Genomic DNA, 115,343 nt, shown 5'->3' on the forward strand with positions numbered 1-115,343 from the left:
GTCATTAGCTCAGTTGGTAGAGCAGTTGACTTTTAATCAATTGGTCGATGGTTCGAATCCATCATGACCCACCATTTGTTATATTCCTTTTTAAAATTCCACTCTCTTTTTTATAAACAGCTTAACCAGTTTGCTGTTATTTATGCTTTTATTCTCGTATAATTCGCCGTAATTTATACACTGTACATAAGTGGTCGAGAACATGAGTTTAGCGCAAACTATTATGCCTGAAGGCTATATTTTCCCTCCAAAGCCAGCACCGTTAACGAAAGACGAGCAGAGCGAATATAAAGCACGTATTAAGCAATTACTTAAAGATAAAAACGCGGTACTCGTAGCGCATTATTATACAGATCCTGAAATTCAAGCACTGGCTGAAGAAACAGGTGGCTGTGTTGCCGATTCTTTAGAAATGGCGCGTTTTGGTGCGCGACATGACGCTGACATGATCATTGTTGCAGGCGTACGTTTTATGGGTGAAACAGCAAAAATATTAACCCCCAATAAAACAGTTGTTATGCCAACACTTGAAGCAACCTGCTCGTTAGACATTGGTTGTCCAATTGATGAGTTCTCAGCATTTTGTGATCAGCATCCAGACAGAAAAGTTGTAGTTTATGCAAACACATCAACGGCGGTTAAAGCACGTGCTGATTGGATTGTTACGTCGTCTTGTGCCCTTGAGATTGTTGAGCACTTAGACGAGCAAGGTGAAAAGATTATTTGGGGCCCAGATAAGCACCTAGGCAGCTATATTCAAAAAAATACTGGCGCAGACATGATCATGTGGAATGGCGCATGTATTGTTCACGATGAGTTTAAAACTAAAGCACTTAAAGACATGAAAACGCTGCACCCTGATGCTGGCGTGTTAGTTCACCCCGAATCACCTGCTGAAATTGTTGCACTTGCCGATGCGGTTGGCTCTACAAGCCAGCTTATAAAAGCGGCGCAAACAATGCCTAATAAAAAGTTTATTGTAGCGACTGACCGAGGTATTTTTTATAAAATGCAGCAACTCTGCCCAGAGAAAGAGTTTTTTGCAGCTCCTACGGCTGGTGAAGGCGCTTCATGTAAAAGTTGTGCACATTGCCCGTGGATGGCAATGAATGGCTTAAAAGCGATTGAGGAGGCTTTAATAGACCCTCAAGGTAAAGAAGTATTTGTAGATATGGATTTGCGTGAAGGGGCACTTAAGTCACTTAATCGCATGCTAGATTTTACAGCTAACATGGCAAAATAATAAAACGCACTATTAATAAAAAGGTTACTGAAGTTCAGTCCCTTTTTTTGTGCCTAAAAGAGTTATAGTCATTGAAACTCAACGTGTTGATGTAATTGGTATGATTAGTGAGCAGTTAAAAGCCAGATACTAAAAATGCCTTGCACCTGAGTAACCTATTTCATACTATAACGCGCTGTTGCAATGCAACACTGTGGAGGAATGGCTGAGTGGCTGAAGGCGCACGCCTGGAAAGTGTGTTTAGGTTAACCCCTAACGAGGGTTCGAATCCCTCTTCCTCCACCATCATTCTATATTAGGACGCCTTATGGCGTCCTTTTTTGTGCACTAAGTTTGCTGTGTGGCTTGTTGGCTATTCGATGTGCTATTTTTTCGGGCATATTTTACTGCATACATTCGTTCATCAGCTAAGGTAAAGCACGCTTTGTAATCAGTGCATTCATTACTGCTGGCAATACCAAAACTTAATCCTGATTCTGGCCACTTTTGCTGTAGCTGAATATGTACTTTATTGAGTGCCTTAGCCGTGTTGCTTTCGATTACAGCAAGGTTTTCTAAAGAGTCGGCATTACATAAACAGATAAATTCATCCCCACCGGTTCTATAAACATCCCCTAAGTTAGCCAATCCTTTTTTAATTAACTTAGTAACGTTAATAAGTAACTCATCGCCACTGGCATGACCTAATTGGTCATTTATTGATTTCATACCATCACAATCAATAAATACAATTAAATAAAACGTGCCAATAGTATTTAGCTTTTCTTGTAGTAATAATCGGTTACCTACTTTTGTGAGCGGGTCAATGCGGGATTGTTCGAGGGCATCAATATAATCGTTTTGCTTTATTTTTAACCATTCAGAAAGTGAAAGTAATATACAAATACAATCTATCGCGAGTGCAATTAAAACCCATAACTCAGCCGAGGCGGTTACGATTAAGTTAAGGTGAGCTAAAATAAACACGACAAGAGAAAGGCTATAAATAATATTACCGGTTAAAAAATACTTTGCTCTAAAATCGTTTAGGCTCAACATTTTAAAGCCAAGTACTAGCGTTAGCACCACCCATATTGCTGCTAAGGTGTGTGCTAAATAAAATACCCAATGAAAAGGTAACACAAGGTTTATAAAGCCACTAACAAACGCGGCATACGAAAAATACTTTAAAAATTGGCTTATTCGTGTTTTTTCAACCGAGTGAAAATTAAATAAGTAATAAGCAAATGCGCTGGCTGAAGATATTGCAAACGAAAAAATATACATACCAAGATAGTGCGAGTTTATGCTTTTAAAGCTATAAAACACGCCAAAAACGCCGGCGGCAAACGCCCAACCAATACCGTGCAAGCCAATATAACCTGCGCAATATAACGCAACATTTTGACCTGTTTTTAAATAAAGAATGAGTGCCATGCAGGCGAGGGTAAGCATAATGGTGATGGACATTATGCTCAGTGAATTTACAAAGAATTGTTGATAAATAAAGGTTGGCTCATCAATAATTGCTACGCTTACTGGTTTAGCATAATGGTTGGCATTTAAATAAAGCCATAGTACGCCTTGGGAGTTTGCTTTTAGGTTTAGTTGAAACGCTTGGCCATGCATTATGATTGCTGACTGAGATAAATTACCTTGTGAAAAGTCTGAAATTAAACGAATTCCCTCTGAATCCTGCCAATAAGCATATCCTTCATCGAGGTAATTTGCGTTGGGCAAAATAAACCAACGAGTAGACGTATTCGTTGAAAGTGGTATTTTTGCAATTGCGGGCCCTCGCTTTTCCGATAAAGAAACAAGCGAATTTTGGGTGCCAAGATAAGCATTAATTACTTGCTCACCGGTTTTAGGCGTATTTAAGTTAACCTGTCGCCATATAGGCGAGTTCACTTCAGTGCTTTGTTGTAAATTAAGCATTTGTGCATTAGCGTGAAAAGGTAAGTATGCTAACAAGCACAAATAAACATATAAAAACCGTAGCATGTTACCCCTCATAAAGCTTACTGTTTATAACTGTCGTTTATATATTGCCAATATAACAGTGTTTCATCGGCTATTTTTAATATGCAATGCGTTTATTAATTTTTGTTTTTCAATAGGCTTAGATACATATCCGTCAAAAAGCGCTTCGTATAAGCGTTTTTGTTCAGAAAGCACATTAGCAGTCAGTGCAATTATAATTTGTGATTCATCTATTTTTTTAATAATTTTACATGCTTCAAAGCCATCCATTTTAGGCATCTGAATATCCATTAAAATTATACTAGGCAATCGTTCTTTATAAAGCTCTACGGCTTCTTGGCCATTATTAGCAATGACAATGTGCGCGCCGGCAGGCTCAAGCATGGCGCTTACAACTAATTGATTAATTTTATTGTCTTCAGCAACTAAAATAACTTTATTGGTTAGATCGGGAAGCGCTAAATCATTTAGGGTTTCATTTTCCAACGCTTTTTGCGCTTTCTCTAATGGTAAATAAACATAAAACTGGCTACCAATCCCTTCTTTGCTGGTTACTTTAATGTCGCCGCCCATAAGGTTAATGAGTGACTTAGTGATTGGCAACCCAAGCCCGGTTCCACCATATTCACGCGTTGTTGAAGACTCGGCTTGTTCAAAGCGCTCAAATAACCTGTTCACTACATTTTGCGGTATGCCAATACCTGTGTCTGAAACAATAACGCAAACTTGCTCATTCTCAGTAAGTTTAAACTCAACGGTGACGCCTCCTTTATGCGTAAACTTAATTGCGTTATATATTAAATTTAAAAAAACCTGCCTTATTCTAACAGCATCACCACACCAGTACTTATGTTCTATTGTTGATTTAAATTGCAAATAAATATTTTTTTCTTGAGCGGGTACTAACAAATCAGATTCTAAATGATGTATTAATTCATCTAATTCAAAGCTTTTGTTCTCAAGAGTGAGTTTACCAGCTTCGATTTTTGAAAAATCCAATATATCGTTAATAATGGTGGTTAGTGAGCGGGTAGAGTAGAGTGCTTTTTTTAAAAACTCTGTTGATTTTTCATTCATTGATTGCTCTTGCAGCAGCTGCAGAGTGCCTAAAATACCGTTCATGGGAGTTCGTATTTCATGGCTCATATTCGCCAAAAACTCCGATTTAGTTTTAGCGCTTTGCTCTGCGAGTTCTTTTGCGCGGGCAAGTGCTTGTTCGTGTTTTATTTGCTGCGTTAAATCAAACGCTATACCTAAAAAACCAACAACTTGAGCCCTGTTATTAAGCAGTGATGTAACACTTAAGCTGACTTGAATATGCCTACCTTTAGAGTCTACAAAGGTCCATTGGTTAACATCGGGTTCTGCGGGGGTTGCCTTTACAATCAATGTTTCAAACCCTGGGCTAACTATTTTATTTAGCTCATAACTAAGTTGTTTTGCTTTGCTTATCAGCTCTGTTTCTAAATGAAATATGCTACAGGTTTTTTTGCCTACGACATCATTTGCTTTGTAGCCCAGCAATTTCTCTGCAGCGGGGTTAAACTCGGTAATTAAACCGTTTATGTCGGTAGCTATAATGGTGTAGCTAGCGCTGTCTAAAATGCTGCGCTGCAACATACTAATATCGGCTATTTGCTGGGTTCGTAGCTTTACATCAGTCTCTAGTTTCAAATTGGCTTGTTCAAGAATATTTTTATGTGCCTGCTCGGCTTCACGTCTTAAATTTTCTTTTTGGGCTTTTCTAAAAAATTGTAACTGGATTGCAAGCACAATTAACATAGCAATTAGCGTCAAAAAAATACCATTTACGAGTGCTTGATATTGATAAGGCAAATGCAGGTTTTCTATAAACGCATGAGAGCCATGTAAAGTTATTTGCCACTGACGGCCGATCACATTAGTAACAGTGGATACTTTAAACTCAGTGTTACTTGTTTTATCGCCGTATGTAAAAAAGGCCACATTAGTTGCATCGTTTAGATCGCTAATGGCTAAGTAGTTTTCATTAATATCAAATAATGAGTTTAAAATATTATCTATGAGCAAAGGGGAATATGCCCAGCCATGGAGCGCTTCTAGCCGTTCATCTTTAGATGCAGACGTGATCTTACTATTATAAATAGGTAATAGAATCAAAAAACCATGATGAGCTTTTTTATCTGCTTGTACTAACGTAATAGGTGCAGATAATTGAGCAGCATTTGCAAAAACTGCGTTTAATGCTGCACGTTTACGAATAGTTTCTGAGCCAATATCTAATCCTATTGCTTGTTTATTGTTACTTTCAGGAAAAATATATTGGATTACAAAATGATCACTTTTGTTTTCAGACAATGTTTTAAAGTTAAATAGGGTATCGGGGCGTTCGTTTTTTGCTTTAGTTATAAAAGCGGGTAGTTCGCTCTGGGTTACTTTTTTTATGTACCCAACGCCGTTAGCTCCCGGAAATTCTTGTGCGTAATCTCTTGCGTTTGAGTAACGTTTGATTGTGTTGTAGTTTAAGTTTTCAATACCAATACCTTGTATAAAACCCTTCAGGCTAAATAGCCCGTACTGATATAGCTCCATTCTGTTGTTTATGCCCACAGATAAGTTTGTTAGCTCGTTGTTTAAAGCCGCTAGTACTTTTGTGTCTAATGTTTGTTGATGTTGTATTTGTTGGAAGTAGGTGAAAACAACACCTATAATGAGGATTAAAACCTGAAGCGAAGTACCCAGTATCACTCCTTTATTAGCTCTACTTTGCAAAGCCATTTATTAATCCTTTTGCATGATATTAGTTGAAGTTATGCTACCTCGTTATACATTTCAATATAGCATTTAATAGTTAAGTTACAAGTTAAAAACAAACTAAACGCCTTGTTAAATAGTAAGTTGTTCAGCAGTGTAATTGAGTTTTTTAGTGGCAGTAAATATAAGTAAGCTGACGTTTTTTAATGATAAAGCATTAAATTTATAGGTTGTATTGTTTTTAGACTACTTTTCGGACTTTATCTGTAATTGTGTTAAAACATTTAAAACCACCTATTAGGGCTAACAACATGTATACACTCACACAATGGCAATCAAGCGGTCAGTTTTTAAATATCAACGGCCAGCAAATTTTTACTAAAATAGCAGGGATTGCAAATAAACCCGTGCTGCTTTTAATTCATGGGTTTCCAAGTGCTAGCTGGGACTGGGAAGGTATGTGGGATGAACTTACTAAACACTACTTTTTAGTAACACTTGATATGCTGGGTTTTGGGCTTTCGGATAAACCAATAAACGCGACTTATAAAATTACGGAGCAGGCTGATTTATACACGCAATTTTTAAAGTGTTTAAATATTACCGATGTACACATACTCGCCCACGATTATGGTGATACCGTAGCGCAAGAGCTATTAGCAAGGCAAGTTGCTACTAAAAGTGAAATACGTATACACAGTGTGTGCTTTTTAAATGGTGGGCTATTTCCACACGTACATAAACCGTTATTTATTCAAAAGCTACTTCTTTCAAAACTTGGTTGGATAGTCCCTAAGCTAATGAGCAAACAAAAATTTGCTAAAAACTTAACGACTATATTTGGAAAAAACACGCCACCAGCTCCTTTGGTAATTGATACGTTTTGGGCGCTATTAAATCATAATAATGGTTTGCGTGTTATGCCCAAACTTATTAATTACATTACACAGCGAAAACAAAACGAGCAGCGCTGGGTTGGGGCCATTATTAATAGCGATATACCGGTTACATTTATTGCAGGTGAGCAAGACCCAATTTCAGGTAAACACATGCTTGAGCACTATAAAAAGAGAGTACCTAATGCGCGGGTACAAGGGTTTGCTGATCTGGGGCATTACCCTCAAGTTGAAGATGCTAAGGCAATCACTCAGGCTTATTTAAATTTTAGAAAGCAGATATAAAAAACGCGGCTATTTTAACACCGCGTTTATACACCTAACAAGGATGTTATTTAGTATTTTTTCTTTGGTGCTTTTAGCTGTTTTTCAAATTCATCAGGAAATAAAATGGTGCCGTCGTCTTCCTCGGTTGGGAATACTGCAATAAGTAGGTCGTCTTCTTCAAGGCCCGGTGTCCAGCGGCTAAACCAATCAGCGGTCGGAATTGCTTTAGGTGTACAGCCTTCCCACTCACCGGTTGCCCATGCTTGGGCAAATTCCCGCGTTGGCCACACAGGTACACAGTCGTCATCTTCATTGGTAAGCATTACACAGCCGTCGTCGTCATTTAAAATCCATACTTGCTTGTATTGCTGAACGATTTCAAACATAAACGCGAGACGCTTTTTGGCGCCTAGGCCTAAAATTACGTCGTGTTTGTCGGTTGCATTTTCGCTTGTCATGATGGGCTCACTTTGTTGCTGTCAATTTATATTTATAGGCTACAAGTATATCGAGTTATGTGACACAGTGTTGAAAACTTCACAATTATTTTTGTTATGTAGATCCGTTTTAGAGGTAAGTCAGTATATTTTGAGCAAACATTCAAAATTGATCTTGAATGTTGTCAAAAAGGCCACACTTAGTATGCATACACTTAATCAAGGATTTATAAAATGAACACAGATTTACTTACACCATATCGATTAAACGACACGATTGAACTTAAAAATCGTGTTTTAATGGCACCGCTTACACGTTGTATGGCTGACGAAAATTTAGTGCCAACGCAAGATATGATTGAGTATTATGCACGCCGCGCAGACACAGGATTAATTATTAGCGAAGCGACAATTATTCGCCCAGACGGGCAAGGCTACCCAACAACGCCAGGCTTGTTTACACGCGAGCAAATTCAAGGTTGGAAAAAAGTGACTGACGCTGTTCATGCAAATGGCGGTAAAATGTTTGCTCAACTGTGGCATGTTGGCCGTGTTGCACATCCACACTTTTTTGATGGTGAAGTACTTGCCCCTTCAGCAATAGGTGTAGAGGGTTCGGTACCCCGTATGCGTGAGCTTACTTACATCACGCCAAAAGCCGCGACAACTGACGATATTAAATCGTTGATAGCAGATTTTGCGAAAGCCGCCGAAAATGCAATAGAAGCTGGGTTCGATGGTGTAGAAATTCATGGGGCAAACGGCTATCTGATTGATCAATTTTTACATTACGAAGCCAATGTACGTGAAGATGAGTATGGCCAAACACCGCAAAACATGGCTAGGTTTGCCCTTGAAGTCACCGATGCAGTTATTGCCGCAGTAGGTAACGAGCGTACAGCATTGCGTGTAACACCTGGCGCTTACTTTAATATGAGCGAAGATAACCGTGACAAAGCGGTTTTTGATTACCTATTACCTGAACTCGAAAAAAGAGATCTTGCTTATTTGCACGGTGGTATTTTTGATGACAGCACAACATTCGAATCGCTTGAAGGCAAAACAACTTCAGCGTTTTTACGTGCGGGATACAAAGGAACACTGGTAGGCGTAGGTAGCTACAGCTTTGAGTCAGCAAAAGACGCAATTAATGAAGGTAAGTTTGATTTAATTGCGATTGGCCGCCCACTAATTGCAAACCCAGATTATATTAGCAAAGTAACTAACGGCGAAGAGTTAGTGCCTTACAGCGACGAGATGCTGGCTGAGCTTAAGTAATTTGTAGTAATTAAATGAAAAAGACACTTAATAGGTTATTAAGTGTCTTTTTTTTTACATATTTTCGCCATCGTTCTCTCATATTTGTTTAATCTTTATGTCAATAAAACAAAGCGTTATTGTCATATTTTAAAATCATACTGTGCCCGTTTTCATAATAAACCATTAATAAAATCAAACGGGACAACAATGTACGCTTTAAAGAGTAAATCGATTTTGAGCATGGCCATTGCCATGGCGGTATCAACATCTGCTTATGCTAACGACGACACCACTATTGAAGAAGTTACTGTTGTGGCAAAGCCAACCAGTTACGCTAATAATGTGATTGAACCTGCTATGTTAGAGCAGCAAAGCACGGTTTCAAGTGTTTTGTCGGTTATTGATAATTTGCCAGGCATTAGCATAAACGAAGGTGATGCATTTGGCGGTGACGATTGGTCTACCACCATTACCATGCGTGGTTTTAGTATTGACTCAAACCAGCAACAGTTAGGTATGACAGTCGATGGTATTCCAAATGGCGGCTCTAATTATGGCGGCGGGGCAAAAGCAAATCGCTACCTAGACTCTGAAAACCTTGCAACCGTTGAGGTTGGCCAAGGCACCTCTGATATTAAATCGGCATCACTTGAAGCGCTAGGCGGTACATTTAACTTTGTAAGTAAAGCACCAAGCCTTGAAAAAAGCACTACTTTTGCGTACACATCAGGTAGTCACGATGCAACACGATACTATTTAAAACACGAAACGGGTACGCTGTTTAATAACACCCAAGCTTACGTTAGTTACTCACAAACCGATACCAGCCGTTGGATTGGCTCGGGTAGTAATGGTGGCAAAGACAACCAACACGCCGAAGCTAAATTTGTTACCACATTAAGTGATTTAACCATCACTGGGCGCATATCATACGATGACGTTAGCGAAACAAATTATAACAGTGTAAGTCTGGCCCAATTTGAGCAAACGCCTGACTGGGATCAACTGACGTGGAATTGGACGGGCGTTCCGCATTTTGACCAAATGTTTGCAGAAGGTTGGGGCACACTTCGCGAAAATACGCTAGCGTATTTAAAGTTTGAATACGCTATTTCGCCAACATCTTTACTTACTGTTAGCCCTTATTATCATAAAAACTCAGGGCGTGGTGATTGGATCCCACCTTATTTAACAACCCCAGTAGATGAAAACGGTGATCCAACAACTGAGGGCGGTACTAACGCGGGCTCGTATGGTTTTGTAGATAGCGATGGCAATCCGCTTGCGCCTAACGACGGCTGTACCGCTAGTTTAAGTTGGCCGTGGGAGTCGGGCCCTGGTCTAAACCCTGCGTGTTACGATGCCGGTGCAACACCGGTTATGTCGTATCGTCACACCCATTACAAAAAAGACCGCCTAGGTGTAACAGCCAACTACCAAGCTACCTTTGGTATGCACGACATAGAAGCCGGTTTTTGGTATGAGCAAAGTGACCGCGACGAGTCGCGTGATTGGCATAAAGTGATTAATGCCAGCATTTACCACCATTTTGATAGCACGCCATACTGGACTCAATACAAAAATACGTTTGAGGCAGATACGCTAAAATGGTACGCACAAGACTCAATGATATTTGACGATTTAACACTCAACGTGGGTGTAAAAAAATACCTTGTTGATATTGAAAAGTTTGACCATTACCAAAATGCCACAACCGCTAAAGTTAATAGCGACTCTGACGTGCTATTTAGTGGCGGTGTTGTGTATCAATTAAATAACTCAACCGAGTTATTTGCCAGTTACAGCGAAAATTTTGCAGCCATAAAAGATGGTGTACTTGAGCGCGACAGCTCCGATTTATCAGCGATTGAACCCGAAACGGCTGAAAATATTGACCTAGGCGTTCGTTACCAAAACGACGCACTTAAACTGACCGCTACAGCCTATTCAATAGAGTTTGATAACCGTATTACCTTTATAGCACCGGGCAGTGACACAGGCGGTATTGACTACACCATTGGTACAAATGGCTCTTACTTAAATGTAGGCGGTATTGAATCACAAGGGTTAGAGCTTTCAGCAAGTTACATGTTAAGCCCTGATTGGAGTTTTTATAGCTCGTATACAAATAATAATTCTGAATACAAAGGGGATGCACCTGGTTTTGAAGCCGGTGAAAAGGTTATTGACTCTGTAGATGACTTATTTGTGCTTTCAACCGATTACTACAGTGGCGATTTCCGCTTTGGTTTGTCGGCTAAGTACACAGGTGAGCGTGGCGACGTAGATAGCTACACCGTGCTTGATTTAAATGCAGGTTACGCAGCCGATGTTAATGCGGGTCCATTTAAAGCCATTGATATTGCTTTTGTTGTTTATAACGTGACCGACGAAAGCTATTTAGCTGGCGGTACAGGCAACGGCACTACTTACTTTATTGGTGCGCCACGCACGGCGGCGGTTACCTTTACCGCAACTTTTTAAATAATCAATAACGTTAATATTAGCCCATCACATTGATGGGCTTTTTATTAAACGCAAGGTGAGAAAACCATGCAAACAATATTGAAAGTAATTGCAGCGAGCTTTATTTTACTTGCCAACGCTGTGTGCGCGAGTGACACAAACGTTGTTCTTGTGACCCTTGATGGCGTGCGCTGGCAAGAGGTATTTAGTGGTGCTGATAAAAACCTCATTAGCAATAAAGACTTTGTTAAGCAGCCGACCCAACTACACGATGAATTTTGGGATGAAAACCCTCAAAAACGTCAGCAATTATTAATGCCTTTTTTAACGCAAACGATTGCAAAAGAGGGCGTTATTATTGGCGATAGAAAAAAGGGTTCTACAATGTCGGTAAGTAATCCGTGGTACTTTTCGTACCCCGGTTATAACGAAATTTTAAGCGGCGAAGTAGATGTAAACATAAACAGCAACGATAAAGTTTATAACCCTAATAAAACCATTTTAGAGCGTTTAAACACACACCCTGAATTTAAAAACAGCACCGCATTGTTTGGTAGCTGGGATGTGTTTCCATACATTGTAAATACCCAGCGCAGTAACGTTTATGTAAACGCAGGCTTTATGCCGATTGAAAACAATTTATTTGATAACGCCCCACTTTTAAATGCACTGCAAAAAGAGATCCCCAGCCCGTGGGTCAATGTACGATTAGACAGTTTTACCTACCGCTTTGCTAAAGCCTACATGTTGTCCAAACAACCCAAGTTGCTGGTAATAAGCTTAGGTGAAACAGATGATTTTGCCCACGATGGTCACTACGACGCCTACTTAAAATCAGCCAAACAAAGCGATGCATTTTTAAAAGACTTATGGCAAACCATTCAAAGTACCCCGGGTTATAAAAATAAAACTACGCTTATTATCACAACCGATCACGGCCGTGGTAGTAATGCAAACGATTGGCAACATCATAGTTCTAAACAGGCATTAGCTAAATCAGCGCAGGGTAAAAAAGCATTTCCAGAAGGGATTATTGGTTCAGAGCATATTTGGCTTGGCGCAATTGGCCCTGCAATTAAAGGAAATGGCTTAATAAAAATTAACAATGTTAAACAAGTGCAAATAGCGGCTACGGTGCTTGAGGCGCTTGGGCTACACCCCCACAAAATAAACCCGAATATGGCACCCGCTATTAAAGAGATCTTAAAATGAAAATGCGATTAAAACCTGTTTTATATTCAACACTTGCGTTAGTTATAAGCTCAAGTGCGATGGCTGCGCCATCAAAAATATTGTTTGGCTCGTGCGGGCATCAAGACAAAGACATTCCATTATTCGACACTATAAACAAAGAGCAGGGCGATTTATTTATATTTTTAGGCGACAATATCTACGGGGACACCAACGATATGTCAGTACTTGCCAATAAATATCAAAAATTAGGCGCAAAATCCGGCTTTAAAACCCTAAAAGAAAATACACCCATCATTGCAATGTGGGACGACCACGACTTTGGTCAAAACGATGCCGGAAAAGAATACCCGCATAAAGAGCAATCGCGCCAAATTATGCTCGACTTTTGGGAAGAGCCCGCAAACTCTGAGCGCAGAACACGTTCAGACGGTATTTACACCTCGTATACGTATGGGAAAGGCGAGCAAACTGTACAGGTGATCATGCCTGATTTACGCTGGAACCGTGACACACTTAATCACGTAAGCGAGCTTGAGTATTACACCAAGCGTAAGTTAAATAACCAAGGCCCTTATAGCCCAACAGAGGTTAAAGGAGCGTCTATGCTAGGTGAGGCGCAGTGGCAATGGCTCGAGACTGAGCTTAAAAAGCCAGCCGCAATTAAGCTTATTGCATCAAGCCTTCAATTATTGCCTGACTTTACTGGCTGGGAATCATGGGCTAATTTTCCAGAGGATCGCAATAGGTTATTTGCGCTTATAAAAAAACATAAGGTCAATGGGGTGGTGATCATTAGTGGCGACACGCATTGGGGCGAAATATCTAAATACGATCAAAACCTAGATTACCCGCTTATTGAAATGACCAGCTCAGGCTTAACTGAAAAGTGGAAAGACGTTAGCCCAAATAAACACCGTGTAGGCGACTTCACTCATAACGTAAATTATGGCGATTTAAGCATAGACTGGGAGCAAGCCGACCCGGCTATTTCACTAAAACTTAAAGGCATAGACGGCAAAGTCATTATGCAAAGTAACTTTGGCCTCTCAAGTATTAGCCCTTATAAATAACAGCGCTATAAAACAACAAACGCACAGTGATTAAAAAGTGATTAAAGTAAGTTCTGTGCGTTTACTTTTTGTTTAACTACACGCTAACTTGCTGTTTTATTAACGCCATTTCTCCCTTATTGCTACCCCTATAATTGAAAATATCTTACACTGGTTTTACTTCAAGTAAGGACCGTGTCGTATGCTCAATATTATTCAATCAAACCGTATGGAAGCCCTGCAAGCACAGTTTCATCAACTGTTAAAAGTAAGCCCATTGCAAAGCCCGTTCGACAAAGAAGTGGTGCTGGTGCAATCGCCGGGTATGTCGCAGTGGTTAAAAATTGGCTTGAGCGAACATTTAGGGGTAGCAGCGCAGGTTGATTTTCCATTGCCATCGAGTTTTATTTGGCAACTTTACCAGCAACTACTGCCTAATGTGCCTAAAGAGTCGGCTTTTAATAAGCCAAACCTTGCTTGGAAATTGTTTTCAATTTTGCCTACTTGTATTGACGAGCCGTTGTATTTACCTCTAAAAACCTATTTAGAGGGCGATATTGATGGCCAAAAAACCTTTGCTCTATGCGAAAAAATAGCCGATGTGTACGACCAATACTTAATGTACCGCCCACACTGGATAGCCACGTGGGATAGTGGCCGTGATGAACTTGATGATGTAGACGTAACCATTGCCCCATGGCAACCAGATTTATGGCGCCGAATTGTAAAATTAAGCAAAGAGCTAGGCCAAAGCCAATTTCATCGCGCAAACATGCAAGGGCAGCTACTCGGTGCACTTGACGATATGGACAACAGCTTATTGCCTAAGCGCATTAGTTTATTTGGTATATCGGCCATTGCTAATTCTCAGCTTGATGTGTTTGAAGCATTGAGCAAAAAAACAGAGGTGTTTTTATTCTTTTTTAACCCGAGTGAACATTACTGGGGCGACATAATTGACGAAAAAACAGCGGCAAAAATAAATGCTAAATATGCCAAAATGCCGCTTATAGAAGCTCAGCAAAAAAAGCAAACTAACCCCGATGAAGACTATTACTTTATAGGTAACCCACTTTTATCGTCGTGGGGGAAATTAGGTCGCGATTACTTTGAGCAATTAGTACAACTAGATGCCCGCTGGATTGATGGTTTTATCGATGCGTTTGATAATACATTGCTTGGGCAAGTGCAAAGCGAAATTTATCAACTTGCGTTTAAAGGGGAATCGCTTACCGATAACAAAGAGTGGTTTATAAACGATGAAGGTAAATTACCAGTAAGTGCGAACGATACCAGTATTACCCTTAGCGATTGCCATACCCCGCTTAGAGAAGTTGAGCGATTACACGACTACCTACTTAATTTATTTAACCAAGACCCGGCGCTTACTCCCAAAGACATTATTGTAATGATGCCTGATGTAGGCACATACAGTCCTTATATCGAGGCGGTATTTGGTGGCGCACAGGGCAGCCGATACATTCCCTTCGCATTAGCGGATTTAGCAATAGAACAAGAAAAACCCGTGCTAAGCTCATTTGCAAGCTTAGCTAACTTACCGTTCTCGCGCTTTGGCGTATCAGATATTTTAGATTTACTGCAGGTCACCCAAATAGCCGAAAAGTTTGGTTTAGAAGCCCATGAGTACGAGCAAATACAATATTGGCTTGAGCGCGTAGGTGTTAAATGGGGCATAAACGGCGAACATAAACACAGTTTTGATTTACCTTCCATTGAGCTAAATACGTGGCAGCATGGTTTAAACCGTTTATTACTGGGTATTGCCATGCGAGACGAACAGTGCCCATTTAATGGTATTTACAGCGCAGATGAAGTAGAAGGAATGGCACTTGATACGCTTAATAAACTGGTCGATTTTATTGATGTACTACAAAACTTCAAAGCCAAGCTTACCCCTGACGATACCCTTACTAATAAAGCGCACATTTTAAGCGAGCTGCTAGGTGCTGTATATGAAAGTGAAAGCGACGATAGTTGGGATTTACTCGTACTGCAAAAAGTGCTTGAAGATATTCAAAAGCATCACGATAACGGCGACTACAATCAAGCGGTGTCGCAGCGTATAGTTAGCTATTTAATAAAACAAGGTATACAAGAAAAAGGCGTAGGCCAGCGATTTTTGGTCGGGCAAGTCAACTTTTGTACCCTAATGCCTATGCGCGCTGTGCCGTTTAAAGTGGTGTGTATGCTAGGTTTAAACGACGCTGATTACCCACGTAACGTGCAACCTATTGGTTTTGATCTAGTGCCGCATTCTAAAAAGCAAAAAGGTGACCGATCACGAAAATTAGATGACCGCTACCTGTTTTTAGAAGCGCTACTCAGTGCCCGCGATAATCTTTATATAAGCTATATTGGTCGCTCGTGCTTTGATAACCAACCCCGAATGCCATCAACCTTGGTGAGCGAATTATTAGAATACATAGGGCGTAGCTTTACGCTAAATGACGATTCAACTAAAACCTTGCCTGCATGTTTAATTAGCCAGCAACACTTGCAGCCGTTTAACAGCCACTACTACCAAGCTGACGATAGTAAAAATAACGTGCTCAGCAATCATAGTTATAACCCAATTTGGCTGCCAAATGAGCCTGTTTTACCAGAGCCCGTTACCGCACTTGATGTAAACGCCCCTGAGCAGCTAGAGCTTGATGTGTTTATACGCAGTATTTGCAACGCGCAAGAGAGCTTTTACAGTCAAACCTTGGGTTTACGCTTGCCGCAATTTAACGAAGTGGCAAAAGATGAAGAACCATTTAGCCTAGATGCATTAAGCCGATACTTTTACTTAGATGAAATTTTAGAAGCCAACATAAGTAATACCCCAATTAGTACTGAACAAATTTTACAGCGTGGGGCTTTACCGCAAGCAAATGTGGGCAGCTTAATTTTACAAAGTATGGAACATCGTATTGACGCACTTGCAGGGCAAGTAAAAGAGCAAATAAAAGCGGGTAAAAGTGAACCTTTTGAGGTGTCGTTTAATATTGAGGGTACACAAATTCAAGGCTGGCTTAACCATATTTTTATGCACAAGCAGGTGTTTTATCGTAGCGCGAGTATTAAAGCCAAAGACATGATTAAAGGCTTTATCTATCACCTTGTAGCACAAAGTTTGGGGTATGAGCTGGAAACGTTATTACTGGGGCTTGATAAACAAATTAGTTTTGCGCCAATGAGCAAAGCCGATGCTGATTTAATTTTGGCTGATTGGTTTGAATTATACAAAGCTTTGCGAAAAGAGCCCGTGGCATTTTATCCAGTAAGTGGTTACGAATACATAAAAAGTGGCGGCGACATGGCAAAAGCCATGAACAAATTTAGCCCGCAATACATAGGCCGAGGTGAAGGTGAAAACCCCTATATTCGCTTAACGGTGCAATCGCTTAACGACTGCCAGGACGAATTTATTAGCTGGAGCGAAAAACTACTCGCGCCGTTATTTGAGCATGCTAAGGAGAGCGACCATGCAAGCGCTTAATCCACTCACTATGCCACTTAAAGGGCAAAGTTTAATAGAAGCCAGTGCCGGCACGGGTAAAACGTATACCATTACCGGGTTATATTTACGCTATTTACTTGGTATGCAAATACCGGGTGAGCTCAATCTTCCTCTGAGCGTGGAACAAATTTTGGTGGTGACATTTACCGACGCCGCCACTCAAGAAATTAAAGATCGCGTGCGTAGCCGAATTATTACTGCGCGCGATGCATTACTTGGCCAAGACCCAAACGATGAGTTAATAGAAGGCGTAATAGCCGCAGTAGATGACAAACACCGTGCGTTTGACTTACTCGATGCCGCTGCAAAATCGATGGACGAAGCGGCCATATTTACCATTCATGGCTTTTGCCAGCGAATGTTAAAACAACATGCTTTTGAGTCAGGTGTTGCATTTAATTTAGAATTTATTTTAGATGAGCGCGACATACTGCTCGAAACGATTAAAGATTTTTGGCGCGCATTTGTATACCCACTTAGTAAAGATAAGACTAACGTCATATTAGAGGTGTTTGCAGCACCAGAGTCTTTATTTTCGCAGGTGGCAAGTATTTTAAATAAAGCCAATGCGACCGTTACACCGCAAATTAAGCTAGACGATGTATGGCAAGCTCGTGATGAATACCTCGACCTTGTTCCACAGTTTAAAAAAGATTGCCAAGAATGTGCATTTACCGATGCCATTAAAAGCTCTGGCTTAAGTGGCGCTAAAACGCCAGCTCGCAAAGCAAGCCTTGCAGCGCTTGATGCATTTTGTGCAAACGATGAGGTGTTTTTTGAATTTGGCACCAATAAGTATTCGTTTGAAATTTGGAGTAATGAAAACTTAAGTGATGCGGGTAATTACAAAAAAAATCAGCCCTTGTTCACGCATCCTCTATTGAGTCAGTTTGATAAATTATCAGCGCTTAACAACACGATGAACCAAGGTTTAAAAATAGCTTTAGTACAAGAAGCCGCACGCTGGGTAAAAGCTGCCATTGTTAAGCGCAAGCAAGAGCAAAGTGTAATCACGCCTGACGACTTGCTCACTAATTTATACACTGCACTTAATAATGAACAAGGTGATGTACTTGCGCAAAAAATTGCGCAGTTGTTTCCGGTTGCAATGATAGATGAGTTTCAAGATACCGATCCGATTCAGTATGGTATTTTTAGTAAAATTTATGGCCAAGCCAATACCACACTCGCCATGATAGGCGACCCTAAACAAGCTATTTATGGTTTTAGGGGCGCAGATATATTCACCTATATAGGTGCAAAAGAGGCGGTAGACGAGCCGCAACAATTTACATTGGGCACTAACTTTCGCTCAAGCAGCGATATAGTAAACAGCGTTAATAGCCTTTTTAGTAAACACGACAACAGCTTTATTTATAACGACGCCATACCGTTTAATAAAGTAAACGCTAAAGGTAAAAAAGCGGAAGACTCTTTTTTAATTGATGGTAAACCAGCCACTGCCTTTGAATTTAACGTGTTTGTAGATGAAGCCGCAGATGAAAAAAATAAGCCCACCAGCAAAGGGGTCGGCCAAGCACACTTAGCCACCTATTTTGCCAATAAAATAGTGACCTTACTTGAACACGCTAAGCAAGGCAAAGCGTCCATTGGCAACACACCAATCAGTGCGGCAGACATCTGTATTTTGGTACGAGATCGCGTTGAAGCGCAAATAATGAAAAAGGCACTGAGCGAGGCTAAAATTGCTAGTGTTTACTTATCGCGAGACAGCGTATTTAGCCAAGAGTTAAGTCATCATTTACTTAATTTTTTAACAGCATTACATGGTCAATATGACGAGTCATTGCTTCGTGGTGTGCTTGCAGGACCGTTATTTTGTTTAAGCTATAACGATATATATTTGCTTGCCGATAACGAGAACGCTTGGCAAGAACACCTAAACTTTTTTGCCCAACTTAGCCATATTTGGCATAAACAAGGGGCAATGGCCATGCTTGAGCGATTGCTAAGCCATAATCAGCTTAGTGCTAAATGGCAAGGCTTAGGCTATAACGTGGAGCGATGGCTTACCGACTTTAGGCACCTTGGTGAAATATTGCAGCAAAAACAAATTGAGCTTGAAGGTACATTGCGTTTACTGCGCTGGTTTGCGCAAAAGGTAAGCCAACAAGATGGCGAAACCGTGCAAGTACGTTTAGAAAGTGATGCCAACTTAGTCAAAATTGTGACAATGCACGCCTCAAAAGGGCTCGAATATCCATTGGTATTTATGCCCTTTGCCAGTGGCTATCGAGAAACTAAAGAAGCGCTGTATCATAAAAATGGCAAACTCATTTATGATTTGAGCAAGGATGAAGACGCACTCCAACAGGCTGAAAAAGAGCGCCTTGCAGAAGACTTACGTTTATTGTATGTGGCGCTTACCAGGGCTGTGCACTTTTGTGCTTTGGGTGTTTATAACATAGGGCAGGGGCAGAGTAGCCGGTTAGCGATTCAAAGTAGTGCATTAGGGCACGTATTATTTTCGGGGATAGAGGTGACGAGTAGTCAGATATGGCGCACCCATTTAATTGATTTTTGTAAAGCGCATTCAGCCATGGCTTACCATCAATTTACCTCTGAAGATTTACAATCTCAGGGGGCTTTACAATTTATTAATACCGAGGCAGCCCAACAAACATTGAGTGTAAATAACAGTACGGCTCATATTGAACGCGATTGGCGTGCAACCAGTTTCAGTGCTTTGAGTTTTAAAAAGCACAGCGACCAATTAGCGCCAGGGCGAAGCGATGAAGATCACGAAAAAGACGAATTTGCCGTGCAACAAGACGAACTCCCATCACCTTTCAGTTTTCCAAAAGGGGCAAAGCCAGGCAGTTGTTTGCACGAGATTTTAGAACAAATAGATTTCACAAGTCCCGTTGTGCACCCAACTAACAGCGAACAAAATTTAGCCCAGGTGATAAAACATGCCTTTGAAAAATACCATATTAGCGACACATGGCAGCCGATTGCCCAGCAGTGGATATTAGATGTACTCAATTGCCCATTAAATGCTCAAAGTAACTTGAGTTTAGGTACACTAGCGCCGAGTGATTGCTTGGTCGAAATGGAGTTTAATTTACCGCTGACGAGTTTAAGTGCCCCCAAACTTAACGAAGTGCTCATTAAGCACTTTGGTTTTGTGCAAAGTAAGCTGGATTTTTCTCATGTTAAAGGGCTTTTAAAAGGCTTTGTGGATTTAATATTTTGCTACCAGGGTAAATATTACATTTTAGATTATAAATCTAATTACTTAGGTAACACGCCTAAGGATTATGAACCCGAACAGCTAGAGCAAGCCATGAGCAGCCATCAATACCATTTACAGTATTTAATATATACCGTAGCGCTGCATAGACTATTAAAACAACGCATTAGTGACTACTCAATTGAACGCCACTTAGGAGGCGTGTACTACACTTTTTTGCGAGGCATGCCAGCTGGGCAAGGTGTCTTCTTTAATAAATTGACGTTAGAGCAAGTAACTATTTTAGATGGCTTATTTAGCCAAGGAGCTATGCTATGAGCGAGTTAAATCAGCAGCCGGGTTTATTTGACGCGCTAGATGATGAAGTTGAACAAACGTCTTCATCTTATGAGCAAAAGACAGTATCTAACAGCGTGGTAACTGAACTGCCATTGCTGGATTTTTTACTGGCTGAAAATCGAATACGAGTCGTTGACGTAAAACTTGCGCAATTACTCTCAAATACTCATGAAACAACCCATAATGAGCTGTTTTATATTGTTTTATTGTTATGTATAGCCCAGCAAAGCCAACATAGTTGCTTAACATTAAACACCATAGATTGGGCTAATCCGTTTAATTTGCGCCAAAGCGACTTTAATAAAATTGAAGGGAATATTCCCGATACATTTAGCCCATTTGCACAAGGGTTTGACCAACAAGCTGTCTTTACCTACTTGCAAAACCATCAAAGCGTCGGAGATGCCAAGCCACTACAATTATTTGACCAACGCCTTTATTTTTCGCGTCTTGCTGCCTATGAGCAAATACTTGCAGAGCGTTTGTTAGCAATGAGTGAGCGACCGCTTAATGTTGATAACCAAACTCTTGCAACCCTATTGCAGCATTATTTTGAAGCGCAATCAGAGGCAGGCATTGACTGGCAAAAAGTGGCGTGCGCCATTGCAGCAACTAAAGGGTTTAGTGTAATAACTGGTGGGCCAGGCACAGGAAAAACAACCACGGTAACTAAGTTGCTGGCTATATTGCAATCGCTTTATAAGTCGGCGCCATTAAGCATAAAGCTGGTGGCACCAACAGGTAAAGCCGTGGCAAGGCTAAGTGAGTCCATTTTAGGGGCTAAAAACCAGTTAACGAGTATACCTGATGATATTAAAGCGCTAATTCCTGATACCGCGCAAACTATTCATCGTTTATTGGGGGTAAAACCGTTTACTAATAAATTTAGACACAGCCAAGACAACCCGCTGCATTTAGATGTGTTGATTATTGATGAAGCAAGCATGGTGGATTTATCACTAATGGCGAAATTAATAGAGGCCTTGCCTGCGCATGCTCGATTAATATTGTTGGGTGACAAAGACCAACTTGCTTCAGTTGATACTGGCAGCGTAATGAGTGATATATGCCAAGGGCTGACCCTTGGGAGCACACCAAGCTATTCAAACCAACGATGTAATGAATTAAATGCGCTTTGTTTTAATAACCAGCCCACATTAACACCGCAGGGAAATAGCCCATTTAAACTAGCCGATTGCATTGCATTTTTACAACGCAGTTACCGCTTTGACGCTAAAAGTGGCATAGGCCAATTGGCATTAGCGGTAAACACGAACAATAGTGGTTTATTAAATTATGTAGAGCAAGAGAGTGTTGAAGGGCGCTTTAATGATGTTATTTTGGATTACGACTTTATAGGTAAACCAATAGAGAACCTAGTAAACCGAGCGGCCAAACATTATGCACACTATTTAAATTTAATTGCTCAAGGTGAGAGTGTAGCTAAAGTGCATGCTGCATTTGCAGGGTATCAATTACTGGCCGCAGTAAAAGAGGGCGACTACGGCGTTAATAGTTTGAATCAACGCATTGAACGTACCCTGCAGCAACAAGGGTTGATAAACGTTAACCCAAATCAGCGCCATTATAATGGTATGCCCATAATGGTGAGCCAAAACGATTATCAATTAAAGCTTTTTAATGGCGACATTGGTATTTTAATGAATGATGAAGCTGGGCAGCTTAAGGCTATATTTATTGACGAGCAGGGCAGCACACGTGCATTTTCACCGGCGCGTTTACCCGCCCACGATAAAGTATTTGCAATGACCATACATAAATCACAAGGGTCAGAATTTAGCTATACCGCGATGGTTTTACCACCACTACAGCAAGCAAGTGTAGGGGTTAATCGCCAGCTTGTTTATACCGGTATTACCCGTGCTAAGCACACGTTTGAGCTAGTTGCCGACAAAAAAGTACTGCAATTGGCAATGAACAAAACCGTATCGCGTTCATCCGGTTTATATGAGCGATTACAAGTGAAATAACATTATGAAAACCCCTTTTACAATAAACCGTATAACCACTAATTTTGGTATATTTAAAGTCAAAGGGGTGTGGTGTTCTAAATACAAAACCATAGTTAGCGAAGATATAAGTTCACTGCAAGTAATGGGAACAGACGGTTGGGTGTGCTTAAATCATAAATCTAAAGACTGCGCCCAGTGCATTGATAAATTATTGCCGGAGTTATTGCTGCAATTAAAAATATGAAAAATAAGAGTAAACAACCATTTTTATTAAAATAGTCGAGTTCAAAGTTTGACTTATAAGTAGGCTATATTAAAGTAATATATATTCAAAAATTTATGTTTAACATGTATTTTTGCCATTCTAAAGTGTTGGTTTTGATGACATTCAAAACATACTCTTAAGCTTTAAAGTGACAGTTAACTGTTATTTTGTACTAAATTGGCTCCTAAATTTATAAATTTTATATCACGCATATTGGTAAGGATATTAATGTTTTTTTCTAATAGTAAACAAAACGAAATAGCATCATTAAAAGCGGAGCTTTATCCCCTGCAACAAGTATGGGAAGGCCTTAATCGTGAAATGCTGGTGATTAATATCCTTTATGATGGGCGAATTTCCCACGCTAATGAACAGCTATTAAAAATGTTGGGTTATCGAGAAAATCATATTATTAATACACCAATTGTAGATATTATTTCTGAGCACTCCCAACACTCTGAAGAATATAAAAGCCTACAAAAAGCAATTAAAAAAGAGGGCCATTGGGGCGGTGCATTACAATTTATTCGCCAAGATGGCCAAGTTGAATGGTTGCGCTTAATTGTTCATCCTGTAAAAGGTGAGCAAGATCAGCTTTTGTATTTTTCTATTTTTTGTACCGTATTAACCAAAACAATTACTGCATCTCGTGAGCAAAGTGACACAATTAAAGCAATTTATCGTTCTATGGCGGTTATTGAATTTGATTTAGAGGGGCATGCTTTAAAAGCTAATCAGCAATTTTTAGACGCTATGAGCTATAAAGAAAAAGAAATTTTGGGTCAGCATCACCGAATTTTTTGTGAGCGCGAAGAGGCTGAATCTCCAGAGTACCAAACGTTTTGGCAAAAACTTAGGCAGGGTCAGTTTATTGCGTCTCGATTTAAGCGAGTAGATAAGCACGGCAATGTTGTATGGTTAGAGGCATCTTACAATCCTATTTTTAACGATGCTGGAAAACTGTATAAAGTAATGAAATTTGCCACGGTAATTACAGAGCAAGTAAATCGAGAAATTGCAATTTCGAAAGCAGCAGAAATTGCCTACAGCACGTCAACCCAAACAGATAAAAAAGCAGAGCAAGGCGCTGAAGTAGTTAAAGACACTGTGGCAGTAATGACAGAGCTTGCAATTAATATGGAACAAGCGGCAAGTGAAATTTCGGCATTAGATCAACAATCTCAGCAAATAGCGAGCATAGTTCAAAGCATTAGCAGCATTGCAGAGCAAACTAATTTGCTCGCATTAAATGCAGCCATTGAAGCGGCTCGTGCTGGTGAGCAAGGTCGGGGGTTTGCCGTTGTAGCAGACGAAGTTCGTTTACTCGCATCACGCACGTCTAAAGCAACAGAAGAAATTGTAGAAGTTGTACAGCGTAACCAATCTCAAACTCAAAACACAGTAGATGTGATTGAAAAAGGTAAAGAAAAAGCAGAGCAAGGCTTAGCTTTATCTAAAGAGTCTGGACATGTAATGACTGAAATTCAAAATGGTGCTCAAGAAGTTGTAAATGCTATAGGGCAATTTACAAGCGAGCTTAAAGGTCAATAATTGTTATAACATCAATCAATGTGTACCAAACTTAAAATCTTTTAGGTTTGGTACCGTATATTTTTAGCGCCTCATCAATATTTAATATTACAAGCCTCCCATAATAATCCTAAATATAACAACTTTTACTATATTGATTTAATTGGATTAAATTTATATTTATTACAAATGATAATAAATTGTTGCATTTTTGTACTTTGTTCCTAATACTGGTTATTGTCTGGACTGATGAGTTACACACATTGCTTAACTAAGTACTTTATTCCAATTAGCTTATTTAAGTGATCTAGTTTGAGGGCGAATAAACGTGTTGATAGCCAGCAAAAAATTCGCTATTTGGTTGCTCTAAATAAGAATTTTTTAACGTCGTTAACGTGAGATATAAGCCTCACATATGCGTAATTATTTCTGTTCAGCACAAAAAATAATGACGATGAATACCTTAACTAAAAATATTAAACACACACATTAAGGAATTTTATGAACAACACACACAAATGGCTAAAGCCACAACATATATTAGGCGCATGCCTTGCTATGCTAATGAGCTTTTCAGCTGCGAGTAAAGATCACAAAATAATATTAATCCATGGCTTGCAGGTTTCTCAAATAACCAATAAATCAGGTAGCGACGTTGTAAACGATGGCGAAACATATTGGCAGTCCTATTGGAATAACCGAGCAGATGAGCGAATTGATTGGCCTGCCTACGAGCGTGTTGAAGGTAAAATAGCAACAGATTGGGTTTGGCCTAAATTAAAGCAATTATCACGCTCAAATTTATGCGCAGAGGGGTGTGTATTAGTGACACACTCAACGGGGGATTTAATTGCACGCCATATTATTGATAACCAAGCAAACTGGTTAGAAAACGCAGGGCTTACTCCACTTAATATTGTTGCTACATTTGATTTAGCCGGTGCTGGTGGCGGTAGTGAACTTGCTGATGTTGCTGTAAGCGCACTAACTGGTGCCTCATGGAATTTTGCTATAGATGCAGCACTTAGATGGTGGCTAGGAAGCGATGTTACTGAAGCGGTTGGCGTGTTACATGATTTAAAAGTAAATAATGCGCGTAAAATTTCTCCATTTCCAGATGCGCGTACACCTCGTTTACGTTTTGTTGCTGACGGTAATGAATACTTAGGGATCACAGGCGCATTTTTAAAAGGTAATGATGATTCGGTTGTTGCGTCGCACTCATCATGCGGTGCAAGCTCAGCGCGTTCATTTGGTAGCTGTAGTAGCAGTATTGATACTGATGGTCGATTAAAATCACAAAGCGATGCTGTAAATAGTTTTATGCCTAATCATTATCCTATGATGATGAGCGACAGTTACAGCCATAATGAAATTCATAATGCTCAGCGTAAAGGTAATGTAACCATTGCTATGAATAATATAAATGTTGATGGGAAAAATGTTGGTTTTAATACATTTGATCAGACAACGGGTACGTGGTTTTGGAAAAAGAACTATCGCTATATTAAAAACTCAAATACAACGAGTGCTTCTGCATTAATTTATAATGTGATCCCATAAACGTTGAATGTGCAGCTTTTTTAAGCTGCACTTTTTATAAGGATTGAAGTATAAATGATAAAAAAAATCTTCGTTGTCATTTCAATAATGGCTGTATTTGCTTTACTAGTATGGCCCTCTCAAGAAGAGATAGAGACTGAGGTTTCTGTTGTTGAGGTAAAGCAGCCTGACCTCGCTGAGCATAAATCGAACTTACAAAAAAGCACTGCAAATTTGCCCGATAAATTACCACAAAAGCATAAAGTAACAACAGATTATAATAGCAACTTAGCAAAAGCCGCTGAGCAGGTTGCAACTCAATATGAAAGTGCACTTAAATATCCGCCGTATTCACAACCCTTGTCTGAATTTGATGAAGACCGTTTAGAACCTAATCAATTTTATCCTGTTGAAAGCCCAATAGATGACAAAGGAAATGCGGTTACAGTCAGCCTGAGTAAATATAGGTTTGTTTACCCAGAAGAAATTACATTAAAAGTCAGCGCAGGTGGCCTTAAAAATGTGATTGTAGAGCTTGCCAATACAGATACAAAAGAGATAGTAACAACTTATAAAAGTAACGCGCGGGAGGGCGAAGCCAATGTTATTTTTAAAGCAGAGGAAGACTACCCGCGAAATTTACAAATATTTGTTGAAGCTAATGTTGATGGGAGACAAATCCCCGTGGTGGCGCAAATCCAATATATGCCTCCAAGTGCTACACTTCTTGGTTTTGAATCGGCATATCCACAAAATGAAAACATGCTTATACCCGCCAATTTAAAAGTAGCTAAAAAAGGCTTGTATCGTCTTCGGGCAAATCTGTTTAGTGGCGACACACCACTTGCGCATTTGGTGAGTAAACAACGTTTAAGTAAAGGAAGCCAAACTATTGATTTAAAAGCGCACTGGTCAATTTTGCCACAAGGTATGGCTGATATGCGATTGAGTGGATTTGTAATTGAAAGAATGTCCCCCAGTCCTGGTGAGCGAAACAGTTTTGGTAACAGTGAAGTTAGTCATTTTGATATAAATGACTTTCCTTATGACAGTTTACAACAGCTGCCGTACCAACCTAATGAACAAGAAAAATTAAGCTTGGAGTTTTTACAAGGATTAGCCGAGGGTTAAACTGGTTTTGGGTTTGCTATTAAGCAAACCCAAAAATACAACGTAGTTAACTTAAGTTGATTGTAACAACACCCGAATTTTCGTCGTCTGCATCGCTGTTGATAGGTACTTTAGGAATATCTGGCTTGTCGAGTGCAATATCACCGCCGTCAATAACTTCACCCGTTTTTAGGTTTTCAAAGTCAAATAATTGAGCATCGGCTAAGTGAGAAGGCACTACATTTTGCATTGCTGTAAAAATACTTTCTATGCGACCCGGATGATCTTTATTCCATTGCGCCAACATATTTTTTGTATGTTTACGTTGCAGATTCTCCTGAGAACCACACAAGTTACACGGAATAATTGGGTAGCCTTGAGTAAATGCATATTTACTAATATCAGCTTCTTTACAGTATGCAAGCGGGCGAATAACCATATGCTCGCCGTTGTCGCTCATTAATTTAGCTGGCATACTTTTTAGTTTTCCACCATAAAACATGTTTAAAAACAGTGTTTCAATCATATCGTCTCGGTGATGGCCAAGGGCTATTTTAGTTGCGCCAAGTTCTTTAGCTGTGCGGTATAAAATACCACGGCGTAAGCGAGAACACAGCGAACAGGTGGTTTTACCTTCAGGAATTATATCGGTGACAATGCTGTAGGTATCTTCTTCTACAATTTTGTACTCTACATCGAGTTTATCTAGGTACTCGGGCAAAACATGTTCAGGGAAACCGGGCTGTTTTTGGTCGAGGTTAACAACCACAAGATCAAATTTAATCGGTGCAACACGTTTAAGGTGCTGCAGCATTTCAAGCATTGTATAGCTATCTTTACCACCCGAGAGGCAAACCATAATGCGGTCACCTTCTTCAATCATGTTAAAGTCCATAACGGCTTGACCAGTTAAACGGCGTAAACGCTTTTGTAACTTATTAAAGTTATATTGAGCTTTGGCTTGAGCTGAGTTAGACACTACGCCCCCTTAGTAAACAATGCGGCAAAATACTTGCTAGAAATAAAGGGGCGTATTATATGTTATTAGCATATCGGGAGCTACAGCAAAATTTATTAATCTTTTGCTAGTGGGCTTACATAGCCATCTGGTTTTAGTGCTAATACATCGCAGTCTAGGCTATCTATTACATGCTCTGCAGTATTGCCTACCAATGCGGCGCTTAATCCTGTACGGCCTACGGTTCCAATAACAACCAGCTCGCTGTTAAGGCGTTTAGCAATGTCGGGGATCACGTCTTCTGGTAAACCTTCTTCGATAAAGCAGTGTTCACTAGTTAAAGCAAACTCAGTAGCCAGTGCATTGGTTGATTCTATATGGTGTTTTTTTACTGACTCGTTGTAAAGACTAGGATTAAACTCTGGTATTTCAATCGCTATATTAATAGGGGTTGCGGGGAATGCATTGACTAAATTCAGCTTTGCGTTTGCAAGTTCACATAAAAATTGCGCGTCTTTAATTATACGTTTGTTTAACGCAATATGCTGATCATTCTCACTCACTGCGTTAACTGCAGCTAAAATATTGCCATTTTCAGGCCATGCCATTTCTTTTACAAATAACACCGGAGTAGGGCATTTACGCACTAAATGCCAGTCTGTTGGGGTAAATATTACCGATTTTAGTGCACCATGTTGATGGGTACTTTTAATAACTAAATCGTAGTTTTGATCAATAACTGTTTCAATAATGGCTTCGTAAGGGCGGTTATGCCAAACAACTAATGTTTCAATATTTAGCGTGTTATAAGGTGAAACTAAATCGTTTAGCCAAAGTTCGCGGTCTTTTAAAACGGCTTCTCGCATGGCTTCGCGCTCATCGCCTGAGAGCATGGTTGTCATTTCATACGAAAAATCATATACCGTCATAAAGGCAGTAATGGTTGCGCCAGATTTTTTTGCCAGCTCGACTGAGCGCGCTAAACCGTGTTGGTCGTCTTTGGTAGGGTCAATAACCGCAAGAATGCGTTTAATTGTGTTCATGTGCTACTCCATTTACCTAACTGGTGTACTTTTAGTGTAACTCAAATACAAAACAGTTAAAGGCCTAGCACATAAATTGTTGTTCTATATCAATGTATATCTATCTAACAATGGCTGCCGTTTTAGCCAGTGCGTTATTATCTAAAATAGTAATAAACTTGCCTTCTACTTTAATCAAATCAGCCTTTTGAAAGCGGCTTAATAAACGGCTAATAGTTTCTACTGTTAGGCCTAAGTAATTACCTATTTCACCACGGGTCATGGTAAACCTAAATTCTTTACGCGAAAAACCACGTTCACCAAATCGTTCCGATAAGTTATAAACAAAACTAGCTAAACGCTCTTCTGCCGATTTTTTGTTAAGTAGTAACAACATTTCTTGATCGTAGGTAATTTCACTGCTCATTAAACGCATTATTTGCTGGCGTAGTTTAGGTAATTTACCTGCAAGTTCATCAAGGGTGTCAAAGGGAATTTCGCAAATCATTGAGGTTTCAAGAGCCTGAGAAAAGCTCTGATGTGTCATTTTACTAATTGCATCAAAGCCTACTAAATCGCCTGCTAAATGAAAGCCAGTAATTTGCTCATCGCCTTGCTCAGACAAGGTATATGATTTAAATGAGCCAGATCGTACTGCATAAATTGCTTTTAATGAAGCACCCGATTCAAACAAGTAATCTCCCTTGTGTAATGGCTTTTTTCGCTCAATAATCTCGTCAAGTTTATCCATTTCTTGGCCATTTAACGAAAATGGCAAACACAATTGGCTTATGCTGCAGTTATTACAGCTAATAGCACAATTACCTTTAGCGCGACTTTGAGTGAAATCCATAATTTTATCCGTTTTAGTTTTTATATACTGGGGCAAATAAACCTCGAAAGGTTAATACACCTTAAACATTAATGTACTAACTTATCGGTTGCAATAATCAATAAGTAGATACCATACCAAATTATAACACTACCTAATACAATGCGGGTCCAGGGATGATTTATTATGCTATTAAGTTTTTGCGCCGCAATGCCTACGGTGATCATGGCTGGAAATGTACCTAGTGCAAAACATAACATCACTATTGCGCCATCAAATGCTGTTGGGCTTGTCATTGCCCATGTTAGCGCAGAGTAAACCAAACCGCATGGCAACCACCCCCATAATGCGCCATAACCCAATGCTTTAACCGTTGAGTCAACGGGCATTAAATATTTATTAAGCTTCACTATATGCTGCCAAATAAGCGTTTTGCCTATTTTTTCGAGCCATTGCAATGTTGGACCTAAACGCATTATGTAAACGCCAACCAAAAGCATAAAAATGGCAGCAATAAATGAAAGCGTTATAGAGAATGATGTGTTTTGTTTAGCAAATTGGCTGCTTATACCCGCAACGAGTGAGCCTGCAACCATGTAACTTAATGCTCGGCCAATGTTATAAGCAAATGAGTAGGAGAGTGTTTTTCGCTTTTCGCTGGCTAATTGTAAAGAGCTTGCAATCCCTCCACACATTGCTATGCAGTGGCCACTACCAATTAAGCCCATTAAAAATGCGCTTATGTATAAAGGGTCAATCATTGCTTTTATTATGCTGCTCTTTGTCATCTTCAAACAAAATACTGTGGCCTTGTTTGTTTAAATCAGAAAACTGCTCGCTTCTTACTGCCCAAAAAAATACGCCAATAGCAATAAGTACAAACAAAATGGCAATGGGGATCAAAATGTAAATTATGCTCATAACTTTAATAGCCTCAGTGAATTACATATCACAATAATCGAACTGGCAGACATGCCAATGACCGCCATCCAGGGAGCAACTAATCCAAGCGCTGCAAGCGGTAAGATTGAGCCATTATACAACAATGACAATGTTAGGTTTTGTTTAATAATACGCCGAGTTTGTTTAGCTATATTCAGTAAGTGATCAATAGACGCTAAATCGCTATTTAGCAGTACAACATCGGCGCTGTTTTTTGATATATCAGCGCCGGTTTCCATTGCAATAGATAAATGGGCACTTGCAAATACAGGGCTATCGTTTATACCATCACCCACCATAGCGACTACTTCATTTTGAGATGAAAATGCCTCTACGGCGGTTTGTTTATCTTTTGGTGAGCAACCAGATTGCACGCTGTCTAATTTTAATTGCTTAGCTACTTTGTTGCCCGCATCTGACGCATCACCAGTTAACATGTGGCAAGTTAATTGCTGTGCGTGTAACGATTTAATTAAACTTTCGGCATCGTGCTTTACTTTATCCACAAAATAAAAGCGTGCCACAACACGTTTGTTTATGTACAAACTGGCCTGTGCGTTTGTTTTTTTACTATCAAACCAACCACTTTTACCTATAGCATAATGAAAGGTTTCATCTTTTGCACTGATCCCTAAACCTGCGTGCACTTCAATGTTATGCAGCGTATGCTTTGCTGGAGTGAAACCATCAAAAGCAGTTGCAATCGGGTGCTCAGAAAAACGCTCCAACATTGCTGCAATGGCCATTACATCATCTTTTGAATAGTGGCTGTCGATAATATCGACCTCATCAAGGCTAAATTTACCTTGGGTGAGTGTGCCTGTTTTATCGAACGCAAATAACGTTAATTTGGAGAGTGTTTCAAGTACATGAGCTTGCTTAATTAAAATTCCCTTTTTGGTTAGGCTGGCAATTGCACACGTTAAAGCAGTCGGTATTGCTAAACTTAAGGCACAAGGGCAGGTTGCAACTAACACTGAAATAGTGATCCAAAAAGCGTGCTCGGGATCAATTTGATACCACCCAATAGCGGTTAATGAGGCAAATACTAACAAGCAAGCTACAAACCCTTGAGCGACTTTATCAGTTATTTCGACCAGTTTGGGGCGTTTTGTGAGTGCATTGTGCTGCAGGCGAATAATTTGATTTAAAAGTGTATTTTGACCTATTTTGTTTATTTTAATTTCAATAACACCATCGTGGTTTACACAGCCGGCATACACATTATGGCCTATAAACTTGTTAACGGGTTGGTGCTCGCCGGTCATCATTGATTCATCAACCGTCGTTTTACCTTTAATGAGTTCGCCGTCGGCGGGAATGGTTTCACCTGCTTTAATAAGCACAACATCATTAAGTTTAAGCTTTTTAGCCGCAATAATGAGTTCTTCACCACTATCTGTAAGCGTGCGAGCCGTTAATGGTAGTAACTTTTGAAGGTTTGCTGTGTATTCACTTGCTTTTAAGCGTGCTCTAAATTCTAAATATTTACCCAGTAATAATAAAAAGGTAAACATGCAAATAGATTCAAAATATACCTCACCAACTTGCATAACAGTGGCATAACAACTGGCTCCGTAGGCGCCAAAAATGGCTAAGGATACAGGTAAATCCATATTAAGCTGCTTAGCTTTTAAGCCGTTAATTGCATTGGTTAAAAAGGGCAGGGCACTATACAAAATAACGGGAGAAGCAAGTACTAAGCTTATCCATCTAAAGTACTGTTCAAAATTACTATCCATGCCTGAAAACATGCCAAAATACATGGCAAATGCAAACATCATTACTTGCATTGTCATTAAGCCTGCCACGCCTAAGCGGCGAATATATGCTTTGGCAGTTTGTTGCTTTTGTTGTGCTTCGGTATCGGCCTGAAATGGGTACGCCTTGTAACCAATTTTGGCCAAGGCAGTAATCACTTCGCTTAGTGGTGTCGCTGTTTTGTCCCACTGGATCATTGCACGGTTAGTTGAGGTATTTACATCCACTCGCTTTACGGTGTTTAAACTCAATAATTGCTTTTCTATAAGCCACGCACATGCAGCACACGTAATGCCTTCAACACTCAATAATACTTCTGAAATATTGTTACTCGTGGCTATAAATTCATCTTGAATATCTTCGTTGTCATAACTTTTAATAAATGCCAATTGCTCAGGAACAAGTTGCTCCACTTTACCCGCACTGACTGTGCGGTACTTGTAGTAATCAGTCATTCCTTGCTCAACAATATTTTGCGCTACGGCCTGGCAACCAATGCAACACATTGGCTGGGGGGTATCGTCTATTGTAACTGTGGCGCTAAATCCTTTTGGCACACTCTCAAGGCAATGAAAGCAAGAGTTAGACATAGTAATAACTACTTATAGTTTGGCGTAACTAAAACGGTTTCAACCGTGGGTAGGGTAATGTTTTCTTTTAATTTCCATGTTTTATCGATAGGTTCAATAAAAATGGAGTAAGCACCCTCAGTGTAATTTTCAAGTAGTGCGGTGAATTCTTTGTTTGCATTAGCTGTAAGTGTCGCTTCAAAGTCGTGAGCTTTAATTGTACGGTGATAAAACGATACTTTTAAAGCCGGTACATTACTGCTATCGCCTTTGGTAAATTTAAAACTCACTCGGTCATTAGTTACTGCTAATTCACCATGTAAATAGAGCGCTTTAGCTTTCTCGAATTTACTGAGCTCTAAATTAATTGCTTTACCTTTTTTATAGTAATCATCAACAACCATATCTGGGCCGTTGCCAATTGCCGTTATCAGTAAAGTAATACAGCCAACAATGGCTGCTAGCGGGAAAAAAATTAAAAACCAAGGCCAAAAGTTTTTATACCACGGAGTAGGTTGCATAGTGACTCTAATGTTAGTTTCGAAGACGTTATTTTATAGTAATTGTACGTAAAAGACTAAAAAAAAGCCTCCTAGTGGAGGCTTTTTTGATCTGGATTAATCTATTGAATTTAATAAATTAATTTATAAACATTCTATTAACAGCGTGCTTATTTATCTTGCGATAAATTGTAAACGTACGCTGTTAAAAGGTGGATTTTATCTTCACCTAAAATGTCTTTCCATGCAGGCATTACACCAGCACGACCGTTAAGCAGAGTTTCTTCAACGGCACGTTGAGAACCGCCGTATAACCAAATGTTATCTGTTAGGTTAGGCGCGCCAAACGGTAGGTTGTGAGCAACCGACCCTTTACCGTCTGCACCGTGACATGCTGCACACATTGCAAACTTAGCTGCACCAGCGGCTGCATCTTTTTGGTTAACTGTACGACCAGAAAGGCTTAGCACGTGTGCTGTCATTTCTTTTATACCTTGTTCACCTAATGCTGCACCCCAAGGAGGCATAGCTGCAACACGACCAATTAGAAGAGTTTCTCTAATTTTGTCTGGTGTGCCACCGTATAACCAATCTTTATCAGTTAGATTAGGGAAGCCAATGCCGCCACGTGCATCAGAGCCATGACACTGCGCACAGTTTTGTGAGAACAAACGTTGACCAATTTCTAACGCTAATTGACCATCTGTTTGTTCATGCTCAGTACCATTTTCAAGGGCTAGCTGCTGTGCTGCATCACCATCGATTTTAGATTGAACCAAATCTAAAACAGGTACTTTTGCAAGTCGATTAAAAATAGGACCAAAACGCTCTTCTGCTGCTTCGTACTCTTTATCAAGCTTTACAAAACGGCCTTCTTCAGCTGCTAATTTAACAGCTTCTTTCGATTCCGCTAAAGATGTAATACCCTGATTAGAGCTTGTCCATTTACCTAACCCTTCCCAGTTACCTAAACCTGGATAAGCCGCTAAATAGTAAACCGCCCATATAAATGTTGCGAAGAACATGTAAGTCCACCACTTAGGTAGCGGATTGTTCAGTTCGGTAATACCGTCATACTCATGCCCACAATCTTCACCTTCTTCAACACCAGCGTAGTTTTTTAAGTTCCACACTAATAGGCCAAAGATAATAAGTAAGCATGCTAGGGTTAAAACAATAACCCAAATACTCCAAAAGCTAGTCATTTTTCAGACTCCTTTTCCTCGTTAGAGAGTGTGTTGTTATGTTTTTTTTCATCTTCAAAAATGGCATTAGCAGCGTCGTCAAAACGATTTTTGGTACGCTTGCTGTATGCCCATACAACAATCACAATAAACAATACTAAAATTACCAGAGTTAAAATGCCTCTGTATGTTCCGTAATCCATAATAATTACTTCAAGTGCGTGCCAAGCTGTTGCAAATAAGCGATAAGGGCTTGCATTTCTGTTGCACCTTTACCGTCATTCATTGCATCAACTTTGGCAACGTCAGCTATTAGTTCTTCATCGCTACCGTATCCTAAACCCGGATGTTTTGGGTTTTCTGGGTTAATAGCGAATGTATCACGGAAAATTTGTAGTTTTTTCAGAGTTAAGCTGGTATCAACTGTGTTCTCTGCTAACCAAGGAAAACCTGGCATATTAGACTCAGGAACCACATCACGCGGGTTTACTAAGTGAGCATAATGCCAATCGTCCGAGTAACGTTTACCAACACGAGCAAGGTCAGGACCAGTACGTTTAGAACCCCATTGGAAAGGGTGATCCCATACTGACTCGCCTGCTACAGAGTAGTGGCCGTAACGTTCAACTTCGTCACGAAAAGGACGAATCATTTGTGAGTGACAGTTATAACAACCTTCACGCACGTAAATATCGCGACCTTCCATTTCTAATGCATTTAGAGGACGTAAGCCATCTACTGGTTTTGTTGTGTCGTCTTGGAACATAAGTGGAGTAATTTCAACTAATGCACCAAAGCTAATAGCAAAAACAGTCAGAATGGCCATAAGACCAACGTTTTTTTCTACTATTTCGTGTTTGTTTTGTGAATTTTTATTGCTCATCATCTCACTCCGTTATGCTAATTGTGCTTGCGCGTCTAACTTCAGTGACTCTTTTTCAGCTGAAATTGTACGGAAAACGTTATAAGCCATAACTAACATACCTGTTACGATGAATACACCGCCAACAAAACGCATTATGTAGAAAGGATGTGATGCTTCTAAAGACTGAACAAAGCTATACATTAATGTACCGTCAGCATTAACTGCACGCCACATTAGACCTTGCATTACACCTGAAATCCACATTGCAACAATGTATAAAACAACACCAACAGTGTGTAACCAGAAGTGGGTGTTAACAAGCTTAATGCTGTACATACGACCTTGTGCAAACAGTGCAGGGATAAGGTGGTAAATAGCACCAATCGAAATCATTGCTACCCAACCAAGTGCACCTGAGTGAACATGGCCTACAGTCCAATCTGTGTAATGAGATAATGCGTTCACAGATTTAATTGCCATCATTGGGCCTTCAAACGTAGACATACCATAGAAAGACAACGATACAACTAAGAAACGAAGTACTGGGTCAGTACGTAGTTTATGCCACGCACCCGATAAGGTCATTATACCGTTTATCATACCACCCCAAGATGGAACGAATAGGATGATAGACATAACCATACCTAAACTTTGCGTCCAATCTGGAAGCGCAGTGTAATGAAGGTGGTGAGGACCGGCCCAAATGTATAAAGATACAAGTGCCCAAAAGTGAACGACCGATAAACGGTAAGAGTAAACAGGGCGACCCGCTTGTTTAGGTACAAAGTAGTACATCATGCCTAAGAAACCAGCGGTTAATAAGAAACCTACAGCGTTATGACCGTACCACCATTGCACCATTGCATCTACTGCACCAGCGTAAATAGAGTACGATTTAGTTAACGATACAGGCACAGCCATGCTGTTTACAATGTGCAACACCGCAACAGTAATGATAAAGCCAGCGTAGAACCAGTTAGCAACATAAATATGCGACACTTTACGTTTAATTAAAGTACCAAAAAATACAACTGCATAAATAATCCAAACAACTGCGATTAGAATATCGATTGGCCATTCTAGTTCAGCGTATTCTTTAGAGCTTGTAATACCAAGTGGTAAAGTAATTACTGCTAATACGATAACTAGCTGCCAGCCCCAAAATGAAATTGCGGCAAGTTTGTCTGAGAAAAGGCGCGTTTGACAAGTACGTTGAACGACGTAATAAGACGTCGCAAAAAGTGCACTTGTACCAAATGCGAAAATTACTGCGTTCGTGTGTAACGGACGTAGTCGAGAGTAAGTTAACCATGGTGTATCAAAGTTAAGTGCTGGCCAAGCTAATTGGGCAGCAATCAGAACCCCAATACTCATGCCAACGATGCCCCAAATCACTGTCATAATAGCGAATTGGCGTACAACTTTATAGTTATACTCAGTTTGTGATGCTACTGTTTGGCTCATTTTCTGGCTTCCGCTGCAATAAATGCGTTTAGAAATGAATTACCCACTTGAAAAGTGGGGCCTACTATTACTTCACAAGCATGTTACCTAAAACGTTCAAAGCATGAATGCTTCAGAAAACAAACTCGAGAAACCCTAATTTTTGCGAGGGAAATAATAAATTTTTTGGCCTAAAAAAGATAGGTCAATTACGTAATATTATGACATCAATCAAACTTTGTGACTTTGTTGTCTATTTTTTGATTAGCTTAGTGTCTAATTTTGGTTATTTAGTGCACCATGCTTGTCATTTATAAGCTTGATTATTAGTATCTGCTTTTATTCGAAGGACATGTTTTATGAAAGCAACCCAATTTTGTTTTGTGTTTTTGTTACTTTTACTGTTAACCGCCTGTGATTCTGGTGAGCATAAAAACGCAACGGTCCTTAAAAACTCAAACTGCGAACCTAACTTAGAATGTATTTACCCGAATAATGTGAAAGTGTGGCTTAGTCATCAATCTCTTTCACCTGAAACACCTTTTACAATTTTCAGTAAACTGCCTGATGATATAAAAATAACTCAAGCAAAGTTGAAGGGCATCACTATGTATATGGGGTTTATTCCGCAGCAGTTTGTAAAGCAAGGCGACTTATGGAAAAGCGAAACCATGGTTGGCATTTGCTCAGAAAATAATATGCTTTGGAACTTAGAGTTAACCGTTATAAATACAACTACTTCAAAAGAAGATACCCTCAACTATAACTTCTACGTTACCTACTGATAAACTCTTATTTTATTACGAATTAGCCAGCCAACCGATCACGTTTTATCCCAAAATTGTTGATTTGTACAAGCACACATACTCCATACAATGTAGTCCACATTTAAAAATCATACCTAACAAAGCAAGAGTGTTTGTTATTGACTATGAGCAATAGGCTTTTCTCATGAGTTAGCAACTATCAGGTGGTTTTACCTTTTTAATAATGCCGTGTGATTAAGTTGTTAATACCTGAATTATTACTAATCAGCAGGAGTAATTACATTTGATTACAAAGTAGCGGTGTTTGATTTCATCTGTACTTTAATTGTGTATAAGTTTTTTTAAATCATTAATTTTAAATTGTATTTTTATATTAACAATGAAACAAAGAGTAACCTTTGTACCTTTTATAGGGTGGTCTTTTTTACCTTTATTAAAAAGCACTCAAGCGTTAAGTTTTCGTTCAGTTAAGTGCGCTTAAGTTGCCTGCCGACTCATTCTTCTTATAACAAATGAGCATTACCAATCTTGGTAAATTCCAACAAGTAGGATTCTTTCATGACTAAATCGACTCTTGGTCTAGCTGTAGTTGCAGCCATCCCAATGTTTTCAAGTGTACATGTACTAGCAGCAGACGAAGCTGCAAATTCAATCGAAAAAATTCAAGTTACGGGTTCACGCATCAACCGTACTGATATGGAAACAGCCAGCCCAATTACTGTTATTGGCGATGACTTTATTGCAAAAAGTGGTTTCACGTCTGTTGCCGATATTCTCTCAACTCAACCCTCTGCTGCGGGTATAAGCCTTGGTGCTTCAAGTAATAATGGTTCGGGTGGTTCTGCAACTGTTAACTTACGTGGCATGGGATCACAACGTACCCTAGTGTTACTAAATGGTCGTCGTATGGTTTCTTCTGGAACCGGTGCAGACTCTTCAGTTGATTTAAATACCATTCCTGTTGCAATGATCAAATCAATTGAAATCTTAAAAGATGGTGCATCAGCGGTGTATGGATCTGATGCAATCGCCGGTGTTGTTAACATTATTACCAAAAAAGATTTTGAAGGTACTGAGCTTAATGTTGAAGGAAGCCGCACAACGAAAGGTGATGGTAATAACTACGGTACTAGCTTATTACATGGCATGCAGATTGCCGATGGTAACTTAGTAGTTGGTGCCCAGTTTTCAAGCCGTGGAGAAGTGATTCAATCAGATCGTAGCTTTGTGCCTGCAGGACAGTCGTCATTTATTCCACAAGGTACTTTAGGCGGCAAAACATACGAAGGTAATGGTGTATTTGCCGATAGAACAACGTCGTACGACTTTACTACATCGAGTTATGCGCAAACACCAAACGATTTGTACAGCCTTTTTACAAGCTTTGATAAAGAGCTAGACGCTGATACCACATTTAATGTTGATCTAATGTATACACGTCGTGATTCATCACAGCAATTGGCACCTCAACCAGCCAGTGTAGATTTACTTACAGCAAACCTTGATAGCGAATACACTAATGCGTTTATCGCCGACGGTGAGCTTGCCGATTCGCTAGAGTACCGCAGAAGAATGGTTGATGCTGGCCCGCGTATATACGAGCAAACAACAGACACATACCGTGCATCTGTGGCATTACAAGGCATTTTAGATAACGATGCAAGCTGGGATGTGAGTGCTACATACGGCAGAAACGACTCTAAAGATAAAGTACAAAACTCGATTAATGCAAGCCAAGTAGAGCAAAGCATTTACGCAAACCAAGCACTTTGGTTTAGTGGTGATGCACTTAGCCGTGACTTTTTAACTGCTAACGATTCTATTTACACCGAAAATAACGAAGGTGGAAATGAGCAATTTATCTTATCAGCAGGTTACAGCGCACTAACCGATAGCGATATTGGTTACGCTATAGGTATTGAGAACCGTTTTGAAAGTGGTTTTTACACACCTGATTTAATTACACAATTGGGCCAAAGTACAGCTGCTCAGCAAGATCCTACTGAAGGTGATTATTCGGTACAGTCGATTTACTTTGAAACATCGATGCCTGTCTTAGAAGTTGTAACACTTGAAGGGGCTGCACGTTACGACAATTATTCTACGTTTGGTGGTGAGACAACGTGGAAGCTTGGCGCTACTTGGGATGTAACAGATTCATTTATGGTTCGTTCTGTACTTGCAACTGGCTTTAGAGCACCAAACGTTGCTGAACTATTTGGTGGTAACTCGGGCTCATACGATTACCTAGCCGATCCGTGGGGTAACGAGCAAGATGCGCAAATTTTAGTGAACTACACAAGTGATGCTGACTTACAAGCAGAAGAAAGCCGTTCGTTTACATTTGGCATGGTGTGGGAAGTGGTTGAAGGTTTATCTACAACGCTTGATTACTGGAAGTTTGACATCACTAACGCCATTACGCGTTTAGATGTACAAAACGAAATGAACAACTGTTTTGCGGGCGACACGCAATCGTGTGATTCGGTAAATATTACCCCAGCGGGTGATTTATCAAACTTAAGCTCTGCATTAACCAATGTTGGCTCTCAAAAAACATCAGGTATTGACTGGAACATTGGTTACACTGCTGATAACTACCGCATCAATCTAGATACCACTTACTTGGTTGAATTTGAGCAAGATGATATTGATTACACAGGGACTATTGACGGTAACATTGGCGGCTACTCTAAAATCAAATCTAACTTGTCTGTAAATTACGATTTGTCTGATGCGTTGAGTGTGCTTTATAACGCACGCTTTATTCGTGGTATGAGTGGTGATTATTACGGTGAGTCGTTCAGCACTGATAATGTTATTTACCACGATATTTCAATGACGTACAACCTAAATGAATCACTGAAAGTGACAGGTGGTATGAATAATGTTTTTGATAAAGAGCCTGAAGAAGTCCTTGGCGGTAATGACATGGGCACCGTACCAGAGATTTACGACGTTATTGGTTCACGAGTATTCGCAAGTATTAATTACAAGTTTTAACTGTAAGTAACTTGAACGCTATTTAACCATTCTATTTATAGCCGAATTCAAGTTAAGTATAAAACTTTTAAGGCTCCGTGTTTACGGGGCCTTTTTTATTGAACAAAGTAAACGAGGGAAGTAAACTAAAAACAACAAAAAAAGGAGAGTTGATTGCTAAAACAAGACGAAAATTTATCTTTTGTCATTGAGCCCGAGTTAAATGCGCGTTCAGAGCAGCGTATTGATCTGTATTTTTCTATTCCTAATGAAATGGGAATAAATCCAAAAACGTTAAGTGAAGAATCTTACTTCAATAACCAGTTTAAATCTCACTTAGCTTACAACGCCAATAATATTCATTTGCCACTAGTACGAAGCCGTTTTGTGAGTAAAAACAAAGGTGAGCAGCAGGATTACAGGCAAAATCTAAATTTATTTTGTTACCAAGTGCGTTTAGCGCTCGATGCTGATATTAAGGATGCACTTAAATTAAATGAGGCAGAAGAGTTTTATAATCGCGCAAATGAATTATTTGAGCAAAGCGAAGGGTTATTAAAAAAGCTACGCCGTTATACCCCCGATGACGAAAAATTACTGCCATTTTATACAAATGCAGATAACTACCTTAGCTGGCACGTAGAACAATCATTTTTAAAATTGTTAGATGAAGGGCCGCGTAGTAGTGATTTTGCTAAAGAGCGGAACGACCTTTTGCAGTTTTGTAAAAGCGAAAACGTTTACCGAGCAGATAAAAATTACAACTCTGAAACCACACTACAAGACGCTAACCGCATCACTAACAAAATGCGTTTGCTACAACGTTTAATTGAGCATGGAGTAATACTGCAGCGTAATACTCGCTTTTTAAATAGTTACTTAAAGCGATTAGTAAAAGGCACGGTGACTGCAGTTATAATGGCGTTTGTTATGTTAGTTATCCTTAATGCACGCTCAAGTTTTACCGAGGTCACAGCCACGCTTATTTTAATACTGGGTGTTATTTATGGCCTGCGTGAAATATTTAAAGAAGACATAACCCGTGTGATTTGGCGTGCTATTGTACAAGGGCGGCCAAAATGGCGCTTTACATTTAAAAACAGTATTACCAAAGATAAAATAGCAAGTCAGTTTATTTGGCTTGAGTATACGCGGTTTAAAAAAATCCCCAAAGAAGTACAAACTATTTTTTCAAAACGTCGTCAACAAAATAAACAGGCTGCGCAATGGCTGCATTTTGCAAGTGAAACCCGCGTGTCGGCAAAAGAGTTTTTACCAGGGTACGATACGTTACAGCAAACATTGCAATTTAACTTAGCGCCATTTGCCCGCTATTTAAAGCGCGGTGAAGGGAAGCTCTATCATTTAGACAGTAACAAAATATCAAAACAAGCCGTAGAACGACGTTATCAATTAAATATGGTACTGGTACATACAGAGGGCGATAAAACACTTTATCAGCGTTATAAAATTACGTTAAATCGCAGTAAAATTGTCAATATTGAGCTTATTTACTCTAAAAAATAGGTTTTATAGCCATATAATTAAAAAAGGGGGATAGATATAATCTATCCCCCTTTTTTAATTATTTAAGCGTTACTTAGTTAGCTAAACCATGTTTGCTATATAAAGTTACTTTGTCTGAAACAAGTGTAATCTCTATATTTTTAGACTCGTCGCCCCAAACACAGTTAGTGTGAAGCGTTTTTTCTACACAATTATCTGCACTACCTAGTACGGCTTCAACTTCAGCTTTATCCATACCAATTTTAATCTTTTCGTAGTTTTCTACTGTTACTTTAGAGCATGCTGCAAGGCTTAGTGTAGCTGCAATAATTAGGAGTTTTTTCATTGTTATATCCTACTTAGTATTAATGTTTAAATTTTCTAATTTGGACAATCATGCCCATACGAGGGTGATCAAAGTAATGTATTTCACCACTTATTACACGTTTAAACTGAGCAAAACGTGACGACTCTACATCACCACTTTGAAGTTTTTGGCTAATATCAAAATCTGCAGTGATAAATAAATAATGGCGTAAATGAATTTTAAATAACCCATCTAATTCCCATTTACTTGTTGATTCATCGGGCTCATTAAATAGGCTAGGTTGTGGGTCCAATAAGCTGACAAAGTCTGGGTTTGAATAGCGTGGCACATCAAAAACGCGTGTTTTAATTTGCTCACCGGCAAATAAGTGCATGCTTGGCGCACGAGATTTACTTTTTGCTTCAAAACGCCAACCAGTATGTAAAATAGGGGTTAAGCCTTTACGGTCTAGTTGCTCATACTGCGTTTTAAATTGTAATTGCTCAGGGGCAAGTAAGTAGGTTTGCTCCATGGTATCGAGTGCGGGTGCCACAGGTGTAACAGGCAATGTATCGTAACTTTGAACATAGTCGGTACTTGCGTCGCAAACACCGGAGCGAGGGTTATCGTTTACTAGCGAATCGGTAAATGAACGCGTCTGAAACCGTGTGTCGCCGTTAATACAGGCTTGCATGGCTTGCTCGGTATAAAGTGGCGTTAACAAATCAAGCGTGTTTTTATCTTCAATAGCCTCGTGTTTTAAACTAAAGTCTTCTTGTAAATAGGGGGCTGGACGCTGTTTAAATATCAGCACCTCAGCTTCAAACCAACGCTCTGCAACTGCAGTGCTGCTAAATAAGCAACATAAAACTACCAGCGATTTTTTTAGCAACATTAATGGCTAACCTTTTTTTTCGAAATCTGCAATCATAGCAGTGACCATTTTTAAGCGTTCGCGGGCATTTGCCTCACTAATCGCAAAGCGCAATTTATTTGCGCCTTCCATTTTATAAATATGCGGTGCACTTTGTATCAGCCCAATAATGAAGCTAGGATTAACCTTAGTATTTTGACTAAATTCAAAGTAACCACCTTTAGGGTTTGCTTCTATTTTTGTTATCCCTAAATTACTTGCCTGCATTTTAAGTTGTTGCAAACTAAATAAGTTTTTAGCTGCATCAGGAAGTAAACCAAAGCGGTCTATTAATTCTACCTGTAACTCATCAATGTCGCCTAGGTTAGCACAACTAGCTACACGCTTGTACATACCCAATCGTGCATTTACGTCATGAATATAATCATCAGGCAGTAATGCAGGCAGTTTTAAGTCAACTTCGGTTTGTTTTTGTAATAGGTTTTCAAGGGTGGGTTCTTTACCCTCACGTAATGCATTAACTGCTTGTTCAAGCATTTCCATATACAAGCTAAAGCCAATGGTTTGCATTTGTCCAGATTGATCGTCGCCCAATAATTCACCTGCACCACGAATTTCTAGATCGTGCGTAGCAAGCGCAAAACCAGCACCTAAGTCCTCTAACGACTCTATGGCTTGTAAACGTTTACTTGCATCTTTTGACAACGCTTTAGGGTCGCCTGTGAGTAAGTAGGCATATGCCTGATGATGGCTTCGACCAACACGACCACGCAATTGATGTAATTGTGCTAAACCTAGCTTGTCGGCTCTATCCATAATAATGGTATTTGCCGTAGGCACGTCAATACCGGTTTCTATAATGGTTGTACACACGATTACATTGTATTTTTGGTGATAAAATTGAGTCATTATTTGCTCAAGCTCTTGCTCGCGCATTTGCCCGTGAGCGGTAATCACATTCGCTTCAGGTACCCATTCACTTAGCTCTTGCGCCACGCGCTCTATTGTTTCAACGTTATTATGCAAAAAGTACACTTGGCCGCCACGTTTGATTTCACGCAGAATGGCTTCGCGAATAAGTTCTACATCACGTTGGCGAACAAAGGTTTTAACCGCCAAGCGTTTGGCCGGTGGAGTCGCAATAATAGATAAGTCGCGCATACCACTCATTGCCATATTAAGCGTTCGAGGGATAGGTGTTGCAGTAAGCGTTAAAATATCGACATCTGCACGTAGTGCTTTAATTTTTTCTTTTTGGCGCACACCAAAGCGGTGCTCTTCATCTACGATGAGAAGTCCTAAATCGTTAAATTTAATGTCTTGTTGAATAAGTTTATGTGTGCCAATAACAATATCTAATTTGCCATTAGCCATATTTTCTAGGGTGTCTTTTTGCTCTTTTGTTGAATTAAAACGAGAAAGCACACCCACTTCAATAGGAAAGTCAGCAAAACGGTCTTTAAAGTTTTCATAGTGTTGCTGCGCAAGGAGGGTAGTGGGCACTAAAATGGCAACTTGTTTACCATCGTTAACAGCAACAAAAGCTGCACGCATAGCAACCTCGGTTTTACCAAAGCCTACATCACCACACACTAAACGATCCATCGCTTGTTTTGATTGCATGTCGCCTAATACAGCTTCAATTGCATTACGCTGGTCGTCGGTTTCTTCAAACGGAAAACTTTCACTAAACTGGCGATAGGCTTGGCCGTCTAGGGTAAATTTATTACCTGGTTTAGCTTGACGCTGTGCGTATATATCAAGTAACTCAGCGGCTACATCACGTACTTTTTCAGCAGCACGTTTTTTTGCTTTTTCCCAGGCGTCTGAGCCGAGCTTATGCAGTGGTGCACTGCTTTCTTCGCCGCCTGAGTAACGGCTGAGCATATGCAGAGCCGACACCGGCACATACAATTTAGACTCACCGGCGTATATTATGGTAACAAATTCCGTAATTACACCTGCCGCATCAATAGTTTGTAAACCTTGATAGCGGCCAACACCGTGATCAAGATGCACAACGGGCTGACCTTCTTTGAGTTCAGCTAAGTTACGGATCAGTGCATCTTGGCTTGCTTCGTATTTGTGTTTACGACGTCTGCGCTGCGATACTTTAATGCCTAGCAGCTCTTGTTCGGTAATAATCGATAAAGTAGGTTTAGAGCCAAGTACAACACTTTGCTCAAGCGGGCTTACAATTAAGCCTACATCACTATCGCTTTGGGTAAATTGTTCAAAGGTATCAAACTCTTTAAATTTTAAACCGCTGGGTTTTAATATGTTGAGTAACGATTCACGACGGCCATCCGATTCAACGCTCAGTAATATGCGGCTTTTTTTCTTCTTTTGCGCTGCGACGTAGTTTATAAATGCAGCATACGGTTCGTGCTGTTTATGATCTATTCTTATTGCGGGTAGTTCACTAACCAATAAATTTTTATTACCTGCTTTCGTGCCTAGCTTGGCAAGCGATAAACGAATACGCGCAAATTGCCCTAAGTTAGAAAACAGCTCGTCAATTGGCTGATATAGTGCATTGGGTTCAAGTAGTGGGCGCAGTGGGTCTACTTTACGGTTTTCATAGCGAACATTAACATCGTGCCAAAAATTGTCGGCGGCGTGTTCTAAATCGCCTAACTGCATAACGGTTGTGTTATCAGGCAGGTAGTCAAAAATCGTGGCTAGGCTTTCAAAAAATAACGGCATGTAGTATTCAATACCAGCAGGCCAATTTCCTTTACTAACTTGCATGTAAACAGAGTCTTGCTCTGAACTTGCACCAAACTTTTCACGGTAACCAATTCTGAAACGCTCAATATCTGCCTCATTAGTTGGAAATTCGTGTGCGGGCAGTAATTCAATTTTCTCTACTTTTTCGTCAGAGCGCTGCGTTTCCACATCAAACAAGCGAATCGTATCAAGTTCGTCATCAAAAAAGTCGAGCCTAAATGGATGCGGGCTACCCATAGGGTATAAATCGACGATTGAGCCTCGAATGGCGTACTCACCATGTTCCATCACTTGTTGTACGTTTAGGTAACCTGCTTGCTCTAGATTTTGTCTAAAATTATGAGTGTCGAGCTTATCGCCTACTTTAAAGTTTATTGTTGAACCATAAATAAACGAGGCAGGCGCGGTGCGCAGCATCAGCGTAGACACAGGCACGATCAATACGCTTTGTTGTTCTTTTTTTAGGGTATTTAATGTGGCTAAGCGCGCAGAAATAATATCTTGATGAGGAGAAAAATGATCGTAAGGCAAGGTTTCCCAATCAGGAAATACCATCACCGGGTTATCAGGTAATAAGTAGTCTAGCTCTGTTTCAAGGCGCAGCGCGCTGGGTGTGTCGGGTGTAACAATTAATACTAAGTTTTCTTGTTGTTTAACACCTTCGGCAATGGCAATACTTAAACCACTTCCGCTTAGCTGCCCCCACTGAATTTTATCTTTTTGAGATTTTACCCAAGGCAAGGCTGCCCATTGCTCAAACGCCATTTATTACTCCATTTGATTGGCTCTTATAAGCTAAGAGCCATTCTTTTAGTTAGTCGCGGTATATTTTTGTAAGGTCGCTGTAGTGATCAATTCGGCGATCACGCAAAAACGGCCAGATACGTCTTACGTTTTCTGAGCGTTTTTGATCAACTTCTACCACTAATATTTGTTCATCGATGTTGTTAGCTTGCGCTAAAAACTCACCCTGAGGCCCAGCAATAAACGAGTTACCCCAAAATTGAATGCCGCTGCTATGTCCGCTTGGGTCCCTCTCGTGGCCAACACGATTACAGCTAATCACCGGTACTCCGTTTGCGACCGCATGAGCACGTTGACTAATAACCCATGCATCTTTTTGACGTGTTTGTTCATCTTTGTCGTCATTCGGATCCCAGCCAATAGCGGTTGGGTAAATTAACAGCTCTGCACCGGCCATTGCCATCAAACGCGCCGCTTCTGGAAACCACTGATCCCAACACACCAACACACCTAATTTACCTACCGATGTTTGAATAGGCTCAAAGCCTAAATCGCCAGGGGTAAAGTAAAATTTCTCGTAAAAACCAGGATCATCAGGTATGTGCATTTTGCGATATTTACCTGCAATGCTGCCGTCTTTTTCAAGCACCACAGCGGTATTGTGGTACAAGCCTGTAGCGCGCTTCTCAAATAATGACGCCACAATAACAATATTGAGCTCTTTGGCGAGTTCACCTAAGGTGTTGCTGCTTGGCCCAGGTATGGTTTCTGCAAGGTCAAATACATCAACGTCTTCGGTTTGGCAAAAATAAAGACTGCGATGAAGCTCTTGCAAAACAACAAGCTGAGCCCCATTTTTTGCGGCTTCCCGAATGGCTTTGATTGATTTAGCCATATTTTCATCAGCGTTATCGCTGTTGCTTTGTTGCACTAAAGCAACGGTTAATTTTGCAGGGCTTGTCATTGTGCTGCTCCAGCTAAAAATCCACGTGGTAATTGCATTGTAATACAGTGTAGGCTGCCAAATTGCTCAATAATGGGTTGGCAATTTACGCCGATTATAGTGTGCTGTGGGTATGCTTTTTGAATCTGTGCTAAAGCACGGTCGTCGTTCACATCGTTGTATATAGGAACAAGCACAGCATTATTAATAATTAAGTAGTTAGCATAGGTTGCAGGTAAGCGCGATTTTTCATCGTCATACACGGCTTTTGGCCATGGTAACTCAACCAAATTATATGGGGTGTTATTAGCCGTTTTAAAGCCTTTTAATTGTTTTTCCATCGCATTAAGCGCGCTGAAATGCTCGTCATTTTCATCATCACATTGTACATATACTAGTGTATTGTTTGGTGCAAATCGGACTAGCGTGTCTATATGGCTGTCGGTATCGTCACCGGCTAAATAACCGTGATCGACCCATAAAAAATCGGTGGCCCCTAAATGCGTTTTTAATAAGGCTTCAATATCGTTAGGTGATAAATTAGGATTACGATTTTTATTAAGCAAACATTCGCTGGTTGTTAGCAATACGCCGTGCTCGTTTATTTCAACACCGCCACCTTCAAGCACCATATCTAGTGCTTGATAATCATTGTTAGCGTGGCTTAGCTGCTCAACTACTGCCTTATTGATTTGATTATCAAGTGCGCTTTCAAATTTATTGCCCCAGCCGTTAAACGTAAAATCATAGATTTTTAGTTTAGTCTCATCGCTTATATTTGCACACGTTAGTGGGCCGTGATCGCGTGCCCAGGTATCATTAGTAGGTGTTACAACAAAATAAACACGTTCTAATTTAATACAGGCATGAGTGAGTAGAGCAGTAATATGTGTTTTTAAGGCTTCGTTATGAGCAACAACAACTAACGATTGGTAGTGTGTTATATGTTTTGCAAGCTCAACATAGACAGGCTCAACACGGGCTAAATTATCAGCCCAATCGGTATGTTCATGCGGCCAAGTAAGCATAACAGCGTCTTGCTCGGCCCATTCAGGTAAAAGTCTAAAGTTCATGGAATTTTTATACAAATAGAGATACTGCTAGTTTAGCAGCTGTGTTACTTCCAAGTCACTTGAAAAATCGGTTTGCTTTAGCAAGTTAAATTTACTGCAAATACAATTATTCAGTGATTGAATCGTCAGATGTTTGTTCTAGTTCTTGGCGCTTTTTTAGTTGGCGCGTTTGCGCGTGCAAACTTGCTCTGACTACTAATTCTTGATCAGTGTTTCTGATAGCGGTGAACAGCACGGTGTATTGGTAATGATCGTTGTCTTGCTTTTCTATAGCTACAACCTCGGTGTAACAATACACAGCTGATGCTTCATGATGCAAAAAAAGTTTTGTCCTAAATGATTGCCCAATTGAATATACATCAGACGATGTAAATCTAATACCGCCGCCGCCATAACTATCGCAGTGTATAGCATTTTCCTGCGCTTGTTCAGAGGCTAAAATGTGGCTCATAATTAAATCTATTTTTCGCGATTGCGCTTGTAAAAACGCGGCAAGCTCTTGCGCTACATCGCCTAAGTTTCGAAGTGGGCGTAATGAGCTTTGTTCAAGTTCACTCACTTCATTAGCTAATCTAAAAAGAGGCGGAATATCATCATCAAGTGCTAGCTGAGATTTAGGTACTTGCTCATTGGGTACAGCAAACAAATTAACCCTAATGCTCTCGTTTATTTGAAAATACTCTTCAAACTCGCTTAATCTTTGACTATTCATAATTATCTCCACGACGTGATATTTAAATAGTAGCGTTGTGAGGGGTAAATTGCTAGCAGTTAAAATCGCTAAATACGTTGTTTATACGCGGTTTTTAGTGATAAAAAAGCGGTCAAACTCTTCCTGAGATTGGCCGCTTGGGTATTGATTTTGTAAGTAACGCTCGTTATTTAAGTAGAGCGGCTAATTCATGTAAATCTTTCACAACGTGATCAGGTTTTTTCGCAAGCGGATATAACGCTTTACCTGGGCGTGCAATAAAGGTTGTTTGTAAGCCCGCTTGTTTAGCACCCGCTACATCCCAACCATGCGCAGCAATCATCATAGCCTCGTTGGGTGCTACGTTTAACTTTTTAAGTACCCAGTCGTAGGCACGTAAATCAGGTTTATATATTTTAATATCTTCAATGCTGTAACGCGCGTCAAAATATGACAACAAACCTGCATTTTCAAATTGAGTTTTAACCCCTTTATTTGACGAATTAGTTAAGCTTACTAACTTATAGCCTTGCGCTTTGAGTTTTGCCAGTCCATCTTTCACATCGCTGTGCGGCGGTAGTGATAACAGCGGCGTAACGATGGCTGTTTTAGCTTCCTCGTTGGTAATATTAATATTGTTATTCTTTGCCACCATAGCTAGTGACGCTACACCAATTTGGCCAAAGTCATGGTAATCACCGGTTACTGTGTCTACCAGCGAGTTGTGTAACATGGTTGAAAACCACAAAGGCAGTAAATCTTCTCTGCCACCTAATGCTTTTCCTATTGAGGTGCGCATACTGGTTAGGTCGAGCAAGGTTTCGTTTACATCAAAAATAAGTACTTTTGGTTTGTCTTTACTTTCTTCTGCATTTACTGAACTTACTAATAAGCTAGCTGCTAAAGTAAGGGGTAGTGTGAGTAATTTTAATGATTTTAGTAAAGGCATTATTTTTTTTCTCCATCGAGTGCGGTCATCACATCGCTCGGCTCTGCACGCAATGTGTAATCTTCGTTTAAGAACGCGTATGTAATGATGCCATTTTGGTTAATTACATAGGTTGCAGGAAGGGGTAGCTGGTAAGTTTTGTCGCCGTAGGTTTGTTCAAAATCAATCCCAAAGCCGGTATATAACTCTTGAATACGTCTATCGAGTGTGAACAACAAGCCAAATTGCTGTGCAACCTTATTACCAACATCTGAGAGCACATCAAACTCGAGCTCATTTTTTTGGGCAGTCGTTAAGGTTTGATCTGGTAGCTGAGGAGAAATTGCCACCAATTGGGCGCTCTTAGTTTTAAATTGAGGTAAATAATCATTCAGTGCTTTTAATTCTAAATTACAATACGGGCACCAGGCACCACGGTAAAAACTAATCACTACTGGGCCTTTTTTTAATAAATCTACCAGTTCTACATTTTTGCCTAGATGGTTTGCCAAGGTAAAATTTTCTACCTTATCGCCTACCTGTAGGGCATTGTTTTTTATGTCCTGAGCAATTAATTCTTCGTTCGTTGTATTCATTAATGCTAAAACGTCTGCGGGTAAATTAGCTTCTTTTTGAACATTAAATGCATCTATTTGTGCTTTTAAACTCATGGCTTAGTCTCATCAATTATTAAATTATATAAAAAGTATATGGTTTTAAATATTTAAATAAACATTGCAAAACTGAAAGCTTCATTCGAAAATATTAAACATTGAAAAGACACTGTGGTTTTTTATGTACAGTTTAAGTGACCTAGAAACGTTTATTGCCGTGGTTGAAAATAAAGGGGTGTTGGCAGCTGCTCGTGAACAGCGTTTATCACCTGCAACGGTGAGTCACCGCTTAAGTAAATTAGAGCGAGAGCTAGCTACTGTGCTTGTGTTTAGAGACAGCAGACGCGTTCGCTTATCCCCAGCGGGAGAAATATTCTATACCCGTATTGGTGCCATAATTGAAGCATTACGCGATGCAGAGCACAGTATTGGCGCACGAAGTTCATCAGTAAGTGGATTATTGAGAGTCACCATGCCACCTTGGGTTTTCTCTAAATATGTAATGCCTAGGCTTAATGAATTTGAGCACGCTTTTCCAGATCTAAAGCTAGACTTTTTAATAACCGATCAATTTGTAAACGTGGTTGATGATGCGCAAGATGTGGCTATTCGTGTAGGGCAATTAAATGATTCAGGATTGCTTTCGCGTAAAATAGTCAATAACAGTCGTATATTATGCGCCGCACCCAGCTATATAAAAAAGCATTCAATGCCAACAACCATTACTGAGTTGGAAAAACATTTTTGGGTCTGCCTACCATGGCAACGCCAGTTAAAGCTTTATGATGCCCAACAAAAAATTCACACATTTAATGCACAAACACGTTTTACTATTTCAAACTCCGACAACATGACACAAGCTGCCATTGCGGGTCATGGCATTGCTATAAAATCAAGACTTGCCATAAATGACGAACTTAAAAATGGCGCATTAGTAGAAGTGATGCCAAACGTATTGGCACAAAGCGATGCCCCTGTATGGTTTTTACGGCCACAAAATAGTTTAACAACTCGAAAAACAGAGGTATTTTTTGATTTTATGAAATCGTTATTCACATGCACCGACTAATCGGTGGTAAGTGCGCTTAATTACAGCCATCAACAAAAAGCCTGTAAGTTCTGCAATAAATGCAATGATTATTGCAAAGATAATTGCTGCTGTAATAGAGTCTGTTTTTAAAATTATTTGCCCTTCAAAACGTTGCCATACTTGCTGTTTTATAGTGTGTAGCTCGCTGGTAAGTGTAAACAGATAAGGCGAGCTTGAAAACGCATCAACAGCCTTTGCCAACGTTTGCTGACGCTGGCTGAGAGTTTGAATATGATTGGCACCTTTACCGACAATTTCATCGCCTAAATTTTCATAGTGTTTTATTAATTTGGTTAGGTCGTTGTTAAAGTATTTTTTGGCGTCCTTTTGAAAAGGTGCAATCGCATTATTTGCCTCAACTAATTGAGCGTTTAATGCTTGGCCAAAATCACTGACAAATGCAGGTATTTGCACGCCTAAAAGCAGCCCGCAAGCAAAAAAACTCAGTCGGATGTAGTCTAAAATTTTACCCATGAATACCCCTAATAAAAAAATATGACATTTATACAACTAAAAATTTACATTTAACTAGTTTTTTATATTCAAAACTCGTAATCTTACGGTAACAAAAATAACAACAGGTGTTTACTAAACATGACCCAAAAGAATAAATTTGCGTCAACATTTGTTGATATTTCAAGCCAACTTAAACGCTTTGTTTCTCGAATAGTACAGCCCGATGACGTAGACGACATTGTGCAAGAAACATTTATAAAAAGCTACGAGGCTGATTTAAAACAAGATATTCAATACACCCGTAGTTACATGTTAAAAACCGCTAAACATTTAGCATTAAACCATGTGGCTAAGTGGGACAACAAATTTAATGATTCGCTTGATGATGACAGCGAATTACCTGTGTTGCTAAAGTCAATGCAGCTTGAAGACGAATACACGTCCAAAGAGCGTTTTTTACTGTTTTGCAGAGCAACAGAGCAATTAAGTCCATCAACCCGTAAATGTTTTATACTAAAAAAAGTATATGGCATGAGCCAAAAAGAGATCGCAAGCGAGATGCAGCTTAGTCAGAGTACTGTTGAAAAACACATTGCTAAAGGGTTATTAAAAACCATGCTTTACATGCGCGAACACGATCAAAGCCAAGTGGCAAAAACTAATCACGACAATTCTCTTCATCCGTTAACAGTAAAGAGGGTTGCAAAATGAGCAATGTTCATCAATTTACTTCAAAAGATTTAATTTTAGAAACGGCATGTGACTGGATCAGTGCCATTGACCGTGGCTTATCAAAAGATGAAAAAGAGCAGTTTACATTGTGGATGATGCAAAGCAACGCTCACCAAGATGCACTTTACGAGCTAGCTCACCTATGGGATGAAATATCTGTTTTAAACGAGCTCAGTCATTTATTCCCTCATCGTAATAGTAAGCAACCTAAAAAAAGATGGCTGGTTTCAACGTCTATTGCAGCCAGTTTATTTGCAGCACTTATGGTGTGTAGTTATCTATTAATTAATTTAGAAAACGGTTATAGCCAACAGTTAGCAAAAGTTAATTACACTAAAATTTATAAAACCAAAGTTGGCGAGCAAGCAACTTACGCATTACCCGACGGCACCATTGTGCAATTAAATACAAATAGTTTATTAGAAGTCGCTTATAGCAAAGGCCGCAGACAACTATTGCTCAATAGGGGGGAAGGTCGATTTAACGTTGCTAAAGATGCATCTCGCCCATTTAGTGTAATGGCTGGCAATAAAAGTTTTACAGCATTGGGTACTGTATTTAATGTTCAGCGCAATACATCTTCCCACTTAGAGCTGGTGGTAACCGAAGGCAAAGTAATGATCACCGATCCGAGTGTAGCAGTTGATGCCAGCGACTTTAAAGCCTATCAGTTAGCTGATAAAAATGCAGAAAAAATACGCCAAATTAATGCCAATATAGTTACCTCTGGCGAAAAGGCTGTTATAGAAAAAAGCATCACTAAGCCAATCACTCAGCTTTCTATTGATGATGTTGAACGTGATTTAGCTTGGCAAAATGGCATGCTTGTTTTTAATGGTGAACCGCTTAGCGACGCTTTAAATGAAGTGAGCCGTTATACCTCTACACGCTTTAAATTATCGTCAGAAGAACTTGCGTCTATAAAAGTAGCCGGTGTGTTTAAAGCAGGCGACGTGACTGGTCTGTTAGAAAGTTTACACACTAACTTTTCTATTAGTCATGAACGCCAAGGTAAACACACAGTAACGCTTACGCAAAATACAAAATCATAAGAAGCAGCTATGCAAATCAGACATATGTTAGATAAAGTTGCATCTTTAAATCCTACACGTAAAAAAAAGATTAAAAAAAAGAAACAAAACCATAGAGGATTTTTGTTTGCCAGCTGTTTATATACAGTGCGCAGTAACCAATTGCATTTATTGAGTGGTTTATGTGTGTTTGCACCCGCTATGTTTAGCCTAAGTGTGCAAGCCGCAAGTCAAACTACCGGGCAAATGGTGCAATTTGATATAAAAGCGCAGCGAGCAGACAAAGCCTTAATTGAATTTGCTAAACAAACCAAGCAAACCGTGGTGTTTTCATACGAGTTAGCTAAAGAATATGAAGCAAATTCAGTCTATGGATTTTATACCCAACTAGATGCGCTGGAGGCATTATTGGTAGGGACTGAGCTCGATGCGGTTGTTGATCAAAATGGATTACTGAGTATAAAACTCAAACAAATCAACAGGAATGATAACAACATGATGAAGCTTTCAGCAGTCAGTGCAGCAGTATTACCGGCATTACTGGCGGTAAATTCTCAAGGTGTAAATGCAGCAGAAGACGTTGCCCAAGAAAAAATCGAAAAAATTGCAATTGTTGGTAGCCGTGTAGCAGGGCGTTCGGTTGAAGATTTACCCGTTCCGGTCGATATTTTAAGTGCTGAAGCACTTGAAAATACAGGCCAGACTGAAGTGGGCCGTATGCTACAAGCAATTGCGCCTTCATTTAACTTTTCAAGTTCATCTATCAGCGACGGTACAGATGCATTAAGACCTGCAACATTACGCGGTTTAGGTCCCGATCAAACATTGGTATTGATCAACGGTAAACGTCGTCATCAAGCTAGCATTATCCATATTAATACCTCGGTTGGTCGTGGTACTGCGGGTACCGATATGAATGCTATTCCGGCTTCTGCAATCAAACGTATTGAAGTTCTTCGCGACGGTGCAGCTGCTCAATATGGGTCTGATGCAATTGCAGGTGTTATCAATATTGTATTAAAAGATGGCAATGAAGGTGGTAAAGCTGCAATTAACTACGGTGAATACTCTGAAGGTGACGGCGAAACAGTTAATGTTGATTTCAACAAAGGTTTTGCACTCGGTGACAACGGCTACTTAAATACAACTATTAATTACCGTGATCGTGCGCCAACTAATCGTGCAGGTTTGCATGGTTCGTGTCAGTTTTACGGCTGTGAAGAACTCAGCGATGGCACATTGCTGGCAGGTGACCCACGTGAATTAACAGCTGATCGTAATACATTTAGGATTGGTGATGCTGATTCGCAACAGTTTGGTTTAACCGTAAATACGGGCTATGAACTAGGCGATGGCGAATTATATGGATTTATCACGTATTCAACACGCGACAACGAATCTGCCGCGTTTTTCCGTCATAATGCTAATGCGGGTGGTAACCCAGTATTGCAAGATGGCGACGCAACAATTCCACTTGGCTTTTTACCAAAAATAAACACCACCATTGATGATATTTCTTACAACTTTGGTTACAAAACAGAGTTTGATAACGATTCAAGCCTTGATTTATCGTACACGTACGGTGAAAACAGTATCGACTACACAACAAGCGATACAATTAACGCTTCATACGCTAACTTTTTACGTTACGAACAGGGTCTAAGTGCGGCTGACATTCGTTCGACCATCCCGCGTGAAGCGTATGCTTATGGCATGGAATTGTCTCTGCAAACAATTAATTTAGATTTTACTCAAAACTTTGACGATTACTCGCTAGCAATGGGCGCAGAAATGCGTACCGACGAGTACCGTATTTTAGCTGGTAATGAGTATGCTTATCGTGATTACGATACAAATAACGGCGTAAGCATTTACAGTGGATTAAGTGGCGGTGTTGGCAGCGAAAACGCGTCTGGCGGCACGCAAGGTTTTGGTGGTTCGTCACCTGCATCATCAGTAGATGAATCTCGAGATGTGATTTCGTTTTATTTAGACGCTGAAGCATATGTTATTGAAGACGTAATTTTATCGGGCGCACTTCGTTACGATAACTACAAAGGATTTGGTGACACGGTTAACTTTAAGTTAGCGGGTAACTGGGCAATTACAGACGATATTTCATTACGTGGTGCGTTAAGCTCAGGCTTTAGAGCGCCGTCTATGCAACAACTTTACTTTAACAACATCAGTACACAGTTTGTTGTAGGTCCAAATGGCACATTAGTAGCCGAAGAAGTGGGAACGTTCAGAAACGACTCTACACTGGCACAAAGTTTAGGTATTCCAAAACTTAAAGAAGAAAAATCTCAAAACCGTAGCTTAGGTATTGTATATAACGTAACAGACAGCATTAACGTAACGGTAGACTACTACTCAATCGATATTGACGACCGAATTGTTATCAGTAACCGTTTGGGTAAAGGACTTTCTACTAGTTTAGACGCCGCGCTTGTTAGCTCTGGTGCTGGTGCAGGCCAGTTTTTCTTAAACGGTGCAGACACAGAAACAAGCGGTATAGATTTTGTTGCAACCTACAATACCGAAGGGTTTGGTGGCACACTTGATTTTACCCTTGCTGCTAACTTTACAGAAACTGAAGTTGTTTCGTTATTTACACCATCAGGTTCAGGTCTTGAAACTGTGCCAGTTGAAAGCGTGTTTTCAGATCAAGAAATTTCGATTATTGAAGAATGGCAACCAGAAGATCGTATTAACTTAAGTGCGCTTTATCAAAATGAAGACTGGACCGTTAATCTGTCGCTAAATCGCTTTGGTGAATACACAGTAGAAGACGGTGGTCGTCAAACTTACGGTGCCGAAATACTAACAGACGTAAAAGTTAATTACTTTATTAACGAAAACCTATCTGTGAATGTGGGTGCTAATAACTTGTTTGATGTATACCCAGACAAAAATGAAATTGGTAACTCTCGTACAGGCACAATTGTAGACGCTAACGGCAATACTGTTGTAAGTAGTAATGGCGTGTTTGAATACTCTCGTCGTTCAGCACCTTTTGGCTTTAACGGCGCATACTACTATGTAGGCGCAGAGTACCGCTTTTAATAACTAACTCTCCCTTTCGTTATTTAACTCAAAGGGCCGAAAGGCCCTTTTTTTGGTTTTATATTTAACACTGACTAGCTAATAGGTTTTAATTAGAAACTAAGCTAATTGCGTAGTTATCATACTCTTTAATGTTATTCATCACCTTCATCAGCGTATTGTGTTTACTGTTTTCATCTGCTTTTATAAGCACCGAACTTATTTCATATTTAGCTGCAAACATGGCTAAGTTGTTCGACACTTGCTCTAAGTCAATTAACCTATCTGAAAAGTAAACGCCGTTATTTGCATCAATACTGAAAACTGCATTTTTGCTTTGTTTTTCAATACTTGGCTTGTCTAATGGGCGGTTTAATTCAATGGCGACGGGTTTAACAAATGAGGTAGTAACAATAAAAAATATGAGCAGTATGAACACAATATCAAGCATTGGGGTCATGTCTACGTCGGCGTTATTTTGCAGTTTAGCTGTTTTATTTTTCATATTGGACCTTACTATTTTAATTAAAGCTGCGGCGCCACAGCGAGGTTTTTAGGATCCTATTAACAAAACTAGCACAGCTGAAAAATAATACAGTTAAATAAATATTCTAATAATATTAAATATTTGTATAAAATATGTTCTAACATGTAACTAAAACATATTCATGATTTTTGAGTAATAAAAAACCCAGCCTGTCGCTGGGTTTGTATGGGGAATAATTTACTGAATAGCTAAAAAACAATTCAGGTTATTTAGCTTTTTTGCATTCGGCTCATTTCAGCATGACAACTTTGCATTGTAAGGAGTGTTGCGGCAAGCGCGGCTTCACAATCGGCAGGTTGTGGTTTATCCATAGCTTCTTTAATTTCCGCTAAGGTTTTGTCCTCAACCTCTTCAAGCTCGCTTACATAGGTGCTGTCGTTGTTTGAACTAAACGTGGTAAGAAGCGCGGTGTATGCTCTGCGTGCTTCAACAGCAAATGACGACCCTTCTTCTCGCTCGCCTTGCTCGTTTATAGCATAGGGTTGCAGGCGTTCAATACTTACTCTGCGCGCATCAATCATGCGCTGAAATAGTGCCCCTATGGCGGGGTCTTCAATATTCTCTTGTGCTTTTTGGTAAAAATCGATACCGCTGTTCATTACTTGGATGATGTCTGAAATATGATTAGCGTCTGTTCCTTGAAGGGTGTTCATAATGACCTCTTTAATGTTATGAATGAAACTTATCATAACTAAAGCAAGAGCCATTCCATTTTAAATGGCGGAGTTAAGTAACTGATATTTATATGTATCTAGAGTTTATAAAAATAACTAGGCGAAAAAACACTATGACGCCTAGCAAATCTTACAAATAATCGTGTAATAAATTTATTTTAGTTCATCGGCCACTTCAGCTACTTTTTGACGAAGCCAAATATGGCTAGCATCTCTGTGCAGCAGTGGGCTCCAAATCATGTCTAATTCAAAAGGAGGAATAGGAAATGGTGGCTCTAAAATTTTAAGACCGGCATCGTCTAAATAAATATTAGCCGCTTTTGATGGCAAAGTAGCGACTAAGTTTTGCTCTTTTGCCAAGTGAATGGCGACATGGTAGTTACGTGTAAATGTGGCAATGTTTCTATGTTTACCAAAATGAGCAAGTGCTTCATCAACCCACCCCAGTTTTTGCACATCTTTTGGATCCATACCAACGCCCACGCCAAAGCCTGTTTTACTTACCCATATGTGGCGAGCTTTTAGGTAGCTATCAAGACTGAAGTTTTCGATTATTGGGTTATCGGCTTTTACCAGGCAGCAAAAGCTGTCTTTCCAAATACGCTTATGGTGAAACGATTGCGGAAGATTTTCAAAACGGTTAATTGCCATATCTACTTTACCGTTTTCAACATCGTGAAAAGTCACGTCGCTTGGTGTGAGTATATCTAACGTTGTATCTGGGGCTTCTTCGTGCAGTTTGCTTAGTAGTTTTGGTGCAAGTGTACTGGCTGCATAGTCACTGGCCATTATCCTGAATACACGTTTACTTTGGCTGGCTTCAAACTCTCTGTTTGGTGCGAGTGTTTCTTCAAGCGTCATGAGTATGCCACGAATGACGGGTTGTAACTCAATGGCACGTTCTGTTGGCACCATGCCATCGCTAGTACGAACTAAAATAGGATCGTTAAAAAGGTTACGAAGGCGCTTAAGGCCGTTACTCATAGCTGGTTGTGTAATGCTTAACTGATTTGCAGCGCGTGTAACGTTGCACTCACGAAGTAGTGTATCGAGGTATACAAGTAAGTTTAAATCTATTTTGCTTATGTTCATGTGTGTGTCCTTGCGCCTACCAGTGATGGATAAAACGCTGTGCTGTCGGGTACGGGTAAATATGATTTATTAGGCCATTTTTTATATTTTGTTGCGCCTGCTTCCAAAAGTTAACATCAATCAGTTCAGGGTGTGTGCTGATTAAAAACTGTTTGTATGTCGGGTTTGGCGTCACAAATGTGCAAAGTTGCTCAGGAAAAACGTCCTGCGGGGCAACAGAGTAGGTTTGCTCATCCATTAAGTAATCATCGTAGCTTTTGGCCTTGGGCAACGCTCTAAAATTCATGTCTGTTAAATATTGCACTTCGTCGTAATCGTAAAAAATAATGCGCTTGTGTTTACTTACACCAAAGTTTTTTAATAGCATATCGCCAGGAAAAATATTAACCGCTATCATTTCTTTTAAAGCTTGGCCGTATTCTTCTATCGCATCAGCAGCACTTGCGTCGTCAGCATTTTCTAAAAATAAGTTTAATGGTGTCATGCGTCGCTCAATATACAAATGCTTTATGATCAGCCAATCACCTTCAATGACCATAGACGAGCCAATCGTTTTATGAAGTTGCTCAAGTAAATTACTATCAAAGCGTGCTAAAGGAAATACGACGTTTGAATACTCTATTGTGTCGGCCATTCTACCAACCCGGTCATGACTTTTAACGAGTTGATAACGTTTTAAAACTGTGTCGCGACCAAACGGTTTACTCTCACCAAACTTGTCTTTAATTACCTTAAATACATAACCAAAAGAAGGGAGCGTAAATACCATCATCACCATACCCGGTGTACCTGGTGCAATGGTAAATTCATCATTTGAATGTGTTAAATGATTCAAAAACTCACGATAAAACTCAGTTTTTCCCTGCTTATGAAAACCGATTGCATTATACAGCTCTGCAATTGTTTTATTGGGCATTAACTCATTTAAAAAGCGTACAAGTGCTGAAGGAGCGTGTGTTTCAACCATAAAGTAAGCGCGGGCAAAGCCAAAAATAACACGCATCTGTGACGATTTAGTGAGTAGGGCATCTAAATATAAGCCTTTATCCTCGTGGTGGAGAACAGCAATAATAAAAGGTTGCACACCACTTTCAGATACTACCCGCCCAACAATATAAGCGGCCTTATTACGATAAAACGCGGTATGTAAAATATCAAAGCGCATTTTCCACGGTTGATGATGCGTGTCAGGCGCTTGCTTATAAAATGCTTTAACTAGCAGACGAATATCGCGCTCTAAATCAACAAACGGGGCTTTAAAGTCAAAGTGATTAATAATGCGTTTAATTGTGGGCTTAAGGCCATCAACAACTGGAAAATAACTTCGGTATTCTGACTCAACAGGAACCGATGGCGCATCTTTTAGCGTGGCTTGTACAAATATAAAATCGTTATGAAAATAACGCCTATGGTAAAGCCTGCAAAACACCGAATTATAAAATGTTTCGGCAAGTTCAGCCTGAGGGTGAAAACATAAAAATTGTTGATATAGTTTTTTAACTTCAAGCCAAAGGACTTCGTCGAGTTCGTGCGAAGGGTGATCTTGTTTTAAGGTCTGTATTGTTTCGTTAACGCGCTCATCGTAGTAACTAATACGCAAACGGCTAATATCATTAATTGCTTGCCAGTCTTGCTTGGCAAACGCAAGGGGCGCTTGAGCGGTTATTTTTTGAAAAAGCTGATAGTGCTTTTTAAAGCCAGTTAAAATTAATTCAGCAATATTACGTGGCTGCATTCGCACTCCTTATTACACAGTAGAGCTTATACTCTATTTTGTTAAGGGTATGTTATTTTAGGTTTAAAACCAAGCTAAATTAATAGGGACTAAATTTTTCAATTAACTAAAAGTGCACATTGTAAACTGAATATAGTGGCGATTAATTACTCTTTTTTATAACGTTCGATTTTTTTCTCAAGTTTTTTAATTCGTTTGGTAATGGTAGATACATCTTTTTTATATTCTTTATTTATTAACTTAAGCTTTTTAGTGATGTCTTTTGAAATTCGCTTTTTATCGTCGTCAGCCAAAATATGATTTAAGCGCTCCTTTTGTTTGTATTCATTACGTTGCTTGTCTCTGTCGAGAATAGCAAGCTTATGATTATTACTGCGCAGCTCTGCCTCTAAGCCTTTTAAAATTTGCTCTCGTTCAAGTGCATTTAATTGTTTTGAATAATTAGCATCAGGCCCTGACTCTGTGACGTTAGTAGTAGTCACTTTATAAGCCGTTGCTTGGCTATCACAAGGGAACTGAGAAAAGGTAGTGCCTTTTTCGGTCACGCATTTATAGTAGGTGGTTGCGTTGCAATCGCTACTTAAAAAACACATGCAGGCAAATAGTACAGCAGAAGAAGTAAATTTAGACATAACAGCCATCCATGAACGTAGTTTATTTTGTTAAGTCATTAACAGGTAATAAAACTATAACCTAGCTTGGCAGTATCGCAAGCTAGGTTAATACTCAGGCTATTCAGAAAAGGTTTTAAGCTTTTTAATGCTTTGCACTAAAAAAGGAATATCTAAGCGCTGTTCGATAGAAAAACCTTCAGCGGCAGAAATGTTTTTAAAGTTACCATCTGAATCAATTAAGGTGATTCGATCTTTTTTATAAGCAATTACAACACCTTGGCTGTAATTAACGCCCATATCATCTTTTTTCTTGTATAAATTTACACCGAGCATTGCTTGTTTAGCAATGGCGCTGCAGTTTAAGTATTTGCCAACACTCGTTGTAATTAAATCACTAGGTTGTATCAGCCCATTTATTTCAGCAATGTTTTTATCAGAAGTATATAAGGTTGATGTAGTGACTACTTCAGCGTTGTCGCTTGCTAAACTAAAGGCAAAAACATGCGTGTTGTCGCGTGGCGCTTGCTCGTCGTTCCCTTTAATAACTCTAATGGCATTATTAGTATGAGCTTGATCATTAATAAAGCTGAGGTTATCAATACCCACAACTTCAATACTACGGCGTTGACTCTGCCAAGCTGGAAGTACTTGCTCTTGTAAGATAGCGGCTTTGTAATACGACGGTAAACCATATACTAAACCAAACAGCATATCGTCATGGTTAGTAGGTTGTAAAAATAGATCTGTTTTATGTAGCTCTTTGTTGTTATTTGCAAACTTCACTAGTTGTGCATCGGTTTCAAACACAAAAATATCTACGTTGGCTTGAGTAAACTCGTCACACTTAGCAAGTGGTGCCGGTGCTTGGTAATTAATATTTTGGTTACTAATTTTTACGCTATGAGCTTGGTTGTAAGTTTCTATGTCAAGCAAGTCATTTTTAGCCAGTAAGCTTTTAGCGGTAGTTGGGTACGAAAGCGGCAACACGTTATCTTGCTTGGTAATATCAAATTTTAAGTTAGCGTCTGCCCAAATATGAATGCTGTGGCTAAATGCAAAACAAAGCACTAAAAATGAAATAGCGTAACGTGCGAATTTTAACTGCTTTAAGCGTGCCAAATGGTGCCAAGTATAATTGCTTACGACTAATTGAAAACCTAAAATCAATAACACAATACCGCCTGCAAGAAACGTAGTAAGTGCCGGGGAGGTGGTTAAGCGGTTCCAAAGTAAAGAAATAATTTCGGGCAGGGCCGATGGGTTTAAATGATAACCCAAGTTAACATATACATAAGCGTCTAAAGTTAACAAAGACGCGCCAAAGGTGGCTATAACAGCTGCCATGCCACGAATATGGCGTGGGTAAGGAAACACTAAACTTAAAGGAAATACCGTCAGCACAAACGCTAAAAAGGCAATAAAGCTAGTATGGCTAAGCCATGTTACTAGCATATAGGTAATGCCCATAAAGCTTGTAGGAGGCGAGTCAGCAAATAAATAGCTTAAGCTAATTAGTAGCGCTAAACCTATGTTGGCAAAGGTAAACCAATGCCCCCAGCTTAGCAACTGACTTGCTTTTGATGAAAACTGATTGTGCTGCGATAAATTCATGTGTTTATTTAACCGACTGTGAAAGTGCTTTTGCAAAGTTCTCAGTTACAGCTTGTCTTTTCCCTGTTGGTACATGCTCTTTTAGGATATGCGTGATAGAATTTCCTAAACACATAAGACTTAAATCAACCGGTGCTTTGTGTTGAGTTAGCACATCAATAAGCTGGTCGACGATTTGTTCTACTTCTTCATTAGAGTATTTTGATAAGATTGGCATCAGTTGGTTCAATAAAATAGTTATATTCCCGTATTTTAACACTTGAGGCGTGAAAAACAAAGATGACAACAGACGTTAAAAAATTAGTCGTTCATTATGTAGACAAAAAAGATGACGATACGCAAATTCACCTTCGCAACGACGAAATGATCATTAATGATAAAGTCGCTGTTTTTATCGAACAATTACACCATGCATTCACGGGTAAGCCAGGTAAAGGTTACTGCGCCTTTAGTGGCGAAAAAAACAGTATTGTTGCGTCGTCTATGCAAAGTTACCGCAATAACGAGCTGGGCTTTTGGCACTTAACTGAGCAAGCATCTACCGTATTAAAAGAAGAGCTAGATAAATACGCATTTAACGAAACAGGCTATTTGGTATTTTGTCATTACCAATACGTGGCTACCGATTATATGCTAATTGCGATGATTAATATTAAAGAGCATTACTCAATGACCTCTGAGCTAGATTTAGCAGCCTCGCGTCATCTTGATATTTCTCGTATGCAATTAGCAGCGCGTATAGATTTAACCGCTTGGGATACACAACCTGAAGATAATCGTTACATTTCGTTTATAAAGGGCAGAGCGGGGCGAAAAGTTGCTGACTTTTTCTTAGATTTTTTAGGTTGTGAAGAAGGTGTAGATCCTAAACAACAAAGCCAAGTCATGCTAAATGCGGTAGAGGACTATTTATCAGAGCAACAGTTCGATAAATCAGAAAAAGATGATTTACGTAAGCAGGTGTTTGATTACTGCAATGACTGTGTAACTACCGGCGAAGAAGCAAGCGTAAGTGAACTTTCAGCCGCTATTTCAAAAGGTGACGACAGCCCGTTTGACAGCTTTTGCAAAGACCAGAGTTACGATTTAGAAGAAACGTTCCCAGTCGATAAAAAAACCGTAACTAGTATGGTTAAATTTTCAGGTTTAGGCGGCGGTGTGAGTGTAAGCTTTGAGCGCAAGCATTTAGGTGAGCGTGTTACATACAACGAAGCAACAGACACGTTGGTGATTAAAGGTATTCCGCCAAACCTTAAAGACCAACTGCAACGCTTTATGGAAAGTGAAGGCGAATAAGCCCTGTACTGAGTTAACAAACCGATTAAAAGCGCGATATTCATATCGCGCTTTTTTTTACCTGTTACGCCAATAGTTAATTTAAAGCTAGTTGTTAATTTCGTACCTATAAATAGATTAAAGATCCTAATTGTAAAAAGAGTAGTAAATGAGGGGCAAATGAGCAGACAAGTAAAATTAAGCCTTTTTTCATTTTTCTTAAGCGCAGTTTCTTATAAATATAATATTACCACCGAGAACACCGAGGCGCTGCGCGCTTCACAGAGAAGACAATAGCCCTTAAATCACTACTCCTTGGTGACAAAATCACTTAGCAATGTACGGTGTAAAGTTTGAGTTGGTTTTGTAGACGTAGAGCTTGCTCACGTTAGAAGCGCAGCTTCTTGTTACTTATAAAAAATATGACCACCGAGAACACCGGGGCGCTGCGCGCTTCACAGAGAAGACAATAGCCCTTAAATCACTTCTCATTGGCTTCTCCTTCACTTCTCGGTGGTGACATAATCACTTAGTAATGTACGGTGTAAAGTTTGACTTTATTTTGTAGACGTAGAGCTTGCTTACGTTAGAAGCGCAGCTTCTTGTTATTTATAAATATGACCACAGAGCACACCGAGGCGCTTCGCGCTACACAGAGTTAAAAAGATTGGTTTTGTTGCTTCTCCTTTACTTCTCGGTGGTGACATAATCACTTTTTTAAACAATTTTGCGTGAGCAAGCTTCACGCCTGCAGGTAATTCGCATTAGTGTTGTAGACGTTGAGCTTGCTCACGTTAGAAGCGCAGCTTCTCGTTATTGTATTCTGTAGACTTAGGGAAAGCTTCACTAAAAACAAAAAAGCCCCGCTATTTAAAATAGCGGGGCTTTTAAATTAAGTGCTATTTACTAATCAGCGCTTAATGTTTTTGTCATTGCAGAACTTGCACGACCAGCAGGTTTAATTGAGCCTGCGCGTAAACCACTATCAGGGATAAGTTCACGTTTATCGTGAGCCATAGCCGCTGGTACATGTTTTACTTCACTGTCTGCTGCTGGAGCAGGTTGTGCCATTGGTGCACTTGCGTGCCCTTTAGTGATTACTGTTTTAGAATTTAAAGTTGCTTCAGTGGCTTTTTCAACCACTGGTGCTTCTTTAGCTTCAACAGGTGTTTCAGCAACGGTAACAGGCACAGCCTCAGCTTCTAAAGACGGCTCTTCAGCTTCCACTGGTTCTTCAGTTTTCACTGGTTCTTCAGTTTTCACTGGTTCTTCAGTTTTCACTGGCTCTTCAACTTTCACTGGCTCTTCAACTTTAACTGGCTCTTCAGCTTTAACTGGCTCTTCAGCTTTAACCGGTTCTTCAGCTTGCACTGGTTCTTCAGCTTTAACTGGCTCTTCAGTTTGCACTGGTTCTTCAGCTTTAACTGGCTCTTCAGCTTGTACTGGTTCTTCAGCTTTAACTGGCTCTTCAGCTTTAACTGATTCTTCAGCTTGCACTGGTTCTGCAGCTTGTACTGGCTCTTGAGCCACTTCAACTTTAGCTAAATCTTCAACAGCAACGGCTTGTTCAACCTGTTCAGAAGCGTCAACAGCCGTTTCTTCCGATTTTGCTTTAAGTTCTGCTTCGTACTCTGCGGCAGCTTGGTCAGCAACTGGCACAAAAGCAGGGGCTTCATCAGATTTACTTTCAGCATTTTCGCCTTCAGGGCGACGACGACGCTGACCCGATGCACGAAGATGACGAGGAGAACGACGTGAACGTGTACGTGTTTGTTCTTCTTCAGTGTCTACAGTTTCAACTTTCGACTCAACAGTCTCAACTTTTTCTTCTTTTACCGATGAAGGCTTTTCAGCGGCTACTGGCTTTTCTTGAACTTCAGGTTTTGGCTGAACTTGCGGCTTTTCTTCTACAGCAGCTGTTTCAACAGGTGTTTGTTCAGTTGCTTGTAGTTGCTCAGCATTTTCGTCTTGAATACGTACTTTCTTACGCACGTTACGACGTTGACGACGAACCTTAGGCTTTTGCTCTTTAGGTGCTTCAGCTACATTGGTATCAGTATTTGCTTTTGCAGGTGCATCTGCCGCTTTAGCTTGATCTTTATCTGCTTTGTGCTCAGGGCGCTTACGAGAGTTAGAATTACGACGACGCTTATTGCGGTTTTCGTTTTTATCTTGGTTCTCATTCGTTGCTGGTGAACTAGTTTTTGTTTCTACTTCATCAGTATTGCGATCTGTGCGCTGTTTAGAACGTGGATTATTACGACGACGCTGATTGTTATTACGACGGCGGTTATCGTTTCCACGGCGCGTATTATTGCGTGCTTCTTCTTGTTGCTTTTCAACGGCTTCTTTTTTCTGCTCAGGTGTTTCGCTAGCAAAAATAGATTTAAACCAGTTAGCAAGTGCAGTAAATAAACCCGCTTCTTCTTTGGCGGCTACGGCTGCAGGCTTAGCTGCTGGAGCCGGCGCAGCTTGTGGAGCAGGGCTTGAAGGCATAACAACACCCTTAAGCATAGGCTCTTCACGAACAGGTGCTGCAGGCGACTTCGACATTTCGAACACTTCTTGCTCAGGCGCAACAACTTGCTCGTAACTTACGGTTTCAAGTGTTTCGTCTTTACGCAAGCGCATTACTTCGTAGTGTGGTGTTTCCATATGTTGATTAGGAATAATCACTACATCACATTTGTGATGCTTTTCAATACGGTGAACACTTCGGCGTTGCTCGTTTAACAAGTAAGCAGCCACGGCAACAGGTACTTGTGCATTTACTTGTGCTGTGTTGTCTTTTATTGCTTCTTCTTCAATTAAACGAAGGATAGACAGTGCAATCGACTCATTAGAGCGAACTGTACCTTGACCACTACAACGAGGACACACACCTTGGCTTGCTTCACCTAATGAAGGGCGTAGACGCTGGCGTGACATTTCAAGTAAACCAAAGCGAGAAATTTTACCAATTTGTACACGAGCACGATCTGGGCGAGCAGCGTCTTTTAAGCGGTTTTCTACTTCACGCTGATGGCGTGGCGGTGTCATATCGATAAAATCTATAACAATCAAACCACCTAAGTCGCGTAAACGTAATTGGCGTGCAATTTCATCAGCCGCTTCTAGGTTGGTATTCAGTGCTGTTTCTTCAATATCGCCGCCTTTTGTTGCTTTAGACGAGTTGATATCGATAGACGTAAGTGCTTCCGTAGGGTCAATAACAATTGAACCACCAGAAGGAAGACGAACCTCACGTTGGAACGCAGACTCAATTTGGCTTTCAATTTGGTAGTGCGTGAATAACGGTGTATCGCCTTGGTAAAGCTTAACACGGCTCATAAAGTCAGGACGAAAACGCTCTATGTGCGCTTTAGCTTCTTCAAAAACACGTGGCTTATCAATTAAAATTTCGCCAATATCACGACGTAAATAATCACGAATCGCACGGAAAATTACGTTGCTTTCTTGGTGAATTAAAAACGGTGCTTTAGCACTGTCGGCAGCTTGTCTAATTGCTTCCCAGTGGACTAATAACGCTTTTAAATCGTAATTTAATTCTTCAAACGATTTACCAACACCTGCAGTACGCACAATTAAGCCCATACCTTTAGGTAATTCTAAACGGCCAAGCGCTTCTTTAAGTTCGGTGCGCTCATCACCTTCTATACGGCGAGAAATACCGCCAGCACGAGGGTTATTAGGCATTAGTACTAAGTAACTACCAGCAACGCTGATGAAAGTAGTTAACGCCGCGCCTTTTTGGCCACGTTCTTCTTTATCAACTTGAATTATTACTTCTTGACCTTCTTTGATCACGTCACGAATATTCGGACGACCATTAAAGGTGTAACCAGCAGGGAAGTAAGTGCGGGCAATTTCTTTTAAAGGAAGGAAACCATGACGATCAGCACCGTAATCAACAAATGCTGCTTCTAAAGATGGTTCAATACGTGTGATTTTGCCTTTGTAAATATTGGCTTTTTTCTGTTCGTGACCTGGGCTTTCTATATCTAAATCATATAGGCGCTGGCCATCAACCAGTGCTACGCGCATTTCTTCTTGCTGCGTTGCATTGATTAGCATACGTTTCATATTGTTACTCTATTAAATTATGTCGCTGACATGACGATGTTTTCTCGCCTGTTCAGTTGTTCCTATTTTTAGAATATGCAGCCTCACGACTGGGTCTTTAACGGAACGGCTCTGTATTTTCGTTAGCAGTATTTTTTAAATGCTGGCAAACAATAGCGTACTAAAACGCTATTAAATTCTTAATGGTGTTAAAACTGTCGGCTTTTCAGCTACGTCTACAAGTTTTACCCAGAAGTCGGCCTGTCATATCAATCTTACTAAATGTCATTCATATTAGGTGCGTAGGGCTCATTAAGTTGGTAAGCAGTACAATGATGTATTGCTAAATCCCGGTTTAAGAGCAAAATTCGCTGCCGATGTTAATGAATACTTATTTATTAGATTTTTTTAGTTCTAAATAAGCTGCTTTACGGTACTACAATAATTGAGCAGTTGCTGAACGGCGTTTTTTACGCCGTCACTATCAGACAAATTATCTGTTCATTGCTTTTTCAATTGCATCAAAAACCACTTCATGTTCAAACTTAACCTGCAATATATTACGCGCATTGCTGTTAATTGACCGCACGTGTTTACTAGGTATGTATAAAAGCTTTGGAAAACTTAACTCGGATCTGTATGATCGGCTACCCAGAATGTGCATCACGAATGTTTTAATGTGTTAAAAAGCACCGTTGTTATTTGCAAATACTAAAATATTTGCGCTGCTGATTATCCCACTATTATAACTGTGTTAGCAACTAAATTATTTTACTTAAATCAGTGATTAGGCGATGTCAGAAAAAACCGGCTTACAAGTATCTTTTGTCACGATCAACGAAGACCATTTAGGTCAGCGAATTGATAACTTTCTTATTACCCATTTAAAAGGGGTGCCTAAAAGCGCAATCTACAAAATTCTTAGAAAAGGCGAGGTGCGTGTAAATAAAAAACGCATTAAGCCAGTGTATAAATTACAGTTAGACGACGTTATTCGTATCCCACCTATAAAAGTGGCAGAGCGCGAAGAGTTTGTACCTTCAAAGCTAGATAAAGTAACGCGCCTTGAAGACGATATTTTATTTGAAGACAAATACCTCATTGTTATAAATAAACCGTCGGGTATGGCAGTTCATGGCGGCAGTGGTTTAAGTTATGGCTTAATAGAAGCGCTACGCGTACTTCGCCCTGAAGAGCGTAACCTTGAGCTAGTGCACAGGCTTGACCGCGATACATCGGGGTGTTTACTTATTTCAAAACGTCGCTCTGTTTTAACATCGTTGCACGAACAACTTCGTGAAAAAACCATGGAAAAAAACTACTGGGCATTAGTTGACGGGCAGTGGGATGGTAAAACTAAAAATGTAACCGAAGGCCTGCGCAAAAATACACTTAAATCGGGCGAGCGCGTTGTACGTGTTGACAACGTTGAAGGCAAACCGTCGCATACTCGCTTTAAAGTACTAGAGCGTTTTAACGAATGTTCACTTGTACAAGCGTCGCCAGTAACAGGGCGAACGCATCAAATTCGCGTACACACACAATGTAAAGGGCATCCAATTGCGTGCGACGATAAATATGGTGACCAAGCGTTTGACGCAGGAATGCGCAAAGTAGGTTTAAATCGCTTATTTTTACACGCGCACGATTTAAGTTTTTATCACCCTAAAAACGAAACCACCATGCGTGTTGAGGCCCCCCTTGATAAAGCACTTAGCAACTGTTTATTAAAATTACGTGCAGCTAAAGAGTCTTAATGTATGTCCAGTAAACAATACAAATTAATTATTTTTGATTGGGATGGCACCATTATGGACTCAATTGGCAAAATAGTTAATTGTATTAAGTACAGTGCGGAGTCCTTAAGCATTGCTCCGCCAAGTGACATCGCAATAAAAAATATTATTGGGCTGTCGCTTGAAAAGGCAATGGCGGTGTTATTTCCCAATCACCCAACAAAGCAAACCGCACTAATCAATGCATACAAGGCACATTATAAAGTTGACTCAACAGCCACACCTGTATTTGATGATGTAGCAAACGTACTCAATGCCCTTAAACAAAACGGGGCAGTACTTGCTATTGCAACTGGTAAAGGAAGAGACGGTTTAGAACGCTTATTAGATCAAAGCCAGCTGAGGCATTTTTTTAGTGCAACCCGCACCAGCGACGACGCGCAATCTAAACCCTCACCCGATATGCTTTATCAATTATTAGCTGAGCTTGGCGTAAGTGGCAATGAGGCTCTCATGATAGGCGATACACAAATCGATTTGAAAATGGCACAAGCTGCAAACATAGATAGCATTGGTGTAACCATGGGGGTACACAATGCGCAGCAATTAAGTGAGTTTAACCCAATTGCAACAGTCGATAGCTACCAACAGTTGCAACAGGTTTTAATGGGCTAATACCTAAAGTGCATTTTATTTAGTTTGTAGGCTCAATACATCAACATTAAACTCAGCTAATAATTGGCTGAGTTTAATGAGTGGTAAACCAATTAAACTATTAGGATCGTCACCGCTTAGTTTTTCAAATAAACAAATGCCGAGTCCTTCACTTTTAAAGCTACCCGCACAGTTATAAGGCTGTTCTGCATCGCAGTATGCGCTAATTTGTGCTGTTGTGAGTGTTTTAAAGGTCACATTAAATGGCTCAACAACAGTTTTGCTTTGCCCACTTTGAATATCAAAAACACATAATCCCGTTAAAAAAGTAACGGTTTGTCCACTAAATAAGCTTAATTGTTTTACGGCGTTTTCTTTATTATGCGGTTTACCTAATATTTGATCATTAAACACAGCCACTTGATCAGAACCAATGACTAAGCCATTGTTAAAATGTTTAATAGCTTCAGCGGCTTTAAGTTCACTTAAACGCTTAACTAGGTCATGCGGTGTCTCGTTTTCAAGAGCTGACTCATCAACGTCTGGCGAAAAGGTTTCAAACAGTAAATTAAATTTTTGTAATAAAGACTGCCTAAAAGGCGAGCTTGAGGCTAAAATAAGCGGGTGCTTCATGAGTGGTTTTCCTAAGATAAATCAGATTGAGTTAGGATAAATCAGATCCGTGAGTAAAACACGTGAAAAACCTAGTAAAAATGGTTTTTTACTTTGACTAACAAACTAACTATCTATATGATGCAGCCCCTATGCAAAAGGTAAAAATTCCCTTCACTCTTCATCCTGGGAAAGCAGCGCAACACCGTTTATCATACGATGGTATTGTACCGCTTGAAAAACTGACTCGTTTACGAGGTGTTGTACAGGAAGAAGTAGGTGAAATAGCGGTAAAAATTCAGTGCAAAAACGATGAGCAAGGTTTAGTTGTGATTAGCGGCAATTTGTCCACACACGTAACTGTAACTTGTCAACGTTGTAATGATGATTTAGGGTTGGATTTGGATCAAGACTTTATGTATTCGCCTGTTGGTTTGGATGCTGAGTCGGATGATCTTCCAGAAGACTACGATGAAGTAGCGCTTGATGAAAACGGTGAAATTAACGTGTTTGAGTTAATCGAAGACGAACTAATTTTAGCGGTGCCATTAGTGCCTACACACAACGAAGCTTCATGCAATTACTCGTCAAAGCCTGCCAGCTTTGGTGTATTAAAAGCGGAAGATGATAAACCAAATCCATTTGATATTTTGAAACAACTTAAGAAAGATTCTTAGGAGAAGACTAATGGCTGTACAAAAAAGCAAAAAGTCTCGTGCAAGACGCGGCATGCGCCGTTCACACGATGCGATCAACGGTCCAACTTTAACAGTTGACCAAACTTCAGGTGAGACTCATCGTCGTCACCATGTAACTGCTGACGGTTACTACAAAGGCGTTCAAGTAATTTCTAACTAAGAGATTGCTTTGATGCTGAATAATCTAACCATAGCGTTAGATATGATGGGGGGCGATTACGGCCCCCGTTCATCTATTCCTGCTGCTGTTAGTGCAGTAAACGCTCACGCCAACCTTACACTTATTCTGTGTGGTAACGAGCAAGTTATATCTAAAGAACTCGAATCCCTCGATTCTTTATCTCACCCAAGACTCATAATTCGTCATTGTAGTGAAATAGTCACTAATGCCTGCGAACCTGCTGTTGCCGTGCGTTCAAAAAAAGATTCTTCAATGCGTGTTGCCCTTGATTTAGTTAAATCAGGCGAGGCTCAAGCATGTGTAAGTTCAGGTAATACTGGCGCATTATTTTTTATGGCCCACTACGTATTAAAAATGTTGCCCGGTGTAAAACGCCCCGCACTTATTTCATCTGTACCTACAGAGCGTAAAAATCCAGTTTATTTGCTCGACCTAGGCGCCAACGTACATTGCGATAGCGAAATACTCTACCAATTTGGTTTAATGGGCTCAGTGGTTGCAGGCCAAGCGCTTGGCTGTGATAACCCACGGGTAAGTTTATTAAACATTGGTGCCGAAGACATAAAAGGCCACGACGACATAAAACACGCCGCACAATTAATGCAGCAAAGTCCGCATATAAATTATATTGGCTACAGTGAAGGCAGCGATATTTTTACAGGCAAGGCCGACGTCATTGTATGTGAAGGGTTTGTTGGCAACGTTGCCCTTAAAACCTGTGAAGGCATAGCCAAACTTATCATGAATAAGTTCTCAAAAGCCCTCGAAAAACACCTTTTGTATAAATGTATGGCGTTTATGCTAAGCCCAATCATAAAAAAACTCTATAAAAGGGTGAACCCCGACCAGTATAACGGTGCTTCTCTGGTAGGATTGCGCGGTATTGTCGTTAAAAGCCATGGAAATGCCTCAGCTAAAGCATTTCAAGCAGCAATCGATGAAGCGGTAAAAGAAGTTGAACGCCAACTTCCCACTAAAATAGCCGCTATTTTCGAAAAAACACATTCTAAAGACACGGTGGCCAATCAGTAAATTGATGTGCCGTGTATTTCATTATTTATTTGTTTAATTAAAAAGAGCAAAGTATGGCACAAAAAATTGCACTTCTATTCCCAGGTCAAGGTTCGCAAAGCGTAGGTATGTTACAAGCGCTCCTAGAAACCTCCGACATTGTAAAATCAACGTTTGCAGAAGCATCAACCGCATTGGGATACGACTTAGCAGCGTTAGTTCTTAACGGTCCAGAAGAAAAACTAAACGAAACCCACCGAACTCAACCTGCATTATTAACCGCAAGCGTTGCGATTTATCGCGACTGGTTAGCTAAAAACCCAGACGCCGATGTCGTAATGGCAGGGCACAGCTTAGGTGAATATTCAGCACTGGTTTGCAGTAACGTAATTAGCTTAAGCGAAGCCGTTAAATTGGTTGAAAACCGTGGCTTGTACATGCAAGAAGCCGTACCAGCAGGTGTGGGCTCAATGGCCGCTATTATTGGTTTAGGCGACGACGAAATTAAAGCAGCGTGTGCAGCATCAGCGCAAGGCGAGGTTGTATCGCCAGTTAATTACAATTCACCCGGTCAAGTTGTTATAGCGGGGCATAAAGCGGCTGTAGATAGAGCATCAGTAGCCTGTAAAGAAGCCGGCGCAAAACGCGCATTACCGCTATCGGTAAGCGTGCCTTCGCATTGTGAACTAATGAAGCCTGCGGCAGATAAATTGGCAGCAGATTTAGCCGCTTTAACATTTAATACACCTAAGTGTGATGTAATTAATAATGTAGATGTAAAAGCAGAAAGTGCAGCAGACGCGATTAAAGATGCACTCGTTCGCCAATTATACAGCCCAGTACGCTGGACAGAAACAGTGCAAGCGCTAGTCGCCCAAGGTATAACGCAAAGCTACGAGTTTGGCCCAGGTAAAGTATTAACAGGCCTGGCAAAACGAATTGATAAAGCAATGGTATGTGGCTCAGTAAACGACGCCGCTTCAATTGATACAGCTAAATAAGAGTATATAACAATGTCTAACTTATTTTCTTTAGAGGGCAAAGTTGTCCTAATTACAGGCGCAAGCCGTGGTATTGGTAAAGCAATTGCAACTATGTTGGTTGCACAAGGCGCAAAAGTAGCCGGTACAGCAACAAGTGAGTCGGGTGCGGCTAACATTAGTGAGTATTTAGGTGATAACGGTAAAGGTTATGCATTAAACGTCACCGATCCTGCTTCAATTGAGGCAACTTTAGCGGCAATAAAGGCCGACTTAGGCGATATTGACGTACTTGTAAATAACGCAGGTATCACGCGCGACAACTTACTTATGCGTATGAAAGAGGCTGAATGGGACGATATTATCGACACCAACCTAAGCTCTATTTTCCGTTTATCAAAGGCTGTTTTACGCCCAATGATGAAGAAAAAGAACGGCCGTATTATTAATATTGGCTCGGTTGTGGGCACTATGGGTAACGCAGGTCAAGCCAACTACGCTGCGGCTAAAGCGGGTGTAATTGGTTTTTCTAAGTCGCTTGCACGTGAAGTGGCCTCGCGTGGTATTACAGTAAACGTAATTGCACCGGGTTTTATTCAAACAGATATGACCAACGAGCTAACCGATGACCAAAAAGCAGCCACATTAGCAAATGTACCGGCGGGTCGTTTAGGTCAACCTGACGAAATTGCAGCGGCAGTGTGTTATTTAGCATCTGACGCGGCTGCGTATGTATCAGGCGAAACTTTGCATGTAAATGGCGCGATGTATATGGTTTAATAACCATATAGCCTTTAAAAGATTAAAATTAAGTTGGCTTAATTCACTAAAAAACATTGAATTATTTGTGAACTTGCTTTAAACATACTTGAAATTGCTATTAAAATAAGCGATAACAGGGAAAACACACACTCAGAGGTTTGACCAGACAATTATTTACGGTCAAATCATTGAATCAGAGAATTATGCGGCGTAAACTACCCCGCAATCTGAAAATAACGCATTGGCGTTTTAATAAAGGAAAGAAGAATGAGCGATATCCAAGAACGCGTAAAAAAAATTATCATTGAACAACTAGGTGTTAAAGAAGAAGAAGTTAAAAACGAATCTTCTTTCGTAGATGACCTAGGTGCAGATTCTCTTGATACTGTAGAACTAGTAATGGCTCTAGAAGAAGAGTTTGACACTGAGATCCCAGATGAAGAAGCTGAAAAGATCACTACAGTTCAAAGCGCAATCGATTACGTAACAGCTCACGCTGAGTAATCATTGTATATTAAAGGCAGCATTCGCTGCCTTTAATCTATGTATTCAAACCACCTCAAAGTTCATGATTCAAATAGCAAACCTTAACTCCCCAAATTTAACTAACATTAATTTTGTTTATGTTATGTGTTGTCAAACAAGTTTGAGACTCGCACTTTGAGGTTGCTTGGGTATTAATCCCCTTGTGAATCTAATTGGATTAAAAAAACCATTTAAAAACTAAAATGGTATAAATTTTAATAAAATTACAAATATCCCTTATTGGAGGCAAACCGTGGCTAAACGTCGTGTCGTCGTAACTGGCTTAGGAATGTTGACGCCGCTAGGCAATGATGTTCAATCAACCTGGCAAGGCTTATTAGATGCTAAAAGTGGAATACAAACAATAACACACTTTGACACATCAAAATTTGGAACAAAGTTCGCTGGTTTAATCAACGACTTTGACGCATCGGCTTATATGCCACCCAAAGATGCAAAAAAAATGGATTTATTTATCCAATACGGTTTAGCAGCAGGTGTTCAAGCCTTTAAAGATTCGGGCCTAGAAATCACAGAAGAAAACGCAACGCGAATTGGTGTTGCTGTTGGTTCTGGTATTGGCGGCCTAACGCTAATTGAAGAAAACCACGTTAAGTTACTTAACAGTGGCCCACGTAAGTTATCTCCATTTTATGTGCCTTCTACCATTATTAATATGATCTCGGGTCATTTATCAATAATGTACGGACTGCGTGGCCCTAACATTTCAATTGTAACCGCCTGTACAACAGGGTTACATAACATTGGTCATGCCGCCCGTATGATTGCCTACGGCGATGCCGACGCAATGGTAGCCGGTGGAGCAGAAAAAGCCTGTACACCTATAGGCATGGGTGGCTTTAACGCAGCCAGAGCATTATCAACTCGTAACGACGACCCACAAGCCGCATCACGCCCGTGGGATAAAGACCGTGACGGTTTTGTACTTTCTGACGGTGCAGGTGTTGTTGTGGTTGAAGAATACGAACACGCAAAAGCACGTGGCGCAAACATTTATGCCGAGCTAGTTGGTTTTGGTATGAGTGGCGATGCATTCCACATGACATCCCCACCAGAAGACGGTGCCGGTGCAGCCCTTGCAATGGAAAACGCATTAAAAGATGCGCAAGTAAATGCAGAGCAAGTAGGTTACATAAATGCTCACGGTACATCTACCAACGCAGGCGACAAAGCCGAAACAGCCGCCGTTAAGTCTATTTTTGGTAATGCAGCAAAAGACGTAATGGTGGGCTCGTCTAAATCGATGATGGGTCATTTACTAGGTGCAGCCGGCTCGGTTGAATCAATTGTGTCGATATTGTCGTTAAAAGATCAAAAAGTGTCGCCTACTATTAACCTTGATAACCCAGATGAAGGCTGTGACCTAGATTACATTGCACATACAGCACGCGATGCAAAACTAGATTACTCACTGTGTAACTCATTTGGCTTTGGTGGTACTAATGGCTCGTTGCTATTTAAAAAGGTATAATCTTTTTTAACAACGAACCACTTTATAAGAGCTCAGTTGTTTAACTGGGCTTTTTTTATATGCAAAAAATAATAAATAATACGCAAACAATCATCAACGCCAGTAAATCAAACGCCGTTAGCACAAGCGACAGAGGCTTAAACTATGGTGATGGCTTTTTTACAACGGCAAAAATAGCTAATGGCCAAGTTGAATATTGGCACCACCATAAAGCACGCTTAGCTGAATGCGCAAAGCGCTTAGCCTTTCCTGAGCTCGACTTTATTTCACTAGAACAACACCTACATAACCAAGTAAACCAAAAACAAACAGGTGTATTAAAAATACTCGTAACACGCGGTGAAGGCGGGCGAGGGTATGGCCTACCAAGTGAGTGTAATTTAACCATTATAGTAAGCGTACTTGAATACCCTGCACATTATCACTCGCTTGCAGAGCACGGCATTAGCCTTGAAATAAGCCCAATAAAATTAGCGGGTCAGCCATTGCTCGCAGGGCTAAAAACCCTAAACAGGCTAGAACAAGTACTCATTAAAAACGCCATGCAAACGCAAAATTGCGACGATGTACTAGTGCTCGACTACAACAACCATGTTATTGAAGCGTCAGCAGCCAATATAGTTGCCATTAAAAACGGTAAATTATTTACGCCAAAGCTGAATGAATGCGGTATAAAGGGCGTTTATCTGCAAGCGTTATGTGATAAATTAACGGTTGAGTTTAAACACATTACCGTAAACGATTTAACCGAGGCCGATGCGGTATTTATATGTAATAGTTTAATGCATGCCGTACCTGTTAAACGTATACAGCAGAAAAGTTTTAATGTAGCGCATAGCAATACATTATTAACCCAATTAATAGCCAAGGAGGCTGAGTGTTAAAAGTTATTTTATCAGTTGTACTTTTAGCGATTATTAGCACCGCTATTGGCTATCAGCAATTGCAGGCAACTTTGCAAAGCCCACTAAAAGTAAGCGAAAACACGCAATTTGAGGTTAAAAAAGGCACGGGCTTTAATAAACTATGCCAACAGTGGCAAGCAAATAACTGGGTTGAAAGCTGCTGGCGTTACCAAGTTATTGCAAAGCTTGATCCCACGCTAACCGATTTAAAAGCAGGGCTTTACGCGCTTTCAAATACCAGTGTTATTAACAACATAAAAAAAATAAACCAAGGCCAACAAATCAGCTTTAGCTTTACCATTATTGAAGGCCAAGCCCTGCGCGATGTATTAGCAAATATTAAAAATGCGCCTAACTTAAAAAACGATTTAAAATTAGATGAGTTAAGCCAACAAATTTTGGGCAACAACACATTTTTAGAAGGGTGGTTGTTTCCAGATACCTATCACTACCAACATAACGATACCGCAAGCAGTGTATTAAAACGTGCAGCACACACTATGCAACAAACACTAAACGAAGCATGGCAGCAACGCGCTGACGATTTACCGTACAACACCGCTTACGAGGCACTCATAATGGCTTCAATTATTGAAAAAGAAACTGCCTTAGCCAGTGAGCGGCCGTTAATAGCGTCTGCTTTTGTAAATAGATTGAACACAAAAATGCGTCTACAAACCGATCCAACCGTAATATACGGCCTAGGAGAAAGCTTTGACGGCGATATTAAATACAAAGATTTACGAAATCACACGCCATACAATACCTACCGTATTGATGGATTACCGCCAACCCCCATAGCCATGCCATCTAAAGACGCTATTTTAGCAGCGGTAAACCCGCCACAAAGTGACTATGTTTACTTTGTAGCAAAAGGCGATGGCAGCCACCAATTTTCAACCACGTTAAAACAACATAACGCGGCAGTTAAAACCTATATTTTAAATAAAAAGAATTAACTTGTTTATGAAACCAAAATTTATAGTAGTAGAAGGCCTTGAAGGCGCAGGTAAATCAACCGCTATTTCGCTTTGCCAAGACTTTTTAAACAAAAAGCAAATTGAGTACATTAACGTACGCGAACCAGGCGGCACGCCATTGGCCGAGTCGTTACGCACCTTGGTAAAAGCCGAGCACAAAGAAGAAATAGCGTTCGAAACCGAACTGCTAATTATGTACGCCGCACGCTCGCAGTTAATGCATAACGTAATAAACCCAGCGCTTGAGCAGGGAAAATGGATTTTAGCCGATCGTCACGATTTATCGTCTCAGGCATATCAAGGCGGCGGGCGCGGTATTAGCTCAAATACACTGGCGTCGTTATCGTCTATGGTATTAAAAGGCCTAAAACCCGATTTAACCATTTACCTCGACATAGACCCAGTAATAGGCCTAGAGCGCGCTAAAGGGCGTGGCGAGCTTGATCGAATAGAGCAAGAAGCCATTGAGTTTTTTCAGCGCACACGCATGCGCTACTTAGAGCTTGCAAGCGACGACAACTCAATTAAAACCGTAGATGCCAATCAAGAAATTGATAAAGTACATCGCGATATCACAAACGTATTACGCACTTTTTTTGAAGAGCTAAAATAACATGTCTTTGCCATGGCTATATGAAACACAGCAACACTTAGCACAAAGCTTTCGTGGTCAGCGTTTTCATCATGCCCAGCTGTTTTGTGGGCCTGTGGGGGTAGGTAAGTTTGCCTTAAGTGACGAGCTAGCTAATGCCTTGTTGTGCCAAAATATTACACAGCAAACAGCCGCGCTAAACAGTATTTTAGCGCCATGTGGGCAATGTAAAAGTTGCTCACTAAACCTTGCTGGCACACACCCCGACAAGCGCATAACCCAGGTAGAAGGCCAAAGTATTGGCGTAGACGACATACGCGCCATAAGCGACTTTATGAACCACTCTGCGGCGCAAAATGGCAACAAAGTAGTGGTAATCGAAAACTGCGAAAAAATGACCATGGCAGCGGCTAACGCCTTATTAAAAACGCTTGAAGAGCCAAGCAATAGCCGGTTTTTAATATTAACCACAAGCCAACCTGCACAATTGCCAGCCACTATTTTGAGCCGATGTGCTAAAACCGACGTAAAAGTAACCAGTACGCAATTAGCGCAGCAATGGCTTGAGTCGTTACAAATACAAAATTACACGTGGCTACCGCTTTTTTACAGCCAGCCATTGCAAGTAAAACAATGGCAAGAGCAAAACCAGCTACAAAATATAGATACCCTCTATAAGTTTGCAACTGAGTTTAAACAAAGCCATAATTTCAAAGCGTTAGTAGATATAATAAATAAACAACCGGAGCTGGTTCGTATATTTACCTTATTTTTAAGCGAGCAATTAAAACAGCAATTATTACAAGGCATGAGCTTTGAAGCGTATCAAGAAGCGCAACAAGCACTCAGCGAATTTTTGCAAAATAACACAAAAATTCTCGGCCTTAATTTACCGCTCGCCGTATCGCGATTAGCGTACATTTTACGTAATAAATAAAAGGATTATCCATGCAAGAGCTATTAGTAGATATAGACGACCTAGACGAATTATATCGCTGTTACATGCCTTACTTAAAAAAAGGCGGCTTATTTGTACGCACTAACATGCGTTACGAAGTAGGGCACTCTCTGGCGTTACGTGTAACCCTTCCCGACGCACTAGAAGACGACATAGTAACCGGCAAAGTGGCGTGGATCACCCCACAAGGTGCGCAAAGCTCAAATCCACCAGGTATAGGTATTAGCTTTTTAGACGACAAAACAAACCTAAATTCTAAGATCGAAAAACTACTGGGGACTATGTTAAACTCCGGTAATCCAACTTACACCATGTAGTAAAAAACAGGCCCAATTTTGATTGTAGATTCGCATTGCCATTTAGACCGTCTTGATTTTGATAAACTCGATTTAAACCTAGACCAAGTGCTAGACCAAGCACGTGCCAAACAGGTTGAACATTTTTTGTGTGTAAGCGTAACGCTTGACCAGTTTCCAAGTATGCTTGATAAAATTAAGCACTACGACGATGTATCGGCCTCGTGTGGCGTACATCCGCTCGATCAAAAAGACGCGCTTAACAAACAGCAATTAATTGATTTAGCATCACACAACAAAGTAGTCGCCATAGGCGAAACGGGGCTTGATTACTACTACGCAAAAGACACCCATGCCGTGCAGCAAGCCAGTTTTGTAGGCCACATTGACGTGGCTAACGAGCTACAAAAGCCGTTAATTATTCATACACGAGATGCCCGCGCCGACACTATAAACCTAATGCGCGAGCACAAAGCCGAAAACTGCGGCGGTGTACTGCACTGTTTTACAGAAGACTGGGACATGGCTAAAAAAGCCATCGATATGGGCTTTTATATTTCTATTTCAGGCATTGTAACGTTTAAAAATGCGGTAGAGCTTAAAGACGTGGTAAAACAAATTCCACTCGACCGACTACTAATAGAAACCGATTCGCCGTATTTAGCACCAGTCCCACACCGTGGGCAAACTAACCAACCCGCTTACGTGCAAGACGTAGCCTATTACATTAGCGAACTTAAAGGCATTAGTTTTAACGAGCTGGCAAAAGCCACCACCAATAACTTTTACTCGCTATTTAAATTAGCAGCTAAAGGCTAACCTTATGAGCACTCACGCGGCGCAACTTCCTATTTTACTTATGGGGCCAATGGTGCGCCGTGCTGAGCAAACAGGCGTGTGCATAGTGCTTGCAACGTCAAAACCCGCACAGTGCCAAATAAACATACTTAACACCCAAAGTGTGAGCGAGCAACAAACCATTGCATTGGGTGAGCGCTTGTTTTTGCAGTATGTGGTAATTAAACCTACCAACGCGCCTTTTGTGCTCGACACCTTACTGACGTATCAATTACTAATTGATGGCAAAGAGATTGATTTATCAGCATGGGCTTATAACAATCAATCAACCCCAGCATTTGTAATACCTAATACGCTAAACAGCATACTACATGGCTCGTGCCGTAACGCGCATCACCCCGCAAAAGACAGCCTAGTCACCGCAAGCCAATGGCAAAACACTCAGCGCAGCCAAAATAAGCCCGGTGCCCAACTACTGCTTTTAAGCGGCGACCAAGTTTACGCCGACGATGTAGCAGGGCCCATGTTAGTGGTGATTCATCAGCTTATTGAAAAGTTAGGTATTTATAAAGAACAACCCATGGCGCTGCCGCTACCAGAGCAGTTAAACGAGCAACTTTATAATCGACATCATTTTTTACCTAAAACGCCGTGGCAAAAACGTTCAAAGCTCGGTGTGGGTTATTGGCTTAAAAAAGACGAGCCGCATTTTTCAAGCGTTAAAGCCTTTAACCACCTTATTCATTTTGAAGAATACGTTGCTTTATACCTGCTTAATTTAAGTGCCGCTGCGTGGCAGTGTGTTGACTTACAAAACACACAATACACAGGGCAAAACCAAGAGCACCAACGTATTTTTAATGCCGAAAAGTCAGCGCTGCTTGGTTATTCAAAAGGGCTGAGTGAAGTAGAGCGGTTATTTGCTAATGTGTCGACGTTAATGATTTTTGACGATCACGACGTAACCGACGATTGGAACCTCACCGCAGGGTGGGAGCAAGCCATAAACCAAAACCCGAGCAGTAAACGCATCGTTAATAACGGCCTTATAAGTTACTGGCTGTTTCAAGGCATGGGTAACGACGCGCTGGCAAAAACAGGCGCGTTAATACCGCCATTTAAACAAAGCTTAAGTGCTAATAACGTATGGCAATTTAAAGCGTTTGATAAACCCTTAAACGAATTTAACCATTGGCATTACGAGCTAACCACAATACCCAAAGTTGTGGTGCTCGACACACGCACACATCGCTGGCGTAACGAAAGCAATTTTAACGAGCCCTCAGGCCTGCTTGATTGGGAGCGCCTTACCGAGCTTGAAGAAAGCCTACTAAGCCACGATAAAGTTATTATTGTGTCGCCAGCGCCGGTATTTGGAGTTAAATCAATAGAAGCCATTCAAGCGGCTTTTAATATATGCGGCCAACCACTTATGGTTGATGTAGAAAACTGGATGGCACACGAAGGCTCGGCTAAAAAACTACTCGACACATTTAGGCGCACCGACACACCAAACGAAACCCTTATTTTATCGGGCGATGTGCATTATTCGTTTTGTTTTTCGGTGCAAAAGCGTTTTGGCGATCACCCAAACCGTATATGGCAACTCACCGCAAGCGGGATTAAAAACGAATTCCCTCGTAAGCTAATAAATGTATTAGATAAACTCGACTCTATTTTATACGGCCCCAAAAGCCCGCTTAACTTTTTTACCAAACGCTGGCACATGGAAGTAGATAAACACCAAACCGTAGGCGAAGGCCAAAAGTATTTAGTAAGCGACTCAGCAATAAGCTTAATCACCTTACAGCAAGGAGATTTATCACAATACCAACTCATCCACGGCGACGGCCACACCACCGAATTCGACCTAGAACATAAATAAAGCACAGTATTTTAAATGTAGACGCAGTGCTTGCTCACGTTAAAAGCGTAGCTTCTTGTTATTTATAAACAAATATGACCACCGAGAACACAGAGTCGCTGGCGCTACACAGAGAAAACATAAGTAATTTGGTGATCACTTCTCGTTGTTTTCTCCTTTACTGCTCGGTGGTGACATAATCACTTAGCAATGTAAGGTATAGATTTACTGTAGGCGCCTTGCTTGCTGGCGCTTTAATTATAAATATGTAAAAGCGTTGCTTTTATACGCCAGCAAGCTGCGCGTCTACGGTTTAAAGTTTGACTTTATTTTGTAGACGTTGAGCTTGCTCACGTTAGAAGCGCAGCTTCTTGTTACTTATAAAAAATATGACCACCGAGAACACAGAGTCGCTGGCGCTACACAGAGTTAAAAAGATTGGTTTTGTTGCTTCTCCTTTACTTCTCGGTGGTGACATAATCACTTAGCAATGTACGGTGTTGATTTTACTGTAGGCGCCTTGCTTGCTGGCGCTTTAATTATGAATATGTAAAAGCGTTACTTTTATACGCCAGCAAGCTGCGCGTCTACGGTGTAAAGTTTGACTTTATTTTGTAGACGTAGAGCTTGCTCACGTTAGAAGCGTAGCTTCTTGTTACTTATAAAAAATATGACCACCGAGAACACAGAGTCGCTGGCGCTACACAGAGATAAACAAAGTTAAACCCAAAAAATATTTACCAGCATTAAATCACTTAGCAATGTACGGTGTAAAGTTTGAGTTGGTTTTGTAGACGTTGAGCTTGCTCACGTTAGAAGCGTAGCTTCTTGTTACTTATAAAAAATATGACCACAGAGCACACCGAGGCGCTGGCGCTACACAGAAAAAGCATTAGTAATGGTTAGTCACTTCTCTTTGACTTCTCCTTTACTTCTCGGTGGTGACATAATCACTTAGCAATGCAGGGTGTTTATTTAATTGCGAAGATATGGCTACTTACCAGAACAAAATATTTTGAAAACTAAAAACTACCTATTTAAAACTACGTACACGTTTAACAACTATTTTATTACTCAAAATTGCCAAACATAAAATAACCATAAACAGCATAGAGTTTGCACCAGCTTGGAGCGAATAATCTACCGACGAATGCAACAACATATCAATAATCGCAATAGCACAACCAAAAGCCACACCCTGAAACAACGCCGTTTTGCGCTTACGCATAGTAGCCACACACAACCACAAACAATACAAAATAAGCGCACCCAAAGTAGTCGTAGCAGGTATACCCAGCTCTACAGCAAATTGAATATAATCGTTATGGGCATTATCGTAATACCCCGAATACGGCTCCGACTGATACGCAGGAAACGCCGTATAAAACGTACCGCCGCCCGAGCCCAATAAAGGCTTATCTAAAATAAGCGGAATAGAATCGCGAACCACCTCATCGCGCGTTTCAGACGCAATACTGGTTTCGCTAATACGCTGCTTAACTTTTTCAACATCAAAAATAGCGCCAATAATGATTAAATCAATAATAAAAAAGCTCACTATTAATAACTTAAACGCCTTAGGTTTATTGTTATAAACAAACAGCGCCAAAAAGCTCACCACCATTAACGCAATAAAAAAGGCTGAGTTACCCATGCGGCTGCGGGTTAAAATAAGCGCCACAATTATAATTATTAACGAAATACGCAACACTATTTTAGAGCTTAAAAGTATTTCGGCCCAAGCTCTAAGAGTTTGTTTTAATGTGTTTTTACCTTTACCGTTATTGCGCTTTAACTCGCTTACCAATACACCTATACCCAAACATAAACACAGCGCCAAATAGTTAGCTAAAAAGTTAGAATACGTAAATGTACCAATGGCCCGGTCGGTATGTTTATATCCAAAAATAGGGCTAACTACATCGGGCGATAAATTTAAGTAACTAGCATAAAGTGCCTGAAAAACCCCAGCACATATAACCGCATAAATTAGTTTTTTAATACGCGCAGCACTATTACAGTAAATAAAAATAAGCCAGCAAAACAAAACCATAAAACTGGTTTTTAATAACATCTGCTTGGTTTGAAAAGGGTCAACGCTTACCGTAAACATTTGCACGGCGCACACCGCAATAACAACAACTAGTGCCGCAAACACAGGCCACGAAAACAAAGGGGGGTACAAAGATTGGTTATTATTTATAGCACCGTATATTAAGTGCGTTATAAACGTAGCGCTTATTAAAAGGCCCATAGCAAGTATGGCCCAAGGTCGGTAACTGCCTAAAGGTAAAGGGAGTAAAAATAAAATGCCACACAACAATACAAAAATTAAACGGTTCACTAATTTCCCTATAAACGCTTGTTACTAATACTTAACCTAAAAACTTATTTCTAACTACTACTATCTGTTTTTTACTAACTTTTGAAAACTTATAGCTAACCACTAATGTTTAATACATATTTACTTAACTGATATTTGTCTTCTAGCAACTCAAAACTTGTATATTTCGCATTATTGCATTATTGCATTATTGCATATTTGTGTAGTACACATAACAAAAAACGCAGCCAATAGGCTGCGTTTTTATAAAATTGCATAAACGATTAGTTTACTACTTCAGAAATACCGTCGTCGCCGCCATTACCGCCAGCACCCGGAGGTGTTGGTAAGCTAACAAATGCAGGCACACGTGAACGTGCATTTGGGTTAGCGTTGCTGTTTGGCGCAGCGTTATTACCTGGTGCATTTGGGTTACCAGCAGCCGTTGCTTCAGAAGCAGTCGTTGCATCAACACCAGCAGTTACAGCAGCTAATGTAAGCGTATCGCTATCAATACCAGCAGCACTCATTGCGCCTAGTACATCAGCAACTAACGGGCTATCTGCGCCTACAGCAGCAACTGCATCGTTAATTAACGCTTCTACGTCTTCAGCAGAACAATCACTACAAGCAGCTTCAATAGCAGCAAGTAAGTCTGCTTGAAGTTGCTCTGGCGAAGTATCTGCAGTCGCATTATTTAATACGCTAACAAGGCCAGCGCTGTCTGCTTGTGCATATACAGGTAATGTAACCGCTGCAGTGGCACCAGCAATTAAGCCAGCTAAAATTAGTTTTTTCATGTCTCGTCCCATGGTTGAGTGTCTAATTACAAAATTTTAGCGTATTAGGGCAAAAAGTAAACTCTTTATTTACGCCATTATTATTAGTTTTTACTATTTGCGAAGGTGGCATTATTAAATTGCCTTGTACGCCATCGCAACCTAGCTTTTCAAGTGCTTTTAAAGTCTCAGGTTTTTCAATTAAACAGGCTAAAACTTTAATACCAAAACCGTGGCAAATATTATTTACCGTTTGAATAAAAAATTGGCTTTGGGTGTTATCTAGTAAGTCTTGTATGTAGCTGCCGTCAATTTTTACAAATTCAATATCTAGGCCTTGTAAGTACCTAAACGACGTTAAGCTAGTGCCAAAGTGCTCTACACAAACATTAATACCAATATCTTTAATGGCATCTATATGTAAACTGGCTACATGCACATTATAAAGTAAGCTTATTTCGTGTAGCTCAAACAATAAGTTAGTTTTTAAAATAGGTTTAGTAGTCGCGTAAAGCGTAAGCCACTCTATAAAATCGGTAGAATATAACGCGGCTTTACTTAAATTAAGGGCAAACACATCTTTTGGGTATTGCTCTTTAACGTTTACAAAATTGCGTATTATTTTTTTGTCGAGCTCTTCGGTTAAATTAAGTTTTTCGGCCATAGCAAATAAGTGGCCGTTATTTACTTTTTCACCCTCGTGAATAAAGTGCGCAAACACCTCAAAATAGCACTGCTGGTGCTCTGAGTTGGCTTGCTTAACAGCCTGCACCGAAAAACTCACCTCGCCCGAATCAATAATCGACTGAATTAGCGCACGCCATTGTTTAACACTAAATAGGGTGTCTTTATCTACTTTATTAGTGGCTGCGGTTTCGCCAATGGTACAACCGGTATCAAGCGCCGAAAGCACACTCCCTAAGCTCGAGCCTTTTTCTACACTTACAAGCGACAAGTTTGCAAACCCGTTTACATGTAAGCTGTTTTTCTTCTGGCTAAAAGCATCGTTAATGTCTAGTTTGGTTTTATTTAAAAATGGTACATCAAACGGGGCCAGTGCTATAAACGTACTGCCATTAAGCTTAAAAAGTTTAGTGTTAGTTAACTCGCTTAATATATTTTGCAAAGTATTGCTTACATCGCAAACGTGTTCGTCACCGTCTTGGTAGCTAACGGTTTGGTTAATATTAGTAAGCGAAGGCAGGGTGATCATCATTGCGGTTATTGGCGCGTCTTCAGTTATTGTATCAACCACCGAGCTAAAATGGTTTTCAAACGAACGACGATTACCCAGCCCAGTAAGTGGGTCTATGTAAACTTCTTCGGTGAGGGTTTGGGTTTGTTTAGTTAACGAGTCAAACGTGCTTTGTAAATTAATAACCATATTGTTTATGGCCTTAGTTACTGTACGTAGCTCGCGTGCAACCGGTATTTGATCGTTTAATGTAAAGCGTTTACGCGTAACCAATTGCGCTTGGTGTTCTACGGCTTTTAGCGGCCTAAACACCGTGCCTAAAATTAAAAACGCAACAGCAAGCGAGCCCGCAAGTAATAAAAACGATCCGTAAAAGCTTCGTTTTGTGTGCTCCCAAAGCGTTAAGTACGACTGCCCAGCATGGCTAGTTACTTCAAGTGTACCTGCCATAACCCAGCCATTATTGAGCTCGCTGCTCATAGTGGGGGCGTTAAGCTCTACCGCATTTATAAACCAGCCAGGTACCGACTCAACCCGTTTAGGGTTAGTAAGCTCAAACACAACATTGCTTTGCATGTCGGTAAATTTAATTTGCTTATAATAGCCACTATCAAAAATAGCCGTGGCCATGGTTTGGGCAATCATTAAGCTTTCGTCGTCAAGGTAGGGCGAAATAGAAAGCCCCAAACTGGTTGCGGTGTCTTGCGCGTGGCTGCCCATTTGGGTTTGCAAATAGTGGCGGGTGGTTTGTACGTCGGTAACTACACGTACAAAAAACGAAATAACCGAAATTAAAATAATTAACCCGTACACTTGGGTTTTTAAACTAAGTCCATTTTTAAAAAGTCGATACATAACTACTAGTTCCTTTAATGTTACTGTTGGTGGGCGCAAGCTCACCGTGTTCTATGCGTTGCAGCATGGTGTTCCAGGCCGACACACCACGGCTATTTTTTACTTTATTACCCAACCCTTTAGCCTTAGCTAGCCATAAACCTTGGCCGTTAAAGCTGTATATAGGTTTTAAATCGGGCCGTTTATTAGCGGGTAAAAGTTTAGTATTAAAATTACCTAACACAAGCGGTATTTGGTTAGGCTCTTCAAAATAAATTAATACCATGTGCGGCTGGTTTACTGTTTTTTGCCTTACATACATTAACCGTATTTTATCTTCCGGTATGCCTAGTGCAATTAGCGTAAAGTATTTGGCTATTACGTAGTCTTCACAGTCGCCCATACCAACGCCTAAGCTTTCAAGCGGGGTGGCCCAGTAATCTTTTTTTTGCCACAGGTCGTCGTCGGTTTGGTATTGTATGTGTTTATTAAAAAAGTCGTTAACTAGGTGTATTTGCTGCCACTCGCTTTTACCTTGGCTGCTATCTATAAAGCTAAGCCAATTTTTAATGCGGGTGTAGCCCTCGTCGCCATAATGTTGTTGTGCACGGTTTAGTATATCGCTGTTACGCAAATGCATCAGTGCATCTTGCGCGTACACAAAAAACGACATAACAATTAAAATGCAAACACTTAAGCGCACATACGATCCTTTAGTTAATAATCCCTAATAAACAGCATGGCCAAGTATAGTATTATTACAACAAAAAAGGTAGATAAGTAAAAAGTGCTACACAGCACTAAAGTAGGGCGTTTGGTGGTTATTTTGGTGCAACATAAATTTAACAAAAAAACAATATAAAAGGATGCGTTTATAGTTGAGTACATTATTGTGTTGTGTATAATAATAACCTCACACGGTATGTGAGGTACGTTAAAAGGACTTAAGCCTAACTTTGCTTGTCCTTTTTTGTGTTTTTATAAATAATCAAAAAATAAAAAAGGAATTAAAGTGAAAGTTTTAAAAGCAGTACTCCCCGTTGCAGGTTTAGGCACACGTATGTTGCCAGCCACAAAAGCCATACCAAAAGAAATGCTCCCTCTGGTAGACAAACCTTTAATTCAATACGTAGTTAACGAAGCCGTAGCCGCAGGCATAAAAGAAATAGTACTGGTTACACACGCCTCTAAAAACTCTATCGAAAACCATTTTGACACCAGCTTTGAGCTAGAAGCCACGCTAGAGGCACGCGTAAAACGCAGCCTACTAGACGAGGTTCGCTCAATAGTACCAAAAGACGTAACGGTTATTTCGGTTCGCCAATCGGCGCCGTTAGGTTTAGGCCATGCAGTACTTGCGGCTAAACCCATAGTAGGCAACAACCCATTTGCCGTAATGCTACCCGACGTAATAATTGACAAATACAAGTCAAATCCAAAAACCGATAACTTAAGTCAAATGATCGATCGGTTTGACCAAACAAGCCATAACCAAGTAATGGTAGAGCCTGTACCGCAAGCGCAAGTACACCAATACGGCGTGGTAGACTTGGCCGGTAAAAAAATAAGCGCAGGCGAAAACGCCACCATTAAAAACATGGTCGAAAAACCAAATAACGATGAAGCCCCAAGCAACCTAGCTATAACAGGCCGCTATGTTGTATCACCTATTATTTGGGATTTGCTTGAGTACACACCACCTGGCGCTGGCGGCGAAATACAACTTACCGATGCATTGCTACAACTACGCCACCTCGAAACGCTCGAAGCTTACCACCTAACCGGTAAGTCGCACGATTGTGGCTCAAAACTTGGTTATATGCTTGCAAATGTTGAATATGCAATGCAGTCAAGCGATATGGGTGAAGAGTTTACAAAACAAGTTAAAGAGCTAATAGCTTAAAATTAAAGAAACTTTATTTAGGCATAACTACTTATAATTTGTGCCAAGGAATTCATAATGAAATATTTAGTAACTGGTGCAGCCGGTTTTATAGGTAATTTTGTTGCAGAACGCTTATGCATAGAAGGGCATGACGTTATAGGCTTAGATAATTTGAATGATTATTACGACCCTAATTTAAAATTAGCTCGATTAAAAAGAATTAAGCATTTAACTAACTTTACTTTTGTAAAAATGGATTTAGCTGATCGAGATGGTATTGCTCAATTATTTGCTACCGAAAAGTTTGATCGCGTAATTCATTTAGCAGCTCAAGCTGGTGTTAGGTATTCAATCGAAAACCCAATGGCCTATATTGATTCTAATATGGTTGGTATGGCAACTATTTTAGAGGGTTGCCGTCATAACAAAGTTAAGCACCTAGTGTATGCATCATCTAGCTCTGTTTACGGTGCAAATACTAAAATTCCATTTTCAGAAGAGGATAGGGTTGATCACCCTGTATCGCTTTATGCAGCAACAAAAAAATCAAATGAATTAATGGCACATACTTACAGCCATTTATATTCGTTACCAACCACAGGGCTGCGCTTTTTTACTGTGTATGGCCCGTGGGGTAGGCCAGATATGGCACCGTATTTATTTACCGACGCCATTGCTAACGATAGGCCAATTAAAGTATTCAACAACGGTAAAATGCAGCGCGACTTCACTTATATAGACGATATAGTTGAAGGTATTGTACGAATACAAGATGTAATACCAGCAGCAAATCAGCAAGCTCAAACAGAGGGCTCTCCTTTTTATAAACTTTATAATATTGGCAATAACCAACCAGTTGAGCTAGAAATTTTCATAAATTGCATTGAGAATGCATTAGAAAAAAAAGCGGATAAACAATATTTACCCATGCAGGATGGTGATGTAGTTAGAACCTTTGCCGATGTTAGTGGTTTAGAAGGTGAGATTGGCTTTAAACCAAATACAGATTTGCAATTGGGAATTAATAGTTTTGTAAAGTGGTTTAAAAAATATAACAAGAGCTCTTAATTGAAATGAATATTAGAATAGCTAAACATTTTACCTACGCAGATGCTTTGGATAAAAGATTATTTTCTTTCATAAATTTAGCTTCAATAGAAGAGCTATTTAAATCAGGTCAAGACTCTCCACTGATTTATTTTTGTGATGGTATTTTAATGTCAAAGATATTAAGTGTTTTTACAAAAGAAAAAATTGAAAGAGTGAGTTTTGATTTTTCATCTATAGCAAATGAAGTATTTACATTTTGTGAACTAAACAAGAAAAAAGTCTATTTTGTTGGAGCTAAAAATTCTGAGTTAGTTAACTTTATCTCTAAAATAAAGCTTCGTTATCCGAATTTAAAAATAGTTGGCTATTATAATGGGTATTTTGAAGAGTCTAATATATGTCATCTAAAAAATGACATTATATCTCAAGAAACTGATTATCTAATTGTTGGATTAGGTGCTGGAAAGCAAGAAAAGTTTATACTAGAGTTTAAGGATGAAATGTATCCTTTACTTGCATTTTCTTGTGGTGGTTTCATTAGACAGGAATCTAATAGTTCTAAAACATATTATCCTAAATTGATAGATAAATTTAATCTCCGTGCTTTTTATAGAATGTATAAAGAACCGCATACTATAAAACGTTATATTATTAGTTACCCAACTAATTTGTTAAGGCTTATTTATCTCATTAAAACAAAAAAAATAAAATTTGAAGTAGTGTAAACGAATTATGAAAAAAGAAATAATAATTGTCATGCATGATTTTCGAGGCGGTGGTGCTGAAAGGGTAGCTGTAACTTTAGCAAATTCATTAAGTGACCTTGGTAATAATGTTACTTTAGTTTTTTTGGAGGCTAAAGGCCCCTTTTTAAGTGAGATTTCTTCTGAAATTAGTTTGAGGGAGTTAAAAAGCAAAAGAATAGCTACATCAATAATAGAGCTCAGTAAAATTTTCAAAGTAGCTAAGCCAGACCTAATTATTAGTCATATGACTCATGTTAATGTTGCAACAGCAATGGCTACATTAATTAGTAATACAAGAGATAAGCTTACGATAGTTGAACATAGTCAAATGCAAAGTAATTATTTAAATAAGAAGTCTTTGTATCAAAAATTAATTTATCTTTCAACAAAAGTGCTATATCGGATTCCTAACCAGAGAGTTGGGGTTTCAGGGGGCGTTTGTCGGGCAATGTCTGATTTTACAGGTTTAGATATAAGGCTTTTTACTTCTATTTATAACCCAGTTATAACTGAGAAATTGTTAACAGTTAAGTACAATAAAGAACTACGACATGAGATATGTAAATCAGATTATTTATTTGTTTTTGTTGGTCGGTTGATCAAATCCAAAAGAGTTGGGGATTTCATTAATGCTATTAATTTAGCTTCTTCAGAGATTAGTTGTGAAGCAATTATTTTAGGTGATGGGCCTGAAAAATATGAGTTAGAAGAATTAGCTAAATCACTTGGGATGGATAAAAAAATACATTTTTTGGGATTTAAAGAAAACCCACATGATTATATAAAAATTGCAGATGCATTAGTTCTTACATCTGAATGGGAAGGTTTGCCTACAGTTTTGATCGAAGCATTGGCCTTAGGTACTCAGGTAATATCTTCCGATTGTAAAAGTGGGCCTTCAGAAATATTATCAGGGGGAGTTTACGGTTCACTATACCCTGTTGGCGATGTCAACACACTTTCTGAGTTGATAGTTAATTCTATTTCATTGAAACCTATAAGTTGTGAACAGCATCTAAACCAATTTACAACAGTTACAGCAGCATACAAGTATTTAGGGGTTAAATGATATATTTACTTATAACTCATAACGATAGAGGTGGAGCACAGAATGCTCAAATTAAATTAGCTAAAACTCTCCGGGAGCAAGGCGAGTCTGTGAAATTAATTTGCCTATATGGTAAAATTAATGGTTTAAATGATTATGAAATTATAGGGGGTACATATGAAAGAATAAGTATCTTAAATTATTTTCATTCTATTTTCAGCCTTGCTAAATATATTATTAAAAATGATATTGATATAATTATATCGTTTCTACCATTAGCAAATATATTAAATGGCTTACTAGGTAGGCTTTTAGGAGTCAATAAAATAATTGTCTCTCATAGAAACCCAGTTTGGACTTATAGCTTACCTATGAGAATAATTGATAGGTTTTTAGGGGGGGTAGGTTTTTATGACTATGTAGTATCCAACTCCATTTCGGTTCAAAAATCATATTTACAATACAGTCTAAATTATGTCAAAAATAGTATTGTTATTAATAACTCTGTAAAAACAGCTAAGGAAGAGTTAAATAAAGAACAGGTTTTTTTAAAATATAATATAGATAGTGAAAATAAATTACTTGTCGCAATTGGGCGATTAACTCACCAGAAACGGTTCGATCTATTAATCGAAATGATGTCTTTTGTCGATAATGCAGACTTAGTTATTGGTGGTTCTGGAGAAGATGAAGGTTTGCTTCAGTCACTAGCTAAAAAAAACCCGCATATTCACTTTTTAGGTCATTTGGATCAACCTGAAGTAATTAACTTAATGACTGCAAGTGATGTCTATCTTCAACCTAGTGAATTTGAAGGCCAAAGTAATTCTTTATTAGAAGCTTTATCTTGCGGTTGTACTATTGTATCAAGTTCAATCGAAGCCCAAACAGAAGTTTTAATCGATGGTAATGAGTATAGCGGATTAATAGTTGATAATTTTGAGGTTTCTTGCTGGGCTAAAGCTGTAAATGAATTACTTGATAACGATCAGCTCAGAACTGAGTTGTCCCAATTTGCTAAAATGAATGCAGAAAATTATACATTAGAAAAAACTGCAAAAAAATATATGAAATTAATTAAAAATGATATTAAAAAAGAAGCAACTAAATAGCACTCTATTTATAATAGGTTTTCTAACGATTCTATTATTATCTGGAGGTCTTCAGTATTTATTTGCTATCCTAGGAGGTAGCGATAGCCGTTCATCAGGTAATATTTACTTTCAATTTTTAGCTTTGACATTGTATGGTTTTCATTTAATTATTTTGTTTTATTTTTATTCTCATAAAATAAAACTCCATATCATAAATAATTTATCTTTTTTTATATTGTTATTATTTATAATGATATCATTTACGTGGTCAATAGATCCGAGCTTAACATTTAGAAGGTGCATTGCGTTATTGCTGTCATCGTGTTTTATCAGTTATCTAGTTATCAGTTATGAATATAAAAAAATAATTAAGTCTTTTTTTATTGTAGGACTATTTGTGACGTTAAGTGGATACATAGCTATATTAATACCAGGTGTCGGTGTCGATAGCAGCAATTTACAATACCCAAATGCGTGGAGGGGATTTACTGGTAATAAAACAGATTTTGGGAGGTTTGTAGCAATTTTTCTTATATTGGCTTATTTTTTGTTTGACACTAAGAATATAAACAAAAAATTATTTATTTTTTCAATACTTGCTGCTGTCCCTGCATTGCTCCTTAGTGAGGCATCAACGCCTTTGGCTTTACTTTTCTTCCTTCTTCTCAGTCAGTCATTTATAAAACTAATTTTTTTTGGATCGTTAAACAATAAATTTTTTATAAAGTCTATCTATAGGATCGTGTTTCTTCTAATACTTCTCCCTTTAATAATTTTCCTAATTTATAATGCTTATTTTTTTGCGATTGATGTATTAGGTAAAGACCCAACTTTGACAGGTAGAACTAAAATTTGGGGATATGCACTCATGAAAGCCGATTCAAACTTCTGGTTTGGAACAGGTTATAGAACATTTTGGATCGATTCACATACAGCTGATTATTCAATATTTAATCCTTATTGGGGGGAGCAAATTATGAATAATGGCCATAATGGTTTTATAGATGTCTACCTTGAAACTGGTATGGTTGGCTTCATCCTATATCTAGTATTTTTGTTGTCTTTTATTACAAGAACTTTTATAAATAGAGCTATAATAACCAAAACAGCATTTCATTCTAAGCTTCTTTTATTAAATCTATTCATTTTTTACATTGGCTATTCAATTACAGAGCAAGTCACTTTCGAGCAGTCTGATTATTTTTGGATGTTGCTTACTTTTTGTTTTCTCAAAACAAAAGAAGTGAAATAAATCTATGAATAAATTATTAAGAAACGTAGGTTCATCTTTTGTTATAAAAGTATTCGGTGGGCTAATTGTATTCCCAATGAGTGTTTTATTGGCAAGAAATTTAACAGTAGAAGATTTTGGAAAATACAGCTTCGCTTTATCAATTATTGGAATTATGAACTATCTTGCTTGCCTAGGTCAGGATCAAGCGTTAGTCAAAAATTCAAATATATTTACAAATAAAAAACCATCTGAAGTATATCAGGTAATGTATGCTGTCATTATCACTTTATTAATGTCTATAGTATTGCTCATTTTATATTATTTATGCTCCTCTTTTAATTTAGTTCCAGTAGTTTACTTAGATGTACTTAACTACGTATTCTTTTTATTACCTTTCTTTGTAATGAGAAGAGTATATGTTGCAGCATTAAGATGTCGTGGTATGCCTATAAAGGCAATAATACCTGAATCTGTTGTATACCCGCTTGTTTTAATTTTTTTGATTTTTATAGCGTTATCTTTTTTTGATACTTTTGAAGCTGAAACAGTAATGTTTTTTGTTTTAATATCTTATATTACAAGTTTTATATTCATAGTGTTTTTTTATTATCAAAGTGAATTGCAAATACCTAATTTACGTTCATTTTATTCTTTTTACGAGTTTAAGCGAGTCCTACTTATAGGTGTGCCGTTTTGTTTGTTGTCACTCACGGAGGGTATAAGTATGTTTGCAGATAAAATTTTTGTAGGATTACTTATTTCTGAGAAAGAGTTAGCATATTATCAAGTTGCGTCACGACTGACTGAATTTGCGTTGTTTTTCGAGTCGGCATTTCTATTGGTTTTTTTACCATTAATTTCAAAAGCATATTCGATTAATAGGTCAAAGTTTGAAAAACTAATATTTGTTCAAACTATATCTTTATTCCTTTATTGTTCGACATTTTTTTTAGTGATGTATTTTTGGGGTAATGAATTACTTAATATTTTTGGTGGTTCTTATGTTTCAGCCCTAAATAGCTTACTAATATTAATGTTTGGATACTTAATAGCTTCTTTTTTTGGGCAATCTACTTATATTTGTACTGTAACTAATTTAGAGAAGCAAGCAATTGTAATTATGTGTTTTTCTGTATTAATAAATATAATTTTATTATATATCCTAATACCTAATTACGGGCTGGAAGGTGCGGCTCTATCAAAGTCTATTACTGAAATTATTAAAAAAGCGTTAGCGTCATATTTATTATATTATAAAATAAAATGTAACAGTACAGTGCTTAACTTTAAAGTAATAATATATTTAATTAGGAGGGTAAGTGAAAGAAAGGATTGATTACATAGATGGCTTGCGAGGTTTAGCTATTATCCTTGTTATTTTATATCATGCATTTGCAAGATGGCCTGAGTTAGTCCCTTATGGTGGTGCATATTCGGAATATGCATTAGTAAAGCATGGTTGGCTTGGTGTTGAATTATTTTTCATTATCTCTGGATTTGTAATATTGCTAACTTTAGAAAGGTCTAAATCTTTTAGCCAATTTCTGTTTAAAAGGTTTATCCGACTATTTCCTGCTATGTTTATTTGTACTATTATAATTTATATTACTCTACCATTTTTTAATGAAAGGCCGCTAGGTGAAGCGAATCTATTTAGCATATTACCAGGGTTAACCTTTATAGAGCCAAGATGGTGGGAATTTATTTTGGGTTTTGAAATAAAACCTCTAGAGGGCTCTTTTTGGACATTATACGTTGAGGTCAAATTTTATTTAATATCTGGTTTATTATTTTTTGCTTTTAGTAGAAACACGATGATATTGACTTTATCATTTTTATTTTTATTACAAGGCATATCCTCATATTTTTTAGAAAACACCTTCGTTTTTTTTGTTAATAGGCTCCTTAATTTATTTTCAATCTCATATTTTGGCTGGTTTTCTGCAGGTGCTGCCTTTTATGTTTATTTTTCTGAAAAAAATAAAAAATTTTTAATCCTTGGTTTTACGATTTCTTTTATTAGTTTGCTGCTTATCGAAAACTTATCACTGAATTTGTTTTTTTATGCCTTAATTATAGTTGGTTTTTTCAAAGTCGCGCTTTTATCTTCATTTGTCAGGCAAGCTCTCTCAAATAAAATATTACTAATAATCGGCAGTATTAGCTATCCACTGTATTTACTACATGAAAATATAATGATTTCTTTAATAATCAAGCAAGGCAAGATATTTGGGGATTTATACCCATTAAGCTATATGTTGCTCCCGATTGTTTTTCTAGTGCCTTTATCTTATTTTATAGCTAGATATTTTGAGCCTTCTTTTCGAGAGCTCATATTAAAATTTATTTCTTTGAAATAAAATGAGTGATCTTAAAATGTAATATTTTACTTGTTATTAAACTCTGTAATGCATTTATTAAATGTTAATGGTTTCTATTTGTTTGTTCCTACACAAAACATATAATTAACTTAACTTAGCATTTATTGAGATACTTATGTTTTTTCTGCTTTCGCGTATTTATCACCCATAACAATTCCTTACTCTAAATGGTAAACATCAGTTGTAGTCGCACACTATTACGCGCTTAAAGGGTTTAAATCATGCTGGGCTGATGTTAATTTGTAACGAAGAGTACCACTTTATTGCTGCAGAGCAAGTTACGCAATTAAACATTGAGCATTCGGGGATCTTTTTAGAGCCTAGAGTGTAATACTGTATATGCTATTGCGTTAGCCGCATTTAAAGCCGTTGAAAACAAACAAGACTTATTGTTACTTGCACTTGGTGCCGACCATGTTATTGGAAATACAACTGCATTTCAGCAAAGTGCAAACCAAACAGCCACGCTTGCACAGCAAGGCAAATTAGTTACTTTTGGTATTGTGGGCAACAAGCCCGGAACCGGCTTCGGCTATATTAAACGTGGCGAGCAATACCGAGCAGGTTTTGCGGTTGACCGTTTTGTTGAAAAGCCCGATTTAGCTACCGCAAATACTTACATTGAAAGTGGTGACTATTAATCGAACAACGGCATGTTTTTATTTAAAGCAAGCCGTTATTTACAAGAACTAAAAGCCTTTAGACCCGATATTTACAGCGCGTGTGAAGCCGCAATGCAAGTACAAAACGATGATTTAGATTTTGTTCGGGTACACAAAGCAGCGTTTGAGCAATGTCCCGATGAGTCGATTAATTACGCGGTAATGGAGCACACAAAAGATGCCGTTGTAGTACCTATGGATGCAGGTTGGAACGACGTAGGTGGCTTTGAAGCATTATGGGAAGTATCTCAACAAGACGAAAATGGCAATGCCTTTAAAGGCGATGTAAAAGCGGTTGATACTAAAAACACCTTAGTATTTGGTGAAGATAAACTGGTTGCTACTGTAGGTGTTGAAAACCTTGTTATTGTTAACACTAAAGATGCGGTATTAGTTGCCCATAAAAACGAGTCGCAAAAAGTAAAAGCCATTGTGCAGCAGCTTAAAAATGAACAGCGCGGTGAGGTTACATTTCATCGTGAAGTATACCGCCCATGGGGTAAATACGACTCGGTTGATTGTGGTGAGCGCTTTCAGGTTAAGCGTATTACGGTTAAACCAGGCGCTAAATTGTCGGTACAAATGCACCACCACCGTGCTGAACATTGGATTGTGGTTTCGGGTACTGCCAAAGTACATTTAGACGGGCAAGAGCAATACTTAACCGAAAACGAGTCGGTTTATATTCCCATAACGGCTGTGCATGCACTCGAAAACCCAGGCAAAGTAGACCTAGAGCTAATAGAGGTTCAGTCGGGTTCTTACCTAGGTGAAGACGACATTGTTCGTTTTGAAGATCGTTACGGTCGATCTTAATAAAAATAATAAATTGCTATATTAGAGGGCACTATGGATAGTTCGGTTATTATTGAACAAAGCGGTATTGAGTTTGGCACGTCGGGCGCACGTGGCTTAGTTACCAACTTTACTGATGAGGTATGTTTTGCTTTTACGTTGGCTTTTTTAAGCACGCAAAAAAATGTAAAGCGCATAGCTATTGCTATTGATAATCGCCCTAGTAGCCCTGCTATGGCGCAAGCGTGTATTAGTGCGGCTAAATCGGTGGGTGTTGAGGTTGACTATTTTGGTGTTATACCTACACCAGCACTTGCCTATACTGCACAAATTGCACAGGTACCTGCCATTATGGTTACCGGTAGCCATATACCGTTTGACCGTAATGGATTAAAGTTTTACACAAACACCGGTGAAATAACTAAGCAAGATGAAATAGCAATAATGAGTGAAACCGTAGCTGTTGAAAATATAGCTGTTTTACCTTTGCCTAATACCGATACCCGCGCATTCGATTTATACATAAAACGTTACTTAGATGTTTATGCCAGTGATTTATTAAAAAATAAAAAAATTGGTATTTTTCAGCATTCAAGCGCTGGCAGAGACTTATACCCCGTTTTATTTAAAGCATTTGGCGCCGACGTTGTATGCTTAGGTTATAGCGATGAATTTGTACCCATAGACACCGAAGCTGTAGCCGATGCCGACCGTGTACAGGCCCGAAAGTGGGCAAGTGAACATAAGTTAGATGCAGTTTTTTCGACCGATGGTGATGGCGATAGGCCATTATTAGCCGACGAAAACGGCGACTACTTTACTGGCGATGCTTTATGTTTATTGGCAGCTAAAAGCTTAAACATAGAGGCTTTGGGCATTCCTGTAAGTTGTACCAGTTCGGTAGAGTTAACAGGCTTTTTTAATACTGTAAAACGCACAAAAATAGGTTCGCCTTATGTAATTGAGGCATTTGCTGGGTTACTGAATAACTATGCGGCTGTGGCAGGGTTTGAAGCCAATGGCGGTTTTTTATTAGCTAGTACGATTTTAATTAACAATAAGCCATTAATTAGCTTACCAACACGTGATGCGGTATTACCTGTTTTGGCAACTTTAACATTAGCTAACGGAGCTAATTTATCGGCCTTAAATAACTTACTGCCAGAGCGTTTTAATTACAGCGACCGTTTAAAAAATATTACTAAAGCACAATCGGGTCCATTAATTGAGTTAGGTGTAAATACCCCAAGCAAACTGCTTAATGCGTTAAACTTAAACGAGTTTACCGTAAAGCATGCCGATACAACTGATGGCGTAAGGTTAACTTTAACCAATGACGATATTATACATTTACGTCCTTCGGGCAATGCGCCTGAGTTACGTTGTTACACCGAAAGTAATAGTGCAAATAATGCAAAACAATTAGCGTTAAATGTGCTTAGTAAGGTAAAAAGTTATGTAACACACGTAGTTGCTTAATTTAGCTTAATTATAATGTTATTTTTAATATAAATAAGAATATTAATTTGCTATTAATAAATTAATATTCTTTGTTTGTTTTTGTTAATTAATTTAACAGGTTAAAAGGGTGTACTATTTTTAATGCTAATTAACTAGGTGTTAAGGCTTATATTTATTGAATATAACTGCTTAATGATCTATATTAACGTTAGCTTAATAGTTACATAAAAATACAAAACTAGAGGGACTTTAGTGTGGTTACTTCAAGGACGTTTAAGCCTTCGGGCTCTTCTGATGCAAACTTTTATCGTTTGTTCGATTTGCTATGCCTGTTTTTAGCGTTTCAGCTTTCTTCCCTTATTTATTCATTTACCTTTAATACTGCCTACTTGGTTGCGGTGCTTTTTGTTGCTGTTGCTTATATGTACTGCGCCGAAATGTTTTCGGCTTATCGCTCGTGGCGAGCAGGTAAGTTTAGAAACATGGTGTTGTGTGCGTGGGGCTCGTTAACCATTGCATTTTTATGCCTATTTGTAATTTCGTTTATGTTTAAATTTACCGAAACCTATTCGCGGATTGGTTTAGGTGTATGGTTTTTTTGTAGCATGCTGTTTTTATATACCTGGCGCTTAACCGTGTTTTTATATAAACGTAACCGCCGTAAGCTAGGTATGAACTTGCGCAATGTAGCTATTGTAGGCGCCACCGAAAGCGGCGCATATTTATTTACCGAAATAGATAATAACGACGAGCTAGGCTTTAAATTTAAAGGCTTTTATGACGACCGTAAGCCAGAGCGTTTAAGTGATAAATTGGCTATTGATAGTGTTGAAGGCAGTATACAAACGGCTGTTGATGCAGCTAAAGCAGGCGAGATCGATATACTGTATATTGCACTGCCATTAAAAGCCGAAAAGCGCATTGCCGATATTTTAAAGCAACTGGGCGACACCACGGTAGATGTACACATAATACCCGATTTTTTACTGTCGAACTTAATACATGCGCGTATAGAACATGTTGGTGAAGTAGACACGCTAAGCGTGTTTGAGTCGCCTTTTATAGGTGCGCACGAATTTATTAAACGCACTGAAGACATAATAGTAGCCAGCCTTATTTTATTACTTATTTCACCCCTTTTAGTTGTTATTGCTGCGGCTGTAAAAATAACGTCAAAAGGGCCTGTTATATTTAAACAGGACCGCTACGGGCTTGATGGTAAAAAAATTAAGGTATGGAAATTCCGCTCTATGAGCGTGACCGAAAATAGCCATATTGTTACACAAGCTACTAAAAACGACGCACGTGTAACACCTTTAGGTGGTTTTTTACGCCGCACCAGTTTAGACGAGTTACCCCAGTTTATAAATGTATTAAAAGGCGATATGTCGATTGTTGGGCCGCGCCCGCATGCGGTAGCCCATAACGAGGAATACCGTAAAAAGGTCGACTTTTATATGTTTAGGCATAAAGCAAAACCAGGTATTACAGGCTGGGCACAAATTAATGGGTGGCGGGGCGAAACCGACACCTTAAACAAAATGACCAAACGTGTAGAGTACGATTTACATTACATTAAGCACTGGTCGTTATGGTTTGATATAAAAATTATTTTTTTAACAATATTTAAGGGATTTAAAAATGCAAACGCTTACTAACCCCGTTAAAGGTTTACTATTAGTTGCAGGTATGGGAGTAGCAACTCCCGCAATGGCAGAGCTAAACCCTGGCAGTGTTATGACTAAAGATGGCGCACAAATTACGCCAACTTTAACAACTGGTATTAGCAGTAACGATAACTTTTTTAGTACCCCAACCGACGAAGAGTCGCGTTTAATTTGGACTATAGCGCCAAATGTTGATGCACTAATAGAAGACGGCGTTAACTACTACAACTTTAATGTTGCAACCAGCACAAGTTTGCATAATAAAGACAGCGCCGATAACTTTACCCAAGTTAATTTAAGCGCTGCAACCCATAACGAGTTTACGAGTAAACACAGGCTTGACTTTAATGCCACCGCCGATTGGTTGTTTGAACCACGTGGTAGCGGTTTAACCGAAGGCCTAGGCGATGCAGTAAACGAATTAGTTGAATACCAACAACAAAGCTTAAATGGCCGCTACGAATTTGGCGCCGAAAGCTCAAAAGCGCAAGTGGCTTTAATGGGGGGCTTTTTTAATAAAAAATACCAAAACTTTAGAGCTATTTCGCAATTTCGTGATTACGACCGAACAACACTTGGTATTGTTGGTTACTACAATACCCAAGCCGCTACGCGTACCTTTTTAGAGTTAAAGCAAGAAGACTATCGTTACGATGTAATTGACGCTAATGGTTTAAGCCGTGACTCAGACGATGTTAGAGTATTGTTTGGTATGGAGTGGGATGCAACTGCACTTACATCGGGCTCGGTTAAATTAGGTTACCAAAAAAAGGATTTTGCCGCAGAGCAGCGTGAAAACTTTAGCGGGCTTAGCTGGGAGGCGGGTGTTACGTGGCAACCACTTAGCTACTCGTTTGTTGACTTTAGCACTAGCCGCGCCGCAAAAGACCCGCTAGTAGAAGGCGATTACATTCGTGAAAGTGTATACCGTGCAACCTGGACACACGATTGGAACGACCAACTTAGTACCAGTGCTGGCTTGTCGTACACCGACGAAAAATACGTAGGCGAAATTGGCCGTAAAGACAAAACAAGTAATGCTAACTTTGCTGTAAGTTATACCACAAATAGTTTTGGTATGGTTTCGACTTATGTTGACTTTATAGATAAAGATTCAACGCAAGACGCGCTAAAGTTTGACCGTATGGTTGTAGGTATTAACTTTACATTTGCACTAAAGGCTAATTAATGAAATTTGGTATTTTTATTACTGGTTTATTTATAAATTTAGTAATGGGTAATCTTGCGCATGCCGCGCAAGATTACGTTTTAGGTGCGGGCGATAAGGTTGAAATAAAAGTTTTTGGCCAGCCCGACCTAGAGGTGACTGCACTTTTAGGTAACAGCGGTGAAGTAAGTTACCCGTTTTTAGGTAAAATTAAATTGGCTGGTTTAAGTACCACGCAAGTTGAAAACCTAATTACCCAAGGTTTAAAGCCCGACTACCTAGTAAACCCAAATGTGTATGCACAAGTTATTGAATACCGCCCATTTTATATACATGGTGAGGTAAAAAGCCCTGGCGCATACCCGTACCAACCCGCAATGACAGTAAACCAAGCAGTGGCACTTGCCGGTGGTTTAACCGAGCGGGCATCGCTTGATAAAATATACATATTTAAAGAGCAAACTAAGCAGCAGCAACAAAAAGGTAATTTAAACAGCCAGATTGCAGCGGGCGATACAATAAAAATAGAACAGCGCTTGTTTTAAGCAATTGTTAGGGCAGTAATAAATGAACCAAATACACGAAAACCCACAAAGCGAAGAAGTAATAGATTTAAGCGCTTATTTAAATGTTATTAAACGAAATAAATGGCGTATTTTAAGCTTTGCATTAGTAGTTACGCTGCTAACTATTATGGTAACGTTAACGCTAATACCGCGTTATACCGCAACCGCTACATTACTTATTGAGGCCGAGCAAAGCAAAGCAGTAAGCTTTGATGAAGTTTACGGGCTCGACTCATCTAAAAAAGAATACTACCTTACCCAGTTTGAAGTTATTAAGTCTGACAGTATTGCCCGTGAGGTAATTACTAAGCTTGATTTAAAAGCGCATACCGATTTTATCCCTAAGCCCTCTTTTATTGGTGAGGCCACTGGTTTTATAAAAGGGTTATTTCCCTTTTTAAATAAAGCCGAAAAGCTACAACTTACAGAGCAAGAGCAACAAGATTTACAAATGCTTGGCTTGCTTGAGGCATTTAAAAGTAGATTAACTGTTTCGCCGATTCGTAAAACACAACTAGTGAAAGTCAGTTTTGAGTCGAGCGACCCAAAGCTCGCTGCTTTAGTGGCAAATACTGTGGGCGAGGTTTACATAGAAAGCCAAATGCGCGCCAAAATGGGCATTACTCAGCAAGCGTCTAGCTGGTTAAATACGCGTTTATTTCAGTTGCGTGTGCAACTTGACGACTCGGAAGAAAAACTACAAGCCTACCGTGAAGCGCAAAAGCTGGTTGATATTGAAGGTATTGCAGGTTTAGTGACTCAAGAGCTTGAGCAAACATCGCAGCAATTAGTGACCGCCCGTACCGAAAAAAACAACCTGCAAAGTATTAACCGTGTAATAAGCGAATACGGTAATAATAACTTAGAGCTTTTAGGTAGCATGCCTGAAATTACATCGCACAAAGTGGTGCAAGACGTAAAACGCGAAGTTATTTTAGTTGAGCGTAAAGTAAGTGAACTTAGCGAGGTTTACGGCCCTAAGCACCCTAAAATAATATCGGCAAAGGCTGAGCTGGCTACCGTTAAAAGCAACTTAAATAAGCAAATTAAAGGCCTTATTACTGGCATAGAAAAAGAGCTTAACCGTATTACCCGTACTGTTAGCGCCCTTGAAGCCGATTTAGTTAAAATACGTGCCGAATACCAAGAGATCACCCGTAAAGAGACCGCCTACAACCAGCTTAAACGCGAAGTAGAAACTAACCGTAATATTTTTAATACGTTTTTATCTCGCTCGCGCGAAACCGAAGTAACGAGCGACTTTAGCTCGGCTGCTGCACGTTTTACCGACCGCGCATACGCACCAAAAGATCCAAGTAAACCTAACAAAAAACTTATTGTAGTTTTGGCGTTTGTGGCAAGTTTTGGTTTTGCTGTGATAATGAGCTTTGTGTTTGACGCACTTAACGACACGGTTAAAAACAAAAACGATGTTGAAAGCAAATTAGCGCAGCGTATGTTAGGTATACTCCCGTTTGTTAAAACACCTAAAAATAGCACCTTTGGTATACATGCCTATTTTGACGAACATTACAGGCGTTTTGCTGAGTCGGTACGAACGTTCCGCACCAGTTTGTTGTTAACGCAGCTTGACCGTGAGCACAAAGTAATTGCGGTTACCTCAAGCTCGCCAGGTGAGGGTAAAACAACTACCTCTACCAATTTAGCGATGTCGCTTGCACAAATGGGCAAAGTGTTACTTATTGACGCCGATTTACGTAAACCGAGTATTGCAAAACGTTTTGATATACCGGTATTTCACCCAGGTTTAAGTAACCTAATTGTGGGTACTGAGCAATTAAGCGAATGTACGCATATTGACGAGCAGTCGGGTGTTACTATTATGCCAAGTGGGCAAATACCGGGTAACCCGTTAGAGCTGCTTTCGAGCAATCGTTTTAATGAGTTATTGGTAAGCTTAAAAGACACTTACGACCATATAATTATTGATACGCCACCTACCCAAGCGGTGAGTGATGCGCTGGTTATTTCGCAAAATACCGACTCGGTTATTTATGTTGTTAAAGCCGACTTAACACGCATTAAACCTATAAAAGCAGGTATTGAGCGTTTGTTTGAGTCTAAGGCGCATATTGCTGGGGTTGTTGTTAACCAAGTAGATATAACTAAGTCGAAAGAAGAGCATAATTATGGCTACTACGATTATTACGATTACTCTCAAAAATCTGAACAGTCGTAAATAACGGTTATTATGATAGATATACATTCCCACATATTACCTGGGCTTGACGATGGTGCTAAAGACTTAACTGAGTCTTTAGCGCTTTTAACCATGGCACAGGCCGATGGTATAACCCACATGGTTGCCACACCGCACATTCATTTAGGCCGCTTTAATAATGCGGCTTCGCACATTTATGACGATCTAGCTAATTTAAAACAAGCCGCGCATGATGCAAATATTAATATTCAGCTAGCCGTAGCTGCAGAAATTAGGCTTGATGTAGAGCTAATGACGTTAGTAATGAGCAAAAAGCTACCGTTTATTGGCAATGTAAATGGCGCAAATTATGTGTTACTTGAGCTACCGCATTCCCATGTGCCGCAAGGGTTTGACAAGTTTATTAATTGGTTGGCTAAACAAAACATTAAAACTATTATTCCGCACCCTGAGCGCAACCGCGATATTCAAGCTAAGCCATTTTATATTGAGCGCTTAAAGCAATTGGGTTGTGAATTTCAGTTAACGGCTTCAAGCATTGAAGGCGAGTGGGGCGAACAAGCACAAACTATTAGCGTTGATATGCTTAAAAACGGGTTGGTGACTTACGTTGCCAGTGATGCGCATTCGGTTAAACGTAGGCCGCCTATTTTAAGTAAGGCAAAAAGTATTGTTAGCGATTTAATAGGCGCCGAGCAAGCACAGGCGTTGTTTTATACAAACCCACTGCGTTTAACTCAAAGTTTATTTAACGGTGCGGTTAATGAGTAATAGCGTGGCCAAGCCAAATAAAGCGATTAAAATAGTGCAGGTAATTTTACTTGCACTAATTACTGTGGGTGTATGTGTAAGCAGTATTAATAGTATGCGCGCGAATGCGTGGTTTTTTAATGCTAAAAATACGCTGCAGGGGCTAAATAGCCAAGCTGATAACACGGTAAATATTGAGCTTGCACAAAGAGCTATTAGCCTTGCGAGTGAGCTTGACCCTACACACCCTCATTACCATGAAGTTTTTGCGCATGTTAAGTTGCTGCAATTAAACCCAGCAAATACAGATGAGGCAATAGCGCATAATTTACGTGTGTTAAAACAGGCAGAAGCTAGGCTGCTAGAGTCGGTTAAGTATAGGCAAACTTGGGCCGAAACCTGGATTGCGTTGGCTAAGGTAGTGAGTTACCAAGAAGGGCCAACCGATCGTGTGTTTGAATATATTGAACACGCTAAACGCGTGGGCCCGTATAAAATAGATGTTCATTTAGGCGTGATAGAAATAGCACTGATGAACTGGCAACAACTCCCTCCAAAATATAAAGCGTTATATGTTAACGAGCTTAAGTTAGCAGCTAAGCATGGCCATAAGTTTTCACGCGCTTTTGACATAGCTAAGCAAGTAGATGCTTTACCTATTTTATGTTTGTCGCTTAAATTTGGCGCTCATTTTGATCCCGTCAGAACCAGTTGGATGTTTAAAAAACAGTGTAAATAGGTTTGTTAGGGAAAGATCTTAGATGTTAGATTTCAGATTACAGTTATTAGATCTAAAACCATACCCAAGAGATTAGATCGAAATTGCTTGTATTTATTTGTAGACGTTTTGCTTGCTCACGTTCGAAGCGCAGCTTCTTTTTAAAAGACCATTTGCACAAAAAAAAATGAGAAGACACTAGCCAAGCTGTTTAATAACTTTATTCGTCATTTCTTTAAAGCACAGGGTACAAATATAATACTACCACCGAGAACACTGAGGCGCTGCGCGCTACACAGAGGAAACACAAGTAATTTGGTAGTCACTTCTCCTTGTATTCTCCTTCACTGCTCGGTGGTGACAACATCACTTAGCAATGTACGGTGTTGATTTACTGTAGGCGTCTTGCTCGCTGGCACTTTATTTATAGATATGTAAAAGCGTTGCTTTTAAACGCCAGCAAGCTGCGCGTCTACGGTGTAAAATTGACTTTGCTTTGTAGGCGTAGAGCTTGCTCACGTTAGAAGCGAAGCTTCTTGTTACTTATAAATAAAATATAACCACCGAGAACACTAAGGCGCTGGGCGCTGCACAGAGATAAACGTAGTTAAACCCAAATTATTTACCTGCCCTTAAATTACTTCTCCTTTTATTCTCCTTCACTGCTCGGTGGTGACAAAATCACTTAGTAATGTACCGTATTGATTTACTGTAGGCGTCTTGCTTGCTGGCGCGTTAATTATAAATATGTAAAAGCGTTGCTTTTAAACGCCAGCAAGCTGCGCGTCTACGCTGTAAAGTTTAAGTTAGTTTTGTAGACGTTTTGCTTGCTCACGTTGAAGCGAATGAGAAAACATTAAGACAGTAATGCTGTTTTTTATTTAATCACTAGATCACTTCTCTAAAGCGGAGCGTCTCTTAACCTCTTTGTAAATATTTAATTAATTATTAATAACTTGCGTGAGCGAGCTGCGCGTCTACGGTGTAAAATTGACTTTGCTTTGTAGACGTAGAGCTTGCTCACGTTAGAAGCGCGGCTTCTTTTTAAAAGATCATTTGCACAAAGAGAAGCAAATGAGGAGTAAATGAGAAGACATAAAGATACTAATTATGATTTTTATTTAATCACTAGATCACTTCTCTAAAGCGGAGCGTCTCTTAACCTCTTTGTGAATATTTAATTAATTATTAATAACTTGCGTGAGCAAGCTGCGCGTCTACGGTGTAAAATTGATTTTGCTTTGTAGACGTTTTGCTTGCTCACGTTGAAGCGCAGCTTCTTGTTATTTATAAATAAAATATAAGCACAGAGAACACAGAGGCGCTGCGCGCTACACAGAGAAAAATATATTTAAATCCAAATTATTTACCAGCCCTTAAATCACTTTTCCTTGGCTTCTCCTTTACTGCTCGGTGGTGACAACATCACTTAGCAATGTACGGTATAGATTTACTGTAGGCGTCTTGCTCGCTGGCACTTTATTTATAGATATGTAAAAGCGTTGCTTTTAAACGCCAGCAAGCTGCGCGTCTACGCTGTAAAGTTTGACTTTGCTTTGTAGACGTAGAGCTTGCTCACGTTAGAAGCGCAGCTTCTTGTTATTTATAAGAATATGACCACCGAGAACACAGAGGCGCTGCGCGCTACACAGAGAAAAATATATTTAAATCCAAATTATTTACCTGCCCTTAAATTACTTCTCCTTGTATTCTCCTTTACTGCTCGGTGGTGATTAAATTACTTGATTACTAATTAATCACAGAGCGACCCTTTGTGAATTTTATTTCACTGGTGTATTTAAGCAGGCAAAAAAATGCCCAGAGTGATTTAGGGAAACTCTGGGCTATAACGGGCTCTTTTGAGCCTTGCGTTAACAAAAAACTTTCTAATTCATAGGGAGAAGTTGAAAGTATTTTAAGTATAGCCAAAGCTCTTAAAATTACATATTTTTTGGTTGTTTTTTATACTGCAGCAAATACAGTTACTTAACTATGTTGTACACATTTTATACGCAATTTATGCGTATTTACTCCCACGTTATTAACTGTGTATTTTGAACCAGATCGCGTGGAAGTGAGTTTTTGATCTTATTTTTTTGCCATTTTCCTAGCCCAATGGGGCAGCCGCATAATGTTAATACCACTTCGCCTAGCTCTTTTGTGGGCTCGGCTAAGCGTACATCTTTACCATTAAAATAGTCGTTTGCTTGTTCGCTATTAAGCGCGTACGTGTTGGTTTTGCACGCGTTACCTAACACGGTGGCAAATTCGTGAGTGAGCCTTACGCCATTTTTATGAATAATGCCTATTTGAATACCTAAGCGGGCATATTTAATTTTGTTTTGAATGGCATCAAACCCCTGTGGGAATAGCCACAGTTCTTTGTCGCGCTGCATTAATGTGCCGGGTAGGCCTGTTAAACCAAAGTGCTTTTTAAGCTCGCTCATAAACGCGGTTGTTGGTTTTTTATCAAACTCAGTAAACGGAAACGCGCCTTTTTTGACTGTCTGATTTGGGTTGTTACAACTTGCATGCTTTTTAAATTTAGCAATAAAAAAGCCTTCGCTGTCGTATGTTTGCGGCCATACGTGCAAATAGCCCTCGGCCGTTGTTGCTTTGTCGGCTCCGGGAAATAAATCGCTGAGTGACTCGGGCGCTATAAACTCGCCAAATTCTTCAAGTAAAAATTCGCATACCTGTTGGTTTTCAAGCGGGGTGAGCGTACAGGTAGAATACACCAGCGTGCCGCCGGGTTTTAACGCGTAAAATGCGCTTTTTATTAAATCTTTTTGTACTTGAGCTATTTGAATATTTGATTCGATTGACCAATTTTTTAGTGCATCGGCGTCTTTACGTACCGTGCCTTCGCCAGAGCAGGGGGCGTCTAGCAATATGCTATCGAAACATTCAAACATGTAATTGCCAAATATAATGCCATCAAAGTGTGAAAGCGCACAGTTACCCACGCCCATGCGTTTTAAGGTGGCACTGAGTACTTTTAAACGCGACGACGAAAGCTCGTTTGCTACTAGCACCCCTTGGTTGTTCATTAGTGCTGCTAGCTGCGATGTTTTAGAACCCGGCGCCGACGCCATATCGAGCACGGTGTTACTTGTTTGTATACTTTGTTTAAGCGCGATTGGCGGTAGCATTGAGCTTGCCTCTTGCACGTACATTGCGCCGCTTAGGTGCAGGTCGGTATTGCCTAGGGCTAGGTTTTGCTCTTCGCTAATTGGGCGCTCTAGCCAAAAGCCTTCGCTACACCAAGGAATTGGCGTAAGTTGCCAATTTTTTTGTTCTGCTTTTTTAATAAAGTCTTCAACGGTTATTTTTAATGTATTTACGCGGATAGATTTTCTGAGCGGGCGACGACACGCATTTATAAAGTCATCTAACTTTAGGTGATTTGGTAGGTAGGTTTTTACGTCGTTTATAAAGTGCTCAGGAATAAAAGTATTGGCGTTCACGCGCTAGCTCGTACATTAAAAATAAAGCGCGATATTAGCATTTAAATAACTAAATTTCAGTGATAAAAACACCTCCAGTAATTATATGGTGCTGTCGACACTTTGTGGTTTTTAGGTATTTATAAACTATTTTATACATACTTTAGAATAATAGTGTCGACAATGAAGGTGTTTTTTAGTCTTTTTGTACAGTTTTAGGGTTGACATGTTTTTTTAATGCGCCCATTATGGCGATACAAATTGTCGACAATCTAAAAAATTAACTTATGACAGACTCATTTTTAAACGAAGCGCCTATTACCACAGCATCCGACCAGGTATTTGTAAACATGCGCCGTGAGATTGTTGAAGGCACTATTGCACAAGGTAGTAAAATTTCGGAGCCTGAGCTTGCAAAGCGTTACGGTGTAAGCCGCGCAACCCTGCGTGAGGCGCTAAACCGCCTAGAAAGCTGTTATTTAGTAGAGCGTAAAGCCAATGTAGGCTGCCGTGTAGTCGCCCTTACCGCTGAGCGTTTAATTGAAGTTTACCAAGTACGTAGCTCGCTTGAAGGGCTTGCTTGCCGTTTAGCTGCCGACAATATGGAGCCTGATGAAATTAAAGGCTTAAAACAATTACTGAATCAGCATTTACAAACGCAGCGTGTTAAAGAAGGCGAGTCGTACTACCAAGAGGCGGGCGATTTAGATTTTCATTACCGCATTATTAAAGGCAGTAAAAACGCACATTTGATTCATTTGCTTTGTAACGACCTGTACCAATTAATTCGCATGTACCGTGTGCAAATGGGTATGGCGGGGCCGCGGGTATCAAAAGCGTTTGACGAACATTTAGCTATTATTAACGCGATTGAAAACCAAGACGGCGAACTGGCCGAAATGCTAATGAAGCGCCACATAAGCGCGTCGCAAGCCAATATTCAAACAAAATTTGATTTATACCAATCTGAATAACTGTTTACCCATACAGATTGGCAAAGCCGCTAAAAGCTAAAAGTTAAGCAAAATAGTTAAAGCGTCATATACAAAGATTAAAAATATAAGTTACTCCACGTAGCAACCGTTCAAAGAGAGGAAATGACATGTCAGCAGGATATAAATTTAAACAAGCTATTGCTAATAACCGTCCGTTACAAGTGGTGGGTACTATTAATGCCTACACAGCAATGATGGCTGAAAAAATGGGCCACCAGGCTATTTACCTTTCGGGTGCGGGTGTTGCTAATGCCTCTTACGGTATGCCCGATTTAGGTATGACCAGCCTTGATAACGTGCTGGAAGATATTCGCCGTATTACGGGTGCCAGCGATTTACCTTTACTTGTTGACGCCGATACCGGTTGGGGCGGGGCATTTAACATTGCACGTACCGTTAAAGAAATGACTAAAGCGGGTGCGGCGGGTTTTCATATAGAAGATCAAGTAGCGCAAAAACGTTGTGGTCATCGCCCTAACAAAGAAATTGTTAGCCAAGGCGAAATGGTTGACCGTATTAAAGCGGCGGTAGATGCAAAAACCGATAGCGATTTTTACATTATGGCGCGTACCGATGCGTTTCAAAAAGAAGGCTTAAATGCTGCTATTGACCGTGCAGCAGCCTGTGTTGAAGCCGGCGCTGATGCTATTTTTGCAGAAGCCGTGCACGACCTTGCCGATTACCAAGCGTTTGCCAATGCGCTAAACGTGCCTATTTTGGCCAACATCACTGAGTTTGGCCAAACGCCAATTTATACCAAAGAGCAGTTGAGTGATGTAGGCGTTGAAATGGTGCTTTACCCACTCAGTGCGTTTAGAGCAATGAACAAAGCGGCGCTTAACGTGTACTCGGCAATTTTAAATGAAGGCTCGCAGCAAAGCGAAATTGAGAACATGCAAACCCGTGCTGAACTTTACGACTTTTTAGATTACCACACGTACGAAAACACACTTGATAACCTTTTTTCATCAAAATCTGACAAATAATAACTATTAAATTAGATAACACACACAAATTTAAGATAGGAGAAGATCATGGTAGATAAAGCATTAGGCGGCGCAGGTTTACGCGGCCAAGTAGCGGGTCAAACAGCATTGTGTACAGTAGGCCAAAGTGGCTCGGGTTTAACGTATTGTGGTTACGATATTAGCGAACTGGCTGAAAAAGCGCAGTTTGAAGAAGTGTCGTTTTTACTTTCACGCGGTGAGTTACCAACTACTAGCGAACTAGCTGAGTACAAAGCCAAATTAAAAAGCTTACGTGGCCTACCAGATGCACTTAAAACCGTGCTTGAAAATATTCCTAAAGACGCGCACCCAATGGATGTAATGCGTACAGGTTGCTCTATGTTGGGTAACCTTGAAATGGAACTTGATTTTAGCCAAGCAAACGATGCAATTGACCGTATGGTTGCGGTGTTCCCAAGCATTATTTGTTACTGGTACCGTTTTACACACGATGGCGTTCGTATTGAAACACAAACAGAGGACGATTCAGTAGGCGCACACTTTTTAACACTATTACACGACAAAGCGCCAAGCGAGTTATTTGCACAGGTAATGAATGTGTCGCTTATTTTATACGCAGAGCACGAATTTAATGCCTCTACATTTACGGGGCGCGTGTGTGCATCTACTTTGTCTGATATTCATTCGTGTGTAACCGGTGCTATTGGTACGTTACGTGGCCCATTACATGGCGGTGCAAACGAAGCCGCAATGGACATGATTGAAGGTTTTACTAGTGCAGAACACGCTGAGCAAGAAGTTATGGGCATGCTTGAGCGCAAAGATAAAATTATGGGCTTTGGCCATGCTATTTACCGCGAGTCGGACCCACGTAATGTAATTATTAAAAAGTGGTCTGAAAAATTAGCTGCAGAGGTGGGCGATGATGTGCTTTACCCGGTGTCTGTTCGTTGTGAAGAAGTAATGTGGCGTGAGAAAAAGTTATTTTGTAATGCTGATTTTTTCCATGCATCGGCTTATCACTTTATGGATATTCCGACTAAGTTATTTACGCCAATATTTGTAATGAGCCGCGTAACTGGTTGGACAGCACATGTTAAAGAGCAACGTGCTAATAACCGTATTATTCGCCCTAGTGCTGATTACACAG

General features: G+C 39.7%; 92 protein-coding genes, 1 tRNA gene and 1 pseudogene (1 of these 94 running past the window's edge). 57 read left to right on the top strand and 37 right to left on the bottom strand.

Going from position 1 to position 115,343, the window contains the following annotated elements; translation table 11 throughout:
• The first annotated feature begins 202 nt into the window (after positions 1 to 202).
• Together nadA and KZZ04_RS10255 are read left to right on the top strand one after the other, a co-directional pair.
• The gene (nadA, locus tag KZZ04_RS10250; protein WP_219422657.1) at positions 203 to 1,243 is read left to right on the top strand and encodes a quinolinate synthase NadA; all 1,041 of its coding nucleotides are present in this window, start codon (positions 203 to 205) and stop codon (positions 1,241 to 1,243) included.
• A gap of 195 nt (positions 1,244 to 1,438) precedes the next feature.
• Positions 1,439 to 1,528, top strand: a tRNA-Ser gene (locus tag KZZ04_RS10255).
• Between the two features lie 42 nt (positions 1,529 to 1,570).
• Here the strand turns inward: KZZ04_RS10255 and KZZ04_RS10260 are convergent.
• Both KZZ04_RS10260 and KZZ04_RS10265 read right to left on the bottom strand, forming a co-directional pair.
• Complete coding sequence (locus KZZ04_RS10260) at positions 1,571 to 3,226, bottom strand: diguanylate cyclase (RefSeq protein WP_219422658.1); 1,656 nt, start codon at positions 3,224 to 3,226, stop codon at positions 1,571 to 1,573.
• A 63-nt stretch (positions 3,227 to 3,289) separates the two neighbouring features.
• Entirely contained in the window at positions 3,290 to 5,962 is a 2,673-nt protein-coding gene (locus KZZ04_RS10265) for a CHASE domain-containing protein (protein WP_219422659.1), read from the bottom strand.
• A gap of 287 nt (positions 5,963 to 6,249) precedes the next feature.
• On the opposite strand from KZZ04_RS10265, the gene KZZ04_RS10270 reads away from it, so the two are divergent.
• On the top strand, positions 6,250 to 7,119 hold the full coding sequence (locus KZZ04_RS10270; RefSeq protein WP_219422660.1) for an alpha/beta fold hydrolase: 870 nt from the start codon (positions 6,250 to 6,252) through the stop codon (positions 7,117 to 7,119).
• A 50-nt stretch (positions 7,120 to 7,169) separates the two neighbouring features.
• Here the strand turns inward: KZZ04_RS10270 and KZZ04_RS10275 are convergent, their stop codons facing one another.
• Positions 7,170 to 7,559: a DUF2750 domain-containing protein gene (locus KZZ04_RS10275; RefSeq protein WP_219422661.1), complete on the bottom strand. Its 390-nt coding sequence runs from the start codon at positions 7,557 to 7,559 to the stop codon at positions 7,170 to 7,172.
• Between the two features lie 213 nt (positions 7,560 to 7,772).
• Here KZZ04_RS10275 and KZZ04_RS10280 point away from each other — a divergent pair, with 213 nt between their 5' ends.
• From KZZ04_RS10280 to KZZ04_RS10330, 11 genes are all read left to right on the top strand, one after another.
• The gene (locus KZZ04_RS10280) at positions 7,773 to 8,816 is read left to right on the top strand and encodes an alkene reductase (RefSeq protein ID WP_219422662.1); all 1,044 of its coding nucleotides are present in this window, start codon (positions 7,773 to 7,775) and stop codon (positions 8,814 to 8,816) included.
• A gap of 189 nt (positions 8,817 to 9,005) precedes the next feature.
• On the top strand, positions 9,006 to 11,282 hold the full coding sequence (locus KZZ04_RS10285) for a TonB-dependent receptor (protein ID WP_219422663.1): 2,277 nt from the start codon (positions 9,006 to 9,008) through the stop codon (positions 11,280 to 11,282).
• Positions 11,283 to 11,351: 69 nt separating this feature from the next.
• The gene (locus KZZ04_RS10290; RefSeq protein WP_219422664.1) at positions 11,352 to 12,476 is read left to right on the top strand and encodes an alkaline phosphatase family protein; all 1,125 of its coding nucleotides are present in this window, start codon (positions 11,352 to 11,354) and stop codon (positions 12,474 to 12,476) included.
• Positions 12,473 to 13,528: an alkaline phosphatase D family protein gene (locus KZZ04_RS10295; protein ID WP_219422665.1), complete on the top strand. Its 1,056-nt coding sequence runs from the start codon at positions 12,473 to 12,475 to the stop codon at positions 13,526 to 13,528. Before KZZ04_RS10290 ends, KZZ04_RS10295 begins: the two co-directional genes overlap by 4 nt.
• A 181-nt stretch (positions 13,529 to 13,709) precedes the next feature.
• Positions 13,710 to 17,009: an exodeoxyribonuclease V subunit gamma gene (recC, locus tag KZZ04_RS10300; RefSeq protein WP_219422666.1), complete on the top strand. Its 3,300-nt coding sequence runs from the start codon at positions 13,710 to 13,712 to the stop codon at positions 17,007 to 17,009.
• Positions 16,996 to 20,562, top strand: coding sequence for an exodeoxyribonuclease V subunit beta (recB, locus tag KZZ04_RS10305; protein WP_219422667.1), 3,567 nt, complete (start codon positions 16,996 to 16,998; stop codon positions 20,560 to 20,562). The genes recC and recB overlap by 14 nt, the downstream gene beginning before the upstream one ends.
• Entirely contained in the window at positions 20,559 to 22,574 is a 2,016-nt protein-coding gene (gene recD, locus KZZ04_RS10310; RefSeq protein ID WP_219422668.1) for an exodeoxyribonuclease V subunit alpha, read from the top strand. The genes recB and recD overlap by 4 nt, the downstream gene beginning before the upstream one ends.
• 4 nt (positions 22,575 to 22,578) lie before the next feature.
• Complete coding sequence (locus KZZ04_RS10315) at positions 22,579 to 22,800, top strand: hypothetical protein (protein WP_219422669.1); 222 nt, start codon at positions 22,579 to 22,581, stop codon at positions 22,798 to 22,800.
• 249 nt (positions 22,801 to 23,049) lie between these two features.
• Positions 23,050 to 24,372, top strand: coding sequence for a PAS domain-containing methyl-accepting chemotaxis protein (locus tag KZZ04_RS10320; protein ID WP_219422670.1), 1,323 nt, complete (start codon positions 23,050 to 23,052; stop codon positions 24,370 to 24,372).
• 480 nt (positions 24,373 to 24,852) lie between these two features.
• Entirely contained in the window at positions 24,853 to 25,914 is a 1,062-nt protein-coding gene (locus tag KZZ04_RS10325) for a hypothetical protein (protein ID WP_219422671.1), read from the top strand.
• 54 nt (positions 25,915 to 25,968) lie between these two features.
• Entirely contained in the window at positions 25,969 to 27,024 is a 1,056-nt protein-coding gene (locus KZZ04_RS10330) for a hypothetical protein (RefSeq protein ID WP_219422672.1), read from the top strand.
• 46 nt (positions 27,025 to 27,070) lie between these two features.
• Here the strand turns inward: KZZ04_RS10330 and ttcA are convergent, their stop codons facing one another.
• The 11 genes from ttcA to ccoN form a co-directional block, all read right to left on the bottom strand.
• Positions 27,071 to 27,982 (bottom strand): tRNA 2-thiocytidine(32) synthetase TtcA, encoded by a 912-nt coding sequence (ttcA, locus tag KZZ04_RS10335; RefSeq protein WP_219422673.1) that lies wholly within the window; start codon positions 27,980 to 27,982, stop codon positions 27,071 to 27,073.
• Between the two features lie 95 nt (positions 27,983 to 28,077).
• Entirely contained in the window at positions 28,078 to 29,004 is a 927-nt protein-coding gene (gene uspE / locus KZZ04_RS10340; RefSeq protein WP_138530200.1) for a universal stress protein UspE, read from the bottom strand.
• 100 nt (positions 29,005 to 29,104) lie between these two features.
• A complete protein-coding gene (locus KZZ04_RS10345; protein ID WP_138530198.1) occupies positions 29,105 to 29,836 on the bottom strand; it encodes an FNR family transcription factor in 732 nt (243 codons plus the stop codon).
• 68 nt (positions 29,837 to 29,904) lie between these two features.
• Positions 29,905 to 30,576: a sulfite exporter TauE/SafE family protein gene (locus KZZ04_RS10350; RefSeq protein ID WP_138530196.1), complete on the bottom strand. Its 672-nt coding sequence runs from the start codon at positions 30,574 to 30,576 to the stop codon at positions 29,905 to 29,907.
• Complete coding sequence (gene ccoS, locus KZZ04_RS10355; protein WP_006794301.1) at positions 30,569 to 30,736, bottom strand: cbb3-type cytochrome oxidase assembly protein CcoS; 168 nt, start codon at positions 30,734 to 30,736, stop codon at positions 30,569 to 30,571. Before ccoS ends, KZZ04_RS10350 begins: the two co-directional genes overlap by 8 nt.
• Positions 30,733 to 33,108, bottom strand: a complete 2,376-nt coding sequence (locus tag KZZ04_RS10360) for a heavy metal translocating P-type ATPase (RefSeq protein WP_219422674.1) — start codon at positions 33,106 to 33,108, stop codon at positions 30,733 to 30,735. Before KZZ04_RS10360 ends, ccoS begins: the two co-directional genes overlap by 4 nt.
• A gap of 8 nt (positions 33,109 to 33,116) precedes the next feature.
• Positions 33,117 to 33,608 carry a FixH family protein gene (locus KZZ04_RS10365; protein ID WP_058406026.1) on the bottom strand — a complete coding sequence of 164 codons (492 nt, stop codon included), beginning with the start codon at positions 33,606 to 33,608 and terminating at the stop codon, positions 33,117 to 33,119.
• 149 nt (positions 33,609 to 33,757) lie between these two features.
• Positions 33,758 to 34,792 carry a c-type cytochrome gene (locus KZZ04_RS10370; protein WP_058406027.1) on the bottom strand — a complete coding sequence of 345 codons (1,035 nt, stop codon included), beginning with the start codon at positions 34,790 to 34,792 and terminating at the stop codon, positions 33,758 to 33,760.
• Complete coding sequence (locus KZZ04_RS10375; RefSeq protein WP_006794297.1) at positions 34,789 to 34,974, bottom strand: CcoQ/FixQ family Cbb3-type cytochrome c oxidase assembly chaperone; 186 nt, start codon at positions 34,972 to 34,974, stop codon at positions 34,789 to 34,791. Before KZZ04_RS10375 ends, KZZ04_RS10370 begins: the two co-directional genes overlap by 4 nt.
• Before the next feature lie 5 nt (positions 34,975 to 34,979).
• Entirely contained in the window at positions 34,980 to 35,654 is a 675-nt protein-coding gene (gene ccoO, locus KZZ04_RS10380; protein WP_006794296.1) for a cytochrome-c oxidase, cbb3-type subunit II, read from the bottom strand.
• A 12-nt stretch (positions 35,655 to 35,666) separates the two neighbouring features.
• Positions 35,667 to 37,100, bottom strand: a complete 1,434-nt coding sequence (gene ccoN / locus KZZ04_RS10385; protein ID WP_006794295.1) for a cytochrome-c oxidase, cbb3-type subunit I — start codon at positions 37,098 to 37,100, stop codon at positions 35,667 to 35,669.
• Positions 37,101 to 37,438: 338 nt separating this feature from the next.
• On the opposite strand from ccoN, the gene KZZ04_RS10390 reads away from it, so the two are divergent.
• The 3 genes from KZZ04_RS10390 to KZZ04_RS10400 all read left to right on the top strand — a co-directional run bounded on the left by KZZ04_RS10390 (position 37,439) and on the right by KZZ04_RS10400 (position 42,355).
• Positions 37,439 to 37,864: a hypothetical protein gene (locus KZZ04_RS10390; protein WP_219422675.1), complete on the top strand. Its 426-nt coding sequence runs from the start codon at positions 37,439 to 37,441 to the stop codon at positions 37,862 to 37,864.
• Between the two features lie 540 nt (positions 37,865 to 38,404).
• Complete coding sequence (locus KZZ04_RS10395; protein ID WP_219422676.1) at positions 38,405 to 40,849, top strand: TonB-dependent receptor; 2,445 nt, start codon at positions 38,405 to 38,407, stop codon at positions 40,847 to 40,849.
• A gap of 153 nt (positions 40,850 to 41,002) precedes the next feature.
• Complete coding sequence (locus KZZ04_RS10400) at positions 41,003 to 42,355, top strand: hypothetical protein (RefSeq protein WP_058406030.1); 1,353 nt, start codon at positions 41,003 to 41,005, stop codon at positions 42,353 to 42,355.
• A 73-nt stretch (positions 42,356 to 42,428) separates the two neighbouring features.
• Here KZZ04_RS10400 and KZZ04_RS10405 read toward each other — a convergent pair whose 3' ends face one another.
• The 8 genes from KZZ04_RS10405 to KZZ04_RS10440 all read right to left on the bottom strand — a co-directional run bounded on the left by KZZ04_RS10405 (position 42,429) and on the right by KZZ04_RS10440 (position 51,295).
• Positions 42,429 to 42,680: a hypothetical protein gene (locus KZZ04_RS10405; protein WP_058406031.1), complete on the bottom strand. Its 252-nt coding sequence runs from the start codon at positions 42,678 to 42,680 to the stop codon at positions 42,429 to 42,431.
• Positions 42,681 to 42,699: 19 nt separating this feature from the next.
• Positions 42,700 to 43,536, bottom strand: coding sequence for a peptidoglycan binding protein CsiV (locus KZZ04_RS10410; RefSeq protein WP_219422677.1), 837 nt, complete (start codon positions 43,534 to 43,536; stop codon positions 42,700 to 42,702).
• A gap of 6 nt (positions 43,537 to 43,542) precedes the next feature.
• The gene (mfd, locus tag KZZ04_RS10415; protein ID WP_219422678.1) at positions 43,543 to 47,010 is read right to left on the bottom strand and encodes a transcription-repair coupling factor; all 3,468 of its coding nucleotides are present in this window, start codon (positions 47,008 to 47,010) and stop codon (positions 43,543 to 43,545) included.
• Between the two features lie 49 nt (positions 47,011 to 47,059).
• A complete protein-coding gene (locus KZZ04_RS10420; RefSeq protein ID WP_219422679.1) occupies positions 47,060 to 47,953 on the bottom strand; it encodes a carbon-nitrogen hydrolase in 894 nt (297 codons plus the stop codon).
• Positions 47,950 to 49,005, bottom strand: a complete 1,056-nt coding sequence (locus tag KZZ04_RS10425) for an agmatine/peptidylarginine deiminase (RefSeq protein WP_219422680.1) — start codon at positions 49,003 to 49,005, stop codon at positions 47,950 to 47,952. Before KZZ04_RS10425 ends, KZZ04_RS10420 begins: the two co-directional genes overlap by 4 nt.
• Before the next feature lie 106 nt (positions 49,006 to 49,111).
• Entirely contained in the window at positions 49,112 to 49,717 is a 606-nt protein-coding gene (locus KZZ04_RS10430) for a PilZ domain-containing protein (protein ID WP_058406036.1), read from the bottom strand.
• A gap of 166 nt (positions 49,718 to 49,883) precedes the next feature.
• Positions 49,884 to 50,645 (bottom strand): haloacid dehalogenase type II, encoded by a 762-nt coding sequence (locus KZZ04_RS10435; protein ID WP_138529920.1) that lies wholly within the window; start codon positions 50,643 to 50,645, stop codon positions 49,884 to 49,886.
• Complete coding sequence (locus tag KZZ04_RS10440) at positions 50,645 to 51,295, bottom strand: peroxiredoxin-like family protein (RefSeq protein WP_219422681.1); 651 nt, start codon at positions 51,293 to 51,295, stop codon at positions 50,645 to 50,647. The genes KZZ04_RS10435 and KZZ04_RS10440 overlap by 1 nt, the downstream gene beginning before the upstream one ends.
• Before the next feature lie 124 nt (positions 51,296 to 51,419).
• Here KZZ04_RS10440 and KZZ04_RS10445 point away from each other — a divergent pair, with 124 nt between their 5' ends.
• Positions 51,420 to 52,307, top strand: coding sequence for a LysR family transcriptional regulator (locus KZZ04_RS10445; RefSeq protein WP_219422682.1), 888 nt, complete (start codon positions 51,420 to 51,422; stop codon positions 52,305 to 52,307).
• Here KZZ04_RS10445 and KZZ04_RS10450 read toward each other — a convergent pair.
• Positions 52,287 to 52,802, bottom strand: coding sequence for a DUF2937 family protein (locus tag KZZ04_RS10450; RefSeq protein WP_219422683.1), 516 nt, complete (start codon positions 52,800 to 52,802; stop codon positions 52,287 to 52,289). The genes KZZ04_RS10445 and KZZ04_RS10450 overlap by 21 nt on opposite strands.
• Before the next feature lie 120 nt (positions 52,803 to 52,922).
• Here KZZ04_RS10450 and KZZ04_RS10455 point away from each other — a divergent pair, with 120 nt between their 5' ends.
• Genes KZZ04_RS10455 through KZZ04_RS10465 form a run of 3 tightly spaced genes read left to right on the top strand, consistent with a single transcriptional unit; the run spans position 52,923 to position 57,613 of the window.
• Positions 52,923 to 53,495 carry an RNA polymerase sigma factor gene (locus tag KZZ04_RS10455; protein WP_219422684.1) on the top strand — a complete coding sequence of 191 codons (573 nt, stop codon included), beginning with the start codon at positions 52,923 to 52,925 and terminating at the stop codon, positions 53,493 to 53,495.
• Positions 53,492 to 54,568 carry a FecR family protein gene (locus KZZ04_RS10460; protein WP_219422685.1) on the top strand — a complete coding sequence of 359 codons (1,077 nt, stop codon included), beginning with the start codon at positions 53,492 to 53,494 and terminating at the stop codon, positions 54,566 to 54,568. The genes KZZ04_RS10455 and KZZ04_RS10460 overlap by 4 nt, the downstream gene beginning before the upstream one ends.
• 9 nt (positions 54,569 to 54,577) lie before the next feature.
• On the top strand, positions 54,578 to 57,613 hold the full coding sequence (locus KZZ04_RS10465; protein ID WP_219422686.1) for a TonB-dependent siderophore receptor: 3,036 nt from the start codon (positions 54,578 to 54,580) through the stop codon (positions 57,611 to 57,613).
• Positions 57,614 to 57,701: 88 nt separating this feature from the next.
• Here the strand turns inward: KZZ04_RS10465 and KZZ04_RS10470 are convergent, their stop codons facing one another.
• The 7 genes from KZZ04_RS10470 to KZZ04_RS10500 all read right to left on the bottom strand — a co-directional run bounded on the left by KZZ04_RS10470 (position 57,702) and on the right by KZZ04_RS10500 (position 64,082).
• Positions 57,702 to 58,097, bottom strand: a complete 396-nt coding sequence (locus tag KZZ04_RS10470) for a biopolymer transporter ExbD (protein ID WP_219422687.1) — start codon at positions 58,095 to 58,097, stop codon at positions 57,702 to 57,704.
• Between the two features lie 251 nt (positions 58,098 to 58,348).
• A complete protein-coding gene (locus KZZ04_RS10475; RefSeq protein WP_219422688.1) occupies positions 58,349 to 58,792 on the bottom strand; it encodes a PA2169 family four-helix-bundle protein in 444 nt (147 codons plus the stop codon).
• Positions 58,793 to 58,966: 174 nt separating this feature from the next.
• Complete coding sequence (locus KZZ04_RS10480) at positions 58,967 to 59,905, bottom strand: LysR family transcriptional regulator (RefSeq protein ID WP_006794660.1); 939 nt, start codon at positions 59,903 to 59,905, stop codon at positions 58,967 to 58,969.
• Positions 59,906 to 59,921: 16 nt separating this feature from the next.
• Entirely contained in the window at positions 59,922 to 61,640 is a 1,719-nt protein-coding gene (gene aceK, locus KZZ04_RS10485; protein ID WP_219422689.1) for a bifunctional isocitrate dehydrogenase kinase/phosphatase, read from the bottom strand.
• 146 nt (positions 61,641 to 61,786) lie between these two features.
• Positions 61,787 to 62,272 (bottom strand): DUF4124 domain-containing protein, encoded by a 486-nt coding sequence (locus KZZ04_RS10490; RefSeq protein ID WP_219422690.1) that lies wholly within the window; start codon positions 62,270 to 62,272, stop codon positions 61,787 to 61,789.
• 99 nt (positions 62,273 to 62,371) lie between these two features.
• The gene (locus KZZ04_RS10495; protein ID WP_219422691.1) at positions 62,372 to 63,865 is read right to left on the bottom strand and encodes a DUF3413 domain-containing protein; all 1,494 of its coding nucleotides are present in this window, start codon (positions 63,863 to 63,865) and stop codon (positions 62,372 to 62,374) included.
• Between the two features lie 4 nt (positions 63,866 to 63,869).
• Complete coding sequence (locus KZZ04_RS10500; protein ID WP_006794656.1) at positions 63,870 to 64,082, bottom strand: DUF1414 domain-containing protein; 213 nt, start codon at positions 64,080 to 64,082, stop codon at positions 63,870 to 63,872.
• Between the two features lie 62 nt (positions 64,083 to 64,144).
• Between KZZ04_RS10500 and yejK the strand changes: the two genes are divergently transcribed.
• A complete protein-coding gene (gene yejK, locus KZZ04_RS10505; RefSeq protein WP_219422692.1) occupies positions 64,145 to 65,161 on the top strand; it encodes a nucleoid-associated protein YejK in 1,017 nt (338 codons plus the stop codon).
• A gap of 885 nt (positions 65,162 to 66,046) precedes the next feature.
• Here the strand turns inward: yejK and rne are convergent.
• Positions 66,047 to 69,223, bottom strand: coding sequence for a ribonuclease E (gene rne / locus KZZ04_RS10510; protein WP_219422693.1), 3,177 nt, complete (start codon positions 69,221 to 69,223; stop codon positions 66,047 to 66,049).
• Positions 69,224 to 69,996: 773 nt separating this feature from the next.
• Between rne and rluC the strand changes: the two genes are divergently transcribed.
• Positions 69,997 to 70,959 carry a 23S rRNA pseudouridine(955/2504/2580) synthase RluC gene (gene rluC, locus KZZ04_RS10515; protein WP_058406047.1) on the top strand — a complete coding sequence of 321 codons (963 nt, stop codon included), beginning with the start codon at positions 69,997 to 69,999 and terminating at the stop codon, positions 70,957 to 70,959.
• A 3-nt stretch (positions 70,960 to 70,962) separates the two neighbouring features.
• Positions 70,963 to 71,613, top strand: coding sequence for an HAD-IA family hydrolase (locus KZZ04_RS10520; RefSeq protein WP_138530538.1), 651 nt, complete (start codon positions 70,963 to 70,965; stop codon positions 71,611 to 71,613).
• A gap of 15 nt (positions 71,614 to 71,628) precedes the next feature.
• Here the strand turns inward: KZZ04_RS10520 and KZZ04_RS10525 are convergent, their stop codons facing one another.
• Positions 71,629 to 72,225, bottom strand: a complete 597-nt coding sequence (locus KZZ04_RS10525; RefSeq protein WP_138530536.1) for a nucleoside triphosphate pyrophosphatase — start codon at positions 72,223 to 72,225, stop codon at positions 71,629 to 71,631.
• A 131-nt stretch (positions 72,226 to 72,356) separates the two neighbouring features.
• Between KZZ04_RS10525 and yceD the strand changes: the two genes are divergently transcribed.
• From yceD to KZZ04_RS10595, 14 genes are all read left to right on the top strand, one after another.
• Entirely contained in the window at positions 72,357 to 72,881 is a 525-nt protein-coding gene (gene yceD, locus KZZ04_RS10530) for a 23S rRNA accumulation protein YceD (RefSeq protein ID WP_006792308.1), read from the top strand.
• 10 nt (positions 72,882 to 72,891) lie between these two features.
• Complete coding sequence (gene rpmF / locus KZZ04_RS10535; RefSeq protein WP_004587686.1) at positions 72,892 to 73,062, top strand: 50S ribosomal protein L32; 171 nt, start codon at positions 72,892 to 72,894, stop codon at positions 73,060 to 73,062.
• Between the two features lie 12 nt (positions 73,063 to 73,074).
• A complete protein-coding gene (plsX, locus tag KZZ04_RS10540) occupies positions 73,075 to 74,115 on the top strand; it encodes a phosphate acyltransferase PlsX (RefSeq protein ID WP_006792307.1) in 1,041 nt (346 codons plus the stop codon).
• Between the two features lie 53 nt (positions 74,116 to 74,168).
• Positions 74,169 to 75,095 (top strand): ACP S-malonyltransferase, encoded by a 927-nt coding sequence (gene fabD, locus KZZ04_RS10545; RefSeq protein WP_219422694.1) that lies wholly within the window; start codon positions 74,169 to 74,171, stop codon positions 75,093 to 75,095.
• 12 nt (positions 75,096 to 75,107) lie between these two features.
• Positions 75,108 to 75,854, top strand: a complete 747-nt coding sequence (fabG, locus tag KZZ04_RS10550; protein ID WP_058406051.1) for a 3-oxoacyl-ACP reductase FabG — start codon at positions 75,108 to 75,110, stop codon at positions 75,852 to 75,854.
• Positions 75,855 to 76,103: 249 nt separating this feature from the next.
• Positions 76,104 to 76,340, top strand: a complete 237-nt coding sequence (acpP, locus tag KZZ04_RS10555; protein ID WP_006792304.1) for an acyl carrier protein — start codon at positions 76,104 to 76,106, stop codon at positions 76,338 to 76,340.
• A gap of 274 nt (positions 76,341 to 76,614) precedes the next feature.
• Positions 76,615 to 77,853 (top strand): beta-ketoacyl-ACP synthase II, encoded by a 1,239-nt coding sequence (fabF, locus tag KZZ04_RS10560; protein WP_006792303.1) that lies wholly within the window; start codon positions 76,615 to 76,617, stop codon positions 77,851 to 77,853.
• A 59-nt stretch (positions 77,854 to 77,912) separates the two neighbouring features.
• The gene (gene pabC / locus KZZ04_RS10565; protein WP_219422695.1) at positions 77,913 to 78,737 is read left to right on the top strand and encodes an aminodeoxychorismate lyase; all 825 of its coding nucleotides are present in this window, start codon (positions 77,913 to 77,915) and stop codon (positions 78,735 to 78,737) included.
• The gene (gene mltG / locus KZZ04_RS10570; protein WP_219422696.1) at positions 78,731 to 79,717 is read left to right on the top strand and encodes an endolytic transglycosylase MltG; all 987 of its coding nucleotides are present in this window, start codon (positions 78,731 to 78,733) and stop codon (positions 79,715 to 79,717) included. Before pabC ends, mltG begins: the two co-directional genes overlap by 7 nt.
• 7 nt (positions 79,718 to 79,724) lie before the next feature.
• On the top strand, positions 79,725 to 80,351 hold the full coding sequence (tmk, locus tag KZZ04_RS10575; protein WP_006792300.1) for a dTMP kinase: 627 nt from the start codon (positions 79,725 to 79,727) through the stop codon (positions 80,349 to 80,351).
• Between the two features lies 1 nt (position 80,352).
• Positions 80,353 to 81,267: a DNA polymerase III subunit gene (locus tag KZZ04_RS10580; RefSeq protein WP_219422697.1), complete on the top strand. Its 915-nt coding sequence runs from the start codon at positions 80,353 to 80,355 to the stop codon at positions 81,265 to 81,267.
• A gap of 11 nt (positions 81,268 to 81,278) precedes the next feature.
• Positions 81,279 to 81,605: a PilZ domain-containing protein gene (locus KZZ04_RS10585; RefSeq protein WP_058551090.1), complete on the top strand. Its 327-nt coding sequence runs from the start codon at positions 81,279 to 81,281 to the stop codon at positions 81,603 to 81,605.
• Positions 81,606 to 81,623: 18 nt separating this feature from the next.
• The gene (locus KZZ04_RS10590) at positions 81,624 to 82,403 is read left to right on the top strand and encodes a TatD family hydrolase (RefSeq protein ID WP_219422698.1); all 780 of its coding nucleotides are present in this window, start codon (positions 81,624 to 81,626) and stop codon (positions 82,401 to 82,403) included.
• Between the two features lie 4 nt (positions 82,404 to 82,407).
• Entirely contained in the window at positions 82,408 to 84,267 is a 1,860-nt protein-coding gene (locus tag KZZ04_RS10595) for an alkaline phosphatase D family protein (RefSeq protein ID WP_219422699.1), read from the top strand.
• Positions 84,268 to 85,279: 1,012 nt separating this feature from the next.
• Here KZZ04_RS10595 and KZZ04_RS10600 read toward each other — a convergent pair.
• From KZZ04_RS10600 to KZZ04_RS10615, 4 genes are all read right to left on the bottom strand, one after another.
• The gene (locus KZZ04_RS10600; protein WP_219422700.1) at positions 85,280 to 86,590 is read right to left on the bottom strand and encodes an O-antigen ligase family protein; all 1,311 of its coding nucleotides are present in this window, start codon (positions 86,588 to 86,590) and stop codon (positions 85,280 to 85,282) included.
• A gap of 263 nt (positions 86,591 to 86,853) precedes the next feature.
• On the bottom strand, positions 86,854 to 87,369 hold the full coding sequence (locus KZZ04_RS10605; protein ID WP_219422701.1) for a hypothetical protein: 516 nt from the start codon (positions 87,367 to 87,369) through the stop codon (positions 86,854 to 86,856).
• Between the two features lie 22 nt (positions 87,370 to 87,391).
• Positions 87,392 to 89,398 carry an EAL domain-containing protein gene (locus tag KZZ04_RS10610; protein ID WP_219422702.1) on the bottom strand — a complete coding sequence of 669 codons (2,007 nt, stop codon included), beginning with the start codon at positions 89,396 to 89,398 and terminating at the stop codon, positions 87,392 to 87,394.
• Entirely contained in the window at positions 89,382 to 90,080 is a 699-nt protein-coding gene (locus KZZ04_RS10615) for a transglutaminase-like cysteine peptidase (protein WP_010557323.1), read from the bottom strand. The genes KZZ04_RS10610 and KZZ04_RS10615 overlap by 17 nt, the downstream gene beginning before the upstream one ends.
• A gap of 309 nt (positions 90,081 to 90,389) precedes the next feature.
• Here KZZ04_RS10615 and galU point away from each other — a divergent pair, with 309 nt between their 5' ends.
• From galU to KZZ04_RS10695, 16 genes and pseudogenes are all read left to right on the top strand, one after another.
• Positions 90,390 to 91,280: a UTP--glucose-1-phosphate uridylyltransferase GalU gene (gene galU / locus KZZ04_RS10620; protein WP_219422703.1), complete on the top strand. Its 891-nt coding sequence runs from the start codon at positions 90,390 to 90,392 to the stop codon at positions 91,278 to 91,280.
• Between the two features lie 57 nt (positions 91,281 to 91,337).
• The gene (locus tag KZZ04_RS10625) at positions 91,338 to 92,330 is read left to right on the top strand and encodes an NAD-dependent epimerase (protein WP_219422704.1); all 993 of its coding nucleotides are present in this window, start codon (positions 91,338 to 91,340) and stop codon (positions 92,328 to 92,330) included.
• Positions 92,331 to 92,335: 5 nt separating this feature from the next.
• Positions 92,336 to 93,037 (top strand): WecB/TagA/CpsF family glycosyltransferase, encoded by a 702-nt coding sequence (locus KZZ04_RS10630; protein ID WP_219422705.1) that lies wholly within the window; start codon positions 92,336 to 92,338, stop codon positions 93,035 to 93,037.
• 7 nt (positions 93,038 to 93,044) lie between these two features.
• On the top strand, positions 93,045 to 94,127 hold the full coding sequence (locus tag KZZ04_RS10635; RefSeq protein WP_219422706.1) for a glycosyltransferase: 1,083 nt from the start codon (positions 93,045 to 93,047) through the stop codon (positions 94,125 to 94,127).
• A complete protein-coding gene (locus KZZ04_RS10640; protein WP_219422707.1) occupies positions 94,124 to 95,218 on the top strand; it encodes a glycosyltransferase family 4 protein in 1,095 nt (364 codons plus the stop codon). Before KZZ04_RS10635 ends, KZZ04_RS10640 begins: the two co-directional genes overlap by 4 nt.
• A gap of 379 nt (positions 95,219 to 95,597) precedes the next feature.
• Positions 95,598 to 96,452, top strand: coding sequence for an O-antigen ligase family protein (locus tag KZZ04_RS10645; protein WP_219422708.1), 855 nt, complete (start codon positions 95,598 to 95,600; stop codon positions 96,450 to 96,452).
• Between the two features lie 4 nt (positions 96,453 to 96,456).
• Positions 96,457 to 97,770, top strand: coding sequence for an oligosaccharide flippase family protein (locus tag KZZ04_RS10650; RefSeq protein WP_219422709.1), 1,314 nt, complete (start codon positions 96,457 to 96,459; stop codon positions 97,768 to 97,770).
• Positions 97,754 to 98,794, top strand: a complete 1,041-nt coding sequence (locus KZZ04_RS10655) for an acyltransferase (protein ID WP_219422710.1) — start codon at positions 97,754 to 97,756, stop codon at positions 98,792 to 98,794. Before KZZ04_RS10650 ends, KZZ04_RS10655 begins: the two co-directional genes overlap by 17 nt.
• A gap of 202 nt (positions 98,795 to 98,996) precedes the next feature.
• Positions 98,997 to 100,293 (top strand): annotated as a pseudogene (locus KZZ04_RS10660) (mannose-1-phosphate guanylyltransferase/mannose-6-phosphate isomerase).
• Between the two features lie 33 nt (positions 100,294 to 100,326).
• Positions 100,327 to 101,751 (top strand): phosphomannomutase, encoded by a 1,425-nt coding sequence (locus tag KZZ04_RS10665; protein ID WP_219422711.1) that lies wholly within the window; start codon positions 100,327 to 100,329, stop codon positions 101,749 to 101,751.
• Positions 101,752 to 101,987: 236 nt separating this feature from the next.
• Entirely contained in the window at positions 101,988 to 103,391 is a 1,404-nt protein-coding gene (locus KZZ04_RS10670) for an undecaprenyl-phosphate glucose phosphotransferase (RefSeq protein WP_219422712.1), read from the top strand.
• Positions 103,375 to 104,589, top strand: a complete 1,215-nt coding sequence (locus KZZ04_RS10675) for an outer membrane beta-barrel protein (RefSeq protein WP_219422713.1) — start codon at positions 103,375 to 103,377, stop codon at positions 104,587 to 104,589. Before KZZ04_RS10670 ends, KZZ04_RS10675 begins: the two co-directional genes overlap by 17 nt.
• Complete coding sequence (locus KZZ04_RS10680) at positions 104,589 to 105,113, top strand: polysaccharide biosynthesis/export family protein (protein WP_219422714.1); 525 nt, start codon at positions 104,589 to 104,591, stop codon at positions 105,111 to 105,113. The genes KZZ04_RS10675 and KZZ04_RS10680 overlap by 1 nt, the downstream gene beginning before the upstream one ends.
• A gap of 22 nt (positions 105,114 to 105,135) precedes the next feature.
• Positions 105,136 to 107,334, top strand: a complete 2,199-nt coding sequence (locus tag KZZ04_RS10685; protein ID WP_219422715.1) for a polysaccharide biosynthesis tyrosine autokinase — start codon at positions 105,136 to 105,138, stop codon at positions 107,332 to 107,334.
• Between the two features lie 12 nt (positions 107,335 to 107,346).
• Positions 107,347 to 108,087 carry a tyrosine-protein phosphatase gene (locus KZZ04_RS10690; protein ID WP_219422716.1) on the top strand — a complete coding sequence of 247 codons (741 nt, stop codon included), beginning with the start codon at positions 107,347 to 107,349 and terminating at the stop codon, positions 108,085 to 108,087.
• Positions 108,080 to 108,805 (top strand): VpsP family polysaccharide biosynthesis protein, encoded by a 726-nt coding sequence (locus KZZ04_RS10695; protein WP_219422717.1) that lies wholly within the window; start codon positions 108,080 to 108,082, stop codon positions 108,803 to 108,805. The genes KZZ04_RS10690 and KZZ04_RS10695 overlap by 8 nt, the downstream gene beginning before the upstream one ends.
• A 2,006-nt stretch (positions 108,806 to 110,811) precedes the next feature.
• Here the strand turns inward: KZZ04_RS10695 and rsmF are convergent.
• Positions 110,812 to 112,251 carry a 16S rRNA (cytosine(1407)-C(5))-methyltransferase RsmF gene (rsmF, locus tag KZZ04_RS10700; RefSeq protein WP_138528457.1) on the bottom strand — a complete coding sequence of 480 codons (1,440 nt, stop codon included), beginning with the start codon at positions 112,249 to 112,251 and terminating at the stop codon, positions 110,812 to 110,814.
• A gap of 266 nt (positions 112,252 to 112,517) precedes the next feature.
• Between rsmF and KZZ04_RS10705 the strand changes: the two genes are divergently transcribed.
• The 3 genes from KZZ04_RS10705 to prpC all read left to right on the top strand — a co-directional run.
• Positions 112,518 to 113,204, top strand: coding sequence for a GntR family transcriptional regulator (locus tag KZZ04_RS10705; RefSeq protein ID WP_219422718.1), 687 nt, complete (start codon positions 112,518 to 112,520; stop codon positions 113,202 to 113,204).
• 128 nt (positions 113,205 to 113,332) lie between these two features.
• Positions 113,333 to 114,211 carry a methylisocitrate lyase gene (gene prpB / locus KZZ04_RS10710; RefSeq protein ID WP_058552061.1) on the top strand — a complete coding sequence of 293 codons (879 nt, stop codon included), beginning with the start codon at positions 113,333 to 113,335 and terminating at the stop codon, positions 114,209 to 114,211.
• 48 nt (positions 114,212 to 114,259) lie between these two features.
• On the top strand, positions 114,260 to 115,343 hold the 5' portion of the coding sequence (gene prpC / locus KZZ04_RS10715; protein ID WP_138528459.1) for a 2-methylcitrate synthase. The gene runs 44 nt beyond the window's last position; only the first 1,084 of its 1,128 coding nucleotides appear in the window; it begins with the start codon at positions 114,260 to 114,262; the stop codon falls past the right edge of the window.

Origin of the sequence: Pseudoalteromonas sp. CR1 (genome assembly GCF_019392235.1) — a bacterium.
Classification (GTDB): domain Bacteria; phylum Pseudomonadota; class Gammaproteobacteria; order Enterobacterales; family Alteromonadaceae; genus Pseudoalteromonas.

Excerpts from the sequence above, each read along its gene's own strand:
- KZZ04_RS10405 (WP_058406031.1), bottom strand. The coding sequence starts at position 42,680 with ATGAAAAAACTCCTAATTATTGCAGCTACACTAAGCCTTGCAGCATGC.
- KZZ04_RS10270 (WP_219422660.1), top strand. The coding sequence starts at position 6,250 with ATGTATACACTCACACAATGGCAATCAAGCGGTCAGTTTTTAAATATC.
- KZZ04_RS10665 (WP_219422711.1), top strand. The coding sequence starts at position 100,327 with ATGGATAGTTCGGTTATTATTGAACAAAGCGGTATTGAGTTTGGCACG.
- pabC (WP_219422695.1), top strand. The coding sequence starts at position 77,913 with ATGCAAAAAATAATAAATAATACGCAAACAATCATCAACGCCAGTAAA.
- KZZ04_RS10525 (WP_138530536.1), bottom strand. The coding sequence starts at position 72,225 with ATGAAGCACCCGCTTATTTTAGCCTCAAGCTCGCCTTTTAGGCAGTCT.
- rluC (WP_058406047.1), top strand. The coding sequence starts at position 69,997 with ATGTCAGAAAAAACCGGCTTACAAGTATCTTTTGTCACGATCAACGAA.
- fabG (WP_058406051.1), top strand. The coding sequence starts at position 75,108 with ATGTCTAACTTATTTTCTTTAGAGGGCAAAGTTGTCCTAATTACAGGC.
- recC (WP_219422666.1), top strand. The coding sequence starts at position 13,710 with ATGCTCAATATTATTCAATCAAACCGTATGGAAGCCCTGCAAGCACAG.
- KZZ04_RS10410 (WP_219422677.1), bottom strand. The coding sequence starts at position 43,536 with ATGTTGCTAAAAAAATCGCTGGTAGTTTTATGTTGCTTATTTAGCAGC.
- KZZ04_RS10350 (WP_138530196.1), bottom strand. The coding sequence starts at position 30,576 with ATGATTGACCCTTTATACATAAGCGCATTTTTAATGGGCTTAATTGGT.
- ccoO (WP_006794296.1), bottom strand. The coding sequence starts at position 35,654 with ATGAGCAATAAAAATTCACAAAACAAACACGAAATAGTAGAAAAAAAC.
- KZZ04_RS10295 (WP_219422665.1), top strand. The coding sequence starts at position 12,473 with ATGAAAATGCGATTAAAACCTGTTTTATATTCAACACTTGCGTTAGTT.
- KZZ04_RS10610 (WP_219422702.1), bottom strand. The coding sequence starts at position 89,398 with ATGTATCGACTTTTTAAAAATGGACTTAGTTTAAAAACCCAAGTGTAC.
- KZZ04_RS10705 (WP_219422718.1), top strand. The coding sequence starts at position 112,518 with ATGACAGACTCATTTTTAAACGAAGCGCCTATTACCACAGCATCCGAC.
- KZZ04_RS10435 (WP_138529920.1), bottom strand. The coding sequence starts at position 50,645 with ATGCCTTTACTAAAATCATTAAAATTACTCACACTACCCCTTACTTTA.
- KZZ04_RS10495 (WP_219422691.1), bottom strand. The coding sequence starts at position 63,865 with ATGAATTTATCGCAGCACAATCAGTTTTCATCAAAAGCAAGTCAGTTG.
- mfd (WP_219422678.1), bottom strand. The coding sequence starts at position 47,010 with ATGGCGTTTGAGCAATGGGCAGCCTTGCCTTGGGTAAAATCTCAAAAA.
- KZZ04_RS10390 (WP_219422675.1), top strand. The coding sequence starts at position 37,439 with ATGAAAGCAACCCAATTTTGTTTTGTGTTTTTGTTACTTTTACTGTTA.
- KZZ04_RS10475 (WP_219422688.1), bottom strand. The coding sequence starts at position 58,792 with ATGAACACCCTTCAAGGAACAGACGCTAATCATATTTCAGACATCATC.
- KZZ04_RS10430 (WP_058406036.1), bottom strand. The coding sequence starts at position 49,717 with ATGAATAGTCAAAGATTAAGCGAGTTTGAAGAGTATTTTCAAATAAAC.
- KZZ04_RS10695 (WP_219422717.1), top strand. The coding sequence starts at position 108,080 with ATGAGTAATAGCGTGGCCAAGCCAAATAAAGCGATTAAAATAGTGCAG.
- fabD (WP_219422694.1), top strand. The coding sequence starts at position 74,169 with ATGGCACAAAAAATTGCACTTCTATTCCCAGGTCAAGGTTCGCAAAGC.
- KZZ04_RS10360 (WP_219422674.1), bottom strand. The coding sequence starts at position 33,108 with ATGTCTAACTCTTGCTTTCATTGCCTTGAGAGTGTGCCAAAAGGATTT.
- yceD (WP_006792308.1), top strand. The coding sequence starts at position 72,357 with ATGCAAAAGGTAAAAATTCCCTTCACTCTTCATCCTGGGAAAGCAGCG.
- KZZ04_RS10640 (WP_219422707.1), top strand. The coding sequence starts at position 94,124 with ATGATATATTTACTTATAACTCATAACGATAGAGGTGGAGCACAGAAT.
- KZZ04_RS10605 (WP_219422701.1), bottom strand. The coding sequence starts at position 87,369 with ATGAAAAAACTAATTTTAGCTGGCTTAATTGCTGGTGCCACTGCAGCG.
- KZZ04_RS10315 (WP_219422669.1), top strand. The coding sequence starts at position 22,579 with ATGAAAACCCCTTTTACAATAAACCGTATAACCACTAATTTTGGTATA.
- KZZ04_RS10650 (WP_219422709.1), top strand. The coding sequence starts at position 96,457 with ATGAATAAATTATTAAGAAACGTAGGTTCATCTTTTGTTATAAAAGTA.
- KZZ04_RS10265 (WP_219422659.1), bottom strand. The coding sequence starts at position 5,962 with ATGGCTTTGCAAAGTAGAGCTAATAAAGGAGTGATACTGGGTACTTCG.
- KZZ04_RS10520 (WP_138530538.1), top strand. The coding sequence starts at position 70,963 with ATGTCCAGTAAACAATACAAATTAATTATTTTTGATTGGGATGGCACC.
- KZZ04_RS10290 (WP_219422664.1), top strand. The coding sequence starts at position 11,352 with ATGCAAACAATATTGAAAGTAATTGCAGCGAGCTTTATTTTACTTGCC.
- KZZ04_RS10690 (WP_219422716.1), top strand. The coding sequence starts at position 107,347 with ATGATAGATATACATTCCCACATATTACCTGGGCTTGACGATGGTGCT.
- prpB (WP_058552061.1), top strand. The coding sequence starts at position 113,333 with ATGTCAGCAGGATATAAATTTAAACAAGCTATTGCTAATAACCGTCCG.
- ccoS (WP_006794301.1), bottom strand. The coding sequence starts at position 30,736 with ATGAGCATAATTTACATTTTGATCCCCATTGCCATTTTGTTTGTACTT.
- KZZ04_RS10580 (WP_219422697.1), top strand. The coding sequence starts at position 80,353 with ATGTCTTTGCCATGGCTATATGAAACACAGCAACACTTAGCACAAAGC.
- plsX (WP_006792307.1), top strand. The coding sequence starts at position 73,075 with ATGCTGAATAATCTAACCATAGCGTTAGATATGATGGGGGGCGATTAC.
- KZZ04_RS10685 (WP_219422715.1), top strand. The coding sequence starts at position 105,136 with ATGAACCAAATACACGAAAACCCACAAAGCGAAGAAGTAATAGATTTA.
- KZZ04_RS10680 (WP_219422714.1), top strand. The coding sequence starts at position 104,589 with ATGAAATTTGGTATTTTTATTACTGGTTTATTTATAAATTTAGTAATG.
- recD (WP_219422668.1), top strand. The coding sequence starts at position 20,559 with ATGAGCGAGTTAAATCAGCAGCCGGGTTTATTTGACGCGCTAGATGAT.
- KZZ04_RS10260 (WP_219422658.1), bottom strand. The coding sequence starts at position 3,226 with ATGCTACGGTTTTTATATGTTTATTTGTGCTTGTTAGCATACTTACCT.
- KZZ04_RS10285 (WP_219422663.1), top strand. The coding sequence starts at position 9,006 with ATGTACGCTTTAAAGAGTAAATCGATTTTGAGCATGGCCATTGCCATG.
- uspE (WP_138530200.1), bottom strand. The coding sequence starts at position 29,004 with ATGAACACAATTAAACGCATTCTTGCGGTTATTGACCCTACCAAAGAC.
- recB (WP_219422667.1), top strand. The coding sequence starts at position 16,996 with ATGCAAGCGCTTAATCCACTCACTATGCCACTTAAAGGGCAAAGTTTA.
- KZZ04_RS10625 (WP_219422704.1), top strand. The coding sequence starts at position 91,338 with ATGAAATATTTAGTAACTGGTGCAGCCGGTTTTATAGGTAATTTTGTT.
- KZZ04_RS10365 (WP_058406026.1), bottom strand. The coding sequence starts at position 33,608 with ATGCAACCTACTCCGTGGTATAAAAACTTTTGGCCTTGGTTTTTAATT.
- rpmF (WP_004587686.1), top strand. The coding sequence starts at position 72,892 with ATGGCTGTACAAAAAAGCAAAAAGTCTCGTGCAAGACGCGGCATGCGC.
- KZZ04_RS10635 (WP_219422706.1), top strand. The coding sequence starts at position 93,045 with ATGAAAAAAGAAATAATAATTGTCATGCATGATTTTCGAGGCGGTGGT.
- KZZ04_RS10280 (WP_219422662.1), top strand. The coding sequence starts at position 7,773 with ATGAACACAGATTTACTTACACCATATCGATTAAACGACACGATTGAA.
- KZZ04_RS10455 (WP_219422684.1), top strand. The coding sequence starts at position 52,923 with ATGACCCAAAAGAATAAATTTGCGTCAACATTTGTTGATATTTCAAGC.
- acpP (WP_006792304.1), top strand. The coding sequence starts at position 76,104 with ATGAGCGATATCCAAGAACGCGTAAAAAAAATTATCATTGAACAACTA.
- KZZ04_RS10630 (WP_219422705.1), top strand. The coding sequence starts at position 92,336 with ATGAATATTAGAATAGCTAAACATTTTACCTACGCAGATGCTTTGGAT.
- KZZ04_RS10675 (WP_219422713.1), top strand. The coding sequence starts at position 103,375 with ATGCAAACGCTTACTAACCCCGTTAAAGGTTTACTATTAGTTGCAGGT.
- nadA (WP_219422657.1), top strand. The coding sequence starts at position 203 with ATGAGTTTAGCGCAAACTATTATGCCTGAAGGCTATATTTTCCCTCCA.
- KZZ04_RS10395 (WP_219422676.1), top strand. The coding sequence starts at position 38,405 with ATGACTAAATCGACTCTTGGTCTAGCTGTAGTTGCAGCCATCCCAATG.
- KZZ04_RS10460 (WP_219422685.1), top strand. The coding sequence starts at position 53,492 with ATGAGCAATGTTCATCAATTTACTTCAAAAGATTTAATTTTAGAAACG.
- ccoN (WP_006794295.1), bottom strand. The coding sequence starts at position 37,100 with ATGAGCCAAACAGTAGCATCACAAACTGAGTATAACTATAAAGTTGTA.
- KZZ04_RS10375 (WP_006794297.1), bottom strand. The coding sequence starts at position 34,974 with ATGGATTACGGAACATACAGAGGCATTTTAACTCTGGTAATTTTAGTA.
- rne (WP_219422693.1), bottom strand. The coding sequence starts at position 69,223 with ATGAAACGTATGCTAATCAATGCAACGCAGCAAGAAGAAATGCGCGTA.
- KZZ04_RS10500 (WP_006794656.1), bottom strand. The coding sequence starts at position 64,082 with ATGCCAATCTTATCAAAATACTCTAATGAAGAAGTAGAACAAATCGTC.
- KZZ04_RS10420 (WP_219422679.1), bottom strand. The coding sequence starts at position 47,953 with ATGACAAGCCCTGCAAAATTAACCGTTGCTTTAGTGCAACAAAGCAAC.
- KZZ04_RS10450 (WP_219422683.1), bottom strand. The coding sequence starts at position 52,802 with ATGGGTAAAATTTTAGACTACATCCGACTGAGTTTTTTTGCTTGCGGG.
- yejK (WP_219422692.1), top strand. The coding sequence starts at position 64,145 with ATGACAACAGACGTTAAAAAATTAGTCGTTCATTATGTAGACAAAAAA.
- KZZ04_RS10425 (WP_219422680.1), bottom strand. The coding sequence starts at position 49,005 with ATGAACTTTAGACTTTTACCTGAATGGGCCGAGCAAGACGCTGTTATG.
- KZZ04_RS10370 (WP_058406027.1), bottom strand. The coding sequence starts at position 34,792 with ATGACTAGCTTTTGGAGTATTTGGGTTATTGTTTTAACCCTAGCATGC.
- KZZ04_RS10325 (WP_219422671.1), top strand. The coding sequence starts at position 24,853 with ATGAACAACACACACAAATGGCTAAAGCCACAACATATATTAGGCGCA.
- tmk (WP_006792300.1), top strand. The coding sequence starts at position 79,725 with ATGAAACCAAAATTTATAGTAGTAGAAGGCCTTGAAGGCGCAGGTAAA.
- KZZ04_RS10440 (WP_219422681.1), bottom strand. The coding sequence starts at position 51,295 with ATGAGTTTAAAAGCACAAATAGATGCATTTAATGTTCAAAAAGAAGCT.
- KZZ04_RS10465 (WP_219422686.1), top strand. The coding sequence starts at position 54,578 with ATGCAAATCAGACATATGTTAGATAAAGTTGCATCTTTAAATCCTACA.
- KZZ04_RS10490 (WP_219422690.1), bottom strand. The coding sequence starts at position 62,272 with ATGTCTAAATTTACTTCTTCTGCTGTACTATTTGCCTGCATGTGTTTT.
- KZZ04_RS10585 (WP_058551090.1), top strand. The coding sequence starts at position 81,279 with ATGCAAGAGCTATTAGTAGATATAGACGACCTAGACGAATTATATCGC.
- KZZ04_RS10345 (WP_138530198.1), bottom strand. The coding sequence starts at position 29,836 with ATGGATTTCACTCAAAGTCGCGCTAAAGGTAATTGTGCTATTAGCTGT.
- KZZ04_RS10445 (WP_219422682.1), top strand. The coding sequence starts at position 51,420 with ATGTACAGTTTAAGTGACCTAGAAACGTTTATTGCCGTGGTTGAAAAT.
- KZZ04_RS10480 (WP_006794660.1), bottom strand. The coding sequence starts at position 59,905 with ATGAACATAAGCAAAATAGATTTAAACTTACTTGTATACCTCGATACA.
- KZZ04_RS10320 (WP_219422670.1), top strand. The coding sequence starts at position 23,050 with ATGTTTTTTTCTAATAGTAAACAAAACGAAATAGCATCATTAAAAGCG.
- KZZ04_RS10595 (WP_219422699.1), top strand. The coding sequence starts at position 82,408 with ATGAGCACTCACGCGGCGCAACTTCCTATTTTACTTATGGGGCCAATG.
- KZZ04_RS10330 (WP_219422672.1), top strand. The coding sequence starts at position 25,969 with ATGATAAAAAAAATCTTCGTTGTCATTTCAATAATGGCTGTATTTGCT.
- aceK (WP_219422689.1), bottom strand. The coding sequence starts at position 61,640 with ATGCAGCCACGTAATATTGCTGAATTAATTTTAACTGGCTTTAAAAAG.
- KZZ04_RS10470 (WP_219422687.1), bottom strand. The coding sequence starts at position 58,097 with ATGAAAAATAAAACAGCTAAACTGCAAAATAACGCCGACGTAGACATG.
- KZZ04_RS10275 (WP_219422661.1), bottom strand. The coding sequence starts at position 7,559 with ATGACAAGCGAAAATGCAACCGACAAACACGACGTAATTTTAGGCCTA.